Genomic DNA, 83,059 nt, shown 5'->3' with positions numbered 1-83,059 from the left:
ACCCCGAACCCAGGGGCGCCCCGTCAATTCCTGAGCGAGACGCCGTGGCAAGGGGCAACAGGCTCCGGCCTCGACGCGTCCGTGGTTTGGATTTTTCGGTGACGGGATCGGCGCGCCACAGGGTTCGGGGTATCTCCGGGCGACAGGCGGTCGACCGTATTGGAACGTGGATGCCCCAGGACAAGGCAAAGAAGCAAGCCAGCCGGGCCAAGGCGCAAGCCAGCCGCGATCCGGCGGTCGTGCGCAGGGCGGATGCGGCGCACTTTCCCGGGTCCAGTGTTCATGCCTCGCTCGCCAGCGAGATTGGTCTGCGGATCGTGCGCGGCGACTATCCGCCCGGCAGCATCCTGCCCAACGAGGCCAAATGGGCCGAGACGTTCAACGTCAGCCGCTCGGCGGTGCGCGAGGCGATCAAAATGCTGATGGCCAAGAGTCTTTTGGCATCACGTCCCAAGATCGGCAGTTGGGTCGAACCGAAGGAGCGCTGGAACCTGCTCGACCGCGACGTGCTCGCCTGGTACGCGACCGCACCCGACCGTGAAACCTTCCTGCGCACCGTGCAGGAGTTCCGCCATATCATCGAACCGGAAGCATCCGCCTTTGCCGCCATGCGGCGCAGCGACGAGCAGATGGCCGAGATCAGCCTGGCCTGCCGCGAGATGGGCGAGGCTGCGAACCTGCCGGAACGCATCCGTGCCGACACGCGGTTCCACCTCGCCATCCTGCGGGCCTCGGGCAACGACCTTCTGGTGCCGCTCGGCGTGCTGATCGAGTCCGCGCTCGACCATCTCTTCGTCTTCACGACACGCCAGATCAGCGACCAGACCCGGGCGCAGAAACTGCACGAGGCGATCGAGAAGAACATCCGCCTGCAACGGCCGGCGGCGGCGCGCAATGCCGTGCACAAGCTGCTCGCCGACACCGATGAGGGGATCGGCAGCCGGCGGCGGTAGCCGTCCGGCGGTTAGAGCAATTCCAGGAAAAGTGTGAAACGGTTTTCCCGGGAAAAGCGCATAGCGCTTTCCCTGGGGAATTGCGTCAAACAAAGAGTTACAGCCTTAGATCGTCTGCTTCTTGCCATCCTTGGTCGGCATCAGGTCGACGCCGTTGACCTTGCCGATATGGGTCGCCAGCATCGGCACGAACTGTTCGGCCGGGCCGGTGGCATGGGCGCCGGCGAAGGAGTTCTTGGTGGCGTTGCCGAGCGGGTTGGCGATGCCGGCGGCACCCGCCATCGATTCCAGATAAGTCAGGTCCTTGAAGGCGTTGGCGATGGTGAATTTGTGGGCGTCGCGGTCGCCTTCCAGTGTCCAGCGCATGAAGGTCTGGTAGAAGCCGCAATCCATGCGGCCATTGCGGATGACGCTGTCGAAACGCGGTGGCGAGATGCCGACCTTTTCGGCCAGGGCCAGCGCCTCGGAATAGATGGCGGCGTAGCCCAGCGAGATGAAATTGTTGAGCAGCTTCATGCGGTGGCCATCGCCGGTGTCACCGATGTGCACGATGCGGCCGGCCCAGGTCTCGATCACCGGCTTGACCCTTGCAAAGACGGCGTCGGGTGCGCCGACCATGGCGTCGAGCGTGCCTTCCCAGGCTTCTTTCGGTGTGCGACTCAGCGGCGCGTCGACAAAGTCGATGCCCAGCGCCTTGAGTTCGGCCGCAAGCGCCACGGTAGAGACCGGGTCCGAGGTCGAACAATCGACAACGACCGAGCCTTTCTTCAAGCCTTCCTTGAGGCCGCCGGGGCCTCGGATGATGGCCTCCACTTCGCGCGAACCGGTGACGCAGATGAAGACGATATCGGACGCCACTGCCACATCGTGCGAGGTCGATGCTTCCCTGGCGCCGCGGCCAAGAAGGTCCTCTGCCGGCTTGCGGTTCTTGCGGCCAAGGAATGTCAGGGGATAGCCCTTGTCGACGATGTTCTTGGCAATGCCGTGCCCCATCAGGCCAAGGCCGATGAAGCCGATCTTTTCGCGCGCGGTGGTGGTGTTCATGTCGTCGTCCTATTCCGGATTATCGATAATTGCGCCGCTGTTTTACCCATATGCGGTTGCAGAAAGCAATATTGTCTGACAATAGACGGCAATTCCAGAGCCTGTCATGGAGACCACAATGACGAAGCGGATCATGTTCACCGGCGGCAGCGGCAAGGCTGGGCGTCATGTCGTGCAATATCTTGTCGAACAGGGCTGTCAGGTGCTCAACATCGACACCAAGCCGCTCGACAATCCCAAGGTGCGCACGCTGATCACCGACATCACCGATAGCGGGCAGGTGTTCAACGCGCTGTCGAGCTATATGGGATTGCACGAATTCGACCCGTCGCTGCGCCCGCAACCGGTGGATGCGGTGGTGCATTTCGCCGCCATCCCGCGCATCATGATCACGCCGGACAATGAAGTGTTCCGCATCAATGCGATGGGCACCTACAATGTCATCGAGGCCGCGGTGAAGCTCGGCATCCGCAAGGTGATCGTCGCTTCCTCGGAGACGACCTATGGCCTAGTGTTCGCCAACGAGCCGCGTGACCCCAAATATTTCCCGCTCGACGAGGAGTATGACGTCGACCCAATGGACAGTTATGCGCTGTCCAAGGTCGTCAACGAGAAGACGGCGCGAGCCTTCGCGCAGCGCAATGGCACCGACATCTATGCCTTGCGCATCGGCAATGTCATCGAGCCGCATGAATATTTGCTGTTCCCGAAATGGTTCGCCGATCCGGGTTTCCGCAAGCGCATCGCCTGGAGCTATGTCGACGCGCGCGATCTCGGCCAGATCACGCTGCGCGCCATCGAGAAGGACGGGCTCGGCTACCAGGTGTTCAACGCCGCCAATGACGACACTTCGTCCGACCTGCCGACGGCCGAACTTTTGCGGCGGTTTTATCCGGATGTGCCGGTCAAGGCCGAACTCGGCGAATACGAGACGCTGCTTTCCAATCGCAAGGCGCGCGACATGCTCGACTTCCGTCCGGAGCATAGCTGGCGCAAATATGTCAAATAGGCCGAACGGGGATAAAATCGCGGCTGGGTTGTGCATAGAAGCGGGCTTTGCGGCCCAACGCCCGCGCCGCGCTTGACAGCTTCCGCAAACCGGCCTTTCTGAAGTCCATGCGGGACGCAAAGCCGAACAAGGAAAGACCGCCGAAAAAGCCGGCATCCGCCGAGCGCCAGGCCGGCGTTCGCCGATCCGATGCGGCGCGCATTCCCGGCGCCAGCGTGCACACGTCGCTGGCCAGCGAAATTGGCCTGCGGATCGTGCGCGGCGACTATCCGCCCGGCACCATTCTGCCCAATGAGGCGAAATGGTCGGAAACCTTCAGCGTCAGCCGGTCGGCGGTGCGCGAGGCGATCAAGATGCTGATGGCCAAGAGCCTTTTGGCTTCACGCCCGAAGATCGGCAGTTGGGTCGAGCCCAGGGAACGCTGGAACCTGCTCGACCGCGACGTGCTCGCCTGGTACGCGACGTCGCCCGACCGCGAGGTGTTCCTCAAGACGGTGCAGGAGTTCCGCCACATCATCGAGCCGGAAGCCAGCGCCTTCGCGGCCATGCGGCGGACCGACGAGCAGATGGCCGAGATCAGCCAGGCCTGCCGCGAGATGGGGGAGGCGGCCAGCCTGCAGGAGCGCACGCGCGCCGATACGCGTTTTCACCTGGCCATCCTGCGGGCTTCCGGCAACGACCTCCTGGTGCCGCTCGGCGTGCTGATCGAGTCGGCATTCGACCATCTCTTCACCTTCACCACACGGGCGGTCGACGACCTCAATCACGTGCAGAAGCTGCATGAGGCGATCGAGAGGAACATCCGGCTGCAACGCCCGGACGCGGCGCGCGCCGCGGTGCGCAAGCTGCTCGCCAACACCGACAACGTGATCAAGTCGCGCTAGGGTGTTGATGTTCAGGTGATGCCGGCCTGCGAACGGCAGTTTTTCTCGGCTCGGCCTGACCTGAATCTCAACACACCCAGCTGGAACTAATCTTCCTTCTCGCGGCCGAAGGCCACGCGCAGTTCGTCCTTGGCGCGCTCAAGCACTCGTCTGCGCGCGGCGGGCAGGTTCTTGCCGGCACGGTTGATATAGAAATTCAGCATCGACATGGCGGATTGGAAAGGTTCGGCCTTGCGGCGATGGCTGTGTTCGGCCGACCGTTTGAGCGAGGCGGCGATCTTCCTGGCATCGTCGGACTCGAAGATGTGATCCTCGAGATCCATGGCGTCGCTCTGCTCGGTCACCTCGGCCGACCATTTCTGCCTGGCAGCGGTCATGGCTGGGACTCCTTTGCGGCTTGATGATCGGGAAACTCCAGACATCGGCGTCGGTTCCAGTCTTCCTAGCCACTCTGGAGCCACGGATTTGCCGGCCGTGGCGCTGCTGCGTCCCGAGAATGCGCCGATAGTGGCGCAAACGGCAGCCGGTTTTTCGTAACCGTCGACAGGAAACGCCTTTGACCCGAACCGACTTGAGCCGGCCAAGCCCCGGCATAGACAGTTCCTACGCCTGGATGCGCCTGGCGATCTCGATGGTGCTGGCGACGATCGGTGCGGTCGGCATGTGGGCCGTCGTGGTTGTGCTGCCCGCGGTGCAGGCCGAGTTCGGCGTCGACCGCGCCGCGGCATCCATGCCCTACACAGCGACCATGGTGGGCTTCGCCGCCGGCAATGTGCTGGTCGGCCGCGCCATCGATCGCATGGGGTATTGGATCCCGGCGCTGATTTCCTCCGTAGCACTCTCGGCCGGCCTCCTGCTTGCCGCACTTTCGACCTCGATCCTGCAATTCACCCTTGCCCAGGGTGTGCTGATCGGTGTCGGCACGTCAGTGATCTTCGGGCCGCTCATCGCCGACATCTCGCGCTGGTTCAACCGCCGGCGCGGCGTCGCGGTAACGGCGGCGGCGGCCGGCAATTACCTCGCCGGCGCGCTCTGGCCGACCATCATGCCGACGCTGATCAAGGTGGAAGGCTGGCGCTTCACCTATGCGGCCATCGGCATCTTCTGCCTGGTCACCATGGTGCCGCTGGTGCTGATGCTGCGGCGCGGCGCTCCGGAGGCTGCCGCTGCTGGGTCGCCGGGAAGCCGGTCTGTGCAACCGATTCCAATGTCGCCGGCGGCGCTGCAGGCGCTGCTGGTTATCGCCGGCCTTGGCTGCTGCGTGGCGATGTCGATGCCGCAGGTGCACATCGTCGCCTATTGCATGGATCTTGGATACGGCATTGCGCATGGCGCCGACATGCTGTCGATCATGATGGCGGCGGGCATCGTCAGCCGGCTTGCCTCGGGCTTCGTTGCCGATCGCATCGGCGGCGCCAAGACCCTGGTCATCGGCTCGGTGCTGCAATGCCTGTCGCTGCTGTTCTATATTCCGTTCGACGGGCTCGCCTCGCTCTATGTCGTGTCGCTGGTATTCGGCCTGTCGCAAGGCGGCATCGTGCCCTGCTATGCGATCATCGTGCGCGAATATCTGCCGGCCAAGGAGGCCGGCCAGCGTATCGGCATCGTCATGATGGCGACGATCTTCGGCATGGCGATCGGCGGCTGGATGTCGGGCTGGATCTACGACCTGACCGGCTCCTACGCCGTAGCCTTCCTCAATGGCATCGCCTGGAATTTGCTGAACATAGTGGCGATAGGGCTGTTCATGTGGAAGGCAAGGGGCAGGGCCGTCATGGCAGCCTGAGGCGCGCCTCGGCTTGACAATGGGCAAGGGCTGCGCGACCCCAGAGGCAAAGGGTTGCGGCAACAGGCCGGTGAGATGGCGACAGCTCAGATGATCGTATTGCGGGCGCGCTTCGGCGGCCATATGCGCGGGCGGTGGCCTTGATCAAGCCGCGCTCGCGCCGGGGCGGCGGCCGCCCGACCATATCGGATGTCGCGCGCAAGGCCGGCGTCGGCGCCATCACAGTGTCGCGGGCGCTGCGCGAGCCGGAGCGCGTCAGCCAGGATCTGCGCCGCCAGATCCAGGCCGCCATCGACGAACTCGGCTATGTGCCGGACCCCAATGCGCGGGCGCTGGCTTCGGCGCGTGCCGAGGTGTTCGGCGTGCTGGTGCCATCGTTGACCAACAACGTCTTCGCCGAGGTGGTGCGCGGCATCTATGACAGCCTGTCGGACAGTCCGTTCCGCATCCAGCTTGGCAACACCCACTATTCCGGGCTCGAGGAGGAGCGGCTCTTGCAGCTGTTCGGCTCGCAGCGGCCGGCAGCATTGATCGTCGCCGGCATCGACCAGACGCCAACCTCGCGAAAACTTCTGGAGAATGCCGGCTGCCCGGTGGTGCAGGTGATGGAGACCGGGCCCGATCCCATCGACATGATGGTCGGCTTCTCGCATCTCGACGGCGGCAGGACGGCGACCGAGCACCTGATCGAGATGGGGTATCGCCGCATCGGCTTCATCGGTGCGCGCATGGACCCGCGCTCGCAGCGACGCCTTGCCGGCTACCGCGCGGCGATGGAGAAGGCCGGACTGTTCGATCCGCGCCTGGTCACCACCACGCCGGTGCTGTCCAGCGTGCCGCTCGGCCGCGAATTGTTCCGCGATGCCCTGGCCAAGATGCCGACGCTCGACGGCGTGTTCTGCAACAACGACGACATCGCGCTCGGCGTGCTGTTCGAGTGCCATCGCGCCGCGATCGATGTGCCCAAGACCATCGGCATCGTTGGCTTCAACGATCTGGACATGATGCAGGTGGCGTTTCCCTCGATCACCAGCATCCGCACCTACCGCTACGAAATCGGCAGGCGGGCCGTCGCCATGGCGCTGGCGGCGATCGCCGGTGACCGACCGCAGGAGCGGGTCGTCGATCTCGGCTTCGAGCTCAAGCGCCGCGAGAGTACAGCCCGCTGAACCCGCTTTTTAGAAGGCGCTCAAATGGCGCTTTACACAACGCTATGGTAGCGCTACCATTTTTCAGAACGAGCCTCGCGTCCGAAGTGCTCCGCTTGTTTATTATACATAAGCAACAGCTCACGCTTGTTTATTATGTATAATATGATAGTTTTTCTTCGGTCGATGGGGACGGCAAAGGGGAGGTTGGCGCGAAGGTCGTTGGCACCTGACAGGCGTGACTGGGCAAGGCGGGAGGGCCTGCCGGAAACGCGGGAATTGCATAAAACTGAAGCAACAAATCAGAACTGCAATCGGGAGGATTATCGATGATCAAGTCACTCGTCGGTGGCATCGTTGCCGCCACTGCATTCGTAATGTTGAGCTCGTCGGCGATTGCTGCGGGTCCCGAAATCGTCAAGGGTCCGGCTGCCGAGCCTGACTGTTTCGCGCCCTGGGCAGCCGACACGCAATTCTTCAAGTTCCCCAAGAAGGCCGGGCCGTACCGCATCGCGCTGGCCAACGGCTATATCGCCAACACCTGGCGCATCCAGATGGTGCAGACCGCAAAGGCCTATGCGGCACAGAAGGACGTCGCCGCGAAGCTGAAGGAATTCAAGGTCGTCTCGACCGGTGAGGACGTGCCGGCGCAGATTTCGGCGATCAACAACTTCATCGATTCCGGTTATGACGCGATCGTCGTCAACGCGCAGAACCCGACCGCATTCGGGCCTGTGATCAAGCGCGCCAAGGAAGCCGGCGTCGTGCTGGTTGCCTTCGATAACATTCTCGACACCAAGGACGCCATCAACGTCAATGTCGACCAGAAGGGTCTTGGCGAACTATGGGGCAAATGGTTGATCTCCCATGTGCCGAATGGCGGCAAGATCCTCGAAGTGCGCGGCGTTGCCGGGACCTCGGTCGACACTGATCGCCACAACGGCATCCACGAGGTTCTCGATGCCTCCGGCAAGAAATGGGCCGTCACCGAGGTCGTCGGCAAGTGGGATGACGGCGTCGCGCAAAAAGCTTCGGCCGATGCGATCGCCACCAACGGCCCCTTCGACGGCGTTACCGGGCAGGGCGGGGACACCGGTATCGTGCAGGCGATGATCGATGCCAAGCATCCCTTCGTGCCGTTCGGCGGCGAGACCGAGAACGGCTTCCGCAAGTTCTGCGCGGCCCACGCGGCCGACGGGTTGAAATGCTCGTCAGCCGGTACCGGTCCGGCGCAGGTGGCGGTTGCCATCAAGACGGCGATCGCAGCGCTTGAAGGCAATGTCGTCCCGCAGTCGGTCAAGCTGCCGCTTGCCATCGTCGAGGATCCGAACTTCAAGGCAGGTCAGGATTTCTTCCCCGACCAATCCGATAATTTCTTCGTCGGCAATTCCTTCCCGACCTGCGGCATTAATTTCACCGCGCAGGAAATCATGGGCCAGACCAAGGCGGACCAGTAGCTGCAATCCCGGCGCCGTGAGATCTCCCGCGGCGCCGGTCACTTGATATGCTGATGATCAAAGCGCCCCGGGGAGGGCCGATGGACAGTGCGGTTCCGCTCTTCCGGATGGAAGGCATATCCAAGCGCTATGGTGGCGTGCGAGCTCTGGAAAAGGCGGAGCTTGTCGTCACATCCGGCAGCATCCACGCCATCCTTGGCGAAAACGGCGCCGGCAAGTCGACATTGATCAAGGTCATGGCCGGTGTCGTGGCGCCTGATGAGGGCCGCATGACGCTGGATGGCCGGGAGGTGACCTTCCTGTCGCCGGCCGCCGCCAACCAGGCAGGCATCGTTTGCATCTTCCAGGAGCTGTCGCTGGTTCCAGATCTCAGCGTCGCCGACAACATCGTCATTTCCGATCCGCCCAAACGCTTCGGCATGATCGACCGCGGGGCACAGCGACGCATCGCCGAGGAGGCGCTGGCGCGCGCGGGCGCGGCCGACATCCATCCGCTGGCGCTGGTCAAGGATCTGCCGCTGTCGCGCCGGCAGATGGTCGAGATCGCCAAGGCGCTGGCCAGGAAGCCGCGCATTCTCATCCTCGACGAGGCGACCTCGGCGCTGACGGCGGCGGATGTCTCGAAGATTTTTGGCGTCCTGAAGCGGCTGCGCGCGGAAGGGCTGGCACTGCTCTACATCTCGCACCGCATGAACGAGATCGCCGAACTTGCCGATCAGTGCACGGTGTTCCGCAATGGCCGCAATGTCGCCAGCTACAAGGCCGGCTCCAAGAGCGACAATGAGGTGGTCGAATTGATGATCGGCCGCGAATACAGTCACATCTTCCCGCCCAAGCCGGCGGCCGTGCCGGCTACAGCCGCACCCAGGCTTGAAGCCCGCAAGCTCTCCTGGACCGACCGGCTGCACAACATCTCGCTGACCGTCAGGGCAGGCGAGGTGGTCGGCCTCGGCGGTCTCGACGGCCAGGGCCAGCGCGAATTGCTGCTAGCCTTCTTCGGTGTGCTGCGCGGCCTTTCCGGCGAGGTGCTGATCGACGGCAAGCCGGTGGCGATCAGCAGTCCCGCGGCGGCCCGCGAGGACCGTATCGGGATGGCGCTCATTCCTGAAGACCGCAAGACCGAAGGACTGATGCTGCCGATGACAGTGCGCGAGAACCTGTCCTTCGCCGCGCTCGACCGGCTGTCCAAAGGCGGCATCATCGACCGCGCCGCCGAGCAGCGGCTGATCGACGACATGGTCGGCCTGCTCGCGATCAAGACGGCGGGTCTCGATATCCCGGTCGGCGCGCTCTCGGGCGGCAACCAGCAGAAGGTGGTCATCGCCAAATGGCTGATGCGCCAGCCGCGCATCATCCTGCTCAACGATCCGACGCGCGGCATCGATGTCGGCACCAAGCAGGAGCTCTATCAGCTGATGCGCAAGCTGGCGGACGCCGGGGCCGCGATCCTGTTCTATTCGACCGACTATGACGAGCTGATCGGCTGCTGCGACCGCGTGCTGGTGCTCTATGACGGCGCGGTCAAGCGCGAACTGGTCGGCGCCGAGATCACCGAGCGGGCGCTGATTGCAAGCGCGCTCAACATCCATGGCGAGGAGAGCCCGGTGGGCCTGGGAGCAAGCGCGTGAAGGATTGGCGCTACTGGCTGGCGGAGCAGCGCGGAACGCTGCTGGCGCTCGGCATCTTCATCGTCATGTTCATCATCTACACCTCGAACCATCCGGCCGGCTTCACCGCCAATGTGGTGCAGACGGCGGCGAACAAGGGCGTGCTGCTCGCTTTCGTCGCCATGGCGCAGACGCTGGTGGTGATCACCGCCGGCATCGACCTATCCGTCGGCATGATCTTTCTCCTGACCAACTGCCTGGCCTCCTGGCTGGTGGTGGGCACGCCCATGCAGACGACGCTCGGCGTCATCGCCGTGCTGGCGGTCGGTCTTCTGTGCGGCGCCGTCAACGGCGCCATCGTCATCTACGGCCGGCTGCAGCCGATCGTTGCCACCATCGCCACCGGGGCCGTCTATTACGGCATCGGCCTTTTGCTGCGGCCCTTCCCGGGCGGCTCGGTCAATGAGGATCTGGCCGATGCGATGACCGGACGCGTCTTCGATGTGGTGCCGGCGAGCCTCGTCGTGCTGTTCGCCATCGTGTTGTTGATCTGGGTGCCGTTCAGCCGCTCGGTGCTTGGCCGCGCTGCCTACGCTGCAGGATCGTCGGAGACGGCGGCCTATATGTCGGGCGTGCCGATCAGGCGCGGCAAATTCGCCGCCTACACGCTGGCCGGGCTGCTGGCGGCGATCGGCGGGCTGTTCCTGACCTTTTTCACCTATACGGGCGATGCTGCCTATGCCAGCGGCAACGCCTACACGCTGTTTTCGATCGCCGCCGTGGTGTTGGGCGGCGTCTCGCTGTTCGGCGGCAAGGGCAGCGCCATCGGCGCCATCTTCGGCGCGCTGGCCTTCCGCACCATTGGCGATCTGTTGTTCGTGTTCGATTTCGATCCGCTCTGGCAGCCGCTGTTCCAGGGCGTTATCCTGCTGATCGCGGTCAGCCTCGGCGCCTTCGCCCTGTTTCGGGTCCGCAACCGGCTGGAGTGGTTCCTGTGAGCGAAACGACATTGGGCGGTATCGCCGGCCGCATGCCGAAATTCATCCGCCGCGCCGATCCGGCGGTGCTGACTGCGTTCGCCTGCATCGTGCTGTTGCTGTTCCTCGGCAGCCTCTATTCCAGAAGCTTCCTGTCGCCTGAATATCTGCTGCAGCAATTGAAGGTGGCCTCGTTCCTCGGCGTCATCGCCACCGGCATGATGCTGGTCATCCTGCTCGGCCAGATCGACCTGTCGGTGCCATGGTCGGTTGCGGCGGGCGCGATGATGGCCTGCGCGGCGGCGGCCTACGGTCCGCTCGGCGTGGCGCTGGCCATTCCGTTCGGCATCTTCTGCGGCGTGCTGATCGGCATCGTCAACGGCATCGGCGTCGCCTATCTGCGCATTCCCTCGATGATCATCACGCTCGCCACCAACGCCGTCGCGCAAGGGCTGATGGTGGTCTACACCGGCGGCTTCTCGCCCCAGGATTCGGCCACGGGTGCGATGCGCTACCTCGCCACCGGCTTTGCCATTCCGGGCGTTCCCAACGCCGTCATCATCTGGGCGCTGATCGGGGCCGCGATGGTCTTCGTGCTGACCCGCACCGGCTTTGGCCGCACCGTCTACGGCATCGGCAACCGCGAGCGCGCCGCGTATCTCTCCGGCATTGACACAAGGCGCGTGGTGATGATCGCCTTCGCCGTCTCCGGCGGGCTGTCGGCCTTCGGCGGCGTGCTGCTGGCCGGCTATGCCTCGAAGGCGGCGCAGTCAATGGGCGATGCGTATTTGCTGCCATCGATCGCCGCCGTGGTGCTTGGCGGCACCTCGATCCTGGGCGGGCGCGGCTCCTATCTCGGCACCGTCGCCGGCGTCATCCTGATCACGCTGCTGCAATCCATCCTGTCGGTCATGCAGATGCCGGAGGCGGGGCGGCAGATCATTTATGGCGTCGTCATCGTCGCCATGCTGCTGCTCTACGGCCGCGCGCCGGCAAGCCGCTAGAGCCGGATGATTCCAGGCCGAATCGACCCGAAATCTGAATCCGCCTCTAAATCAAGGAGATAGAGCATGATGTCGTCCGAAAACCGCTTCACACTTTTCGGCATCATGCTCTAGCCGTGGACGAAGAAGCAGCACAGGCGCCGGCGGGCGTTCCCGGCGCGGCGCCCCCGGCCATCGTGGTGATGGGTGTCGCCGGTTGCGGCAAGTCGGCTGTCGGCATCGCGCTGGCGGCCGGACTGGATGCCGTCTTCATCGAAGGCGACAGGCTGCATCCGCCGGAGAATGTGGCGCGCATGGCAAGCGGCGAGCCGCTCACCGACCAGTTGCGCGAAGGCTGGCTCGACGCCATCGGCGAGCGCATCGTGACGTCGATCGGCGAAGGGCAGGGCGTGGTCGCGGCCTGCTCGGCGCTGAAGCGCAGCTACCGCGAGCGCCTGCGCGGTTTTTGCCCCGACCTCATCTTCCTCTATCTGGGGATCGACCCGGCGACGGCGAGGCAGCGGGTCGCCAGCCGCAAGGGCCATTTCATGCCGGCAAGCCTGGTCGACAGCCAGTTCGCCATCCTTGAGCCGCCGCGCAGCGATGAGCGGGCGCTGACGATCGACGCGACGCGTCCCGTCGCCGATGTCGTCGCGGACGCAATGCATCTGCTGGCCAATTCATGAGCCGGTACCCGTCGCCTGTCATGGCATCGCCATGGGCGATCATGGAATCTTACGATGACAAACGCCGCCCCTGGCCGTCGATCTAAATCTGCGAGGACAGCTCGACCGGGAAATCGTCGTTATCGGCATCGCGCATGGCGGCGAGGCTTCTGTTATCGAGCACCTCGGCAATCGCCTGGCGCACTTCCAGCATCATGTGCCGGACCTGGCAGGTCGCCTCGTCGCAATCCTCGCAGCGCTGGTACTGCGTGCGGCTGGCGCAGGGTATCGGCGCCAGCGGGCCGTCCAGCACGCGTACGACATGGCCGATCTTGATCTCGGAGGCAGGGCGGGCGAGGCGATAGCCGCCTTCCTTGCCTTTGCGGCTCTGGACGAAGCCGGCATTGCGCAACTCGCCCAGGATGGCGTCGAGGAATTTCTTCGGGATGTTGTTGGCGACCGCGATGTCGTTGACGAAGGCCAATTGGCCGACCGGCAAGCCGGAAAGATGCACGAGGGCCTTGAGGCCGTATTTGCCTTTTTTTGTCAGCATGCCCGAGTCAACCCGTTGAAGCCCCAACCACCCCGCATCTGGCGGCTGTTTGTGTGCAAATAATGACGGTTTCGCCGCGCGATGATATTTCGCGAAAACAAGACGCCGAATGGCACGTTAGGCACAAACGCGTTGATTCTTTGTAACGTTTTGCCGGGATGGCGCCGTATTCGTCCTGGCGCATGGCAGAAACGAAGAAAGCCGGCTCATTGCCGGCTTTCCTCATCTGTTCAATCCATAAGGCAACCCGTCAGCGGCTGCCATAGGCCTGGTCGAGCAGGCCGCCCGGGGCGAAATGCTCTTTCTGGATCTTGTCCCAGCCGCCGAAGACGTCTTCCACAGTCAGCAGGCGTACCTGTGGGAAATCGGCCTTGTATTTGGCGGCGACGGCCGCATCACGCACCCGGTTGCCGTTCTGGGCGAGGATGTCCTGGCCCTGCGGCGTGTAGAGGAAATCGAGATAGGTCTTGGCCAGTTCGCGCGTGCCGTGCTGGTCGGCGACCTTGTCGACGATCGCCACCGGGAATTCGGCGAGCAGGCTGACCGAGGGCGTCACCTGCTCGAACTTGTCGTCGCCGTACTCCTTGCGGATGCCGCGCGTCTCGGATTCGAAGGTGATCAGCACGTCGCCGATCTCGCGCTGCACGAAGGTGGTGGTCGCGGCGCGGCCACCCGTGTCGAAGATCGGCACGTTGTTGAACAGCTTGGTGATGAACTCCTTCACCTTGGCGTCGTCGCCCTTGAAGGCTTCTTTGGCGTAGGCAGTGGCCGCCAGATAGGTGTAGCGCGCATTGCCGGAGGTCTTCGGGTTGGGGAAGATCACCTGCACGTCGTCGCGCACCAGATCGTTCCAGTCCTTGATGTGCTTGGGATTGCCGGCGCGCACAAGGAACGAAGGCAGCGAATAGAAGGGCGAGGCATTGTCGGGAAAGTCCTTCTGCCAGTCGGCGGAGACGAGCCCTTTCTTGACCAGGAAATCGACATCGGTGACCTGGTTGAAGGTGACGACATCGGCGCCAAGGCCCTCGGCGATGGCGCGCGCCTGCGCCGAGGTGCCGGCATGCGACTGGTCGACGGTCACGCCCGGATGTCCGGCGACGAAGGCCTTGTTGACCTGGACGAACAGTTCGCGGCCAACGTCATAGGAGGCGTTGAGCAGCTTGTCGGCCGACCAGGCTTGGGAGGATGCGAGGAACAGGCCGGCAACAGTGGCAACGCCGAGGAAAAATCGCTTCATGAAAAAGGCTCCGGATGCAATGCGTATGCTAACCATAGCCGTGGCGCAGGGGGCGGGGCGAGGCATCGAGGCGAGGGCCTGGGTCTTGTTGCTAGAAAAACTGTTGCCCGAACAGGTGGATCGTAGGATTTTCTTTCAAGTGGCTCATGCTGTAGAGCAGATGAAAGATTAGGTCACTGCCATCGGGCGAGATATCCCTTTGGCGTACCAAAGTCGCCGTGGTCTCACGCCGCCGGAAACAACTTCCAGCGCCCCGGACGGAACGCCACCCGGCTCTTCTGGGCCGCGGGATGGCCGACAGGCAGTTCGATCTCGACCCGCTGGCGCTCGCCGCCGATTTCGAGTTCGACGCGCCGGGTGCCGGCGACGCGGCGGCTGGCGGCGACCGTGCCGGCGATGCAGCCGCTGCAGCCGTCGAGCAGTTCGACATCGTGCGGGCGAAAATACAGCGTCGCCTCACCCTCGGACGCATGCGGCGCCGACAGGCCGATCGGGCGGTCGGCAAGCCAGATTTCGCCATTCTCGACCTTGACGGGAAGTGAGCTCGATTCACCGATGAAGCCGTAGACGAAGGGCGAGTTCGGCGTGTCGTAGATATCGTCGGCGGTGCCGACCTGTTCGATGCGGCCCTGGCTCATCACCACGACGCGGTCGGCAAGCTCCAGCGCCTCTTCCTGGTCGTGGGTGACGAAGACGGTGGTGTGGCCGGTGCGGTCATGGATCTCGCGCAGCCAGCGGCGCAGTTCGCGGCGCACCTGCGCATCTAGAGCGCCGAACGGTTCGTCGAGCAAAAGCACCTTGGGTTCGATCGCCATGGCACGCGCCAGCGCGACACGCTGGCGCTGGCCGCCGGAGAGCTGTGCCGGATAGCGCTTTTCCAGCCCCGAAAGCTGGACGAGGTCGAGAAGCTCGGAGGCGCGGCGGCGGATTTCCTGCGCCGGTGGCCGCGAGGACCCGTGCCGGACTTTCAGGCCGAAGCCGATATTGTCGGCCACCGTCATGTGCCGGAACAGCGCATAGTGCTGGAAGACGAAGCCGACATTGCGCTCCTGGATCGACTTCTGCGAAGCATCCTCGTCGCCGAAGAAGATCTTGCCGCGCGTCGGCCGTTCCAGCCCGGCGATCAGCCTGAGCAGCGTCGTCTTGCCGGAGCCGGACGGCCCCAGCAAGGCGATCAGCTCGCCCGACTTGATGTCGAGCGACACGTCATGGAGCGCCGGAAACCGCTCGAACTCCTTGCGCACGTTGGCAACGCGAACTTCCATACAAATCCCTTTGTAGTTGATGCATGTCGTTGTCCCAAAACCGGCTCCCACTTTTGGGCGACATGCATTTAGTCAGTGTCCGCGCGTCGCGGCGAGTTCGGCGCCGTAGCGCATCTCGAGCAGTGTTTTCAAGACCAGCGTGACGAGCGCCAGCCCGGCAAGCAGTGAAGCGACGGCAAAGGCACCGACGGCATTGTACTCGTTGTAGAGGATTTCGACATGCAGCGGCATGGTGTTGGTCAGGCCTCTGATATGGCCCGACACCACCGACACCGCACCGAATTCGCCCATGGCGCGCGCGTTGCAAAGCAGTACGCCGTAGAGCAGGCCCCATTTGACGTTGGGCAACGTGACATACCAGAAGGTCTGCCAGCCATTGGCGCCGAGCGAAAGGGCGGCCTCCTCGTCGCCATTGCCCTGTTCCTGCATCAGCGGGATCAGTTCGCGGGCGACGAAGGGGAAGGTGACGAAGACGGTGGCCAGCACAATGCCAGGCACGGCGAACAGGATCTGGATGCCATGCGCCTTCAGCCACCCACCGAGCAACCCTTGCGCGCCGAACAGCAGCACATAGACCAAGCCCGAGATGACCGGCGAGACCGAGAAGGGCAGGTCGATCAGCGTGGTGAGAAACGCCTTGCCCTTGAACTCGAACTTGGCGATCGCCCATGCAGCGGAGATGCCGAAGACGACATTGAGCGGCACAGAGATCGCTGCGACCAGCAGCGTCAGACGGATGGCCGAGCGAGCGTCCGGCTCGCCCAATGCCAGCGTATAGGCACTGATGCCTTTCGCCAGCGCCTCGTGGAAGACGATGATCAGCGGCAAGAGCAGGAAGACGCCGAGGAAGACAAAAGCGATCGCCATCAGCACGGCTTGCGCGGGACGGCTTTCCGTCACCGCCGCCGAGCGGCTCTCATGGTAGGGTTCGTAGGATTTGATTTCGGGATCAGCCATAGCGCTTGCGGCTCCATGTCTGCACGAGATTGACGACCAGAAGCATGACGAACGATAGAGCCAGCATGATCGCCGCGATCGCGGTCGCCGCCGGGTAATTGTATTCCTCCAGCCGGATGACGATCAGCAGCGGCGCGATCTCGGATTTGTAGGGCAGGTTGCCGGCGATGAAGATGACCGAGCCGTATTCGCCGACGCCGCGCGCGAAGGCCAGCGAGAAGCCGGTGATGATGGCCGGTGCCAGGCCTGGAAACAGCACGCGGGTGATGATCTGGAAGCGGTTGGCGCCAAGCGTGGCGGCGGCTTCCTCCACCTCCCTGTCGATCTCCTCCATGATCGGCTGCACCGTGCGCACGACGAAGGGCAGGCCGATGAAGACCAGTGCCACGACGATGCCGAGCGGCGTGTAGGCGACCTTGACGCCGAGCGGCATCAGCAATTTGCCGATCCAGCCATTCGGCGCATAGAGCGTGGTGAGCGCAATGCCGGCGACCGCGGTCGGCAGGGCGAAGGGCAGGTCGACCATGGCGTCGACGATGCGGCGGCCAGGAAAGCGGTAGCGCACCAGTACCCAGGCGACCAGCGTGCCGAAGACGACATTGACGGCCGCCGCGAGGAAGGCGGTGCCGAAGCTGATTTCCAGCGCATTGATGGTGCGGCGGTCGCTGGCGATCGCCCAGAATTCAGCCCAGCCGAGCGAGGCCGAGCGCCAGATCAGCCCGGACAGCGGAATGAGGATGATGAGGGTGAGGTAGGCAAGCGAGAAGCCGAGCGTCAATCCGAAACCTGGAATGACACTCGGCTGCCTGAATCGCCACCCCGCCTGCGCGGGTGCTGTGGTCATGGAGTTCTGGATCGTCCCTTCTCACTCAACCAGATTGTCGCCGAAGAAGCGCATTCACGGGCTTCTTCGGGCTCTGCCCAACCTCACTGGGCCGGCTTGTAGATCTGGTCGAATATACCACCATCGCCGAAATGATAAGGCTGCGCCTTCTTCCAGCCGCCGAAAAGCGGATCGTCGATGGAGATCAGCTTGATGTCGGGGGTCTTGGGCAGATCCGCCGGCGCCACCAGTTCGGGCTTGGCCGGACGATAGTGGTTCTTGGCGATGATCGTCTGGCCTTCCTTGGAATAGAGCCAGCCGAGATAGGCTTCGGCCACCTTGCGCGTGCCCTTGGCATCGACGTTGGCGTCGACGATAGCCACCGGCGGCTCGGCCAGGATCGATGTCGGCGGATAGACGATCTCGAAATTGTCGGCACCGAATTCGTCGAGCGCCAGATAGGCGTCGTTTTCCCAGCCGATCAGCACGTCGCCGATGCCCTTTTGCGCGAAGGTGACGGTCGAGCCGCGCGCGCCGGTGTCGAGAACCGGGGCATTGGCGTAGAGCTTGCCGACGAATTCCTTGGTCTTGGTTTCGTCGCCGCCATCATGGGCGTTGGCGTAAGCCCAGGCGGCCAGATAGTTCCAGCGGGCGCCACCGGAGGTCTTCGGATTGGGTGTGATCACCTGGGTGCCGTCCTTGACCAGGTCGCTCCAGTCGTGGATTCCCTTGGGATTGCCCTTGCGGACCAGGAAGATGATGGTCGAGGTGTAAGGCGCTGAATTGTTTTCGAATTTCTTGCGCCAGTCGGGATTGATCTTCTTCGATTTGGAGACGATTGCGTTGATGTCGCCCTCGAGCGCCAGCGTCACCACATCGGCGTCGAGGCCGTCGATCACGGCGCGGGCCTGGGCACCCGATCCGCCATGCGATTGCTGGATGGTGATCGCCTCGCCGGTCTCGGCTTTCCAGTGGGCGGCGAAGGCCTCGTCATAGGCCTTGTAGAGCTCACGCGTCGGATCATAGGACACGTTGAGGATGGTGGTGTCGGCAAACGCGAAACCGAGCGTGCCGAACTGGACAGATGTGGCGACCAGTGCGCCGAGCAGTTTCCGGAAATGAGGTTTGGTCATTTCTGCCTCCGTTGAACCCGGGCCAAATCTAGCGAATTGATAGAAATTAGATGCATCGAATGTTGCCTTTTTTGCCCTCCTGAAGAAAATCTTCGACGATCTCCTGCCGCATCGGGAAATATTTTCCTCGCCGGCGCCCGGCGCGGATTCGAGGTCCTAACTAGGGATGCGCGGTGCCGAGGCAAGGCCGCATGGTCCGGCAAATCACTCGGCGCTCACCGGGAAATCGAAGCGCTGGGTGGGAAGGGGCTCATGCCGGAGCGTATAGTGCCACCATTCCCGCGCGTAGTTCTTGAAACCGCCGGCACGCATGGCCTCGACGAGCAGCTTGCGGTTTGCTGTCGCTTCATTGCCGAGCGGGCGATGCGCCGTCTCGCTCGTCGGGTCGAAACAGTCGAAACCGCTGCCGAAGTCGAGCGTATCGGCATCGATGGCGCCGCAGGCGGGTTTGGCGACGGATGGGCCGTCGGCCCGCGCAATCGCGACATCGACGGTCGAACCGCGCGAATGGGTCGACAACTCACCAACATAACCCTTGGCGATGAGGTCGCTACGCCGAACCCCGGGATACCATTGCGGATCGGGCGGCCCGCCTTGTCGCGTCCAGTCGCCCATGTCGGCGACGGCACGAGCAGGGCGGTAGCAGTCGAAGACGACCAGCGTCAGGCCTCGAGCGGCGATTGCCTGCTGGACGCCGGCAAGAGCTTGCGCCGCCTGCAAGGTGAGAATGCAGAGTGGTGCGTCGTAGCCGGTCACCTTGCGGTGTAGGAAATTGTCCGCGCCGGAGTAGCGGATGTCCTGGCGGATGGACGGGGCGATATCGGCGAGGCGGACGAAGCCGGCGGGGAGGGCATCGGCATGTGCCGGCAGAACGGAAGCGACAACCGTCAGCGCGTAAAAGCCAACCCGCAGAATCGCCTGGCTCACTCTATTCAACGAACACTTTCACGCTGGCCGCTCGCCCGGCCGCGTCGATCACGGTCAGCGTCGAGTAACCGGTGCCGTCCGGTTGCCAGGTCGCGGTGCGGCGGCGGTCGGTGCCAACCAGCGGTTTGCCGTTCGCAAGCCAGCGGAACGGCGCACGGCCGCCTTGCAGCTTGAGCACCAGCGGCGTGGCGTCGGCGGAATTCGTGGCGAGGTCGACGCGGGCGCCGTCCGGCGGGAAGATGATCGTCGGCGCCGGCTCGGTCGGCGTCGCCTGCACCAGGCCATCGGCGCCAGCGCCGAAGCGGGCGAGCGTCACCGGCAACTCCTCGCGCTTGGGGGTGAAGGCGCCGGGCGGCTTGCCCGGCAGCGGCACGGTCGCAAGGCCTGAGCGGACAAAGCCCTCGAACAGGATGGGAGCGGCCGAGACATAGCCGGAAAGGCCCGGCACGGCGCTGGCGTCCGGGCGACCGACCCAGACGCCTAAGACGTAGCGGCCGTCGAAGCCGACCGACCAGGCGTCGCGGTAGCCGTAGGAGGTGCCGGTCTTGTACGCGATGCCGCGCTGCAAGGCGCCTTCCGGTGGCTTGACCCCCGACAAGATGTCGATGATCTGCCAGTTCGCCTGGTCGTTGAGGATGGTGGCGGTGGTGCGCTCGGCATTCGTCGGCTCGGTGCCGTCATGCAGCGTGTGCGTCTTGCCGCCATTGGCCAGCCCCGTATAGAGCTGGACGAGATCGCGCAGCGTGACGCCAACGCCGCCGAGGCCGATGGCCAGGCCCGGCGCCTCGTTGACCGGCAGGATCGGGTTGACGCCGGCCTGACGGAAGCGCGCGGTCAGCCGCGCCGGGCCGACCGCATCGAGCACGCGGATCGCCGGCACGTTGAGCGACAATTGCAGTGCCTGGCGGACGCTGACATCGCCCTGATAGCCCATGTCGAAATTCTTGGGCCGGTAGCCGCCGAAATCGACCGGGCTGTCCTCGATCAGCGTTTCCTGCGCCACCAGCCCCTGTTCGAAGGCGAGGCCATAGATGAACGGTTTCAGCGTCGAGCCGGGCGAGCGCACGATCTTGGTCATGTCGATCCAGCCCGAGCGGCTGGCATCGAAGAAATTGGCCGAGCCGACTTCGCCCAGAATGTCGCCGGTGCGGGAATCGGCCAGCACCATGGCGACGGACAGACGCGGTCCGAGCTTGGTCGCGGCGTCCCTGGCCACCTGTTCCAGTCCTTCCTGAACGCTCTTGCGAATCGTCAGCTTGAGCGGCTCGCCGGGAACGGCCCTGGGCAGCATCGCATAGGCGGCGTGCGGGGCAAGCGCCGGCAAGGCGCGGCGCAGGCCCGACACGTCGTCAAGGGCGGCGCGCGCGGCCTCGCGTTCGCCGATCAGGCCGGACGAGACCATGCGGGTCAGTACGCGGTCACGGGCGGCATGGGCGATTGCGAGGTTGCGGTCGGGCCGGCGCTTCTCCGGCAATTGGGGCAACGCGACGAGCAGGGCGGCTTCCGAAACGGTGAGTCGCTTCGGCTCCTTGCCGAAATAGGCAAGCGAGGCGGCGCGCACGCCTTCGAGGTTGCCGCCATAGGGCGCCAGCGTCAGATAGCGTTCGAGGATCTCGCGCTTGGAGAGCCGCCGCTCGATCTGGATGGCGCGCAGCATCTGCTTGATCTTGGAGCCGAGGCTGCGGCTTTCGCGCGGCTCGATCAGACGGGCCAGCTGCATCGACAGGGTCGAGCCGCCAGAGACGATGTGGCCGCTGGCGGCGAACTGGCCGGCTGCGCGGCAAAGCGCCAGCACGTCGATGCCCTGATGGTCCCAGAAGCGTTTGTCCTCATAGGTGACCAGCATGTCGACGAACTGCTTGTCGACCTGGTCGATCCGGGTTTCGAGCCGCCAGTAGCCGTCCGGCGTGGCGAAGGCGCGCAACAGCTGGCCGTCGCGGTCCTGGACTTCGGTCGAGACCGTGAGTTCCGCCGGCAGCGGCGGCGGGAAGGCGCGGTCGAGTTCCCAGAGGGTGGCGACGGACACCGCGAGAATGCCGGCGCAGGAAGCTGCCGTTATGGCGGCGCGGCGAAGGAATCTTCTTGAAAGCATGGCGCCGCCCCTCATTGCCCTGTCGGGCATTTCTCCCCGTACAGAGACGGGGAGAAAGGAGCCTTCACAAAGGCTTTCGCCAATTTCCAAAGTTGCAGAATCGGCGCTGACGATTGCGGCAGTCCCCTTCTCCCCGTCTCTATACGGGGAGAAGGTGCTGGCAGGCGGATGAGGGGCAGCGCCATCGTCCTGTTCATGTTCACCACAGGCACCTTACGGCGCCTTGATTTCCATCATGCCGGTGGCGGTGCGGGCCGAGTATTGCGGCCGGTACATGTCTTCCACGGTTGCCGCCGGATGGGCATAGGTGCCCGGCGTCACCGCGCGCACGACATAGGCGAGCGTCAGATTGTGGTCGTGATCGCCGTCGGCCGGGTTGAACGCCGCGACGAAACGGTCGTCGCGGAATTCGAGATGAGCCGCGTCGGTCTGCGCCAGCCAGGAGAAGTTCGTCAACTGCGCGCTGGAGACCAGGCCGGGATTGTCTATCTCGAAGCCGGCCGGCAACAGGTCGGTGACCAGCAGGCGCGACGGCCAGCTGTTCTGCTCGGTGACCTTGAGCACGACGACATAGCGTTCGTTCTGGGTTGCCTCCGTCACATTTGCTTCAGTGCCGTCGAGCTTGTAGTAGGTGCGGCTGATGCTGAAGCCGTCACCGCCGGCCGGCATTGGCTGGATCGGCGACGCCACGGTGGTGACGACGGCCTGCAGCGGGGTCTTGCCGGTGTTGGCGATTTCTAGCGGGCTTTCGACCAGTTCGGAGCCGTTGACCTGGTTGGAATAGCCACCCGAATGCGGCGCGCCATTGACGGAAAGCGTGATCGAATCATTGCCTTCCTTCAGCGCGCGGGCCGCCAGCAGCATCCAGGAATCGTCCTGGGTGCTGGTCCAGCGCACTTCGGCGCGTTGCCGGGTCACCAGCTTGATCAGCTCCGGCACGACCGACGAAACCGGCTTCGATTCCGCCGCCAGCGACAGCATTGCCGCGCCGTCACGCAGCGCCGAACCGTAGTCGGAGCGGTACCAGTCGTAGTCGGTGCTCGATTTGGCGAGCTGCAGCGCGGTCTTGAAGGTCGCCTCCGAGCGCTGGGTGTCGCCGTAGAGCGCAAGGCTCGCCGCCAGCTGGGCAACGGCCATCGGGCTCGAGAAGGCTTCGAGCTGGGTGTCGGCGTAGTAGCGCAGATCGCCGATCGAGGCCTTCTTGTTGCGGGCCAGGACGTAGAGGGCGTAGGCGATCTCGCTGCCGCGGTCCTGTACGCTCTGGTCGTAGCCGAGCGAGTTCTGCAGATTGCTCAGCGCCTGGTTCATGGCAAGAGCCGGCACGTCGTATTTCTGCTCGCGCGCCCTAGTCAGGAACTCGCTGACATAGGCGTCGAGCCACAGATCGCCGGAGCCCGGGCCCCACAGGCCGAAGCTGCCGCTCGAGGACTGGTAGCTCAGCACCTTGTAGATGGCATCCTGGATACGGCCATGCAGGTCGGGGTCGCTTTCCATGCCAATGCCCGAGGCCATCTCGTTGACATAGAGAAGCGGCATGGCGCGGCTGGTGGTCTGCTCGGCGCAACCATAGGGGTAGCGGTCGAGCGTCATCAGGAGCGAGGGCACGTCGAAGGCAGCCGCCTGCGAAACGCCGACGCTGACGGAAGCACCATCAAGCAGGCTCGCCGCCAGCAGTTCCTTGTCGATGCGCAGCGCGCCGCCATTGCCCTTGAGGTCGACGACAAGGCGCGTGGTGACCGGCAATTGCGCCGGGCGCACCGGCACGTAGAGCGTCTGCTCGACCTTGGTGCCGTCGGCGTGCGCCAGCTTGATGGTGAGCGAGGCATTGCCCGGCGTCTTGGCGATCAGCGGCACGGTCAGCGTCTGGCGCTTGCCTTGGGCGAGCGTCAGTTTCTGGGGCAGCGGCTTGTCGCCCGTCGACAGGTCGCCTGTCGTGTCGATCGAGAAGGCATAGTCGCCGGCCGGGCCGTCGGTGTCGGCCACGTCAAGCCGCATCACCGCATTGTCGCCGGGCGCCAGGAAGCGCGGCAGGCCGGCGGTGATGACCACCGGGTCGCGCACGATGACATCCGACTGGGCATGGCCGACCGCTTCCTTGGTCCAGGCGACGGCCATGACGCGCACGGTGCCGTTGAACTGCGGGATGTCGAAGTCGATCCGTGCCTTGCCGTCGGCGTCGAGCTGGACCGGGCCGGAGAAGAAGGCGACCAGCTTTTCGGTGGGCGGGCTACCTTGCGCCTGCATGTTGGCGCCGTCGCCGCCGGTCCTGAGCTTGCCGGTGGTGCCCAGCGAGCCGTCGATCAGGCGGCCATAGATGTCGCGGATCTCCATGCCCAGCATGCGCTGGCCGAAGAACCAGTTCTCTGGGTCGGGCGCCTTGTAGTTGGTCAGGTTGAGGATGCCGACATCGACGGCGGCGACCATGACATAGGCGTTGGTGCCCGGCTGCACGCCGGCCACGGAAACCGGGATCGACAGCTGCTGGCGCGGCATCGTCTTGTCCGGCGGCGTCAGCGTGACCGCGAGCTTCTTGGCGCCCGGATCCACCGTCAGCCATTTCACGCCGATGGCGCGGGCCGGCATGCGCGTCTCCTGCGCATCGCCCGGCCGGAACAGGGTTGCCGTGACATAGGCGCCGGCGCCCCAATCGTCACCGACGGGAATGTCGATGGTGCTGCCGCCGGCCGGGACGGTGGCCGTGATGGTCTTCAACAGCTTGTCGGAACCGATATTGATCAGAAGTTCGCCGGCAAAATGCGGCGAGACCTTCAGCCTGGCCACTTCGCCCGCGGCATAATTGTCCTTGTCGAGAGCGATCTCCAGGCCGTCAGGCGTTTCGGTGGTGGTCGAGGCGACATACCAGCCGGCGTCGAACTCATAGCTGGTGGCCGGTCCCTCGGGATCGGAGGTTTCGACCTCGAGCCGGTACTGGCCCCAATCGACGGGAACGGAGACGGTGGCGTCGCCATCGGCCCCGAGGTCGATCTGGCCATTGGCGATCGACTTGGTGAAGGTCACCGGCTCGTAGCTCCACGAATTGTTGGAGCGGTACCACTGGTAATTGCGTTCGACCTTGACCAGCGTCCACTGCGCGCCTTTCAGCGCCTCGCGCTTGCCGGCCGGATCGACCGCAATCAGACTGAATTTGGCCGTGCCGCCCTGCGGCACTTCTTCGTCGGCGAAGTCCGGACGGATGCCGATCATATGGCCTTGCGGGCGAATGCCGATGTCGAGCGAGCGCTCGATGGCGCGGCCACCGGTTTCGCGCATGCGCACCGTCACCTTGCCGTTGACCAGCTTGGTGGTCGAGGGCAACTGATCGACGGTAACAGGGAAGGTCGCCTTGCCGTCATCGCCGACCACCGGCAGGTTGGTCAGAGGCGTCACCGTGGGCTCAGCCGACTGCTCATCGGCGAGGCCGAAGGAGAAGTTGGGGAAGCGGTCCCAGTCGCGCGCCGTCGACAGCGTCAGCTCGCCTTCCAGCGCCAGGCCCGCCGCCGGCGCGCCATAGAGGAAGCGGCCGTCAATGTTGATGTTGGCGGTTTCGCCGCGCTCGATCTCCTGCTTGTCGGCCTTCATGTCGAATTCGATGCGATCCGGCACGAAGTCCTCGACCAGGAACATCTGGCTGGCGACCGCCGGCTGCTTCGGATCGGTGTAAATCGACACCGACCAGGTGCCGCGCATGGCGTTGGGTTCGAGCGGCAGGTCGACGGCATGGCCGCCGGCCGAAGCGCCGTCGCTGACGATGCGGCGGTCCTCGACGCCGTCGGGACGCGAGAAGATGAAGGTCAGCGGCAGGTTCTCTACCGCCTTGGCGGCGCCATCGCGGGCAAGGGCGGCGACATGGACATCCTCGCCGGCGCGGTAAATGCCGCGTTCGGTCCAGGCATAGACGTCGAGCGCGCCGGGCGCCGCGCGCCCGGTGACGCCGCGGTCCGACAGGTCGAAGCCGGCCTTGGACATGTCGAGGAAGACGAAATCATTGTCGCCCTGCTTGGCCATCAGCACGGCCGGAACCATGCCGCCGTCGCCGCGCGTCAGGCCGGGGTTGAAGACCGCGTGGCCGTCGGCATCCGATGTCGCGGTGCCGAGAATCTCGTTGTTGCGGGCAACCAGCGTCAATTCGGCGCCCGCTATCGGCTTGGCCGAGCCCAGCGAACGGGCAAAGACATTGAGCCCATCCTGGCCGGTATAGGTCGACAGGCCGATGTCGGAGACGACGAACCACTGCGTCGCCAGCGAATTGTAGTCGTCGCCCTTGCCGTCGACGGCCTGCGCGGTCAGCACATAGACGCCGGGCTTGCGCTGCGGCAGCGCTTCGTCGACCGGGAAGGAGGTGGTGACCTCCTTGTTGAGGTCGTTGACGATGTCGAGCTTGCCCTGCCAGACAGGCGCGCCCATCTGCTCGGAAATGTTGGAAATGTCATAGCCGTCGAGCTGGTGCAGGAACTGGTAGCCCGACAGAAGCTGCGCCAGCGAGCGGTCGCCGATGCGGTAGAGCTTCATTTCGGCGGCGTTCATGTTGACGGTGACGACCGGAATGCCGCGGCGCGCGCCGGCCGGCAGCACGAAGCTGTCGCCGGTGAAGCGGGCGGACGGGGCGCGGTCCTGCACGTAGATCGACAGCACCACGGGAGCGGCGGTCACTTCGCCGATGGCCGCCGGCAGGCCGGCGCGGAAGGTGACGTCATAATGCTGGCCGTGTTCGAGGCCTTCGACGCAGATCTGCTTGTCCTTGGCCTCGACGCCCTTCGGCGGCGCATTGTCGACAGTCACGAACTGCGCGTAGTCGACGCCGGTCTTGACCAGTTCCTCGGAGAATTGCGCGCAGATGCGGGGCGCGCTGGTGTCGGCATCGACGCTGTGGTCGACGACACGGAAACCCTTGCGGGCCTTGAGATCGGCATAGTCGGCCTGCACGGCCGGCGACGCAACCAGCGCAAGGCTCGCCTCATAGGCCTGCAGCGCCGGGCGGTAGAGATCACGCTTGTCGAGGCCGGCGCCAAGCAGCGCCAGCACGTCCGCGCGCGTCTTGGTGGTGCGTAACAACTTATAGGCGTTGAAGGCGGCCGAAGTGGCGTTCATCGGCAAGGTCGACGCTTCGGAGGTGTTTGTGGCGGGCTGCACGGCCAGCGTTTCACGCGCCAGATTGAGCCAGAGCTGGCCATCGTCGGGCATCACCGAGACCGCGGCCTCGTATTTCTGCATGGCGGAGCGATGGTTGCCGGTCAGCACGGCCTGTTCGGCCGAGTTGATCAGGGCGGCCATGCCTTCGGTCGGCTTGTCGAAGGCCGGGCCAAGCAGCCTGTTGCGGTACTGCTGGGCCTGGTCGGCCATCCAGTTGGGGAAGAAGGTCAGTTCTGGCGGCGCGCCGATATCGGGATCGCCGTCAATGTTGACGACCTTGCCGGCGATCGCGCCATTGAAGGACTTGAGCTGGTTGTAGTCGGATTTGAGAAAGCACCATTTGGCCTTGGTGTTGTAGGTGAAGGCACGGCAGGCCGGATCGCCAAGGCATGTCGTCTTGCACTGGTCGAGGGTGACATTCTGATCGGATCTGAGATCAAAGCCGAAATAGTCGGAATTGTCCGTCGTTGCGATTCGCCGGGCCTCGGCCGCTTGCGCGACACCATTCCAGGCCAAGACATTGGCCCAGGCGAAGAAGAGAAGGATCAGGATCGACAGACCACGAGCCGCGCGCATTGCCATTACACCCTCCAGACAATTGCAGACGTCCAGGCATGTTCAAGCTCCAGTCAAGCTTGTCAACTCAGGACGCGGCAGGGTTCCGCCTGCCAACGGTTTCCTTTCCGGCCGATGACCGGTAGTACCTCCATAGGACAGGGGATCACGCATTCTTGCGGCGACGCAAAAGGTGTGAATTCCAAGCCCGTCCTATTTCAGACAATTGGATTGTGGCCCCTTTACGAGCGCTTCAGAACTTCATTCCAATTTTAGTTTTGTAACCTAGGTTGTCTTAATGCCGGCGCATGAAGAGCAGATGTCAGGAGGGACCGCGCCAGGGCGCGTGCTTCCGCGCGTCCTGCTCTTGGCCATGATGTGCGCGACCGCGCTGGCCGCCGAATCAAGGTCTGCGGCCGCTTTCGAGCTTTTCGGCATCAAGCTGTGGGGATCGTCCAACGACGAGGACGCCGATATCGTCGATCCGCTGCGCTATGCCGTGACGATCACCGCGCCCGATGCCGACAAGGATCTGGTCAAGAAGCTCGAAAACGCGTCGGCGCTGAAGGGCGATGAGGATCGGCCAGTTTCCGGTTCGCTCGGGCTGATGGCCAAGGCGCGCAGCGATAGGGAACAACTGGTCGCCGCCCTCTACGCCGATGCCCGCTACGAAGGCGTGGTCACCATCACCATCGACGGCAAGCCGCTCGACGACTTGCCGCCGGATGCCGAATTCAAGGGTCCGCAGCCGATTCCGGTGGCGATCAATATCGCCGCCGGCCCGAAATTCACCCTCGGCGACATCAGGCTGGAGGGCGACGCGGCGGGGCTGATGAGCGCCGATTACGGTCTGATATCGGGCGGCGACGCCGGATCGGGGGCGGTGCTCAAGGCCGAGGCGCTGATCGTGCGGACGCTGAAGGAGCAGGGCCGGCCGCTGGCCAAGGTGACCGACCGGCAGATCGTCGCCGATCATGCCACCTCGACGCTCGACGTGACGCTGACGGTCGCGGCCGGGCCGGTCGCCGGCTATGGCGCGACCACGGTGGAGGGCACGGAGAAAGTCGACCGCGATTTCACCGAATACATGACGGGCTTGAAGCGCGGCAAGCAGTACTCGCCGCAGGAGATCAGCGACGCACGCGACAGGCTGCTGGCGCTGGAAGTCTTCAACAGCGTGACGTTCAAGGAAGCCGACAAGCTCGATGCCGACGGCAACATCCCGATCGACGTCCAGGTCAGCGAGCGCAAGCCGCGCTATTTCGGCCTTGGCGGCACCTTCTCGAACACGGAAGGGCTGGGCCTGGAGGGCTATTGGGGCCACCGCAACCTGTTTGGTCACGCGGAAAAGCTGCGTATTGATGGCGCCATCAGCGGCATCGGCAGCAACAACCTGTCCGAGCTGAACTACAATGCCGGCATCATGTTCGAGAAACCCGGCGTGATCGGGCCGGCGTCGAAGTTCTTTGCCAGCTTCAAGACCGTGCTCGAGCATCCGGATGCGTATGACCATTTCTCGGTCAAGGGCAGCACCGGCCTGTCCTATGAACTCGACAAGAAGCAGACGGTCTCGGCGGAAGTGGCGCTCGACTATTCCAGGATCACGGATGCGTTCGGCAAGCACACCTACCTCATCGCCAGCGTTCCCCTGCAATATGTCTATGACAACAGGGATAGCAGGCTGAACCCGACCAGGGGCTTCCGGGTGCTGGCCTATGCCGAGCCGAGCTACGACATTCTGAGCGGTGCGGCCTTCCTCAAGCTGAAGGGCGAGGGATCGGCCTATCAGTCGCTGGACACTGCCTCGAAATTCGTGCTGGCCGAGCGCGTCGCCGTCGGCTCGATCGTCGGCACCGGGCTGCAGAACGTTCCGGCCGACCGGCGCTTCTACTCCGGTGGTGGCGGTTCGGTGCGCGGCTATGCCTATCAGGGCATCGGCCCGAAAGACTTCACCGGCCAGCCGATCGGCGGCCTGTCCTTCTTCGAGACCTCGGTCGAAATGCGCATAGCCGTCACCGATACGATCGGTATCGTGCCCTTCGTCGATGCCGGCACGGTGTCGACCAAGTCGGTTCCCAACTTCTCCGACGTCAAGGTCGGCGCCGGTGTCGGCCTGCGTTACGTCACGCCGTTCGGGCCACTGCGCATCGATGCGGCCGTGCCTCTCAACCGCGATCCCGGCGATCCGCATTTCGGCATCTATGCCGGCATCGGGCAGGCGTTCTGACATGAAGACGGTGTGGCGCATCCTTCGCATTGTCCTCTACACGCTGCTGATCGTGATCGCGGGCGCGATCGGCGCGCTCGTTGTCCTGACCAAGACTGAGCGCGGACGCGATAATCTCGCCGGCATCATTTCGCGGCTGGCTTCGAACGACGACCGCAAGATCACGGTCAGCGGCATTGACGGCATCTGGTCGGGCGCGCTCAGCGTCGACCATGTGGTGCTGGAAGACCGCCAGGGCGCCTGGCTGGTGGCGCGCAAGGTCGCCGTCGACTGGTCGCCGCTGGCGCTGTTGTCGAAAAGCTTCAGTGCAGGCCGCATAGCCGCCGAGCACATCGAACTGGCACGCCTGCCTGTGGCCGGCACGCAGCCGCCGGCGCAGGGCGGCACGGCGACGCTGCCGGTTTCCATCGACATCCGAGAGATCGACCTGCCGGAAATCGTGCTTGGCCAGCAACTGGCCGGCAGCGGCATCGCCGAACTCGCCTCCAAGGGGATGCTCAAGGCTGACGCGGCGCCGCTGGCGGTCGAGACGGTGCTCAACGTCACCCGCCATGACGGCAAGCAAGGCAATGTCGCCGCCAAGATCCACTTTGCGCCGGCAGACAACAGGCTGGACCTCGACCTCAAGGCATCGGAGCCGGCCGGCGGCATCATCGCCAATCTGCTCAAGCTGCCCGATACGCCGCCGGTCGACATAGCGGTCTCGGGCACCGGACCACTGGCCAACTGGAATGGCATCGCCACATTCATGGTCGACGGCAAGATCGTCACGCAGCTGACGGGCCGTCATCAACTCACCGACAAGGGCAACCACGTCGAGGCCAAGGGCGACGGCGAGTTCGCGCCCTTCCTGCCGGAAAATCTGAGGCCGCTGTTTACCGGCAAGACCAGCTTCGATGTCGCGGGCACCGCGACATCGGCCGGCGGCATCAGTGTCGACCGGGCCAGCATCGAAAGCGACGCCATCCATGGCACAGCGACCGGCATCGCCGACCCCGCCGGCGCCAGCGATCTGTCGGTCGAAATCGCCGCCAAAAGCGCGCCGGTGCAGATCGTCGTGGGAAGTGCGGCGCAACCGATCACTGTCGCGATCAGGAACGCCACCGCCCGCGCCTTCGGCGACGGCAAGGCGCCGATCATCGATATCGGTGCCTCGCTGGCTTCGGTGGTGGCGGGCGGTACCCGGCTCTACGATATTTCGGCACAGATCCATTCCGACGGCTTCGACATTCAGAACCGCGCTGGGCCGGTCGCCGTGAAGCTGGCGGCGGGCGGGCTGAAGACCGACGTGGCGACGCTGGCGCCGCTGATCACCGGCAAGGTCGATGTCGACCTCGCCGGATCGCTGAGCAAGGACGCCATCGCCATCGACCAGGGCACGCTGCGCTCCGATGCGCTCAATGCCTCGCTGACGGCGACGGTGGCGCTTGCCGACCTGTCGATGCGGCTCAAAATGAACGCCGACGCCGTGGCGACGGCCTTGCCGCCGCAGATCGCCTCGGTGCTTGGCGCACGGGTGAAGTTCTCGGCCGCCGCGACGCGCGATCCGCAAGGGGCCTTTGCCGCCAACTCGATCTCGTTGACCTCCGGCTCGCTCAGCGCCAGCGGCACCGCCAGCATGCAAGGCACGGATATCCAGGCCGACATCAAGGGCAAACTGGGCGACGTGTCGGTGTTGTCGCCGACGGTCGGCGTGCCGGTTGCCGGCGGTGTGGATTTCGCGCTGTCGGCAAGCGGCGCCAGGACGGCCCCGGATTTCACCGTCTCCGCCAACAGCGACAGCCTGACCGCCTCGGGCCGCACGGTGAAGGCGATCAAGCTGACGGCAAGCGGCAAGGCGGACATAGCGAGCCCCTCGGCCGATGTTTCGCTGACCGGATCGGTCAACGACCAGCCGCTCGATATCAAGGCGGCGCTGGTGACCAGCGAGGGCAAGCGCTCGATCAACGGTTTCCTGGTCTCGCTCGGCGACAACAAGGTTTCCGGCGACCTGGCGCTCGATGACAGGCTCATGCCGCTCGGCACGCTGACGCTCGCCGCGCCGGCAATCGACCAGCTGGCGGCACTCGCCGGCCAGGCCGTGACCGGCGACATCAACGGCACCATCCTCTTTGCCAAGGACGGCGACGCACCCTCCGTCACCATCGATGCGAAAAGCACGTCTGTCGCGCGTGGCGAAGTGACGGCCAAGGCGATTGCCGTCAACGCGCTGATCGCCAACTATCTCAAGGCGCCGGCGATCTCGGGCACCATCAAGGCCGACAGCGTCACCTCGGGCGCCACCGAGATCAGCGGCATCGGCGTCGACCTGAAGCGCGACGGCGACTGGACCAATTTCACCGGTGGCGCCACCATAGCAGGCATTCCGGCGACCGCCGCCGGCCGGGTCAAGATCGCTGAGGGCACCACCAGCGTCGAGATTGCCTCGGGCGAAGCCACGGTTCGCGGCATCAAGGCGGCAATCGCTGAACCCTCGACCCTGACCATCGCCAACGGCACCACCAGCATCGAGAAGCTGGCGCTCGATGTCGGTGGCGGTTCGGTGACGCTGTCGGGCAGCGCCGGCCAGACGCTCGATCTCGCCGCACAGTTTTCCGCGCTGCCGGCGGCCCTGGCCAATGCTTTTGCCCCCGGGCTCGATGCGGTGGGCACGCTCGGCGGCGCTGCGCAAGTGACCGGAACGCCGGCTGCCCCCGAAGTTCGGTTCAACGCACAGCTTGCAGGCGTCGAAACCAGCCAGACCCGCCAGGCCGGGCTCGGGTCGCTCGCGGTCGACGCGGCCGGCACCTACACCCTGGCCGGCGGCGTCGTCCTCGACCATGCGACGCTGTCCGGCGACAAGATTTCCGGCGAGGCCTCTGGCACCATCAATCCGAACGGCGCCAGCGATTTTGCCCTCGACCTTACATCGTCGGGACCGAGCCTGCCGCTGACGGTCGGAAGCGCCGCGAGCCCGGTGAAGATCGAGATACGGTCCTTGTCGGCCAAGGCAGCGGGCGAGACCGCGCGAGCCCGCCTGGACGTCTCCGCGATCCTGCCTTCGGTCACCACCAGCCCGGCGAAGGTGGACGGGCTCGTCCTGGCACTGCATTCGGATGCGTTCGATCTCAAGAACCGTGCTGGAGCGGTTTCAGGCACGGTGTCGGTGGACAAGGTCGGTCTCGACAATGCCGTTATCGCACCGCTGATCGCCGGCAAGGTGACGGCCGCCCTGAACGCCCGGCTGACGTCGGACGGCGTCGCCATCGACAGCGGCTCGCTCAAGAGCGATGCGCTGAACAGCCAGGTCGCCGGGCAGGTGTCGTTGCGCGATGGCGCCATCGACCTGAAGCTGCGTGCGGATGCCCCGTCATCGGCCTTGCCGGCGGCGGCGCGCGGCATGCTTGGAGAGCGCGCGCAGATCAGCGCCACGCTGAAGCGCGATCCCAACGGCAGCATCAATCTCGATGGGTTGAAGCTGGTCTCGGGCGGACTGACCGCACAAGGGCGGGCGAGCCTTGCCGACAACAAGCTGGCCGCCGACATCACCGGCGCCCTTGCCGACATCTCGCCGCTGTCGAAGGACGCCAAGGGCGCCATTGCCTTTGCGCTGAACGCACAGGGCCCGGCCATCGCCCCCGATCTGTCGCTGACGGTCAACAGCGATCGGCTTTTGGTGGCGGAGCGCGAGATCACCGGACTGAAGCTCACGGCTACCGGCAAGGCGGATGCCGCCAACCCGGCCGCGAACGTGCAACTGACCGGCAATGTCGCGGGACAAGCCTTGCAAGGCAGCGCGGTGCTGGCGACGGCGGACGGCAAGAGCGCCATCAACGGCCTGCTCCTGTCGCTCGGCAAGAACCGGATTTCCGGCGATCTGGCGCTGGACGACAAGTTCGTACCCGAAGGCACCATCTCGCTCGACCTGCCCGATATCGGCCCGCTCGCCGCGCTGGCGCTGGAAAAGGCGGAGGGCGACGTGCGCGGCACGATCGCCTTCACGAAGAACGGTGCCGCACCTCAGGTCGCCATCAAGGCGGCCACCGCCTCGATCACGCGTGGCGATCTCCAGGCGAAGGCGGTTTCCATCGATGCGCTGATCGCCAATTATCTCGCCGCACCGGTGATCTCGGGCAAGATCCGCGCCGACACCGTCAAATCGGGCGGCACCGTGATCACCGGCATCGATGTCGATCTGAAGCGCGACGGCGACTGGACCGGCTTTTCCGGTGGCGCCACGGTCAAGGGCATTCCGGCCAAGGCGGCCGGCCGCGTCAAGGTGGCCAATGGCACGACCACCATCGAACTCGCTTCCGGCCAGGCGACCGTCCAGGGCATCAAGGCGGCCATCGCCCAGGCTTCGACGGTCAGCATCGCCAACGGCACGACGACGCTGGACCGGCTGGTGCTCAACCTTGGCGGCGGCACGGCGACGGTGACCGGCAAGGTCGGGCAGGCGCTCGACATCAACGCGGCGCTGGCGAAGGTGCCGATGTCGCTCGCCAACGGTTTCTCGCCGGGTCTCGATGCCGCCGGTTCGATTTCCGGCACGGTGAAGGTGACCGGCGCGCCGGCGAGCCCTTCCGTAGCCTTCAACATAGACGCGGCCGGCGTGCAGACGTCGCAAACCCGAGGCGCCGGCGTCGGCGCGGTCGGAGTTGCCTCCTCCGGTACCTTTGCCGGCAACAAGCTGACCTTCAACGCCAATATCAGCGATGGCGCCGGCCTTGGCCTCAAGGGCGGCGGCACGGTGACGACGGCGGGCACGCCGGCGCTGGTGCTCGACTTCAATGGTGCCGTGCCCTTCGGCATGCTCAGCCAGAAGCTTGCCGCGCAGGGCTTGTCGCTGTCGGGAACAGCCACGGTCAATGTCCAGGTGCGCGGCCCGGCGACGTCGCCTGTCGTCGGCGGTAGTGTCAGCACATCGGGCGCGCGGCTGGTCGATGCCCGCTCGGGCCTGGCCGTCAACGATCTCGCGGCCGATGTCTCGATCGGCGGCGGCGTCGCCAGGATCAACCGCCTGACCGGAACATTGTCGACGCGCGGCAGCCTGTCGGCCAGCGGCACGGTCGGCATCAACCCGGCGCAAGGTTTTCCGGCCGACCTGTCGATCAAGCTCACCGACGGGCGCTATACGGACGGACGCGTGGTGACCGCCAATCTCGGCGGCGACCTGACGATCAAGGGGCCGCTGGTATCGGCACCGGCGATTGCCGGCGCCGTCAATCTCGCCAAGACCGTCATCACGGTTCCGGATAAGTTGCCGGGCTCGCTCTCGGCGCTCGACGTCAAGCACAAGAACGCGCCCGGCGCCGTCAGCGCGCAGGACAAGGCGCTGCGCCCGGCAACGACGTCGGGCAAGAGCGGCGGCAGCGGGCTTGCGCTCGACGTCACCGTCAATGCGCCGAACCAGATCTTCATCCAGGGCAGGGGCGTCGATGCCGAACTGGGCGGCTCGCTCAGGCTGACCGGCCCGGCCTCGTCGCCGCAGGCCGTCGGCACCTTCACCTTGCAGCGCGGCCGGCTGTCGATCCTGGGCAAGCGGCTGACCTTCACCGAGGGTACGGTCGGTTTCTCCGGCTCGCTGGTGCCCTATCTCAACCTGACGGCGACCACGACGACGGCCAGCGCCACCGTCACCATCGTGGTGTCGGGCGAGGCGACCAATCCGAAATTCACCTTCTCCTCGGTGCCGGCGCTGCCCGAGGACGAGGTGCTGGCGCAATTGATCTTCGGCCGGTCCATGTCGAACCTGTCGCCGCTGCAGATCGCGCAGCTGGCCGAGGCGGCCGGCCAACTGGCTGGCGTCGGCGGCTCGACGTCGCTGCTGGAGAACCTGCGCAGCGCCATCGGCGTCGACGATCTCGACGTCACCACCGACGACAAGGGCGGCACGGCGGTCTCGGCCGGCAAATACCTCAACGACCGCACCTATGTGACCATCCAGAAGGGCGACAAGCCGGGCTCGGGCAAGGCGACCATCGACCTCAATGTCGGGCGTGGCGTCAAGTTGCGTGGCGAGGCGACGGACGCCGGCGAGGCCAAGGGCGGAATCTTCTACGAAAAGGAATATTGAGGGACTGGCCCTCACCATTGCCGGGACTGGCGCTGTCGTAACCCGTGCCAATGTCTCAGTTTAATCGCCCTGAGTGGATTTTGGCGAAATCTGGGCGCACTAGCAATTTTGCGTCAAGACTGTCGCTATCGCGCGTACCGCTCCCTTTTCAAAGTTGCACATTCGCCAACATGTTCCCAATCCAAGCCGTCTTTGACATCAGGGCCTGGATGCGGAATGTTAATCGGCGGAAAGCCAACAATGGGAGTTAGTCATGACAATCTACAAGAGTAATGGCGATCGCGTTCCGGATCACATCCTGGCCATGGCCGAAGAAGCCAAGGCAGGTAAGGTTGATCGCCGCGAATTCCTGGCCATGGCAAGCGTCTTCGGCGCCTCGACGGCGATGGCCTATGGTCTTCTCGGTCTCGCCGATCCGACGCCGGCAAGGGCAGAAGAGGTAAAAGGCAAGAAAGGCGGCACGCTGAAGGTCGCGCAGTGGATCAAGGATCCCAAGGATCCTCGCAAGGCCGACTGGTCGGAAATTGCCAATGCCGAGCGCCAGGCACTCGAGCCACTGGTCAAGTACACGAGCGAATATACGTTCCGTCCTTATCTGCTGGAAAGCTGGGACGTGAACGACGACGCCACCCAGTACACGCTGCATGTGCGCAAGGGCGTGACCTGGTCGAACGGCGACCCCTTCACAGCCTCTGACGTCGTCTTCAACCTGAAGCGCTGGGCCGACAAGAAGGCCGAAGGCAACTCGATGCCCGGCCGTCTCGGCTCGCTGGTCAAGGATGACAAGCTCGACGAAAGCGCCGTGAGCATGCCGGACGACCACACGGTCGTACTCAAGCTCGCCAAGCCTGACATCGCGCTCATTCCCAACATGTGCGACTATCCCGGCCTGATCGTGCACAAGACTTTCGACGAGAAGGGCGGCGACTTCAAGGCCTGCCCGATCGGCACCGGTCCGTTCGAGCTCGTCTCTTACGACGTCGGCCAGAAAGTCGTCTACAAGCGCCGCGAAGACAACAAGTGGTGGGACGGCGAAGTGTTTCTCGACGGCATCGAATTCATCGACTACGGCACCGATCCGGCGGCCATGGTCAGCGCATTCGAGGCTGGCGAAGTGCATACCAACTTCGAAACGTCGGCCGACTATGTCTCGATCCTCGACAAGATGGACCTGGTCAAGTCGGAGGTTGTCACGGCTTCGACCATCGTCTGCCGCACCAACGTCAACAACAAGCCCTATGGCGACCAGAAGGTGCGTAACGCCCTGCAACTGGCGGTCGACAACAATGTCGTCCTCCAGCTCGGCTACGGCAATGCCGGCTCGGTCGCCGAAAACCACCATGTCTGCTCGATCCATCCGGAATATTACGAGCTGCCCAAGGTTGCCCGTGATCCGGCCAAGGCGAAGGCGCTGATGGCGGAGGCCGGCCAGGCCGACTTCGAACACGAGCTGATCACCGTTGACGAGGACTGGCACAAGAACACCGGCGACGCGATCGCCGCCCAGCTGCGCGACGCCGGTATCAAGGTCAAGCGCACCGTGCTGCCGGGTTCGACGTTCTGGAACGACTGGACGAAGTATCCGCTGTCCATGACCAACTGGAATATGCGCCCACTCGGCGTGCAGGTCCTGGCCATCGCCTATCGCACCGGCGAGGCCTGGAACGAGGCAGCGTGGTCGAATCCGGATTGGGACGCCAAGCTCAACGCTGCACTGGCCGTTGCCGACGCTGCCAAGCGCAAGGAAATGATGAAGGACATCGAGCAGATCCTGCAGGCTTCCGGCATCATCATCCAGCCCTACTGGCGCAAGCTCTACAGCCACTCGGTCAAGGCGGTGCAAAACTACAAGATGCATCCGACCTTCGAGCGCGACTACGGCAAGGTCTGGCTCGATCAGGCCTGATCGATCGGGCCGGGGGAAGGGGCAATGCCCCTTTCCCTCCCTCTCTGCGTCGCCATTGCAGGTTCGTCCGTAAAAAATACGGACTCACCCGCAAAGGCCGTGCGATAAAAACAGGGTTGATCGCATTCGAGGGCCCGTTTGACGGCCAGTCCGCCGGTGACGGCAGGCGAGGTTTGAAGCCGGCTCAAAACCCACCCCATCGGCAGGGGGCCGCCATGCTTTCTTTCGTTCTCAGGCGTCTTGGCACCATGGCATTGACGATGCTGTGCCTGACGATGATCGTCTTCTTCCTGATCAACCTCGAACCCAACCTGAAGAAGCTGGCGATCAGCCAGACGGAAATGCACACTTCGGCCGAACAGCTGGAGGACTGGCTGGTCAACCATGGCTACCGGCAGAATTTCTTCGTCCGCTACGGACAATGGCTGGGCCTGCTGCCCAAGCAGCCGGTGACCGACCCGGCGACAGGCAAGCCGACGCAGCGTTTCACTTTCTGCAACGATCCGGCCGTACCAACCTTCTCCGGCGTCCTCGAAGGGGATTTCGGTTGCTCGACCAAGTTCAAGACGACCGTCGCCTCCAAGCTGTTCCCGGCACTTGGCGCCACCGGCATCCTGATGTTCTGTGTGTTGGCGGTGATGGTGCCGGTATCGCTCTTGATCGGCATCCTGGCCGGCATGCGCGAGGGATCGCGAACCGACCGGGTGCTTTCGGTGGCCTCGATCGCCTCGACGGCGACGCCCGAATATGTGTCGGGCGTCATCTTCACCGTCATCTTCGCCTCATGGCTCGGCTGGTTGAACGGTTCGGCAGCGTCCGCAAGCCAGGGCATCACCTTCTACAATTTCACCCTGCCGGTGATGACGCTGGCGATCTACGGCATCGGCTACATCGCCCGCATGACCCGCGCCTCGATGGTCGAAGTGATGACGCAGCAATATATCCGCACCGCCCGATTGAAGGGTCTCTCCTTCGGCGGCGTGGTGGTGAAACATGCGCTGCGCAACGCGCTGATCGCACCGTTCACCGTCATCATGCTGCAATTTCCCTGGCTGCTTACCGGCGTCGTCATCGTCGAGGTGATGTTCCGCTACCAGGGCTTCGGCTACACGCTGGTCGAGGCCGCCGGCAACAACGACATCGACCTTTTGCTTGGCTGCTCGCTGGTCTCGGTGTTCATCGTCTTGATCACACAGCTCATTTCCGATGTCGGCTACGCGTTTCTCAATCCGCGTATCAGAGTTCAGTAGGGGGCGAAGCGGATGCAGGTCCAATATATCAGTGCCTTCAGCGTCATTCTCGAAGTGCTGTCGCGCTTCTGGCCGGTTTGGATTGCGCTCATCATCGTCATGGGTGCGAGCTTCGCCTACAAGAAGAGGCTGGCGCTCTACGGACAGCTGTTCGACAGCGGCGTCGGCATTGTCGGCGTCGGCATCTGCCTGTTCTGGCTGTTCACGGCAATCTTCGCATCGACCATCTCGCCTTTCGATCCGCTGGCCCAGGTCCCGGTGATGAAGGACATGCTGCCCGGCGCCATCGAGCCGCAATCGGGGCTTGTCTATCTGTTCGGCGGCGACAAGCTGGCACGCGACGTGTTTTCGCGCATGGTCTATGGCAGCCAGATCGTGCTGATCATCGCGCCGGCGGCGACCGGCTTCGCGCTGATGGTCGGCATCACGCTTGGCCTGCCCGCCGGCTATTACGGCGGCAAGATCGACACGGTGCTGTCGTTCCTGGCCAATCTCGTGCTGGCCTTCCCGGTCATCCTGCTGTTCTACCTCCTGGTGACGCCGGGCATCATGGACACGCCGATCCCCTATGCCATGGCCGGCGTGTTCTTCCTGTTTCCGATCATCTTCTTCAGCGTGCTGTTCTGGACGCGCTACAAGAACCGGCCAGACCGGCTGTACATCCTGCTCGGCCTGACACTGATAATAGGCGGCTGGATCTATCTGGGCCTTGTCTTCGATAAGGACCCGCTGCACATCGTCCACATCGATCCCAACCAGCTCAACATCTTCGTGGCGGTGGTGTTTGCCTCCAGCCCCGGCGTGTTCCGCATCGTGCGCGGCCTGGTGATGGACATCAAGACGCGCGACTATGTGGCGGCGGCGCAGACGCGCGGTGAATCGCCCTGGTACATCATGCTTTGGGAGATCCTGCCCAATGCGCGCGGACCGCTGATCGTCGATGCCTGCCTGCGCATCGGCTACACCACCATCCTGCTCGGCACGCTGGGCTATTTCGGCCTCGGCCTGGCACCGGAAAGCCCCGACTGGGGCACGGCGATCAAGGACGCCAGCCGGCTGCTGCGCTCCTTCATCCATCCGGCGCTGCCGCCGACGATCGCGCTGATGTCGTTCGTGCTGGGGCTCAACCTTTTGGCCGACTCGCTGCGTGAACAATCGATGAAAGACTGATTGACGGGCTCCGGCCCGCATCTGGTAGAATTTGGATTGGAGCGACCCATGAACGAGGCAGTTCGAAATCCCGCAGAGCCGATCATCGAGATCGAAAACCTGTCGATCTCCTTCTTCACCCGCAAGGGCGAAATACCGGCGGTCATGGATTTTTCCTGCACGGTCATGCCCGGAGAAGCGATGGGCATCGTCGGTGAATCCGGCTGCGGCAAGTCGACCGTGTCGCTCGGCATCATGCGCGACCTTTCCAACATCGGGAAGATCGTCGGCGGCAGGATCAAGTTCCAGGGCAAGGACATGGGCGAGCTCTCCGAGGAGGAGCTGCGCGCCATCCGCGGCAACAAGATCGCGATGATCTACCAGGAGCCGATGGCCAGCCTCAATCCGGCGATGAAGGTCGGCCAGCAGTTGATGGAAGTGCCGCTTATCCACGACAAGGTGTCGAAGGAAGAGGCCTACAAACGCTCCCTCGAAATGGTGCGTGCGGTCAAGCTGCCCGATCCCGAGCGCATGATGCGCTCCTATCCGCACCAGCTCTCCGGCGGCCAGCAGCAGCGCATCGTCATTGCCATGGCGCTGCTGTCGAAGCCGGCACTGCTTCTGCTCGACGAGCCGACGACGGCGCTCGACGTGACGGTGGAGGCGGGCATCGTCGAACTGGTCAAGGGACTGGGCGAGAAGTTCGGCACGTCGATGATCTTCGTGTCGCACAATCTCGGCCTTATCCTCGAGACCTGCGACCGCATCACCGTGATGTATTCGGGCGAGGCGGTGGAGACCGGCAAGATCAAGGACGTGTTCGACCGGATGCGCCATCCCTACACGCAAGGGCTGTTCCGTTCGATCCCGCTGCCGGGCGCCGACAAGAATTCGCGGCCGCTGATCTCCATCCCCGGCCAGTTGCCGCTGCCGCATGAGCGGCCGAAGGGCTGCAATTTCGGTCCGCGCTGCCACCATTTCGTCGAGGGCGTCTGCAACGCCGCCGAAATCCCGATGGTCGAGGTCGCCGGCCACGAGGGCCATTTCTCACGCTGCGTGCGCTTCAACGAGATCGACTGGGAGGCGCTGCCGCCCGGCGCCAAGAAGGTCAATGAGCGCGTCGTGCCCGGCGCGCCGGTGCTCAAGATCGAGGATCTCAGGAAATACTACAAGGTCGGCGGCAGCGAGGTGTTCGGCTCGAGCGAGGGCCGCGTCGTCAAGGCCAACGAGACCATCTCCTTCATGGCGCGCGAGTCCGAGACCGTCGCCATCGTCGGCGAATCCGGCTGCGGAAAGTCGACGCTGGCCAAGGTGCTGCTCGGCCTGGAGACGGCAAGTGCCGGCACGGTGACGCTGGGCAACAAGCAGATCCAGTCGACCGGTATCGAGAGCCGCAGCGTCGAAACCGTGTCGTCGATCCAGATGGTGTTCCAGAACCCGTTCGACACGCTGAACCCCAGCCATTCGGTCGGGTCGCAGATCATCCGCACGCTGGAGAAGTTCAATGTCGGCAAGACGGTCGCCGACCGCCGCAAGCGCATGCTGGAATTGCTCGACTTGGTAAAGCTGCCGCGCGCCTTCGAGACGCGCAAGCCGCGCCAGTTGTCCGGTGGTCAGAAGCAGCGCATCGGCGTGGCGCGCGCCTTTGCCGGCGATGCCAAGGTGGTGGTGGCCGACGAGCCGGTCTCGGCACTCGACGTGTCCGTGCAGGCGGCGGTGACCGAACTGTTGATGGACATACAGCGCAAGAACAAGACGACGATGCTGTTCATCAGCCACGATCTGTCGGTCGTGCGCTATATCGCCGACCGCGTCGTCGTCATGTATCTCGGCTATATCGTCGAGCAAGGCACGACCGACCAAATCTTCGCGCCGCCCTATCACCCTTATACCGAGGCGCTGCTGTCGGCGATCCCGATTGCCGACACCAGCGTGGTGAAAAAGCACATCGTGCTCGAAGGCGACATCCCCTCGGCGATGAACCCGCCGACCGGCTGCCCGTTCCAGACACGCTGCGGCTACAAGAAGCTGGTGCCGGACAATCTGTGCGAGACCAAGGTGCCGCCGGTCAAGCATCTCGGCGACGGCCATATGAGCCTGTGCTGGCTTGCCGACGACGTGCTGGCCAAGATGGAGCCGGTGATCAAGTTCGACAAGGAGCATGCCGCGCATGAGGGCGTGCCGGACGACGCGGTGCAGGGCGAAGGTCCAGGCTTTGCCGGTTCGCCGCCGGCGCGTCCGAGCGGCAAAAACGCCAGTGCGAAAGCCGACGCGACCGGAAAGGCCGTCGAGGACGCGGACGCCGTCCTGCGAGCCCGTCGACACGAAATCCGCGACGAGGTTTCCGAAACCGGTGTTTCAAAGCCGAAGGATACGACAAGGCGGCACTAACCCAGGCTGAGTGTCAGCTTCCGCACTGCCGCAACTGCGCTTCATAGTCCCGCGCCATCTTGTCGGTGGCCCGGGCGTAACCCTGTACGCCGGCGTCACCGCGGTTGCCGCGGCCGTAGGCGGTCCAGCCGAGATAATAGGCGAGGTAGAGATTGTAGGTATCGTTGCGGGCGACGCCGTAGCTGTCTGCCGTCTTGGAATGATACCAGCCGACGAAGTCGACGGCATCGGCGAATCTGCTGCGCCGCGCCGCCCAGTTGCCGGTTTCGCGCTGATATTGCGACCATGTGCCGTCGAGCGCCTGCGAGAAGCCGGTGGCCGACGAGACGTGCTTCCAGGGAATGAAGCCGAGAAGCTTGGTGCGCGGCGGCCGGGCATTGCTCTTGAAGCCGGATTCCTTGCGCACCGTCGCCATCAGCACGGGGACCGGCACGCCATATTTCTGCGCGGTGCGTTCGGCCGCGGACTGCCAGTTGTCGAACCAGCCGTCATTCTGGTCGAAGACGGCACAGACATTGTTGATGTGACTGGGCGCGGTCGCGCAGGCCGAAAGTGCCAGCAACACGCCAACCGCTACAATTTTACTAAAACTCGACCTACGCATCGGATGAGCAATAGGCCGAAATCATAAAAGGAATCTTGCTGCCGCCGTTAACGCCTCGCGGTCACGAGCGCTCGCGAAAAAGCCCTGTAGATATCCCGACTCTTTCTGCCGCTTTTTATAAAATGGCACTGCGTAAATGCCGCCTTGGCTAAAATCACGCCCGTAAACGGCGCATTTCTGACAGCCTGCCTGGTTTGCCAAGGCTTTGATGCCGGCATGAGCGAACCAAGACGCAAGCGCGGCGCCGAGCGCACCAGCAACCGGGGGCCGGCGCCCATCCCGCAACTGCCGCAAAGGCGGGTAACCAATCCCTATCCGCCGATGGCGTTGCTGTCTCCAGACCAGGTCGAGGCGATCCACCAGGCCTCAATGCATATATTGGAGAATTTCGGCATCGAGGTGATGAGCCGGCGGGCGCTGTCGCTGTTCGAGCAGGCGGGCGCCAGGGTCGATCACGCCTCGGCCAATGTCCGCATCGATCGCGGCATGGTCGACGAGGCGCTCAAGACGACGCGCTCCAATTATACGCTGACGCCGCGCAACCCGGCCAACACAATTCATCTCGGCGGCAACACCATCAATTTCACGCTGGTTGCCGGCCCGCCCAACGTGCACGACATGGAGCGTGGCCGCCGCGCCGGCAATCTGCGCGACTATGCCGATCTCACCCGGCTGGCGCAGAATTTCAACTGCGTTCACATGCTCGGCAACCAGGTCTGCGCGCCGGTCGAGCTGCCGGCCAATTCGCGCCATCTCGATACCTACTTCACCAATCTGACGCTGACCGACAAGAGCTTTCATGTCTCGGCGATCGGCCGGGGCAGGGCGCTGGACGGCATCGAGATGATGGCGATCGCGCGCGGCCTGACATTGGACCAGCTGCGCGACGATCCGGGCATCGCCACCATCATCTCGGTCAATTCGCCGCGCCGCTTCGACGAGATGATGGCCGAAGGGCTGATGACCATGGCCGAGTTCGGCCAGTCGGTGGCGGTGACGCCGTTCACGCTGATGGGGGCGATGAGCCCGGTGACGCTGGCGGGTGCCTTGGCGCAGCAGAATGCCGAGGCACTGTTCGGCGTCGTGCTGACGCAATTGGTGCGGCCGGGCGCGCCTGTCATGTATGGCGCCTTCACCTCCAATGTCGACATGAAGTCCGGTGCACCGGCCTTCGGCACGCCGGAGAACACAAAGGCCAATATCGCCTCCGGGCAATTGGCGCGGCGCTACGGGCTGCCCTACCGGACGACGCCGGGCTCGGCCTCCAATGCGGCAGATGCGCAAGGCGCCTATGAGACGCTGATGGCGCTGTGGGGCGCGGTGCTCGGTCATGGCAATCTCGTCTATCACGCCGCCGGCTGGCAGGAGGGCGGGCTGACGGCGTCGTTCGAAAAGTTCATCATCGATGTCGAGATGATCCAGCACATGATGGAGTTCCTGCGGCCGATCGTGGTCGACGAGGCGGAACTCGCCGTCGAGGCGCTGGGGGCGGTGCCGACGGGCGGCCATTTCTTCGGCGAGCCGCACACGCTGGAGCGCTACGCCACCGCCTTCTATCAGCCGATGCTGTCCAACTGGCAGAATTTTGAAGCCTGGCAGGAGGCCGGCAGCCTCGATGCAACAGCGCGCGCGACGCGGCTGTGGAAGAAGGCGCTGGAAGACTATGTCGAGCCGGCGATGGATGTCGCCGTGCGCGAGGCGCTCGATGCCTACGTGGCCAGGCGCAAGGAAGCGATCGGGCAGGGCGAGCCGTGATGCCTCCCATCCTGAATCCATTTACCCATCCAACTCACTGATATCAGAGAAAAATCCATGAAATCGCATGCAAAGGTCGTGGTCATTGGCGGCGGTGTCGTCGGGTGTTCCGTGCTGTTCCATCTGGCCCGCCATGGCTGGACCGACGTGGTGCTTCTGGAGCGCGACGAGCTGACATCCGGCTCGACCTGGCACGCGGCGGGCGGCATGCACACGATCAATGGCGACCCCAACGTCGCCAAGCTGCAGAAATACACGATCAGCCTCTACAAGGAGATCGAGGAGCTGTCGGGTCAGGCGACCGGCGTGCACCTGACCGGCGGCGTGCTGCTCGCCGCGACCGAAGCGCGGCTGGACTGGCTGCGCGGTGTCGTCGCCAAGGGCCGCTATCTCGGCATCGATCTGGAAGTGATCTCGGCGACAGAAGCGGCCGAGCTGATGCCGCTGCTCGACCCCAAGCAGTTCGTCGGCGCCGTCCGCAACAAGGAGGACGGCCATCTCGATCCCTCCGGCGTCACCCACGCCTATGCCAAGGCCGCGCGGAAGCTTGGGGCGGAAATAGAGCGCTTCACCAAGGTCGAGGACATTGTGCGGCGGCCCGACGGCCTATGGCGCGTCATCACCAACAAGGGCGAGGTGGTGGCCGAGCATGTCGTCAATGCCGGCGGCCTGTGGGCGCGCGAGGTCGGCCGCATGGTCGGGCTCGAATTGCCGGTGCTGGCCATGGAGCACATGTACCTGATCACCGAGGACATGCCGGAAGTCGCCGCCTGGAACGCCAAGACCGGCACCGAGATCATCCATGCGGTCGATTTCGACGGCGAGCTCTATCTGCGCCAGGAGCGCGGCGGCATGCTGATGGGCACCTATGAGAAAGCCAACAAGCCGTGGTCCGAATACCAGACCCCTTGGAATTTCGGCCATGAATTGCTGGCGCCCGACATCGACCGCATCGCACCGTCGCTGGAGGTCGGGTTCCGGCATTTCCCGGCCTTCCAGAACACGGGCATCAAGCAAATCATCAATGGGCCTTTCACCTTCGCGCCCGACGGCAACCCGCTGGTCGGGCCGGTACGCGGCCTGCCGGGCTTCTGGGTCGCCTGCGGTGTCATGGCCGGTTTTTCGCAGGGCGGCGGCGTCGGTCTCGCGCTGTCCAACTGGATGATCGAGGGCGACCCCGGCGCCGACATCTGGGCCATGGACGTGGCGCGCTATGGCGACTGGGCGACGATGGCCTACACCAACGCCAAGGTGCGCGAGAACTATTCCAGGCGCTTTTCGATCCGCTTCCCCAATGAGGAACTGCCGGCCGGACGGCCGCTCAAGACGACGCCGGTCTACGATCTGTTGTCGGCCAAGGGCGCGCAGTTTGGCGTCGCCTATGGGCTGGAAGTGCCGCTCTGGTACGCGCCGGAAGGCGTCAAGGACGAGTTCTCCTGGCGGCGTTCCAGTGATTTCTCACATGTCGCCAGAGAGGTCGCGACGGTGCGCGACGGCGTCGGCCTGGCGGAGATTTCGAGCTTCGCCAAATACAAGGTGACGGGCGAGGGGGCGGCTGCCTGGCTCGACCGCATGCTCGCCTGTAAACTGCCCAAGCCTGGCCGCATGACGCTGGCGCCGATGCTGAAGGACGACGGCAGGCTGATCGGCGATTTCACGCTGGCCAACCTGGGCCCTCCAGATCGAGATGGGGATGGCTGGTTCCTCGCCGGCTCCGGCATCGCCGAGCAGTATCATATGCGCTGGTTCGAGCAGCATCTGCCTGGCGACGGCTCGGTTCATATCGAGGCGCTGGGGGCGAAACTCACCGGCCTTGCCATTGCCGGCCCGAAGGCGCGAGAGGTGCTGGCCAAGGTCAGCCGCGCCGATGTTTCGAACGTGGCCGTCCCGTTCATGGCGGTGGCCAGGATGGATATCGGCATGGCGCCGTGCCTGGTCGGCCGCGTCAGCTACACCGGCGATCTCGGCTATGAGATCTGGGTGGCGCCGGAATATCAGCGCGCGGCTTATCATGCGCTGATGGCGGCAGGCGCGGAGTTCGGCATCGGCCTGTTCGGCTCGCGCGCGCTCAATGCGCTCAGGCTCGAGAAGAACTACGGCTCATGGGGGCGCGAATACCGGCCGATCTACGGGCCGCTCGAAGCCGGTCTCGACCGCTTCGTCGCCTATGGCAAGGAAGCCGATTTCATCGGCAAGGCGGCGGCGCTGGCCGAGCGCAAGCAAGGCGGAAAATTGCGGCTGCGTGCCTTCATTGTCGAGGCCGACGATGCCGATGTCATCGGCGACGAACCGATCTGGTTCGGCGGCGCGGTGCTCGGCTGGGTGACGTCGGGCGGCTACGCCCATCATTCGAATAAGTCCGTCGCCGTCGGCTATGTGCCGAAGGAGATCGCCGAGGAGAGCGACGGCTTCGAAATCGAGTTGCTGGGCAAGCGCCATGCGGCGCGCATCCAGGCGACACCGCTGTTCGACGCGAATTTTGAGCGCATGCGGGGGTGAAGGTTCACCCCGCATGGCGAGCGTCAAGCTTTGCGATTGTCCAGCGCGAAGGCGCCGGCACCGGCGAAGACCAGATAGAGGAAGATGAAGCAGAAGGAGATCGCCGCGTCGCCGCCATTGTTGGCCGGGAAGAAGTCGCGCGGGTAGTGCGCCATGAAATAGGCGATCGCCATTTCGCCGGCCAGCAGAAACGCGACCGGGCGAGTGAACAGGCCAAGCGCCAGCAGGATGCCGCCGGCGAATTCGAGGATGCCGGCGGCCGTCGTTAGCCCGGTGAGGACGTGAGGCTCGGCGCTGGCGGGGAAGTTGAACAGTTTCTGGCTGCCATGCTCGATGAACTGCAGCGCGGTCATGATGCGCAGCACGCCGAGCGCCTGCGGCTGGTATCTGGAGAGGCCTTCGAAAAGCTTCATCTGAAACTCCATTTTCACCCTCCCGGTCCGGCCATAGATTATGGTCCGGCGATGGACCATTCACTTCCCATGGCGCGCCATCAACAATCGGTGATTGGAAATGTTCTCCGGCATGCCCTTTCATATTGCTCTCGTCAGGGTTGCATTTATATCGCCATGGTTGTATTTGAGATGGACACTCTAAACCTGTGGGTTCCCTTGCCATGAAAAAAGTCGTCATAAGTCTATTCGCACTCCTTGCAGGCACTAGCTTCGCCATGGCCGAGGACGCCGGTTGCGAGGCCTTCAAGTGGCCTGTGACGCGGGAACAGGCGCTGTTTGCCGCGGCACCCGCAACGCCGGCTGGAGCGGAGCTGGCCGTGGGTGCTGCCGCGGACCTGGCGCTGGTTCCGGCGGAGAAAGCCGGTTTTACGTTGCCGCCCGAGCGCGCGCCGGCGGAGGGCACGTTCGGTGCCGTCGCCAGCGTGGACGTGCCGGCCGGAGGAGCCATTCAGATCAGCCTGTCGGGCGAGGCCTGGATCGATGTCATCCAGGACGGCAAGGCCATCAAGTCGGCGAGCTATAGCGGTGTGAAAACCTGCCCCGGCATCCGCAAGAGCGTACGCTTCAAGCTCACTGCCGGCCCGGCCACCGTCCAGTTCAGCGGCGCGAAAAAGGCCGAGCTGAAGGTCGCGGTGCTGACGCCGGAATAGGGCGGCACGCAGAGCAATGCGGCCTTTCATCGGTGGTGAGATGAAAGGCCGTCGCTTCGTGGTGGCGTTGTCTGTTTCCGTCAGCGCACCGGCGCCATCAGCGCGAAATGCGCGTCTTGCGGGTCCTGGCACTGCACGACCCAGCTGCCGCCGGGGACCTCCATCGGTCCCATCAGGATCTTGCCGCCATTGTCGGTGACGCGCTTTGCGGCCGCGTCAATGGCCGGAACGTTGAAATAGAACTGCCAGACCGGGACGGGGATCTGTTCAGGCTTGTTCATGATACCGCCACCAGATTCGGGGCCGGCGGTAAAGGTCTGGTAGGTGCCCATCGGGCCCATGTCGAAATCGCCGGCATCGACCCAGCCGAACTGGTCGGAATAGAAATCGAACGCCGCCTTCCAATCCGATGTGTACAGCTCGTGCCAGCCGATATGGCCGGGCGTGCTGGCCGGTACGACAGGCTGGTCGGGGCCGTTGGGCTGCAGGAACATGAAGGTCGCGCCTTGCGGGTCGGCGACGACGGCGAAGCGGCCGACGCCCGGGATGTCGTCGGGCTCGCGGTGGACGGCTCCGCCAGCTGCCTTCAATGCTTTGGTCGACGCGTCCACATCCTTGGTGTGGATATAGCCGAGCCAGGCGGGCGGCATACCCATCTTGGCTGCGTCCTCTGGCATCGTCATCAGCCCGCCGACGCCACGCTCGCCGACATTCATGACGATGTAGCGCGGCATGCCGGGCGCTTTGTCGAAGGGCTGCGCCGTCCAGCCGACAACCTTGGTGTAGAAGGCTTCGGCGGCGTCGAGGTCTGAAGTCATCAGTTCGTACCAGAAGAAGGGCATTGGGGATTTCGGCATGGTCGGTCTCCTCACCGTTCGGCATCGATCGTTGTCCGATCCACCGCAGGACGATCCTGGCCACGCAAATCCGACAACCGCCCCGGACAATAATGCCTGCCCATGACATGCGTTCCCGGTTGCGTGCCCCTCGATTTTCGATTTTCTCTACGGCAAGGGGGTTGTTCATGCGCCAGATGTCGCTCACGCCGGAGCTTGTCGCACTGTGCCACAGGGAAGAGGCCGATCCCGGCCCGGATCCGAGCTGGACGGAGCTGAAGGACGGGGATTTCCAGACGCTTGCATTGCGGCTGTCCGGCGAAGCGGACGAGGGGCCGCTGTGGGTGTTCGCCTACGGCTCGCTGATCTGGAAGCCGGAATTCGAATCGGTCGAGCAACGGCTCGCCACGGCCTTCGGCTGGCACCGCTCTTTCTGCCTCGACATGGTGCGCTGGCGCGGCAGCGCCGCGCAGCCGGGGCTGATGATGGCGCTCGAACGCGGCGGTCGCTGCAACGGCGTGATCTACCGTTTGCCGGAGGGTGAAAAGCCGGCGCAGATCGAAAGGCTGCTGCGCCGCGAGATCAGCGACCATGAGAGCGTCAGCTCGGTCAGGTGGCTGCCTGTGCATACGACGCAAGGCGCGCTCCGCGCACTCGGTTTCTGGGTTGGCGTGAAGGGCAGGGGTACGTCGCTGGGCCAGCCGCTGGACAGAGTGGCGAGCATATTGGCCAGGGCCTGCGGCCATATCGGTTCCGGCGCCGAATATCTCTACAACACGGTCAGCCATCTCGAAGCGTTCGGCATCCATGATCGCAATCTGTGGCGGCTGCAGGAACTGGTCGCGGACGAGGTCCGGGCCCTCCACGGCCGGCCGGTCGACCAGGGCGGTGCACCCAGGCAAGAGCAGCCGTCCACGGCATAACATGAGTGAAAAAATCATGTTTTTATCTAGCCTTTTCAGCAGCTTGTGCCAAAAATTGACCAATTGATAAAAAAATAAAACGTGCTAGCCTTCCCCAAAACGAAAACAAGGGGAACTGACAATGCCAGAAGGCCAGTTCAAGGAAGGTATCGTCGGCGGCCGGCTTCCAGCCGAGCAGTATGCGGACAATTTTTCCGACCTGCATCCGCCGCTCGATCACCACGAGGCGCTGGTCGAATCCGACCGCTGCTATTTCTGCTACGACGCGCCGTGCATGAACGCGTGTCCGACCTCGATCGACATTCCGCTGTTCATCCGCCAGATCTCGACCGGCAATCCGATCGGCTCGGCCAAGACCATCTTCGATCAGAACATTTTGGGCGGCATGTGCGCCCGCGTCTGCCCGACCGAGACGCTGTGCGAAGAGGTCTGCGTGCGTGAGGTGGCGGAAGGCAAGCCGGTGCAGATCGGCCGCCTGCAGCGCTACGCCACCGATGTCGCGATGGCCGAGAACAAGCAGTTCTACGCGCGCCCGGAGCCGACCGGAAAGACCATTGCCGTGGTCGGCGCCGGCCCGGCCGGCCTTGCCGCTGCGCACCGGCTAGCCCGCCATGGCCATGACGTGACCATACTGGAGGCGCGGCCGAAGGCCGGCGGCCTCAACGAATACGGCATCGCCGCCTATAAGAGCGTCGACAATTTCGCCCAGGCCGAGGTCGACTATGTCACCGCGATCGGCGGCATCGACATCCAGAACGGCAAGGCGCTCGGCCGCGACTACCAGCTCTCCGACCTGATCCGCAACTACGATGCGGTGTTCCTCGGCATGGGGCTTGGCGGCGTCAACGCGCTGCGCGCCGATGGCGAGGATGCCGCCGGCATCACCAATGCGGTGGAGTTCATAGCCGAGCTGCGCCAGGCCAGCGATCTCGCCAGCCTGCCTGTCGGCCGCCGCGTCGTCGTCATCGGCGGCGGCATGACGGCGATCGACGCCGCCGTGCAGTCGAAGCTGCTCGGCGCCGAGGAGGTGACGATCTGCTACCGGCGCGGCCAGGAGCACATGAACGCCTCGGAGTTCGAGCAGGACCTGGCCGCCGCCAATGGCGTCACCATCCGCCATTGGCTGCAGCCGAAGCGGGTGATCACCGACGCCGGCCAGGTGTCGGGCATCGAACTCGAATACACGGCATTGAAGGGCGACAAGCTTGCCGGTACCGGCGAGACGCTGACGCTTGTCGCCGACCAGGTGTTCAAGGCGATCGGCCAGAGCTTTGTCCCGGCCGCGCTCAACGGCAGCGAGGCCTCGATCGAGCTCGAAGCCGGGCGTATAAAGGTCGATGGGGAAGGGCGCACCTCGCTGGCGAAAGTCTGGGCCGGCGGCGACTGCATCTTTGGCGGCGACGACCTGACCGTTTCGGCGGTCGCGCAGGGCCGTGACGCTGCCGAGAGCATGCACAGGAGTCTGACGCAGGGATAAGGATCATGGCCACGGTGGAACCGGGCATCGCCCGTCACTACGACATAGCGGGTCTCGAGCAGCGCATCCTTGCCGCGCTCGCCGATATCGGCGTGGACGTTGCCCATCTGCGCGCCGGCGATCTTGAGGCGGTCGACGAATTCCACATTGGCGGTATCGCCGCCACAAGGGAACTCATCGGGCAGATGGGTTTGAAGCCGGGAGCCGGGCTGCTCGATATCGGATCGGGGGTGGGCGGTCCCGCCCGTTTTGCCGCCAACGAAGCCGGCGCCGACGTCACCGGCATCGATCTTACGCAAAGTTATGTCGACATCGCGACCAGCCTGTCGAAGCGCGCGGGCATGGTCGACAGGACGCACTTCGTGCAAGGCAGTGCGCTGGACATGCCATTCGCCGATGCCAGCTTCGACGCGGCCATGATCCTGCATGTCGGCATGAACCTTCCTGACAAGAAAAAGCTGATGAGCGAGGCCGCGCGTGTGCTCAAGCCGGGCGGCGTCTTTGCCGTCTACGACGTGATGCGGCTCAAGGATGGCGCGCTGACCTATCCGCTGCCATGGGCATCGGATGAGAGCATGTCCTTCGTTGCCACGCCCGACGACTATCGCTCGGCTGCCACGGCTTCCGGCTTCTCCGTCGTCGCCGAGCGGCGGCGCGGTGCTTTCGCCGTCGAATTCTTCGCCGCGATACGTGCCCGGATGGCCGCCGCGCAAGCGGAAGGCAAGAAGCCGCCGCCCGGCGTCGGCCTCGTCATGGGCGAAGACGCCGGCACCAAGATCGCCAATGTCACCGCCGCGCTTGAAGGCGGCATTCTCGCACCCGTTGAACTGCTTCTTCGTCTCGGCTGAAAGGGACCTGTCATGGCAGACCTCCGCAACAATTTCGTCGGCATCAAATCGCCAAATCCGTTCTGGCTGGCCTCGGCACCGCCCACCGACAAGGCCTACAACGTCATCCGCGCCTTCAAGGCAGGCTGGGGTGGCGTGGTGTGGAAGACGCTGGGCGAGGAAGGCCCGCCGGTCGTCAACGTCAACGGCCCGCGCTATGGCGCGATATGGGGCGCCGACCGGCGCCTGCTCGGCCTCAACAACATCGAACTGATCACCGACCGCGACCTGCAGACCAACCTGCGCGAGATGAAGCAGGTCAAGATGGACTGGCCCGACCGCGCACTCGTCGCCTCGATCATGGTGCCTTGCGAAGAGGCAAGCTGGAAAGCCATCCTGCCGCTGGTCGAGGAGACCGGGGCCGACGGCATCGAGCTCAATTTCGGCTGCCCGCACGGCATGTCGGAACGCGGCATGGGCGCGGCCGTCGGCCAGGTGCCGGAATATATCGAAATGGTGGTGCGCTGGTGCAAGCAGTATACGCGCATGCCCGTCATCACCAAGCTGACGCCCAACATCACCGATATCCGCAAGCCCGCGCGGGCGGCACATGCCGGCGGCACCGACGCGGTGTCGCTGATCAACACCATCAATTCGATCACCGGTGTCGACCTCGACAGTTTCGCGCCGATGCCGACCATCGACGGCAAAGGCTCGCATGGCGGCTATTGCGGCCCGGCGGTGAAGCCCATCGCCATGAACATGGTGGCCGAAATCGCGCGCGATCCGGAGACACACGGCGTGCCGATCTCCGGCATTGGCGGCATCACCACCTGGCGCGACGCCGCTGAATTCATGGCGCTCGGCGCCGGCAACGTGCAGGTGTGCACAGCGGCGATGACCTACGGCTTCAAGATCGTGCAGGAGATGATCGCCGGTCTGGAAAACTGGATGGACGAGAAGGGCCACCGCTCGCTCGACGACATTATCGGCCGCGCCACGCCCAACGTCACCGATTGGCAGTATCTCAACCTCAACTATGTCGCCAAGGCGCATGTCGACCAGGACGCCTGCATCAAGTGTGGCCGCTGCCACATCGCCTGCGAGGACACTTCGCACCAGGCCATCACCAGCGTGGTCAATGGCGTGAGACACTTCGAGGTGATCGAGGCCGAATGCGTCGGCTGCAATCTGTGCGTCAATGTCTGCCCGGTCGAGAACTGCATCTCCATGGAGCCGCTGGCTGCCGGCGTCATGGACCAGCGCACCGGCAAGCCGGTGTCGCCGATCTACGCCAACTGGACGACGCATCCGAACAATCCGATGGCCAAGGTGGCCGCGGAGTAGCCACAGACACGCAAAAACGGCGCCTTCGGGTGCCGTTTTTCTTTTTCCTATTGCGGATAACAATTATCCACGATAAATAGTATCCATGAATAGGAAATCAGCATCATGAAGCTGGGCGAGGGCGTTGAGGCGGCCATCCATTGCGCGGCCACGCTTGCGAGCGTCGAGGGCAACAGCACCATGCCGGGTGCTGCTCTCGCCGAGTGTTTCGGACTGTCGCCCAGCTATCTGCTGAAGCATCTCAACATGCTGGCCGCCGCCAGCATTCTTGAATCGGTGCCGGGGCCGGCTGGCGGCTACCGGCTGGCGCGGGCGGCCGAACGCATCACCCTGCTCGATATCGTGCTGGCCATAGAAGGGCGCGAACCGGCATTTCGCTGCGGCGAAATCCGCCGCAACGGGCCGGTCAAGATCGACGCCTCGGCCTATGTCAAACCCTGCGGCATCAATGCCGCGATGCTCAAGGCCGAGCGCGCCTATCGGGCAGCGCTTGCTGAGGTGAAGCTGTCCGACATCGTGGCGGACTACACGGCCGAAGGCGATCCCAGATCCTTTGCCGCGAGCTGCGCCTTCGTGGCGCGCCACCAGCGGCCGCAGAAATCCAGTTCAACCCCGCCAAAGCAGATGTGAAAGGATATCAGATGAAACAGAGGATGCAGTTTTTCGCCAAGGCGCCGGAGATCATGAAGGCGGTGTCGGCGCTCAACAAGGCGGTCGACGAATGCGGGCTCGAGGTCAGCCTGTTGCACCTGATCAAGCTCAGGGCCTCGCAGATCAATGGCTGTTCCTTCTGCGTCGAGATGCACAGCCGCGAGGCGCGGCGAGATGGCGAAACCGAGCAGCGGCTCTATCTCGTCGCGGCCTGGAAGGAATCGCCATTGTTTTCCGAACGCGAGCGCGCCGCTTTCGCCTGGACCGAGGCGGTGACCCTGATCGCCAACAATGGTGTGTCGGATGAGCTCTATGCCCGCACGCTTGAGCATTTCTCGGAAGAGGAACTGGTCAAGCTGTCCGTCGCGCTCGGCATGATCAACACCTGGAATCGGCTCTGCATCCCGTTCCAGGCCATTCATCCGATGCCGGCCGCCAAGGCCGCCTGATCTTATCGCCGTTGGAGCTCCGTCGAGGAGGCGGCGCTCCCCATTGGTTTCAAAGGGAGTATTTTATGCCTGCCGATTTGCCATCGATCTTGTTGTTTGTGGGCCGCCTGGTGCTTGGCGGCGCCTTCGTCTTCGCCGGCCTGCGCAACATCCTGAACGCCGCTTTCCTGACCGGGCTGATGGCCGCGCGGGGCGTGCCGCAAGCGCGGCTGGAGCTGTGGGCCGGCATTGTGCTCCAGATCATCGCCGGTGTCCTGGTGATGGCCGGCCTGTGGACGGCACTCGCCTGCGCGGTGCTGGTGCTGTTCCTGATCGTCGCCACGCCGATGTTCCACAATTTCTGGGACCACCAGGGCCCGGATCGCGCGGCGCGCATCAACGGCTTCGTCGGCAATGTCGCGCTGGGCGGCGGTTTCCTGACGTTGATCGCGCAGACGCTCTGAGGGTCTAACTCAGGCCGCGAACCGCAACCCGCCATCGCAGGTCAGCACCTGGCCGGTCATGAAGCCGTTGGACACGAGGAAGGCAATCGCCGAGGCGACGTCCTCGGCGCGGCCGATGCGGCCCACAGGCGTCTTGCCGGCATATTCGGCAAAGACCGCCTGCCGCTGGTCGTCGGGCAAAAAGTTCCACCACGGCGTGTCGATGACGCCGGGCGCCACGACGTTGACGCGCAAGGGCTTCAGTTCGACCGCGAGGATCGGCGCCACGGTCAAGAGCATGCCGTTGATGGCGCCGATGCCGGCGATGCCAGGCATTGTGGCCTGAGCCGACACCGCGGATATGAAGGTGACCGAGCCCGATTTGCTCAGCGTCGGCAAGGCGGCCTGCAGGCAGGACAGTTGCGGCCGCACCTTCTCTTCGACGCCGCTGCCGAGATCGGCAAGGTCAAGCGTCTCGAACGGGCCAAGGCCCTTGCCGCCGCTGGCCGCCAGGACGAGGTGGTCGAACGGGCCGAGGCGCTCGAAGAACTGGCGGACCTCGTCCGGCTTCGACGCATCGAACGCGGCCTTGTCGGCGGCGCCGCCGAGGCTCTTCCAGGCGCCGATGAGCTTGTCCTGGTTGCGCCCGGTGATCGTCACCTTCATGCCTGGGCCGAGCAGTTTTCGCGCGGTCGCCAGGCCGATGCCGGATGAGCCGCCGATGATGACTGTGTGTTCGGTTCTGTTGGTCATGAGTGCTGTTCCCTGGATTTCGAGGAGGCCGGGCCGACAAGGTCGAGGCTCAGCTTTCGCAATTGTTGCCGTGCCCTGGCGTCATAGGCCTGGGCATCGGCGCGGGCTTCGCGCAGTCCGTCGAAATAGAGGCCGCTGCGGCCTTCGAGCGCGGGAGCGGCGGCGAGGTTGACGATGGCTTCGGCGCCGGTCCCGACCGAACTCCATGGCGTCACGCCGGCCTGCCGGACCATGGTGGTGTTCATGTAGCTTGCTGGGTGCAGCGCGTTGACGGTGACGCCGGTGCCTTTCAGCTCTTCCGCCAGATCGACGGTGAACAGGATTTGCGCCAGCTTGCTCTGGCAATAGGCGCGCACGCCGCTATAGCCGTGGGTGAGCATCACGTCGCCGAAATCGATCGCTTGCTGGCCGGCCGAGGCGACGTTGACGATGCGCGCCGGGGCGCTGGCCTTCAGCAGAGGCAGAAGCTCCGAGGTCAGCAGGAAACCGGCGAGATAGTTGACGGCGAAGCGCAGTTCGTAGCCATCGGTACTGATCTGCCGTTTGGCGCCCGCCGTGCCGATGCCGGCATTGTTGATGAGAATATCGAGCCGGTTCGTCCGGGCACGTACCGCCTCGGCGAGGCGGCGAATTTCGGCCAGTGAAGCAAGGTCGGCGGCGAGGAATTCGGCCTTGCCGCCGGCGGCTTCGATCTCGGCGACCGCTGCCTTGCCGCGCGCCGCGTCGCGGCCATGCACCAGCACCCCGGCGCCGGCGGCACCCAGCCGTTGCGCGACGACGCGGCCGACGCCGTCGGTCGAGCCGGTGATGAGGATTGTCTTGTCTTTCAGGTCCATGTCCAGAGCCTCCTGTCTGCTGCTCTGAACGCAAGATGGGACGTCTGGCCGATCTCAAACAGTTCAAACTTTATCCTGGTATCAATACTGCTATAATAAGAAGCATGGATGCTCCCTCCCATTCCGCTGAAGACAGCCGCCGGCGCGAGCTTGGGGCTTTCCTGCGCTCGCGGCGCGAAAGGCTGACACCCTCGGCGACCGGCATCTCGACCGGCCTCAGGCGCCGCACGCCGGGCCTGCGCCGCGAAGAGGTGGCGATGATCGCCGGCGTCGGCACCACCTGGTACACCTGGCTGGAACAGGGCAGGGACGTGCGCCCTTCCGTGGAGGTGCTGACGGCGTTAAGCGAGGCGCTGCGCCTGGACGCCGTCGAGAGGCGGCACCTGTTCATCCTTGCCGGGCGTCAGCAGCCGGAGCGCCGCGTCGCCGCGCCGGAAAAGGCCGACGGTCCCTTGCTGCACATGTTGCAAAGCCTCGTCCTGCAACCCGCCTACGTCGTTGGCCGACGCTGGGACGTGCTGGCCTGGAACGACGCGGCCGTCGCGGTGTTCGGCGACTATGGCCTTCTCGAGGGTGACGCCCGCAACATCGTCCACATGGTGTTCACCAGCCCGCACCACCGCCGTTTGCTGGTCGACTGGGAAGAACTCGCCCGCGTGGTGCTCGCGTCGTTTCGCGCGGAGAGCGCCAAATATGTCGGTGATCCCGATTTCGACCGGCTGATCGCGCTTATGATGCGCTCGAGCCCCGAGTTCCGTGACTGGTGGCCCCTGAGGGACGTGGCACGAAGACTGACCGGGCTGAAGCACCTGCGGCACCCCGTTGCGGGTGCGATGACATTCGAGCATATGAGCCTGTCGATCGACGATGGTTCTGACATGAGGCTGGTCGTCTACACGCCGCTCGCCGAGCAGAACTCGATTGCCAAGCTGCAATCCTTGCTGGACGCACTTCCGGCCGAGCGGCGTAGCGCCTGAGCCGGCGGGGGTCAGCCCTTCGGCTTCAGCCCATCCAGGAACAACTGCTCCAGGAATCTTGCCGCGTCCTCGAAGCGCCCGTCGCCGCCACGGTTCGGTCCCAGCACGGCGCGCACCTGGACGTCGAAATCGGCGTAGTGCTGCGTCGTCGCCCAGATCGAGAAGATCAGGTGCCAGGGGTCGGTGCGGGCGATCTTGCCGGCGCGCATCCAGCCCTTGATGACGGTGGCCTTCTCGTCGACCAGCGTCTTCAGATCGCCAGCCAGCAGCGGCATGATGCGCGGCGCGCCTTGCAGGATTTCGTTGGCGAACAACCGGCTCTCGCGCGGGAAATCGCGCGCCATTTCGAGCTTTCGCCTGATGTAGCTCCTGAGCTCGGTCAGGGGATCGCCGATGTCGTCGAGTTCGCGCAGCGGCGCAAGCCAGGTGTCGAGCAGGCGCAGCATCAAGGTCTCGTGAATGTCCTCCTTGCGGCGGAAGTAATAGAGCAGGTTCGGTTTCGACATGCCGGCGGCTTCGGCGATCTGGTCGATGGTCGAGCCGCGGAAGCCATGGGTGGAGAACACTTCGAGCGCGGCCTCGAGGATGAGTTCGCGCTTTTCCTGCTGGATGCGGGTGCGGCGAGGGGCTTCCGTGCCGGTGTTCACCGTTGCGAACCCTCATGTTGGCGGTCATCTGGACCAATTCTCTGGACCAGTTTTTCCCTAGGCTGTGGAACGCACTTCAGGAGCCGCATTTCCGCTAGTAATCCCTTGACCGCCGACAGGGCGGTGCTAACGTTTGTCCAATCGGTCAAAAATTTGCGTAGCATGAAAACGGCGCAAAGACCAAGCGTTGGACGCACCGAAACAGGTTACAAGGGGAAGTCTTGGTCATGTCCAACCGGCTGAAAGTCACGCCGAACGATCTCAGTGCATTCTGGATGCCGTTCACGGCAAACCGGCAGTTCAAGCAGGCGCCACGCATGTTCGTGTCCGCCAAGGACATGCACTACACGACCAGCGATGGCCGCAAGGTGCTCGACGGCACCGCCGGTCTGTGGTGCGTCAACGCCGGCCACTGCCGGCCGAAGATCACCGAGGCGATCCAGCACCAGGCCGCCGAACTCGACTACGCGCCGGCCTTCCAGATGGGCCATCCCATCGTGTTCGAGCTGGCCAACCGCCTGGTCGACATCGCGCCCAAGGGCATGGACCATGTCTTCTTCACCAATTCGGGTTCGGAATCGGTCGAGACGGCGCTGAAGATGGCGATCGCCTATCATCGCATGAAGGGCGAGGGTGCCCGTACCCGTCTGATCGGCCGCGAGCGCGGCTATCACGGCGTCAATTTCGGCGGCATCTCGGTCGGCGGCATCGTCTCCAACCGCAAGATGTTCGGCACGCTGCTCGGCGGCGTCGACCATATGCCGCATACGCATCTGCCGGAAAAGAACGCCTTCTCGAAGGGTGTGCCGGAATATGGCGCGGAGCTTGCCAACGAACTGGAGCGCATCGTTACCCTGCATGACGCCTCGACCATCGCGGCGGTCATCGTCGAGCCGGTCGCCGGCTCCACCGGCGTCATCCTGCCGCCCAAGGGCTATCTGCAGAAGCTGCGTGAAATCTGCACCAAGCACGGCATCCTTTTGATCTTCGACGAGGTCATCACCGGCTTCGGCCGTCTCGGCGCGCCGTTCGCGGCCGACTATTTCGGCGTCACGCCCGACATCATGACCACCGCCAAGGGCGTCTCCAACGGCGTCATCCCGATGGGCGCGGTGTTCGTGAAGAAGGAAATCCACGACGCCTTCATGACTGGTCCCGAGCATATGATCGAGTTCTTCCACGGCTACACCTATTCGGGCAATCCGATCGCCTGCGCCGCGGCCTTGGGCACCCTCGACACCTACAAGGAAGAGGGCCTGCTCACCCGTGGCGAGGAACTGGCGCCCTATTGGGAGGACGCGCTGCACTCGCTGAAGGACGAGCCGCATGTCATCGACATCCGCAACATCGGCCTGATCGGCGCGATCGAACTGGCGCCGATCGCCGGCAGCCCGACCAAGCGGGCCTTCTCGGCCTTCGTCAAGGCGTTCGAGCGCGGCGCGCTGATCCGCACCACAGGCGACATCATCGCGCTGTCGCCGCCGCTGATCATCACCAAGGGCCAGATCAACGAACTGATCGACCATGTGCGTGAAGTGCTGAGGTCGATCGACTAGCCTAGTCTATAGTCGGACGGCGTTGGGAACCGCCGTCCGATTTTTGAATGAAATGGAAGGACTTTGAATGGCCGCACCCGGCGAGAATCTGCGAATCAATTCAGACCGTTTGTGGGATTCGATAATGGAAATGGCGAAGATCGGCCCTGGCATTGCCGGCGGCAACAATCGCCAGACCGTGACCGACGAAGACGGCGAGGGCCGGCATCTGTTCAAGCGCTGGTGCGATGATGCCGGGCTCGAAATGGGCGTCGACGAGATGGGCACGATGTTTGCCCGCCGCGAAGGCACCGACCCCAGCCTGCCGCCGGTCTATGTCGGCAGCCATCTCGATACGCAGCCGACCGGCGGCAAATATGATGGCGTGCTGGGCGTCCTCGGCGGCCTGGAGATCGTGCGCTCGCTCAACGATCTCGGCATCAAGACGAAACACCCGATCGTCGTCACCAACTGGACCAACGAGGAAGGCGCGCGCTTTGCCCCGGCGATGATGGCGTCGGGCGTATTCGCCGGCGTGCTCGACCAGGCAGACGTCTATGAGCACACGGACAAGAACGGCAAGAAATTCGGAGAGGAACTGGAGCGCATCGGCTGGAAGGGCACGGAGAAGGTCGGCGATCGCAAGATCCACGCCTTCTTCGAACTGCATATCGAACAGGGGCCGATCCTCGAGGACGAAGACATCGACATTGGCGTCGTCACCCATGGCCAGGGCCTGAAATGGCTGCAGGTGACGCTGACCGGCAAGGAAGCCCATACCGGCTCGACGCCGATGCCGAAGCGCCGCAATGCCGGTCTCGGCATGGCGCGCGTGATCGAGCTGGTGCACGAGATCGCCATGGACTACCAGCCGGATGCCGTCGGCGCGGTCGGCCACATGGAAGCCTATCCCAATTCGCGCAACATCATCGCCGGCCGCACCGTCTTCACCATCGACATCCGCTCGCCCGAGAAGGAAGTGCTCGACGCCATGGATGCGCGCGTCCGCGAAGGCATCGACACGATCTGCGAGGCGCTCGACATCCGGTACAAGGTCGAGCAGGTCGGCCATTTCGATCCGGTCACCTTTGATGCCGGCTGCGTGAAGGCCATCCGCGATGCCGCCGATCGGCTCGGCTATACGCACCGCAACATCGTCTCCGGCGCAGGCCACGACGCCTGCTGGATCAACCGCGTCGCGCCGACCGCCATGGTGATGTGCCCGTGCGTCGACGGGTTGTCGCACAACGAGGCCGAGGAAATCACCAAGGAATGGGCCGGCGCCGGCGCCGACGTCCTGTTCCACGCGGTGGTGGAGACCGCCGTCATCGTGGAGTAAGCCTAGAGATTTCAAACGCCGCTCGCAAAGAAGCGCGAAGAGAACAAGGGAACAAGAAAATGACCAAAGTCATCAAGAACGGCACCGTCGTCACCGCCGACCGAACGTGGAAGGCGGATGTGCTAGTCAAGCACGGCAAGATCGTCGCCATAGGCTCCGACCTGCATGGCGACCATGAGTACGACGCCACCGGCTGCTATGTCATGCCGGGCGGCATCGACCCGCACACCCATCTCGAAATGCCGTTCATGGGCACCTATTCGGCCGACGATTTCGAATCCGGCACGCGGGCAGCCCTTGCCGGCGGCACCACCATGGTGGTCGATTTCTGCCTGCCGGCGCCGCAGCAGTCACTGCTCGAAGCCTTGCAGATGTGGGACAACAAGACGTCGAAAGCTGCCTGCGACTATTCCTTCCACATGGCGGTCACCTGGTGGGGCAAGCAGGTGTTCGACGAGATGGCCACCGTCGTCGACAAGGGCATCACCTCGTTCAAGCACTTCATGGCCTACAAGGGCGCGCTGATGGTGGACGACGACGAGATGTATGCGTCGTTCCAGCGCTGCGCCGACCTTGGCGCGCTGCCGTTGGTGCATGCCGAGAATGGCGACGTGGTTGCCGCACTTTCGCAGAAACTGCTCGCCGCCGGCAACAATGGCCCGGAGGGCCATGCCTATTCGCGGCCGCCGGAAGTGGAAGGCGAGGCGACAAATCGCGCCATCATGATCGCCGACATGGCCGGCGTGCCGCTCTACGTCGTGCATGTCTCCTGCGAGCAGGCGCATGAGGCCATTCGGCGGGCGCGCCAGAAAGGCATGCGCGTGTTCGGCGAGCCGCTGATCCAGCATCTGACGCTGGACGAGAGCGAGTATTTCGACAAGGACTGGGACCATGCGGCGCGCCGCGTGATGAGCCCGCCCTTCCGCAACAGACTTCACCAGGATTCGCTGTGGGCCGGGCTGCAGGCCGGGTCGCTGCAGGTGGTGGCGACCGACCATTGCGCCTTCACCACCAAGCAGAAGCGCTTCGGCGTCGGCGATTTCACCAAGATCCCCAACGGCACAGGCGGCCTCGAGGACCGTTTGCCGGTGCTGTGGACCAAGGGCGTCAACACCGGGCGGCTGACGATGAACGAGTTCGTCGCGGTGACCTCGACCAACATCGCCAAGATCCTCAACATGTATCCGAAGAAGGGCGCCATCGTCGAAGGGGCTGACGCCGACATCATCGTCTGGGATCCAAAGCGCAAGAAGACGATTTCGGCCAAGAAGCAGCAGTCGGTGATCGACTACAATGTGTTTGAGGGCGTCGAGGTGACCGGCCTGCCGCGCTTCGTCTTCTCGCGCGGCGAATTGTCGATCGAGGAGGCCGAGGTGAAGGCAAAGCCCGGCCACGGCCAGTTCGTCGGCCGCGAGCCGAACGCCGCGGTCAACCGGGCCCTGTCGACGTGGAAAGAGATCACCGCGCCGCGCAAGGTGGAACGCACGGGCATCCCGGCGACGGGGGTTTAGGCTTGGCGCGTTCGGCCGCGCTCATCGCGATGGTCTTGGCGGCGGTTGCCGGTGGCCCGGCGACCGCGGCCGGCGTGCTGGCAGGCTCCTGGGGCAATGATGTCGGCTGTGCCGGCATCAAGGCCGGTTACCAGAACAGTGATGCCTATATCCTGTTGACCGCGGAAGGCATCGAGACCTATGGCAGCGGTTGCCGGTTCGAGCAGCAATTGACCCCGGTGCCGGGTCCGCAATCGCTGCGTTCGACCTGTTCCGCCGAAGGCGAGGCGGGAACGGCGATCGAAACAATCGTGGTGACCAACAAGGGTGCGGATGGCTTCTTCGTGGCCATTCCCGGTCTTGAGGAACTGGGGCCGCTGCGGTCATGTTCGTGATGTTATGAGCACTGGGATCTGGGGGATGAGCATGCGCGGTTTCGGTTTGTCTGTTGCGATGACGCTTGTGCTGGCGGCGGGACAAGCTTCCGCGGCAAGCATTGATCTGTCGAAACCCTATGGCGACAAATATGGCTGCATCAACCGCAATGGCCAGGAAGTCGCCGCCGACAAGATGCTGCTTTTGACCGACAAGGAATTGATTACCGCCGCCAGCGCCTGCACGTTCACGAAGACGCAAGCGCAGGCTGACGGATCGCTGGTGGTGACGGCGACATGCGAGGCGGAAGGCGAAGAGGGACAGGAGCCGACCAATTTCACCATCAAGCGCAGCGCCAGGAACACCAGGAAGCTGACGATCACGGATGCGGACGGCAATGTGATGGGGGAAGTCTCGCGGTGCAAATGACGGCGATCCCGTCGAGCTCAGGCGACCAGCGCATCCAGTTCCGGCAGCAGGACGACACTCTCCTGTTCGTTTGGGTCGGTGCGCGCAATGACGGCCGAGGACGGGGCGTTGCTCAGATTGGCCGGCAGATGCGGCACGCCGGCCGGAATGTAGAAGAGGTCGCCGGCCTTGACGACGATGTGGTGTTCGAGCCGGTCGCCATACCAGGTATGGACCTCGCCGGAGAGCACGTAGATCGCCGTTTCATGGTTCTCGTGCAGATGCGCCTTGGCACGGGCGCCGGGCGGCATGGTGAGCACGTGCATGCAGATGCCGGAGGAGCCGACCGACTCCGTGGCGATGCCGGAGAAATAGGTCAGTCCCTGCTTGCCTTCATAAGTGCTTTCAGGGCGGATAAGATGACAAGTGGGTTTGGGCGACATCGGGGAAACTCCGGGCGTCGATTTGCGTGGAACAGGGCCAATGGGACAGGGCAAGTGGAAAACAACATCGCGATAAAAGCAATCGGATTCCGGCCGACGCCCCTTTGGCGGGAACAGGCAGGCAGCGGCCGATGACAGGGATTTCGCCAGCCGTTGTCGCGGCAAGCAAACTTGGCCTCACCTTCCAGACCAATGACGGCCCCGTCCAGGCACTGTCCAATGTCGACCTGACGATCGGCAAGGGGGAGTTCGTCTCCTTCATCGGACCGTCGGGCTGCGGCAAGACCACGCTGCTGCGAGTCATCGCCGATCTGGAGAAACCGACATCAGGCACGATCTCGGTCAACGGCATGACGGCGGAGCAGGCGCGCGGGAAACGCGCCTATGGCTATGTCTTCCAGGCAGCCGCCCTGTTTCCGTGGCGCACCATCGAGCGCAATGTCGCGCTGCCGCTGGAGATCATGGGCCTGTCGAAGGCGGAGCAGGCGGAACGCATCAAGCGCACGCTCGATCTCGTCAACCTCTCGGGCTTCGAGAAGAAATACCCCTGGCAGCTTTCCGGCGGCATGCAGCAGCGCGCCTCGATCGCCCGAGCGCTGGCCTTCGACGCCGATCTGCTGCTGATGGACGAACCGTTCGGCGCGCTGGACGAGATCGTGCGCGACCACCTCAACGAGCAATTGCTGGAGTTGTGGGGGCGGACCAACAAGACCATCTGCTTCGTCACCCACTCCATTCCGGAAGCGGTCTATCTGTCGACGCGCATCGTCGTCATGTCGCCGCGCCCGGGCCGCGTCAGCGATGTCATCGAGTCGACGCTGCCCAAGGAGCGGCCGCTCGACATCCGCGAGACGCCGGAGTTTTTGGCGATAGCTGCCCGCGTGCGCGATGGGTTGAGGGCAGGGCACAGCTATGATGATTGAGCGGCCTGGCAAGCAAGCGGCCCCCTACGCTTTCGTCATCCTAGGGCGGAGCAGGCGCGAAGCAGCCTGCGTAGACCCTAGGATCCATGCCGTGACGTCGGTCGGAGAGCGCAAACGGCTGAGAATACCCGCCAAGCAGGGCGAGACGCAGGCAGCCATGTTCCGCACCGCTGCGGAGCGTCGAGGTAACGGCATGGATCCTAGGGTCTGCGCCGCGTCGCTTCGCTCCTTGCTCCGCCCTAGGATGACGAAGAGAACGAACGTCGCGGCAGCGAAAACGAAGGCACCCGGCCTTCGCTTCGCTCCGGCCACCCTCTCCCCGGCGGGGAGAGGAGAAGGGCAGTTCTAGATGGATAGCTTCCGCGACAAGCTCGTCCCCGTGACCTCCATCCTCGCCGGCGTCGTCGTGCTCTGGTATGTCTTCGCCGTCATCCTCAATGCGCCGTTCCAGCGCGATCTCGACACCCGGGCCAACGAAACGCCCGGCGCCGTCGAGTTCATCGGCAAGACGCTGGCGCAGCCGAAGCCGACGCTGCCGGCGCCGCATCAGGTGGCGGTGAACTTCTTCGAGAACACGTTTCTGCGGCCCATCACCTCGAGCCGCAGCCTCGTCTACAATGCCTGGGTGACGCTGTCGTCGACGCTGCTCGGCTTTGCCTTCGGCACCGCGCTCGGCATCATCATCGCCGTCGGCATCGTGCATGTGGCGACGCTCGACCGCAGCCTGATGCCGTGGATCATCGCCTCGCAGACCATTCCGATCCTGGCGGTGGCGCCGATGATCATTGTTGTGTTGGCGGCGATCGGCATCACCGGGCTGATCCCGAAGGCGATGATCTCGACCTATCTGTCGTTCTTCCCGGTGACGGTCGGCATGGTGAAGGGGCTGCGCTCGCCCGAGATCATGCATCTCGACCTGATGCACACCTACAATGCCAGTGCCTCGCAGACCTTCTGGAAGCTGCGCGTGCCGGCCTCGGTGCCGTTCCTGTTCACCTCGATGAAGGTGGCGGTGGCGGCAAGCCTGGTCGGTGCCATCGTCGGCGAACTGCCAACCGGTGCTGTCGCCGGCATCGGCGCCAAGCTGCTTGCCGGCGCCTATTACAGCCAGTCCATCGACATCTGGTCGGCGCTGGTCGCCGGTTCGATCGTGGCGGCACTGCTGGTCATGGTGGTCGGCATTGCCGGGCGCATCGTCGATCGCGCCATGGGCGGGAGGCCGGCATGAACTGGCTGAAACCTTCGTGGCAAGCCGTGCTGGCGATCGTGTTGTGCGTGATCGCAATCGCGCTCGGCGCGATGTCGAAGCCGGAAGCGGCAGCGCTCGCGGACCCGACCGCCAGCATCAGCTATCCCTATCTCGGAACCAAGGGCCTGATGCTCGGCCTGGTGATCGTGGCGGCGCTGGTTTCGATGCTCAGGATTCCTTCGCTTGTGGAGGCCGTCGTGTTGTTTGTCGGCGCCCATCTCGTTGCCTGGCTGCTGATCTCGGGCATTGCGGGGTTCGAGGGCACGGCATTGGCGCCGTACTTCCTGCTGCTTACCGCCGCTTGGCTCCTTGGCTGGCGCTGCGTGGCGGTGCTGTCGGGGCTTCGCCCGATGGCGAACTCGGCCCGCAACGCGCTGCGCCTGGTCATCCCCGCCATCTTCGGCGCCTGGATCCTGATCATCTGGGAAGCGGTGACGCGCGGCGCCGGCATCCCCTTCATCCTGTTGCCGCCGCCAAGCGCCATCGGCGCGCGCATCGCCGGTTCGCTTCCGGTGCTCGGCGCCGATGTGCGCCAGACCATCTTCAAGGCGGTGATCTTCGGCTATGTCGTCGGCAGCGGCGCCGGCTTCATCACCGCCATCCTCGCCGACCGCGTGCCGTTCCTGCGGCGTGGGCTTTTGCCGATCGGCAACATGGTCTCGGCGCTGCCGATCATCGGCGTAGCGCCCATCATGGTCATGTGGTTCGGCTTCGACTGGCAGTCCAAGGCGGCGGTCGTCATCATCATGACGTTCTTCCCGATGCTGGTGAACACGGTCGCCGGGCTCGCCGCATCAGGCCATATGGAGCGCGACCTGATGCGCACCTACGCGTCGGGCTATTGGCCGACACTGATCAAGCTCAGGCTGCCGGCCGCCGCTCCCTTCATCTTCAACGCACTGAAGATCAACTCGACGCTGGCGCTGATCGGCGCCATTGTCGCCGAGTTCTTTGGCACGCCCGTCGTCGGCATGGGCTTCCGCATCTCGACCGAGGTCGGGCGGATGAACATCGACATGGTCTGGGCCGAAATCGCAGTTGCAGCACTTGCGGGTTCGGTCTTTTATGGCGTGGTAGCTCTTGTCGAAAGAGCCGTCACGTTTTGGCATCCCTCTGTCCGTGGTGGATAGGGGCGGTGGGTTTAAGGGTGCTAACTTCAGAGGGTAAAAACATGAAAAGACTTGTCATTCCAGTTCTGGCCGGCGCGATGTCGCTCGCCGCCTTCCAGGCAATGGCCGCCGACAAGGTGACGTTGCAGCTGAAATGGGTCACGCAGGCCCAGTTTGCCGGCTACTATGTCGCCAAGGCCAAGGGTTTCTATGAAGCAGAAGGCCTCGACGTCGACATCAAGCCGGGTGGCCCCGATATCGCGCCCGAGCAGGTGATCGCCGGCGGCGGCGCCGATGTCATCGTCGACTGGATGGGCGGTGCGCTCGCCGCGCGCGAAAAGGGCGTGCCGCTGGTCAACATCGCCCAGCCCTTCAAGAAGGCCGGCATGGAGCTGGTCTGCCCGAAGGACGGGCCGATCAAGACCGAGGCCGACTTCAAGGGCCATACGCTGGGCGTCTGGTTCTTCGGCAATGAATATCCGTTCTATGCCTGGATGAACAAGCTCGGCCTCAAGACCGATGGCGGCAAGGACGGCGTCACCGTCCTCAAGCAGAGCTTTGACGTGCAGCCGCTGATCCAGAAGCAGGCGGATTGCATCTCGGTCATGACCTACAACGAGTACTGGCAGCTGATCGACGCCGGCTACAAGCCGGAACAGCTGACCGTTTTCAACTATTCGGCGATGGGCAACGACCTGCTCGAGGACGGGCTCTATGCGTCGGAAGACAAGCTCAAGGATCCGGCTTTCGCAGACAAGATGGTGCGTTTCGTGCGCGCCTCGATGAAGGGCTGGAAATACGCCGTCGACAACAATGACGAGGCCGCAGGCATCGTCATGGATGGCGGCGGCCAGGACGAGAACCACCAGAAGCGTATGATGAGCGAAGTCGCCAAGCTGATCGACAATGCCGACGGCAAGCTCGATCCGGCGACCTACGAGCGCACCGCCAAGGCGCTGCTCGACCAGAAGATCATCACCAAGGAGCCGAAAGGCGCCTACACGACCGCGATCACCGACAAGGCGATCAAGTAACCCGGCAGAGCGTGATCCCGCAAAGGTCATGCTCAAATGTAAAATGGAGCGGCGCCCTCAGAGGCGCCGTTCCTTTATGGTGTTCATGACGAAGCTGGTCTCGATCGAGGCGACGCATTTCAGCCGCGCGATCTTTTCCTTGATGAAGCGCTCGTACTGTTCGAGGCTGCCGGTCACCACCTTCAGCACATAGTCGCGCGAACCGGTGACAAGGTGGCATTCCAGCACCTCTTCCCAGCCGCGGATCGCCTCTTCGAACATGACGATCTCGTCCTCGTTCTGCCGGCTGAGCCGAATTGTGGCGATGGCGACCATACTCCAGCCGAAGACGGCGGGATCGACCAGCGTGGTGTAACCCTTGATCACACCCGTCTCCTCCAGCCGCCGCACGCGCCTCAGGCAAGGCGATGGCGACAGGCCGATGCGCTCGGCGAGGTCGTTGTTGGTGATGCGGGCGTCGGCCCGCAGTTCGCGCAGAATCCTGAGGTCGAAATCATCGGCTATCTTCTGCTGCATTTTTGCTCTCTTTAGGCTGTTTGTTGCCGGCATGCAGCCATGTGAGCCCGAGAATAGCAAGGACTGGCTGATCGGGATCGCATAAATTGCGGGGCGACATCCCTCGAAAGCAGGAAAAGCCATGACCGCGCCACGCCCGTCGAAAACCCATATCGGCAACCACAAGCTCCATCCGGAGACGCTGATGCTGAGCTATGGTTTCGATCCGCAGCTGTCGGAAGGCGCGGTCAAGCCACCGGTGTTCCTGACCTCGACCTTCGTGTTCAAATCGGCGGAAGAGGGGCGCGACTTCTTCGACTACACGTCCGGCCGCAAGGAACCGCCGAGCGGCACGGCGTCGGGTCTCGTCTATTCGCGCTTCAACCATCCCAACAGCGAGATCGTCGAGGACCGGCTAGCGATCTATGAAGGGACGGACGCCTGTATCCTGTTTTCCTCCGGCATGTCGGCGATCGCGACGACACTGCTCGCCTATGCCCGTCCGGGCGATGTCATCCTGCATTCGCAGCCGCTTTATGGCGGCACCGAGACGCTTTTGACGCGCACGCTGTCCGGCTTCGGCATCGGCGCCGTCGGTTTCGCCGATGGTGTCGACGAGAAGGCGGTTCGGGCAGCCGCCGATGCCTCGGTGGTGAAGGGGCGTGTTTCAGTCATCCTGATCGAGACGCCGTCCAATCCGACCAACAGCCTGGTCGATATCGCGCTGATGCGGACGATCGCTGATGAGATTGGGGCGAGCCAAGGGTCAACACCGATCATCGTCTGCGACAACACGCTGCTCGGCCCGGTGTTTCAGCGGCCGATCGAGCATGGCGCCGATGTCTCCGTCTATTCGCTGACCAAATATGTCGGCGGCCATTCCGACCTGATCGCGGGCGCGGCCATGGGCAGCAAGGCGGTCACTAAGCCGATCAAGGCGCTGCGCGGCGCGATCGGCACGCAGCTCGACCCGCATTCCTGCTGGATGCTCGGCCGTTCGCTGGAGACGCTGTCGATCCGCATGGAGCGGGCCAACGACAATGCGCGCCTGGTCGCCGAATTCCTGCGCGATCATGCCAAGGTCGAGAAGGTGCATTATCTGCCGTTCCTGGGCGAGGATACGCCGGGGGGGCGCGCTTATGTGAGGCAATGCAGCGGCGCTGGCTCGACTTTCTCCTTCGACATCAAAGGCGGAGAGAAGGCGGCTTTCGCCTTTCTCAACACCCTGCAGATCTTCAAGCTGGCGGTAAGTCTCGGCGGCACCGAGTCGCTCGCCAGCCATCCGGCCGCCATGACCCATTCCGGCATTCCATTCGACGTGCGCCAGCGCATCGGTGTGCTGGAGACCACGGTCAGGCTGTCGATCGGTGTCGAGCATCCGGACGATCTGATCGCGGACCTGACGCAGGCGCTGGCGTCGGTCTGATTTCTCTCTCGGGACGCCGGAAGGGGCGGCCGATCGCCCTTTCTTCACAAATTCGTGTTCAGGGAAACATTGCGTCGCCCAGCCGTTGCAGTTGAGGCATGCGCGCGCCGGGGGAGCAGCGACGCATGCGGCAGCCAATCGGAGGTTCTTCATGCGCACATATTCTTTCCTGCCGGTGCTTTCGGCGCTGGCCGTTTCGACCGCGTTCCTGCTCGCTTCGCCAGCAATGGCCGAGGTGGTGAAGTACAAGGCAACGCTCGATGGCGGCCAGCAGAACCCGCCCGTCACCACCAAGGGCAAAGGCACCGCCACGCTCACCTTCGACACCACCAAGAAGAAACTCAGTTGGAACGTCAAATATTCCGGCCTTAGCGGACCGGCGACGGCAGCGCATATTCACGGCCCGGCTGCGATGGGTGCGAACGCCGATCCGGTCATCCCGTTCAAAGGCAAGCTCAAGAGCCCGATCAAGGGTTCGGCAACGCTGACGGACGCGCAGGCCGCCGACCTGGCGGCGGGCAACTATTATGTCAACGTCCACACCGCCGCCAACAAAGATGGCGAGATCCGCGGCCAGATCGAGGCGGCAAAGTAGCGGAAATCGCTTAAAAAGGGGCGGGCGACCGCCCCTTTTTTTGGATCACGCCTTGTCGCGGATCTGCGTCATCGTGCGGGTTGGCGTGATCGCTTCGGGGTCGAGCCTGATTTCGACGATGGCTGGCTTGCCGCTGGCGCGGGCTCGCACGAAGGCCGGCGCGAAATCCGCCGTCTTCTCGACCGTCTCGCCATGGCCGCCATAGGCGCGTGCCAGCGACGCGAAGTCGGGATTCCTGAGATCGGTGGCGACGACGCGGCCGGGGTATTCGCGTTCCTGATGCATGCGGATGGTGCCGTAAATGCCGTTGTTGACGACGATCACGATAATCGGCAGGTCATATTGCACGGCGGTGGCGAACTCCTGGCCGTTCATCAGGAAGCAGCCGTCGCCGGCAAAGGCGATAACGGTGCGATCCGGATAAAGCGCCTTGGCGGCGACCGCGGCCGGGGTGCCGTAGCCCATCGAGCCGGAGGTCGGCGCCGCCTGCGTGCCGAAGCGGCGAAAGCGGTGGAAACGATGCACCCAGGTGGCGTAGTTGCCGGCGCCGTTGGCGAAGATGGCGTCGTGCGGCAACTCCTGTTCCAGATAGGTCATGATCGGACCCATCTGCACGTCGCCCGGACCCGTCTGCGGCGGCGTCGACCATTCGAGATAGGCGGCATGTGCCTTGGCTGTCTCGGCTGACCAGGATGGCGTGCCGGCGGGCTTGCGCTTGGCAAAGGCCTCGACGAAGGCGGCGGGCGAGGCGTTGATCGCCAGCGTCGGCCGGTAGACGCGGCCGAGCTCGCCGGCGTCGGCGTGGACGTGCACCAGCGCCTGGTCGGGGTAGGGGCTTTTCAGCAGCGTATAGTCGGAGGAGGGCATCTCGCCCATGCGCCCGCCGATCAACAGCACGACGTCGGCCGCCTTGATCTGCGCCGCCAGTTTGGGGTTGATGCCGATGCCCACGTCGCCGGCGTAGTTCGCGTGAAGATGGTCGAACAGCATCTGGCGGCGGAAAGAGCAGCCGACGGCAAGCGACCATGTCTCCGATATGGCGCGCATGCGCGCAACCGCTTCCTCATTCCAGCGTGTGCCGCCGAGGATGACGAATGGTCGCTTGGCGCCGTTGAGCAGCATTTCCAGCGCGTCGAGTTCGGCCCCGCCGGGATAGGTCTCGACAGGCGTGTGGGGGAGCGCTTCCGGAGCCTCGACCTCGCTGGTCAGCATGTCTTCGGGCAGCGAGATGACGACCGGGCCAGGCCGGCCCGACGTCGCGACCGCGAAGGCGCGGGTGACGAATTCGGGGATGCGCGAGGCGTCATCGATCTCGATCACCCATTTGGCGATGTCGCCGAAGAACTTCTTGTAGTCCACCTCCTGGAACGCCTCGCGTTCCTTGGCATGGCTGGCAACCTGGCCGATGAACAGGATGAGCGGCACCGAATCCTGCATGGCGATGTGGATGCCGGCGGACGCGTTGGTGGCGCCGGGGCCGCGGGTGACGAAACAGATGCCGGGCTTGCCGGTCAGCCGGCCCTGGCAGTCGGCCATCATCGCGGCACCCCCCTCCTGGCGGCAGACGATGGTGCGGATCGGTGAATCGTGCAGCGCGTCGAGCACCGCCAGATAGGATTCGCCGGGCACGCAGAAGATGCGGTCGGTGCCGTTCGCTTCCAGCGCCTCGACGATCAGTTGTCCACCGGTCTTCATTTCGCTGATCTCTCCAGTTCGGCAAGGATTTCGTCGGTGTGTTCGCCCAGGCGCGGCGAGGGGCGCTCATAGACGAGCGGCGTGCCGGACATCACCATCGGCGCGCGCACCGAGGGCAGAAGATTGCCATGGCCGTCGTCGAGGTCGAGCCGCATGCCGCGCGCGATCGTCTGCGGGTCGGCGAACATCTGGCCGATCGTGTTGATCGGGCTCGCCGGCACGCTTGCCGCTTCCAGCCTTGCCAGCAGCGGGTCGCGATCGAGCGTGCTCAAGGCCTCGACGATGCGTTCGCGCAGCTTCACCCGGTTGGCGACCCGGGCCGGATTGGTGGCGAAGTCGGGATTGGTCGACAGTTCATCCAGCCCGACCGCTGCACAGAATTTGGCGAACTGACCGTCATTGCCGACCGCAAGGATAATGTGGCCGTCCCGGACCGGCACCACCTCGTAAGGCGCGATGTTCATGTGCGCGTTGCCCATCTGCACCGGCGACTTGCCGGAGACGAGATAGTTGAGGTTCTGGTTGCCGAGCGCCGAGATCTGCGTGTCGAACAGCGCCATGTCGATATGCTGGCCTTCGCCGGTCCGCTCGGCATGGCGCAACGCGGCCTGGATGGCGATGACCGAATAGAGCCCGGTGAAGATGTCGGAGATGGCGACGCCGGCCTTTTGCGGCTCGCGACCGACCTCGCCGGTAATCGACATCATGCCGGCCATGGCCTGGATGATGAAGTCGTAGCCGGCGCGCGGCGCATAGGGCCCGTCCTGGCCGAAGCCGGTGATCGAGCAATAGACGAGGCGCGGGTTGATCTTGCGCAGGCTGTCATGGTCGAGCCCGTATTTCTTCAGGCCGCCGAGCTTGAAATTCTCGATCAGCACATCCGAGGTCGCGACCAGCCGGCGCACGGTCTCGGCGCCCTCCGGCGTCGAGAAATCGATAGCGATGGAGCGCTTGCCGCGGTTGCAGGAATGGTAATAGGCGGCCGACAGGTTCTCGCCGTCATGGCTCATGACGAAGGGCGGGCCCCATTTGCGGGTGTCGTCGCCACCATCGGGACTTTCGACCTTGATGACGTCGGCGCCGAGATCGGCAAGCAATTGCCCGGCCCATGGCCCGGCGAGGATGCGGGCGAGTTCGACGACGCGGACGCCTTTCAGGGGTGGTTCGGCCATAAATCACCGTGATTGCCGCAATCACCATGATTGCCGCGAAAGCAGAGCCTCTATCAAGCCCGGCATCGGCTGTCACGGCCCTTGCAATAGGCCAACGGGCCGGTTCGAAAAGGATGCAGGTCGCTATTTCAGCACGCTGTCGGCCCAGGTGGCGAAATCGTTCATGATGATATCGCGGTTCACCTCGTTCAGGCTTTCGTGGCGGGTGTCGGCGTAAACCTTTGAAACGAGATTCGAAAAGCCCATCCCGCGCATGCGATTGGCAAGGTGGATGATGCCCTTGCCATGGTCCGAAGCGGGATCTTTCTCGCCGCCGACGACGGCGATGGGAAGGCCGCGCCGGACGCCGGCGAAGGCGGCATCCTTGCCGCCGTTGATCGCCATCGAGACCACGTCGCGCCACATCGACACGGAGGCATCCCAGCCGCACAGCGGATCGGCGATGTATTTCGCCACCTCGGCCTCGTCGCGCGACAGCCAGTCGAACGGCGTGCGGTGATTGGGCACCGCCTTGCCCCAGGCCTGAAAGGTGAGTTTCGGCAGCAGGCGGGACGGGACGTCGGAGCCCAGCCGCATCCGCTCCCAGGCGAGAATGCCGAGCGCTACCTGCCCAAGCCGCCCTTGTGAGAAATTGCCGTTCCAGATCGCGGCGGCATGGATGCGCGGGGAGTGCTCCAAAAGGTAGTTCAGCGCCACCGACGCGCCCATCGAATGACCGAAAAGGATGACCGGCAGGTTCGGGCATTCGCCGGAGATGAGATCGTGGATGGCATTGACATCGGCGATCACCTTGGCCGGGCCATCCTCGTCGGCGAATTTGCCGAGCGGCGCATCGGAGGCCTTGGTCCCGCCATGGCCGCGATGGTCATGGACATAGACGTGGAAGCCCCGCGCGGAGAGAAAATCGGCAAAGCGGGCATAGCGCGCGGCGTGCTCGGCCAGGCCGTGGTTGATCTGGACGACCGCGCGCGGCTTGCCTTCAGCGCGGCTGACGAGGAGATTGAGATCGGCGCCGGTCGATGAGTGGACCATGCGTTGCTGATTGAAAGGCATGGCCGCCCGCTCTCCCCCTCGTTTTATCGTTGTTGGCTTTGTTTGCGCCGCCGCCGGTTACGCGTCAATCCACAGCAAATGCTTTTGCGCGACGATGTTTCTTGCGTTCGACCCGCAAAATATCGCAATTCTGACATGGAGACAGCTTCAGTCTGTCGCCCACTTCTCAGCCGGGGATTTCTCATGCGCATTGGTGTCGTTTTCGGATTGGCTATGCTGGCGGTATCGCTGGCCAATGCTGCGCATGCCGAAGTCAAGATGAGCGGCACCTTCGTTGCCGATGCGGCCTGTCCGGCAACGCAAGCCATCAAGAACGGCAAGAACCCCGGCAACGTCTCGACCGATGCCGGACAGAGCTACCAGCTGCTTGCCGGCAACAAGGACGCGCCGACGCATTATCTGATCCTGGTGCCGGGCGCCGATCCGGAACGCCGCTGGGTGAAGGTCACTTGCGGCCATCTGGCGGGCAGCAGTGCCGCGACAGCGCCTGCGGCACCTGGCGGACAAGGCAAGCCGGCCGCCTCGGGGAAGCCCGAATATGTCTTCGCGCTGAGCTGGCAGCCGGCTTTTTGCGAGACCAAGTCGAGCAAGACCGAATGCAGGGCGCAGAACCCGAATGAGTTCGACGCCACCAACTTCACCTTGCATGGGCTGTGGCCGCAGCCGAACGGCAATTTCTATTGCCAGGTGGCGGCCAGCGACAAGGCCAACGACAATCCTGCTCACTGGAAGGATCTGCCGCCGGTCAATCTGGACGCCGGCACCCGCAAGGAGCTCGACCAGGTGATGCCGGGCACGGCCTCCCAGCTGGAACGGCATGAATGGATCAAGCACGGCACCTGCTACGGCAAGAACCAGCAGGAATACTTCTCCGACGCGCTCGGCCTGATGCGACAGGTGAATGGCTCGCCGGTGCGCGAGCTCTTCGCCAAGACCATTGGCGGCAAGCTGACGGCGGACCAGATCCGTGGCGCCTTCGACCAGGCCTTCGGCGCCGGGGCCGGGGATCGCGTGCGGGTGTCCTGCGTCATCGATCCGTCCAACGGCCGGCGGCTGATCGGTGAATTGACGCTCGGCCTTGCCGGCCCGATCAGCCCGAGCAGTTCGCTCAAGGACCTGTTGCTGGCTTCCGTACCGACCAACAAGGCCGGTTGCCCGATAGGCACCGTCGACGCGATCGGGTTCCAGTAGCACAGGCGGCTGGCCGGCATTGCGCGACAGAGAAATCCTCGATCAGAACTGCGCCGACTTGGTCCAGGCGATGGCGGCGTCCGGCTCATGGCCGCCGGGCTCGCCGACGACGCGGTCGCGTCCGGTCGACTTCGCCTTGTAGAGGCGCTGGTCGGCGAGGGCGAACAGATCGGCAAGACAGCGCGTCGTTTCGCTGACGGTTGAAACGCCGGCGCTGACGGTCAGCTCGAAGCGGCTGGCCACGGGCGATGCCTTGACGGCGTAACGGATGCTTTCGCCAAACAGCCTGGCGACCGGATGCGGGCGCGAACTGAGGATGGCGAACTCCTCGCCGCCGATGCGAAACACCTGGTCTTCGGCGCTCGCCACTTCGCGGAGCAGGGCCGCGATCGCTTTCAGCACCTTGTCGCCTTCGGCATGGCCGAACCGGTCGTTGATCGACTTGAAATGGTCGACATCGATGATCAGCAGGCTGAGGGGCTTCGCCGTGCGCAGGCTGAGCTCGACGGCGGCTTCACCGTCGGCGTCGAAGCGGCCGCGATGCAGCAGGCCGGTCAGGCCGTCGCGGCCGACATGCTCGACCAGCGCTTCATAGCGCTCGCGATAGGTCAGCGTTTCGAAAATGTCGGTCAGCCCGCGCGGCAGCGCAATATCGCGGGCCTCGAACCATCTGAGGTAGGCCACGAGCATGCCGCTGAAGGCCAGGGCCGCCGCCATCTTGGCGAACCAGCCGCCGAAGAAGACAGCGATCGGCGCGCCGGCGACGAAATGAAGCGCGGTGAAGAAGCCCGCCTGGTCGAAGGTCAGCACGCAGGCGACGCAGATCAGGATGCGCGCGAACTGCGCCTTGCGCAGGGTGCGCCCAAGTCTTTCATAGAGCAGGACGATCAGGATGGCGTCGATGAACAGGAGGGTCGTGCCCCACACCATCAACCAGCCCATCTCGTCGATGAAGCCGATATCGGGCAGCTTGCCGTCGGGGAGCGGCGCTATGGCGTGCAGGCGCAAGAGCAATACCAGCCCGATCATCACCGCATTGCCGAGCAGCAGGCCATAGATGGGCTGGCGCACGGTGGCGGCGTCCTCCTTGATGTAGAGCAGGAGCAGCATCACCAGCTTGCCCGAAAACAGCACCGCCGAGCCCGGCGAGACCAAGCCGAACGGCAGTGCGACATAAAAGACGCTGGCGAGATAGGTTTCCAGGAAATGCATGACGCCGAGCGCGCAGACGAAGACGCCGAGACCAATGCGCTTGCGGAAGCGGAACAGCGTCACCATGACGCTGAAGTAGACGACCGCTTCGGCAAGGAGCAGGAAACTGTTCAGCACTGCCGTCGATCCGCTTTCTCTACTGGAATCGCGGCCAGCCAGCGATTCCACCCCGATCCTGTTTTGACGCGGAAGAGTTAACCGGAGATTTCAACGCGGTTCGTGAGCGCGGAAAACTTCGGTAGTCAGCACACACTTGCCCGTGTGTTCAGCCTGATCCGGCAAAAGCGATTGCCGTTCGCCGCCGCATCGCCTACATAGCGGCCAACCTCCATTCAAATCGACAATTCAGTCAGTTTTTCAGGGAAAGCGCGCGTGGCACGCCAGTTCATCTATCACATGTCCGGCCTGTCGAAGGCCTATGGCACCAAGAAGGTGCTCGATAATGTTCATCTGTCCTTCTATCCGGACGCCAAGATAGGCATTCTCGGACCCAACGGTTCGGGTAAGTCGACCATCCTGCGCATCATGGCCGGGCTCGACAAGGAGTTTCAGGGCGAGGCATGGCTGGCCGAGGGCGCCACGGTCGGCTACCTGGCGCAGGAGCCGCAGCTCGACAACTCAAAGACCGTGCTTGAAAACGTCATGGACGGCGTCGGCAGGAAGACCGCCATCATCGAGCGCTATAACGAGCTGATGATGAATTATTCCGACGAGACGGCGGACGAGTCGGCCAAGCTGCAGGACGAGATGGACAGGCTCAACCTGTGGGATCTCGAGCAGCAGGTCGAGATGGCGATGGACGCGCTGCAGTGTCCGCCTGGCGATTCCGAAGTGACCAACCTGTCCGGCGGCGAGCGTCGCCGCGTGGCGCTCTGCCGGCTGCTTCTGGAACAGCCCGACCTGCTTTTGCTCGACGAACCGACCAACCATCTTGATGCCGAGACCACGGCGTGGCTGGAAAAGCACCTGCGCGACTATCCCGGCTCGGTGCTGATCATCACCCACGACCGCTACTTCCTCGACAATGTCACCGGGTGGATCCTCGAGCTCGACCGTGGCCGCGGCATTCCCTATGAGGGCAACTACACCAAATATCTCGATGCCAAGGCCAAGCGCCTGATCCAGGAAGGCCGCGAGGACGACGCCCGTCAGAAGTCGATCTGGCGCGAGCGCGAATGGATCCAGTCCTCGCCGAAGGCGCGCCAGACCAAGTCGAAGGCGCGTATCAAGGCCTACGAGGAACTGCTCGAGCAGTCGCAGAGCCGCAAGCCGACCGACACGCAGATCGTTATTCCGTCGAGCGAGCGTCTCGGCAATGTCGTCATCGAGGTCGAAGGCCTCAACAAGGGTTTTGGCGACGAGCTTCTGATCGAGAACCTGTCGTTCCGGCTGCCGCCGGGCGGCATCGTCGGCGTCATCGGCCCGAACGGCGCCGGCAAGACGACGCTGTTCAAGACCTTCACCGGCCAGGAAAAGCCGGATGCGGGCACCGTGCGCATCGGCGAGACGGTCAAGCTCGGTTACGTCGACCAGAGCCGCGACGCGCTCGATGCCAACAAGACCGTGTGGGAAGAAATCTCCGGCGGCGCCGAAATCATCAAGCTCGGCAAGCACGAGATCAACAGCCGCGCCTATTGCTCGTCCTTCAACTTCCGCGGCGGCGACCAGCAGCAGAAAGTCGGCAACCTTTCGGGCGGCCAGCGCAACCGCGTGCATCTGGCCAAGATGCTGAAGGGCGGCGGCAATGTCCTGCTGCTCGACGAACCGACCAACGACCTCGACACCGAAACTCTGGGAGCACTGGAAGACGCGCTCGAAGCCTATGCCGGCTGCGCCGTCATCATCAGCCACGATCGCATGTTCCTCGACCGCATGGCGACGCACATGCTGGCCTTCGAAGGCGACGCGCATGTAGAATGGTTCGAAGGCAATTTCGAGGAATATGAGAAGGACAAGCTGCGCCGCCTCGGTGCGGAAGCGGCAGCGCCGCACCGCATGACGCACAAGCGGCTGACGCGGTAGGGGATCACTAGGGCGGTGAATTCTCAAAGCCACATGAGGAGTTCAAATGGCTGATTGGTCCGCCGCCCAATATCTGAAGTTCGAGGATGAGCGCACGCGGCCGGCGCGCGATCTGGCCGCGCAAGTGCCGGTCGACTTCCCGCGCCGGGTCGTCGACATAGGCTGCGGGCCTGGCAATTCGACCGAGCTTCTGGTCGAGCGCTGGCCGGATGCGCAGGTGAGTGGCTTCGACACCTCTCCCGACATGATCGAGAAGGCGAGGGCACGCCTGCCCAATGTCAGTTTCGACCTGGCGGACGCGTCGACATGGCAGCCGGCCGAACCGGTCAATGTGATCTTCGCCAACGCGGTGTTCCAGTGGCTGCCCACGCATCCGGCGGTGTTCCAGCGGCTGATGGGCTTTCTGGCGCCTGGTGGCGCGCTGGCCGTCCAGATGCCGGACAACCTGCTTGAGCCTTCGCATCAAGCGATGCGGGAAACCGCCGCCGAAATGCCGTTCGCCGACAAGCTCAAGGGTGCGGCGCGCGGACCGTTGCCGCCGGTGTCGTTCTATTACGACCTGCTGTCGCCGCTCTCCGACCGGCTGGATATCTGGCATACGGCCTACAACCATCCCCTGGCCGACGCCGAGGCGATCGTCGAATGGGTGAGATCGACCGGGCTGAAGCCGTTCCTCGATCCGCTGGACGCCGACGAGCGCAAGATGTTCCTGGATAGTTACACGGCCAAGGTCAAACAGGCCTATCCCAGAATGGCGAACGGCAAGGTGCTGCTGCGCTTCCCGCGTATCTTCATTGTCGCCAAGCGGGCCGGCTAGATTATCCGCTTCGCCTGCGGTCGATTGCCGTGGCTTGAGCCGGTTTCGCCGTCATGCCCGATTCACCGCGTGGGGCCATGATGGCCGCACGGCAGGGGGAATGATGAGTTTGAAAAGATTGCTTTATGGCGGCGGCGTGTGCGCGGCCGCCCTCGTGGCGTTCTCGGTTTCGGCGCAAGCCAAGCGGGCGCGCTGCTTCACGTCGGATGATGGGTATTTCCCGTGCAGCTACCGCACGATCGATGATGCCGGCAGTTTCCGGATATCGGCGCCGGGTTACCCGACCTATGTGCTGGAGATCGACGGGCCGGGCTTTGCCTATGGCTATGTCAATCTCGGTCGCCGCAACGTGCCGCTGCCGGGGCAGTTCGTGCGCAGCCGTGACGACGGCGCCTGCTGGAACAACCCGCAGACCAACACCAAGCTGTGCGCCTGGTGAAATCCCGGTTCAAGTCCGCCTCAACATTTGGTTTAAGCCGGCGTAAACCGGCCGGATGAGAAAAGTGTTGCGCCGAAGCGTTTCGGCGCCCACATGAAGCCGCAACGCCTGCGGATGGGACGGACTGAAACATGCATCGCGTCATCATCAGCGGCATCGGCGCTGAAATTCCTGAAGCTGTCATCACGAATGAAGAACTGGTCGAGAGCTTCAACAGCTGGGTCGACACGGAGAATGCGCGCCGTCAGGGCACCGGAGAGGCGCTGCTGCAGAAATCCGACAGCGACTTCATCGTCCACGCCTCGGGCGTGAAATCCCGTCATGTCATCGAGCGCGAAGGCATTCTCGACCCGACCCGCATGACGCCGCGCATTCCCGCGCGACCCGACGATGCGCTGTCGCTGGAGGCCGAGTTCGGCATCGCCTCGGCTAGGAAGGCGCTCGACCATGCCGGACTTGAACCGTCCCAGATCGACCTGATCATCTGCTCGGCCTCTCACCACCAGCGGCCCTATCCGGCGATCGCAATCGAAATGCAGGAAGCGCTGGGCACCACCGGCGCCGGCTTCGACATGGGACTCGGCTGTTCGTCAGCGGCGGCCGCGCTTCACATGGCGGTCAATCTGGTGCGCTCGGGCGCGCACAAGCGCATCCTGGTGACCACGCCGGAAATCATCACCGGACATCTCAATTTCCGCGACCGGCAGACGCATTTCATCTTCGGCGACGCCTCGGTGTCGATGGTTGTGGAGGGGCTTGCCCAGGGCGACAAACGGCCGGGGCGCTTCGAGGTGCTGGACACGCGGCTGTGGACGCAGATGTCGAACAACATCCGAACCAATCTCGGCTACCACACCCGCACCGCCCAGGATGATCCCTACATGATCAATCTGGAAGGCAATCTGATCAAACAGGTCGGCAACAAGGTGTTCAAGGAAGTCACCGTCGCCGGCCAGAAATTCATCGTCGAATTCCTGGCCGAGCACGGACTGACGCCGCAGGCGATCAGGCGCTTCTGGCTGCATCAGGCCAATGCGCGCATGAATGCGATGATCCTGAAACTGTCGTTCGGCCACGATGTCGATAACGATCGCGCGCCGATGGTACTGGAGCGGCTGGGCAACACGGCGGGCGCCGGTGCCATCGTCGCGCTGTCGGAGAACCATGCCGACATGAAACCCGGCGATTTCGGCTTGATCTGCGCCTTTGGCGCGGGGTATTCGATAGGCGGCGCTCTCATCCGGATGCTTTAACGTGCGCCGATATTCAGGTGATGCCGGCCTGCAAACGAAGGCTTTCTGCGCTTCCGGCCTTCGCCGGCCGAAGCAGTCATGAGTGGTCGTGCAGTTAAGGCTGCGGCCGGCGTAGGCCGGTGCTAACGTACTTAAGTACGCTCCGCTCCGGTTCTCGAAAACCATCTGGTTTGGTCGCTTCGCACCGTTTTCCACTGTCGTTCAACCTGACTTGACCCTCGCACAGCCTGTGTCGGGGGTATCCGAGCTTGGATCAACGCGATCCCGTTTCCAGAAAAGGAGAGTTGCAATGGTCGATGCCCGATGCAGTTGCGGTGCCCTCCTGCTGACGCTGGCAGGACCATCAAAACTGGTTGTCGCCTGCCACTGTCTCGACTGCCAGCGCCGAACCGGGGCCCCCTTCGGCGTCGGCGCCTTTTATCCGGCCGAGGCCGTTGCCATCTCCGGAACCGCGAAGGAATTCACCCGCGATGCGGCAAGCGGCGGGAAGGTGCACAACTACTTCTGCCCCAACTGCGGCTCGACGGTCTATTGGAAAGCCGACAGGCTGCCAATGATGATCGGCGTCGCCGTCGGGGCGCTGACCGACCCGAACTGTCCGCCGCCAGTCCGGTCGATCTTCGAGCAATCGAAACATGATTGGGTTCAAATCGACGGTGCCGTCGAGCATTTCCGGCAAGGCAGTGGGGCGAAAAAATCGGGCTGAGCTGTCGTTCCAACGCACCTTGGCGTGTCAGGCCGGCGTAAAGGGAACCAGCATCGGCACCCGCCGCGCGTAGTCGTCATAGGCCGGGCCAAGTTCGCCGCGCAGGAAGCGCTCCTCGAGTCTTGCCTTCATGACGATGCCGATGGTGAGCAGTGCGACACCAGCAATGCCCCAGACAGTGCCTTTCGCCATCATGGTGGCGAGGAGCGCCAGCAGCAATCCTGTGTAGATCGGGTGGCGAACGAGGCCGTAGGGGCCGGTATCGACGACGCGGTGGTCTGCCTTGGCGGTGACCGAGGCCGACCACAGCCTGCCCAAATGAATACGCGCCCACCACGAGAAGATGAGACCGATGGCGATCAGGGCAATGCAGGCCCAGGCCTCGGCCAGGGTCGGAGTCCACAATCTCAACCTGCCTTCATAGCGGTGCGCCGGGACGAACAGCAGAACGGTGCCTGCCAGCCAGAAGATGCGATAGCGGACCTCTGCGCCGATGGTGGCGCGTTTTTGAGCCGGATCAGCCCACACGGCGGCCGCAATCCAGGTGACCACCCAGATCAGCCAGAGCAGCGCGATTGCCGTCGCGGGGCGCATGAGAACCTCCACAGTGTCTCGCCAACATGAAAGCGATCCGACGCGGCGGCAATGCGGCACCAATTCCATTTCCGGTAAGAAGATCGTGATCCTTCGCCTTATTGACCCGAGCAACTGAACATCCACTGCACGCCATAGGCGTCGACCAGCATGCCGAAGCTGGTTCCCCAATATTGCCGCGCCAGGGGCACGGTGATGCGGCCGCCGGGGGGG

The 83,059-nt window shown here is 63.9% G+C and carries 69 protein-coding genes; 45 read left to right on the top strand and 24 right to left on the bottom strand.

From position 1 onward, the window contains the following. Positions 1-170: 170 nt before the first annotated feature. A complete protein-coding gene (locus FJV80_RS26125; protein WP_095787676.1) occupies positions 171-953 on the top strand; it encodes a FadR/GntR family transcriptional regulator in 783 nt (260 codons plus the stop codon). 105 nt (positions 954-1,058) lie between these two features. Here FJV80_RS26125 and FJV80_RS26120 read toward each other — a convergent pair whose 3' ends face one another. After that, positions 1,059-1,997 (bottom strand): NAD(P)-dependent oxidoreductase, encoded by a 939-nt coding sequence (locus FJV80_RS26120; RefSeq protein WP_142877813.1) that lies wholly within the window; start codon positions 1,995-1,997, stop codon positions 1,059-1,061. A 118-nt stretch (positions 1,998-2,115) separates the two neighbouring features. Here FJV80_RS26120 and FJV80_RS26115 point away from each other — a divergent pair, with 118 nt between their 5' ends. Together FJV80_RS26115 and FJV80_RS26110 are read left to right on the top strand one after the other, a co-directional pair. Then, positions 2,116-3,006: an NAD(P)-dependent oxidoreductase gene (locus tag FJV80_RS26115; RefSeq protein ID WP_142877812.1), complete on the top strand. Its 891-nt coding sequence runs from the start codon at positions 2,116-2,118 to the stop codon at positions 3,004-3,006. Positions 3,007-3,113: 107 nt separating this feature from the next. Further along, the gene (locus tag FJV80_RS26110) at positions 3,114-3,890 is read left to right on the top strand and encodes a FadR/GntR family transcriptional regulator (RefSeq protein ID WP_142877811.1); all 777 of its coding nucleotides are present in this window, start codon (positions 3,114-3,116) and stop codon (positions 3,888-3,890) included. Positions 3,891-3,976: 86 nt separating this feature from the next. On the opposite strand, the gene FJV80_RS26105 is transcribed toward FJV80_RS26110, so the two are convergent. Further along, positions 3,977-4,267 (bottom strand): DUF3175 domain-containing protein, encoded by a 291-nt coding sequence (locus FJV80_RS26105; protein ID WP_185975267.1) that lies wholly within the window; start codon positions 4,265-4,267, stop codon positions 3,977-3,979. Positions 4,268-4,446: 179 nt separating this feature from the next. Between FJV80_RS26105 and FJV80_RS26100 the strand changes: the two genes are divergently transcribed. The 7 genes from FJV80_RS26100 (at position 4,447) to FJV80_RS26070 (ending at position 12,534) form a co-directional block, all read left to right on the top strand. Beyond that, positions 4,447-5,676: an MFS transporter gene (locus tag FJV80_RS26100; RefSeq protein ID WP_142877809.1), complete on the top strand. Its 1,230-nt coding sequence runs from the start codon at positions 4,447-4,449 to the stop codon at positions 5,674-5,676. A 140-nt stretch (positions 5,677-5,816) separates the two neighbouring features. Further along, complete coding sequence (locus FJV80_RS26095) at positions 5,817-6,845, top strand: LacI family DNA-binding transcriptional regulator (protein WP_142877808.1); 1,029 nt, start codon at positions 5,817-5,819, stop codon at positions 6,843-6,845. Positions 6,846-7,153: 308 nt separating this feature from the next. Continuing rightward, complete coding sequence (locus FJV80_RS26090; protein ID WP_095773858.1) at positions 7,154-8,281, top strand: sugar ABC transporter substrate-binding protein; 1,128 nt, start codon at positions 7,154-7,156, stop codon at positions 8,279-8,281. Between the two features lie 80 nt (positions 8,282-8,361). After that, complete coding sequence (locus FJV80_RS26085; RefSeq protein ID WP_095787681.1) at positions 8,362-9,909, top strand: sugar ABC transporter ATP-binding protein; 1,548 nt, start codon at positions 8,362-8,364, stop codon at positions 9,907-9,909. Next, entirely contained in the window at positions 9,906-10,886 is a 981-nt protein-coding gene (locus tag FJV80_RS26080; RefSeq protein ID WP_095773859.1) for an ABC transporter permease, read from the top strand. The genes FJV80_RS26085 and FJV80_RS26080 overlap by 4 nt, the downstream gene beginning before the upstream one ends. Further along, positions 10,883-11,869, top strand: a complete 987-nt coding sequence (locus FJV80_RS26075; protein ID WP_095790759.1) for an ABC transporter permease — start codon at positions 10,883-10,885, stop codon at positions 11,867-11,869. Before FJV80_RS26080 ends, FJV80_RS26075 begins: the two co-directional genes overlap by 4 nt. 116 nt (positions 11,870-11,985) lie before the next feature. Beyond that, positions 11,986-12,534 (top strand): gluconokinase, encoded by a 549-nt coding sequence (locus FJV80_RS26070; protein ID WP_142877807.1) that lies wholly within the window; start codon positions 11,986-11,988, stop codon positions 12,532-12,534. An 82-nt stretch (positions 12,535-12,616) separates the two neighbouring features. On the opposite strand, the gene FJV80_RS26065 is transcribed toward FJV80_RS26070, so the two are convergent. Both FJV80_RS26065 and FJV80_RS26060 read right to left on the bottom strand, forming a co-directional pair. Then, positions 12,617-13,066 (bottom strand): Rrf2 family transcriptional regulator, encoded by a 450-nt coding sequence (locus FJV80_RS26065; protein ID WP_095773862.1) that lies wholly within the window; start codon positions 13,064-13,066, stop codon positions 12,617-12,619. A gap of 250 nt (positions 13,067-13,316) precedes the next feature. Continuing rightward, the gene (locus FJV80_RS26060) at positions 13,317-14,303 is read right to left on the bottom strand and encodes a sulfate ABC transporter substrate-binding protein (protein WP_095773863.1); all 987 of its coding nucleotides are present in this window, start codon (positions 14,301-14,303) and stop codon (positions 13,317-13,319) included. Here FJV80_RS26060 and FJV80_RS34685 point away from each other — a divergent pair. After that, entirely contained in the window at positions 14,302-14,475 is a 174-nt protein-coding gene (locus tag FJV80_RS34685) for a hypothetical protein (protein WP_185975266.1), read from the top strand. The genes FJV80_RS26060 and FJV80_RS34685 overlap by 2 nt on opposite strands. A 52-nt stretch (positions 14,476-14,527) precedes the next feature. On the opposite strand, the gene FJV80_RS26055 is transcribed toward FJV80_RS34685, so the two are convergent. From FJV80_RS26055 to FJV80_RS26020, 7 genes are all read right to left on the bottom strand, one after another. Beyond that, the gene (locus FJV80_RS26055) at positions 14,528-15,568 is read right to left on the bottom strand and encodes a sulfate/molybdate ABC transporter ATP-binding protein (RefSeq protein WP_142877806.1); all 1,041 of its coding nucleotides are present in this window, start codon (positions 15,566-15,568) and stop codon (positions 14,528-14,530) included. Positions 15,569-15,640: 72 nt separating this feature from the next. Further along, entirely contained in the window at positions 15,641-16,525 is an 885-nt protein-coding gene (gene cysW / locus FJV80_RS26050) for a sulfate ABC transporter permease subunit CysW (RefSeq protein WP_142877805.1), read from the bottom strand. Continuing rightward, a complete protein-coding gene (gene cysT, locus FJV80_RS26045; RefSeq protein WP_095787685.1) occupies positions 16,518-17,369 on the bottom strand; it encodes a sulfate ABC transporter permease subunit CysT in 852 nt (283 codons plus the stop codon). The genes cysW and cysT overlap by 8 nt, the downstream gene beginning before the upstream one ends. Before the next feature lie 83 nt (positions 17,370-17,452). Next, the gene (locus FJV80_RS26040; protein WP_095773866.1) at positions 17,453-18,481 is read right to left on the bottom strand and encodes a sulfate ABC transporter substrate-binding protein; all 1,029 of its coding nucleotides are present in this window, start codon (positions 18,479-18,481) and stop codon (positions 17,453-17,455) included. Positions 18,482-18,685: 204 nt separating this feature from the next. Next, positions 18,686-19,417 (bottom strand): M15 family metallopeptidase, encoded by a 732-nt coding sequence (locus FJV80_RS26035; RefSeq protein ID WP_142877804.1) that lies wholly within the window; start codon positions 19,415-19,417, stop codon positions 18,686-18,688. After that, positions 19,410-21,500, bottom strand: a complete 2,091-nt coding sequence (pbpC, locus tag FJV80_RS26030; RefSeq protein WP_246689058.1) for a penicillin-binding protein 1C — start codon at positions 21,498-21,500, stop codon at positions 19,410-19,412. The genes FJV80_RS26035 and pbpC overlap by 8 nt, the downstream gene beginning before the upstream one ends. A gap of 213 nt (positions 21,501-21,713) precedes the next feature. Further along, the gene (locus FJV80_RS26020) at positions 21,714-27,212 is read right to left on the bottom strand and encodes an alpha-2-macroglobulin family protein (protein WP_142877803.1); all 5,499 of its coding nucleotides are present in this window, start codon (positions 27,210-27,212) and stop codon (positions 21,714-21,716) included. A 271-nt stretch (positions 27,213-27,483) separates the two neighbouring features. On the opposite strand from FJV80_RS26020, the gene FJV80_RS26015 reads away from it, so the two are divergent. From FJV80_RS26015 to FJV80_RS25990, 6 genes are all read left to right on the top strand, one after another. After that, the gene (locus tag FJV80_RS26015) at positions 27,484-29,412 is read left to right on the top strand and encodes an autotransporter assembly complex family protein (protein ID WP_095787689.1); all 1,929 of its coding nucleotides are present in this window, start codon (positions 27,484-27,486) and stop codon (positions 29,410-29,412) included. A 1-nt stretch (position 29,413) separates the two neighbouring features. Beyond that, positions 29,414-35,467 (top strand): translocation/assembly module TamB domain-containing protein, encoded by a 6,054-nt coding sequence (locus tag FJV80_RS26010; protein ID WP_142877802.1) that lies wholly within the window; start codon positions 29,414-29,416, stop codon positions 35,465-35,467. Positions 35,468-35,720: 253 nt separating this feature from the next. Beyond that, positions 35,721-37,373 carry an ABC transporter substrate-binding protein gene (locus FJV80_RS26005; protein WP_095787691.1) on the top strand — a complete coding sequence of 551 codons (1,653 nt, stop codon included), beginning with the start codon at positions 35,721-35,723 and terminating at the stop codon, positions 37,371-37,373. A gap of 215 nt (positions 37,374-37,588) precedes the next feature. Continuing rightward, positions 37,589-38,623: an ABC transporter permease gene (locus FJV80_RS26000; protein WP_095773873.1), complete on the top strand. Its 1,035-nt coding sequence runs from the start codon at positions 37,589-37,591 to the stop codon at positions 38,621-38,623. A gap of 12 nt (positions 38,624-38,635) precedes the next feature. Then, positions 38,636-39,793, top strand: coding sequence for an ABC transporter permease (locus FJV80_RS25995; protein ID WP_095773874.1), 1,158 nt, complete (start codon positions 38,636-38,638; stop codon positions 39,791-39,793). A gap of 48 nt (positions 39,794-39,841) precedes the next feature. Next, positions 39,842-42,163 (top strand): ABC transporter ATP-binding protein, encoded by a 2,322-nt coding sequence (locus FJV80_RS25990; RefSeq protein ID WP_095773875.1) that lies wholly within the window; start codon positions 39,842-39,844, stop codon positions 42,161-42,163. 13 nt (positions 42,164-42,176) lie between these two features. Here the strand turns inward: FJV80_RS25990 and FJV80_RS25985 are convergent, their stop codons facing one another. Next, on the bottom strand, positions 42,177-42,767 hold the full coding sequence (locus FJV80_RS25985) for a transglycosylase SLT domain-containing protein (RefSeq protein WP_095773876.1): 591 nt from the start codon (positions 42,765-42,767) through the stop codon (positions 42,177-42,179). A 216-nt stretch (positions 42,768-42,983) separates the two neighbouring features. On the opposite strand from FJV80_RS25985, the gene FJV80_RS25980 reads away from it, so the two are divergent. Next, complete coding sequence (locus tag FJV80_RS25980; protein WP_142877801.1) at positions 42,984-44,522, top strand: trimethylamine methyltransferase family protein; 1,539 nt, start codon at positions 42,984-42,986, stop codon at positions 44,520-44,522. 57 nt (positions 44,523-44,579) lie between these two features. Next, on the top strand, positions 44,580-47,021 hold the full coding sequence (locus FJV80_RS25975; RefSeq protein ID WP_142877800.1) for an FAD-dependent oxidoreductase: 2,442 nt from the start codon (positions 44,580-44,582) through the stop codon (positions 47,019-47,021). Positions 47,022-47,044: 23 nt separating this feature from the next. Here FJV80_RS25975 and FJV80_RS25970 read toward each other — a convergent pair whose 3' ends face one another. Further along, entirely contained in the window at positions 47,045-47,434 is a 390-nt protein-coding gene (locus tag FJV80_RS25970; RefSeq protein WP_095791051.1) for a DoxX family protein, read from the bottom strand. Between the two features lie 188 nt (positions 47,435-47,622). On the opposite strand from FJV80_RS25970, the gene FJV80_RS25965 reads away from it, so the two are divergent. After that, positions 47,623-48,126 carry a hypothetical protein gene (locus tag FJV80_RS25965; protein ID WP_142877799.1) on the top strand — a complete coding sequence of 168 codons (504 nt, stop codon included), beginning with the start codon at positions 47,623-47,625 and terminating at the stop codon, positions 48,124-48,126. An 80-nt stretch (positions 48,127-48,206) separates the two neighbouring features. Here the strand turns inward: FJV80_RS25965 and FJV80_RS25960 are convergent, their stop codons facing one another. After that, positions 48,207-48,983 carry a VOC family protein gene (locus tag FJV80_RS25960; protein WP_142877798.1) on the bottom strand — a complete coding sequence of 259 codons (777 nt, stop codon included), beginning with the start codon at positions 48,981-48,983 and terminating at the stop codon, positions 48,207-48,209. Between the two features lie 167 nt (positions 48,984-49,150). Between FJV80_RS25960 and FJV80_RS25955 the strand changes: the two genes are divergently transcribed. The 7 genes from FJV80_RS25955 (at position 49,151) to FJV80_RS25925 (ending at position 55,079) form a co-directional block, all read left to right on the top strand. Beyond that, complete coding sequence (locus tag FJV80_RS25955; RefSeq protein ID WP_142877797.1) at positions 49,151-49,885, top strand: gamma-glutamylcyclotransferase; 735 nt, start codon at positions 49,151-49,153, stop codon at positions 49,883-49,885. Between the two features lie 121 nt (positions 49,886-50,006). Next, positions 50,007-51,362 carry an NAD(P)-dependent oxidoreductase gene (locus FJV80_RS25950; RefSeq protein WP_142877796.1) on the top strand — a complete coding sequence of 452 codons (1,356 nt, stop codon included), beginning with the start codon at positions 50,007-50,009 and terminating at the stop codon, positions 51,360-51,362. Between the two features lie 5 nt (positions 51,363-51,367). Next, entirely contained in the window at positions 51,368-52,210 is an 843-nt protein-coding gene (locus FJV80_RS25945; RefSeq protein ID WP_095773882.1) for a methyltransferase domain-containing protein, read from the top strand. A 12-nt stretch (positions 52,211-52,222) separates the two neighbouring features. Then, a complete protein-coding gene (gene preA, locus FJV80_RS25940; protein WP_142877795.1) occupies positions 52,223-53,536 on the top strand; it encodes an NAD-dependent dihydropyrimidine dehydrogenase subunit PreA in 1,314 nt (437 codons plus the stop codon). 105 nt (positions 53,537-53,641) lie between these two features. Then, positions 53,642-54,166 carry an Rrf2 family transcriptional regulator gene (locus FJV80_RS25935; protein WP_142877794.1) on the top strand — a complete coding sequence of 175 codons (525 nt, stop codon included), beginning with the start codon at positions 53,642-53,644 and terminating at the stop codon, positions 54,164-54,166. Positions 54,167-54,177: 11 nt separating this feature from the next. Continuing rightward, positions 54,178-54,636, top strand: a complete 459-nt coding sequence (locus FJV80_RS25930) for a carboxymuconolactone decarboxylase family protein (RefSeq protein WP_142877793.1) — start codon at positions 54,178-54,180, stop codon at positions 54,634-54,636. 65 nt (positions 54,637-54,701) lie between these two features. After that, on the top strand, positions 54,702-55,079 hold the full coding sequence (locus FJV80_RS25925; RefSeq protein WP_142877792.1) for a DoxX family protein: 378 nt from the start codon (positions 54,702-54,704) through the stop codon (positions 55,077-55,079). Between the two features lie 9 nt (positions 55,080-55,088). Here the strand turns inward: FJV80_RS25925 and FJV80_RS25920 are convergent, their stop codons facing one another. Further along, complete coding sequence (locus tag FJV80_RS25920) at positions 55,089-55,811, bottom strand: SDR family oxidoreductase (RefSeq protein WP_142877791.1); 723 nt, start codon at positions 55,809-55,811, stop codon at positions 55,089-55,091. Beyond that, complete coding sequence (locus FJV80_RS25915) at positions 55,808-56,647, bottom strand: SDR family NAD(P)-dependent oxidoreductase (protein ID WP_142877790.1); 840 nt, start codon at positions 56,645-56,647, stop codon at positions 55,808-55,810. Before FJV80_RS25915 ends, FJV80_RS25920 begins: the two co-directional genes overlap by 4 nt. Before the next feature lie 104 nt (positions 56,648-56,751). Between FJV80_RS25915 and FJV80_RS25910 the strand changes: the two genes are divergently transcribed. Further along, positions 56,752-57,624 (top strand): helix-turn-helix transcriptional regulator, encoded by an 873-nt coding sequence (locus tag FJV80_RS25910; protein WP_095787703.1) that lies wholly within the window; start codon positions 56,752-56,754, stop codon positions 57,622-57,624. An 11-nt stretch (positions 57,625-57,635) separates the two neighbouring features. On the opposite strand, the gene FJV80_RS25905 is transcribed toward FJV80_RS25910, so the two are convergent. Continuing rightward, the gene (locus tag FJV80_RS25905) at positions 57,636-58,271 is read right to left on the bottom strand and encodes a TetR family transcriptional regulator C-terminal domain-containing protein (protein ID WP_142877789.1); all 636 of its coding nucleotides are present in this window, start codon (positions 58,269-58,271) and stop codon (positions 57,636-57,638) included. A 227-nt stretch (positions 58,272-58,498) separates the two neighbouring features. Between FJV80_RS25905 and FJV80_RS25900 the strand changes: the two genes are divergently transcribed. The 5 genes from FJV80_RS25900 (at position 58,499) to FJV80_RS25880 (ending at position 63,439) form a co-directional block, all read left to right on the top strand. Next, positions 58,499-59,827: an aspartate aminotransferase family protein gene (locus FJV80_RS25900; protein ID WP_142877788.1), complete on the top strand. Its 1,329-nt coding sequence runs from the start codon at positions 58,499-58,501 to the stop codon at positions 59,825-59,827. A gap of 67 nt (positions 59,828-59,894) precedes the next feature. Next, entirely contained in the window at positions 59,895-61,145 is a 1,251-nt protein-coding gene (locus tag FJV80_RS25895) for a Zn-dependent hydrolase (RefSeq protein ID WP_095787704.1), read from the top strand. 59 nt (positions 61,146-61,204) lie between these two features. After that, positions 61,205-62,656 (top strand): dihydropyrimidinase, encoded by a 1,452-nt coding sequence (gene hydA / locus FJV80_RS25890; RefSeq protein WP_095773893.1) that lies wholly within the window; start codon positions 61,205-61,207, stop codon positions 62,654-62,656. Positions 62,657-62,658: 2 nt separating this feature from the next. Continuing rightward, positions 62,659-63,030 carry a hypothetical protein gene (locus FJV80_RS25885; RefSeq protein ID WP_142877787.1) on the top strand — a complete coding sequence of 124 codons (372 nt, stop codon included), beginning with the start codon at positions 62,659-62,661 and terminating at the stop codon, positions 63,028-63,030. A 31-nt stretch (positions 63,031-63,061) separates the two neighbouring features. Beyond that, positions 63,062-63,439, top strand: coding sequence for a hypothetical protein (locus FJV80_RS25880; protein WP_245437623.1), 378 nt, complete (start codon positions 63,062-63,064; stop codon positions 63,437-63,439). 17 nt (positions 63,440-63,456) lie between these two features. Here FJV80_RS25880 and FJV80_RS25875 read toward each other — a convergent pair whose 3' ends face one another. Next, positions 63,457-63,861 (bottom strand): cupin domain-containing protein, encoded by a 405-nt coding sequence (locus FJV80_RS25875; protein ID WP_095773896.1) that lies wholly within the window; start codon positions 63,859-63,861, stop codon positions 63,457-63,459. 131 nt (positions 63,862-63,992) lie between these two features. On the opposite strand from FJV80_RS25875, the gene FJV80_RS25870 reads away from it, so the two are divergent. From FJV80_RS25870 to FJV80_RS25850, 4 genes are all read left to right on the top strand, one after another. After that, a complete protein-coding gene (locus FJV80_RS25870) occupies positions 63,993-64,784 on the top strand; it encodes an ABC transporter ATP-binding protein (protein ID WP_095773897.1) in 792 nt (263 codons plus the stop codon). 349 nt (positions 64,785-65,133) lie between these two features. Continuing rightward, positions 65,134-66,012: an ABC transporter permease gene (locus FJV80_RS25860; protein ID WP_095773899.1), complete on the top strand. Its 879-nt coding sequence runs from the start codon at positions 65,134-65,136 to the stop codon at positions 66,010-66,012. Beyond that, positions 66,009-67,163 (top strand): ABC transporter permease, encoded by a 1,155-nt coding sequence (locus FJV80_RS25855; protein WP_095773900.1) that lies wholly within the window; start codon positions 66,009-66,011, stop codon positions 67,161-67,163. The genes FJV80_RS25860 and FJV80_RS25855 overlap by 4 nt, the downstream gene beginning before the upstream one ends. A gap of 41 nt (positions 67,164-67,204) precedes the next feature. Continuing rightward, positions 67,205-68,176 carry an ABC transporter substrate-binding protein gene (locus tag FJV80_RS25850; RefSeq protein WP_019859152.1) on the top strand — a complete coding sequence of 324 codons (972 nt, stop codon included), beginning with the start codon at positions 67,205-67,207 and terminating at the stop codon, positions 68,174-68,176. 57 nt (positions 68,177-68,233) lie between these two features. On the opposite strand, the gene FJV80_RS25845 is transcribed toward FJV80_RS25850, so the two are convergent. After that, entirely contained in the window at positions 68,234-68,692 is a 459-nt protein-coding gene (locus tag FJV80_RS25845; protein ID WP_095773901.1) for an Lrp/AsnC family transcriptional regulator, read from the bottom strand. A 121-nt stretch (positions 68,693-68,813) separates the two neighbouring features. On the opposite strand from FJV80_RS25845, the gene FJV80_RS25840 reads away from it, so the two are divergent. Beyond that, positions 68,814-70,097 carry a cystathionine gamma-synthase family protein gene (locus FJV80_RS25840; protein WP_142877785.1) on the top strand — a complete coding sequence of 428 codons (1,284 nt, stop codon included), beginning with the start codon at positions 68,814-68,816 and terminating at the stop codon, positions 70,095-70,097. A 151-nt stretch (positions 70,098-70,248) separates the two neighbouring features. Next, positions 70,249-70,692 carry a CHRD domain-containing protein gene (locus tag FJV80_RS25835; protein WP_095773903.1) on the top strand — a complete coding sequence of 148 codons (444 nt, stop codon included), beginning with the start codon at positions 70,249-70,251 and terminating at the stop codon, positions 70,690-70,692. A 45-nt stretch (positions 70,693-70,737) separates the two neighbouring features. On the opposite strand, the gene FJV80_RS25830 is transcribed toward FJV80_RS25835, so the two are convergent. The 3 genes from FJV80_RS25830 to FJV80_RS25820 form a co-directional block, all read right to left on the bottom strand. Further along, positions 70,738-72,387, bottom strand: a complete 1,650-nt coding sequence (locus FJV80_RS25830; protein ID WP_142877784.1) for a thiamine pyrophosphate-binding protein — start codon at positions 72,385-72,387, stop codon at positions 70,738-70,740. Beyond that, complete coding sequence (locus FJV80_RS25825; protein WP_142877783.1) at positions 72,384-73,559, bottom strand: CaiB/BaiF CoA-transferase family protein; 1,176 nt, start codon at positions 73,557-73,559, stop codon at positions 72,384-72,386. The genes FJV80_RS25830 and FJV80_RS25825 overlap by 4 nt, the downstream gene beginning before the upstream one ends. Positions 73,560-73,682: 123 nt before the next feature. Continuing rightward, positions 73,683-74,612, bottom strand: coding sequence for an alpha/beta hydrolase (locus tag FJV80_RS25820; protein ID WP_142877782.1), 930 nt, complete (start codon positions 74,610-74,612; stop codon positions 73,683-73,685). 183 nt (positions 74,613-74,795) lie between these two features. On the opposite strand from FJV80_RS25820, the gene FJV80_RS25815 reads away from it, so the two are divergent. After that, positions 74,796-75,803 (top strand): ribonuclease, encoded by a 1,008-nt coding sequence (locus tag FJV80_RS25815; RefSeq protein WP_142877781.1) that lies wholly within the window; start codon positions 74,796-74,798, stop codon positions 75,801-75,803. A gap of 42 nt (positions 75,804-75,845) precedes the next feature. Here FJV80_RS25815 and FJV80_RS25810 read toward each other — a convergent pair whose 3' ends face one another. Continuing rightward, a complete protein-coding gene (locus FJV80_RS25810; protein ID WP_095790789.1) occupies positions 75,846-77,132 on the bottom strand; it encodes a GGDEF domain-containing protein in 1,287 nt (428 codons plus the stop codon). A 255-nt stretch (positions 77,133-77,387) separates the two neighbouring features. Here FJV80_RS25810 and ettA point away from each other — a divergent pair, with 255 nt between their 5' ends. The 5 genes from ettA to FJV80_RS25785 all read left to right on the top strand — a co-directional run bounded on the left by ettA (position 77,388) and on the right by FJV80_RS25785 (position 82,252). Beyond that, positions 77,388-79,037: an energy-dependent translational throttle protein EttA gene (ettA, locus tag FJV80_RS25805; protein WP_142877780.1), complete on the top strand. Its 1,650-nt coding sequence runs from the start codon at positions 77,388-77,390 to the stop codon at positions 79,035-79,037. A 46-nt stretch (positions 79,038-79,083) separates the two neighbouring features. Beyond that, positions 79,084-79,854: a trans-aconitate 2-methyltransferase gene (tam, locus tag FJV80_RS25800; protein ID WP_095790791.1), complete on the top strand. Its 771-nt coding sequence runs from the start codon at positions 79,084-79,086 to the stop codon at positions 79,852-79,854. Positions 79,855-79,957: 103 nt separating this feature from the next. Then, the gene (locus tag FJV80_RS25795) at positions 79,958-80,293 is read left to right on the top strand and encodes a hypothetical protein (RefSeq protein ID WP_095774030.1); all 336 of its coding nucleotides are present in this window, start codon (positions 79,958-79,960) and stop codon (positions 80,291-80,293) included. Positions 80,294-80,424: 131 nt separating this feature from the next. Then, positions 80,425-81,546 (top strand): beta-ketoacyl-ACP synthase III, encoded by a 1,122-nt coding sequence (locus FJV80_RS25790; RefSeq protein ID WP_095790792.1) that lies wholly within the window; start codon positions 80,425-80,427, stop codon positions 81,544-81,546. Positions 81,547-81,835: 289 nt separating this feature from the next. Further along, positions 81,836-82,252: a GFA family protein gene (locus FJV80_RS25785; RefSeq protein WP_095790793.1), complete on the top strand. Its 417-nt coding sequence runs from the start codon at positions 81,836-81,838 to the stop codon at positions 82,250-82,252. Positions 82,253-82,279: 27 nt separating this feature from the next. Here the strand turns inward: FJV80_RS25785 and FJV80_RS25780 are convergent, their stop codons facing one another. Beyond that, entirely contained in the window at positions 82,280-82,846 is a 567-nt protein-coding gene (locus FJV80_RS25780) for an isoprenylcysteine carboxylmethyltransferase family protein (protein WP_095790794.1), read from the bottom strand. Positions 82,847-83,059 lie beyond the last annotated feature (213 nt).

Origin of the sequence: Mesorhizobium sp. WSM4310 (assembly GCF_007003935.1) — a bacterium.
In the GTDB taxonomy this organism is placed as follows: Bacteria; Pseudomonadota; Alphaproteobacteria; order Rhizobiales; family Rhizobiaceae; genus Mesorhizobium.
This window is presented reverse-complemented; position numbering and strand designations above follow the sequence as displayed.

Excerpts from the sequence above, each read along its gene's own strand:
- FJV80_RS25785 (WP_095790793.1), top strand. The coding sequence starts at position 81,836 with ATGGTCGATGCCCGATGCAGTTGCGGTGCCCTCCTGCTGACGCTGGCA.
- FJV80_RS25830 (WP_142877784.1), bottom strand. The coding sequence starts at position 72,387 with ATGAAGACCGGTGGACAACTGATCGTCGAGGCGCTGGAAGCGAACGGC.
- FJV80_RS25975 (WP_142877800.1), top strand. The coding sequence starts at position 44,580 with ATGAAATCGCATGCAAAGGTCGTGGTCATTGGCGGCGGTGTCGTCGGG.
- FJV80_RS26110 (WP_142877811.1), top strand. The coding sequence starts at position 3,114 with ATGCGGGACGCAAAGCCGAACAAGGAAAGACCGCCGAAAAAGCCGGCA.
- FJV80_RS25840 (WP_142877785.1), top strand. The coding sequence starts at position 68,814 with ATGACCGCGCCACGCCCGTCGAAAACCCATATCGGCAACCACAAGCTC.
- FJV80_RS25815 (WP_142877781.1), top strand. The coding sequence starts at position 74,796 with ATGCGCATTGGTGTCGTTTTCGGATTGGCTATGCTGGCGGTATCGCTG.
- hydA (WP_095773893.1), top strand. The coding sequence starts at position 61,205 with ATGACCAAAGTCATCAAGAACGGCACCGTCGTCACCGCCGACCGAACG.
- FJV80_RS26085 (WP_095787681.1), top strand. The coding sequence starts at position 8,362 with ATGGACAGTGCGGTTCCGCTCTTCCGGATGGAAGGCATATCCAAGCGC.
- FJV80_RS25895 (WP_095787704.1), top strand. The coding sequence starts at position 59,895 with ATGGCCGCACCCGGCGAGAATCTGCGAATCAATTCAGACCGTTTGTGG.
- FJV80_RS25985 (WP_095773876.1), bottom strand. The coding sequence starts at position 42,767 with ATGCGTAGGTCGAGTTTTAGTAAAATTGTAGCGGTTGGCGTGTTGCTG.
- FJV80_RS26060 (WP_095773863.1), bottom strand. The coding sequence starts at position 14,303 with ATGAAGCGATTTTTCCTCGGCGTTGCCACTGTTGCCGGCCTGTTCCTC.
- FJV80_RS25910 (WP_095787703.1), top strand. The coding sequence starts at position 56,752 with ATGGATGCTCCCTCCCATTCCGCTGAAGACAGCCGCCGGCGCGAGCTT.
- FJV80_RS25825 (WP_142877783.1), bottom strand. The coding sequence starts at position 73,559 with ATGGCCGAACCACCCCTGAAAGGCGTCCGCGTCGTCGAACTCGCCCGC.
- FJV80_RS25935 (WP_142877794.1), top strand. The coding sequence starts at position 53,642 with ATGAAGCTGGGCGAGGGCGTTGAGGCGGCCATCCATTGCGCGGCCACG.
- FJV80_RS25850 (WP_019859152.1), top strand. The coding sequence starts at position 67,205 with ATGAAAAGACTTGTCATTCCAGTTCTGGCCGGCGCGATGTCGCTCGCC.
- FJV80_RS25820 (WP_142877782.1), bottom strand. The coding sequence starts at position 74,612 with ATGCCTTTCAATCAGCAACGCATGGTCCACTCATCGACCGGCGCCGAT.
- pbpC (WP_246689058.1), bottom strand. The coding sequence starts at position 21,500 with ATGCTTTCAAGAAGATTCCTTCGCCGCGCCGCCATAACGGCAGCTTCC.
- FJV80_RS26020 (WP_142877803.1), bottom strand. The coding sequence starts at position 27,212 with ATGGCAATGCGCGCGGCTCGTGGTCTGTCGATCCTGATCCTTCTCTTC.
- FJV80_RS25835 (WP_095773903.1), top strand. The coding sequence starts at position 70,249 with ATGCGCACATATTCTTTCCTGCCGGTGCTTTCGGCGCTGGCCGTTTCG.
- FJV80_RS25950 (WP_142877796.1), top strand. The coding sequence starts at position 50,007 with ATGCCAGAAGGCCAGTTCAAGGAAGGTATCGTCGGCGGCCGGCTTCCA.
- FJV80_RS26090 (WP_095773858.1), top strand. The coding sequence starts at position 7,154 with ATGATCAAGTCACTCGTCGGTGGCATCGTTGCCGCCACTGCATTCGTA.
- FJV80_RS25855 (WP_095773900.1), top strand. The coding sequence starts at position 66,009 with ATGAACTGGCTGAAACCTTCGTGGCAAGCCGTGCTGGCGATCGTGTTG.
- FJV80_RS25930 (WP_142877793.1), top strand. The coding sequence starts at position 54,178 with ATGAAACAGAGGATGCAGTTTTTCGCCAAGGCGCCGGAGATCATGAAG.
- FJV80_RS25990 (WP_095773875.1), top strand. The coding sequence starts at position 39,842 with ATGAACGAGGCAGTTCGAAATCCCGCAGAGCCGATCATCGAGATCGAA.
- FJV80_RS25955 (WP_142877797.1), top strand. The coding sequence starts at position 49,151 with ATGCGCCAGATGTCGCTCACGCCGGAGCTTGTCGCACTGTGCCACAGG.
- preA (WP_142877795.1), top strand. The coding sequence starts at position 52,223 with ATGGCAGACCTCCGCAACAATTTCGTCGGCATCAAATCGCCAAATCCG.
- FJV80_RS25960 (WP_142877798.1), bottom strand. The coding sequence starts at position 48,983 with ATGCCGAAATCCCCAATGCCCTTCTTCTGGTACGAACTGATGACTTCA.
- FJV80_RS25870 (WP_095773897.1), top strand. The coding sequence starts at position 63,993 with ATGACAGGGATTTCGCCAGCCGTTGTCGCGGCAAGCAAACTTGGCCTC.
- FJV80_RS25790 (WP_095790792.1), top strand. The coding sequence starts at position 80,425 with ATGCATCGCGTCATCATCAGCGGCATCGGCGCTGAAATTCCTGAAGCT.
- cysW (WP_142877805.1), bottom strand. The coding sequence starts at position 16,525 with ATGGCTGATCCCGAAATCAAATCCTACGAACCCTACCATGAGAGCCGC.
- FJV80_RS26055 (WP_142877806.1), bottom strand. The coding sequence starts at position 15,568 with ATGGAAGTTCGCGTTGCCAACGTGCGCAAGGAGTTCGAGCGGTTTCCG.
- FJV80_RS25945 (WP_095773882.1), top strand. The coding sequence starts at position 51,368 with ATGGCCACGGTGGAACCGGGCATCGCCCGTCACTACGACATAGCGGGT.
- FJV80_RS25875 (WP_095773896.1), bottom strand. The coding sequence starts at position 63,861 with ATGTCGCCCAAACCCACTTGTCATCTTATCCGCCCTGAAAGCACTTAT.
- FJV80_RS25795 (WP_095774030.1), top strand. The coding sequence starts at position 79,958 with ATGAGTTTGAAAAGATTGCTTTATGGCGGCGGCGTGTGCGCGGCCGCC.
- FJV80_RS26120 (WP_142877813.1), bottom strand. The coding sequence starts at position 1,997 with ATGAACACCACCACCGCGCGCGAAAAGATCGGCTTCATCGGCCTTGGC.
- FJV80_RS26040 (WP_095773866.1), bottom strand. The coding sequence starts at position 18,481 with ATGACCAAACCTCATTTCCGGAAACTGCTCGGCGCACTGGTCGCCACA.
- FJV80_RS25845 (WP_095773901.1), bottom strand. The coding sequence starts at position 68,692 with ATGCAGCAGAAGATAGCCGATGATTTCGACCTCAGGATTCTGCGCGAA.
- tam (WP_095790791.1), top strand. The coding sequence starts at position 79,084 with ATGGCTGATTGGTCCGCCGCCCAATATCTGAAGTTCGAGGATGAGCGC.
- FJV80_RS26105 (WP_185975267.1), bottom strand. The coding sequence starts at position 4,267 with ATGACCGCTGCCAGGCAGAAATGGTCGGCCGAGGTGACCGAGCAGAGC.
- FJV80_RS25880 (WP_245437623.1), top strand. The coding sequence starts at position 63,062 with ATGCGCGGTTTCGGTTTGTCTGTTGCGATGACGCTTGTGCTGGCGGCG.
- FJV80_RS25915 (WP_142877790.1), bottom strand. The coding sequence starts at position 56,647 with ATGGACCTGAAAGACAAGACAATCCTCATCACCGGCTCGACCGACGGC.
- FJV80_RS34685 (WP_185975266.1), top strand. The coding sequence starts at position 14,302 with ATGAAAAAGGCTCCGGATGCAATGCGTATGCTAACCATAGCCGTGGCG.
- FJV80_RS25780 (WP_095790794.1), bottom strand. The coding sequence starts at position 82,846 with ATGCGCCCCGCGACGGCAATCGCGCTGCTCTGGCTGATCTGGGTGGTC.
- FJV80_RS26015 (WP_095787689.1), top strand. The coding sequence starts at position 27,484 with ATGCCGGCGCATGAAGAGCAGATGTCAGGAGGGACCGCGCCAGGGCGC.
- FJV80_RS26115 (WP_142877812.1), top strand. The coding sequence starts at position 2,116 with ATGACGAAGCGGATCATGTTCACCGGCGGCAGCGGCAAGGCTGGGCGT.
- FJV80_RS25980 (WP_142877801.1), top strand. The coding sequence starts at position 42,984 with ATGAGCGAACCAAGACGCAAGCGCGGCGCCGAGCGCACCAGCAACCGG.
- FJV80_RS25995 (WP_095773874.1), top strand. The coding sequence starts at position 38,636 with ATGCAGGTCCAATATATCAGTGCCTTCAGCGTCATTCTCGAAGTGCTG.
- FJV80_RS25920 (WP_142877791.1), bottom strand. The coding sequence starts at position 55,811 with ATGACCAACAGAACCGAACACACAGTCATCATCGGCGGCTCATCCGGC.
- FJV80_RS26065 (WP_095773862.1), bottom strand. The coding sequence starts at position 13,066 with ATGCTGACAAAAAAAGGCAAATACGGCCTCAAGGCCCTCGTGCATCTT.
- FJV80_RS26005 (WP_095787691.1), top strand. The coding sequence starts at position 35,721 with ATGACAATCTACAAGAGTAATGGCGATCGCGTTCCGGATCACATCCTG.
- FJV80_RS25970 (WP_095791051.1), bottom strand. The coding sequence starts at position 47,434 with ATGAAGCTTTTCGAAGGCCTCTCCAGATACCAGCCGCAGGCGCTCGGC.
- FJV80_RS25860 (WP_095773899.1), top strand. The coding sequence starts at position 65,134 with ATGGATAGCTTCCGCGACAAGCTCGTCCCCGTGACCTCCATCCTCGCC.
- FJV80_RS26000 (WP_095773873.1), top strand. The coding sequence starts at position 37,589 with ATGCTTTCTTTCGTTCTCAGGCGTCTTGGCACCATGGCATTGACGATG.
- FJV80_RS25925 (WP_142877792.1), top strand. The coding sequence starts at position 54,702 with ATGCCTGCCGATTTGCCATCGATCTTGTTGTTTGTGGGCCGCCTGGTG.
- cysT (WP_095787685.1), bottom strand. The coding sequence starts at position 17,369 with ATGACCACAGCACCCGCGCAGGCGGGGTGGCGATTCAGGCAGCCGAGT.
- FJV80_RS25900 (WP_142877788.1), top strand. The coding sequence starts at position 58,499 with ATGTCCAACCGGCTGAAAGTCACGCCGAACGATCTCAGTGCATTCTGG.
- FJV80_RS26125 (WP_095787676.1), top strand. The coding sequence starts at position 171 with ATGCCCCAGGACAAGGCAAAGAAGCAAGCCAGCCGGGCCAAGGCGCAA.
- FJV80_RS26010 (WP_142877802.1), top strand. The coding sequence starts at position 29,414 with ATGAAGACGGTGTGGCGCATCCTTCGCATTGTCCTCTACACGCTGCTG.